Raw genomic sequence first — 115343 nt, 5'->3', positions numbered from 1 at the left:
AGGTCGCTCGGGGCTGATTGCCCGAGCACAAACTATTGCAGGCTCTGCCCCCGTCACTTCGGTGACGGGGGCAGAGCTGTATCTATGTGGCTGTATCTATGTGTCCCCGTGTTTCGTATGGCTGTCCGACACCCGTAATGTGCGTTGAGTGACTTCCATCGATGACCTGAGCAAAGTGACCCTCGACGAGGGCGTACTCCGCATCACCATTTCCACCGCCGCCAACGGCACCTCCCTCGACGACGAAGGACTGGTTCAGGGCGCGCAGGCGCTCGAGACAGCCGGAAACGACATCGGGAGCATCCTTCTGGTCGGCGAAGGCGCAAACTTCTGTGCCGGCGGCAACGTCCGTGCGTTCGCCGCAGCCCCTGACCGCGGCGAGTACGTCGCCGAGGTTGCCCGTGTCTTCCACGTGTTCGTTCGCGCGCTCGACGCCGCGACCGCTCCAGTGGTGGCCGGGGTCCACGGATGGGCTGCCGGCGCCGGAATGAGCCTGGTCTGCCTCGCCGACGTCGCAATCGGCGGCACCGGCACCAAGCTCCGCCCCGCGTACCCCTCCATCGGTTTCACCCCGGACGGCGGAATGTCGTGGACACTCCCCCGCATCGTCGGCGTGGCACGCGCTCGCGAGATTCTTCTCAACGATTCGGTGATCGGTGGCGACGAAGCCGTCCGCCTGGGGATCCTCACCCGACTCGTCGGCGACGACGAGGTCCAGGAAGAGGCAGCTCGCCTCGCCCGCGCTTTGGCCAACGGACCGAGTACGTCGTACTCGGGAATCAAAGCACTGCTGCGTTCGTCGCGGACGAACTCGCTCGCCGAGCAACTCGACGCCGAGGCTGCGTCCATCGCCCTCGCGGCGAACAGCCCGATCGGGCGCGAGGGTGTCGACGCATTCGTCGACAAGCGTCGCCCCGATTTCACTTCCGCAAAGCAGGCCTAGTCAGCTGGCATGCCGAATGTCGTGTCACGACGTTCGGCATGCCAGGTGAGTGCAGGCGCAGTTCGATCAGCCCAGATTCCAGTCGACCGGGTCGGCCCCGAGTCCGGTCAAGAGTTCGTTCGCACGACTGAACGGGCGCGAACCGAAGAAGCCGCGCGAAGCCGAAAGCGGTGACGGGTGCGCTGATTCGATGATCGGTGTGTCGCCCAGCATCGGCGCAAGAGTGGCCGCGTCACGACCCCACAAGATCGCCACCATCGGTGACGACCGCGCCACCAAAGCGCGGATAGCCTGCTCGGTCACCGGCTCCCAGCCCTTCTTACGATGAGAAGCGGCTTGACCCGGCTGCACGGTGAGTACGCGATTGAGAAGCAGCACACCTTGTTTCGACCACGGCGTCAGATCGCCGTTCGGCGGTATCGGCAACCCGAGATCCTGGTGATACTCCTTGTAGATATTACCGAGACTTCGTGGAACCGGCCGCACGTCCGGGGCAACCGAAAAGCTCAACCCGACAGCATGACCGGGCGTCGGATAGGGATCTTGACCGACGATGAGCACCCGAACGTCGTCGAACGGGTTCGTGAATGCACGCAAGACGTTCTCTCCCGCAGGCAGATACTCCCGTCCCGCAGCGATCTCTTCGCGCAAGAACTTACCCATCGCGGAGATCTGCTCCGAGACCGGTTCGAGTGCCCGCGCCCACCCTGGATCGACGATCTCTGCAAGCGGCGCCATCAGTCGAGCCTGCGCAACGCGTCGCGGTAGTACGCCGCATTGGCTGCGTACATCTTGACGTTTCCGTCGAGGTGGCCGAGCGGAACTTCGTATCCCGCACGGACCTTGGCGGGCACACCGAGTGCCATGCTGCGCGGGGGAACCTGCATCTTGTTGGCCACCACCGCACCCGCGGCGACGATCGACCCCGTCCCGATCACCGTTCCGTTGAGAACCACGGATCCCGATGCGATCAGGCAGTGGTCCTCGATGGTCGACCCCTCGATGTGCGCGTTGTGGCCCACCACGCAACCGGAACCGATGACAGTCGCATCGATGGCGGTGCAATGGATGACAGTTCCGTCCTGGATGTTGGATCCGGTTCCCACCGAAATGGTTCCGTAGTCACCACGCAATACCGCCTGCGGCCAGATCGAGGTGCCCGCCGCGAGAGTCACAGCGCCGATCACCACCGCGTCCGGGTGAACGTATGCGTCCGGATGAATGTCCGGAACTCTGTCTCCAAGTGCATATACAGCCATGAAAGCAACCTATACCGCGGTGGTGCCGGTGGTCGAAAAGCTGTGCCATCCCCCGCCGCTCTCGCGAAGTGCACCGTCGACGCTCACGCCGGAACCGGCCGCAACCGAACCGATCACAGTCCAACCCGACGGAATCTCGACCTCAGGCCCGAAAGTTGCTGCAAATCCGTGATCTTCACCACCGGAGAGGATCCAGTCCAGCGGATCGACGTCGAGCGCCTCGGCCGCCGATGCGACATCGGGTGAGGTGGGAACCGCGGCCGAGATGATGTCGAACCGCACGTGCGAGGCCTCTGCGAGATGTCGAAGGTCCGCGATCAATCCGTCGGATACGTCCGTCATGGAATGTGCTGATTCTGCGGCGTCCCATGCCGATTGATACGGCGGATTCGGAACACGATGAGCGGCAAGCAAGTCTGGAAAGCTTTCGGCTTCGTCGAGCAATACGGCTTCGTCGAGCAGTAGTGCCAACCCTGCTGCCGAGCAACCGAACAACCCGGCGACCGCGATCTTGTCACCGATCTTTGCTCCCGAACGCAGAACTGCCGGACGGCCACCGAGATCGCCGAGCACGGTCACCGACACCACGATCACCGGTGACTGGACCAGGTCACCGCCGACCACACCGGCCCCCAGATCAGTTGCCGCGTCCCAGATTCCCGCGGAGATTGCGTCGATCACGTCGACCGGAGTCGAAGGCGGGCATCCCAGAGACACGGTGAATGCCGTCGGCCGCGCTCCCATCGAGACGACATCCGCAGCGTTCTGTGCCACTGCCTTTCGGCCGATGTCGCGTGGCGAAGACCAATCCATTCGGAAATGCCGACCTTCGACCAGCATGTCGGACGAGACAACCACACGGCCGTCTCCGGACGTCACGATCGCGGCATCGTCACCCGGCCCCAATTCGGTGGTGACCGGTTGGATTCGGCCGACCAGAGATCGCGCGATCACGTCGAACTCCCCCACCTGTTCAACAGTGTGCTCTGACCCGAACTCAGATGATGCTGTGAACTCAGATGATGCAGCGAACTCCGATGATGCGATGAGTGTCTCCAATGCCGACGCAATTCGCTCGTAAGCGGCCTGCGGTACCTTCTAGCTGTGGTCGTGAATGCTTCTGCAAGCTCACGCGTGTGTCGGCAATCCTACCGATTCACCGACGTGCCCTGCGAAGTGACGAGACCGCTGATCGACTGGACCAGGACCCGAGCGAAGAACTGAGCATGGCAGAAAACACCTCCACCGCAGACAACGCCGACATCGACCCCGATAGCGACAACGATCCGTCCGAGCGCCGCAGTCCGGCGCTGATCGCCACCGCCATCGCGCTCCCGGTAGCCCTGATCGTCGGAGTGGTGATCGCGGCCGTCGTCGCGGGAAACAACCCTGAACTCTCGCCGGTAGCGCTGGGACCCGTACCGGCACCGGCAGCGGAGTCGGAGGCCTGCGTTTCCCTCCTCGGTGCGCTCCCCGACAAGATCGACGACTTCACGAAAGCCGAGTTGGTTGACCCTGCTCCGGCTGGAGCGGCAGCTTGGCAGCGCAGCGAAGGTGAGCCGATCGTGTTGCGCTGCGGGCTCGACCGTCCGACCGAGTTCGACCAGGCTGCAGCACTACAGGTTGTGAACGGTGTCCAATGGTTCCAGGTCTCGGGAACCGACGTCGGTCTGGCTGCGAGCACTTGGTTTGCCGTAGACCGCGGTGAGTACATCGGTATCACGATCCCCGACGGGACCGGCCCGACGCCGATTCAGGAGATCTCCGACACCATCACGGCGACTCTCGAACAGAAGCCCCTCGACCCGGCGCCGGTCGCGGTTCCCTGATCAGCGAAGTCCGGTACCGCGAGCGATGGCGGTGTCGACCAGTGTCGAAATCAAAGTGCGGTAATCGATTCCGGTGGCGTTCCACATCTTCGGATACATCGAGATGGAAGTGAACCCGGGCATCGTGTTGATCTCGTTGATCACCGGGCCGTCAGCCGTGACGAAGAAATCGACCCGCGAGAGTCCCTGGCAATCGAGTGCCTTGAACGCGCGGACTGCAAGCTCCCTGATCTGGTCGCTCACCGACTCGTCGAGTTTCGCGGGGATGTCGAATTCGCAGACGTCGTCGAGGTACTTGGTGTCGAAGTCGTAGAACGCGTCCGAATCGGTGTCGGAATCCGGCATCCGGATCTCAGCGACCACACTCGCCTTGACGTCACCGTTCGGGAATTCGAGGACGCCGCATTCCACCTCACGGCCGATGATCGCGCCTTCGACGATCACCTTGGGATCGTGCAGGCGCGCATGAGCGATCGCCCCGTCCAGACCGTCCCAATTGCTCACCCGGGTGATGCCGATGGACGAACCACCACGAGCGGGCTTCACGAACACGGGAAGGCCCAACTCCGCCTTCTGCTCTTCGGTCAGCGTTGCGATTCCCGGTCGAAGCACGACCTGCACTCCGACGGGAAGTCCTTCAGCGGCAAGAAGCTTCTTCGTGAACTCTTTGTCCATGCCGGCGGCGCTGGCCAGGACTCCGGGTCCGACATACGGAACCCCGGCAAGTTCGAGCAATCCCTGAATGGTGCCGTCTTCGCCGTAAGCCCCATGCAGAACGGGGAAAACGACGTCGACCGACGCGAGCACAGCACCGGCGTCGGAGCCGTCGAAGGAGATGATCTCGCCCTCACGGGTGGGGTCCGCGCTGAGGACCACCGACGTTCCGTCTTTGTCGACCGACGGCAACGCGCGCCCGCTGATCGCGAGGGAGCTGGGGTCGCTCGACCCGAGGACCCAGGAACCGTCGACGGTGATGCCGATCGGTACGACGTCGTACCGATCCGGGTCGAGGTTGCTCAGGACGCTTCCGGCGGAAACACAGGACACTGAATGCTCATTGCTCCGGCCACCGAAGATCACGGCCACGCGGGTACGGCTGCTGTTCACGCGTCAAACCGTACCGCCGAATCGACTTCGGCACGCGATCGGGCCGGGCCGGAAATCATCGACGTGGTCCGCTCACGCGTCGAGCGCGCGCTCGATGTCGGCCAGAAGATCAGCGGTGTCCTCGATGCCACAAGCGATTCGGACAAAACCCGCACTGACCGGATCGCCCCAGCGCGCACGACGATCCGCCGTCGTGTGGATCCCACCGAAGCTGGTGGCGGCCGTGACGAGATTGCCCGCTTCGACGAACGAGTGGAATGCTTGAGCCGAATCCAACTCGACGCTCACCAATCCGCCGAATCGTTTCATCTGACCGTATGCCGTTGTGTAGGACGGGTCACCGCGAAGGCCGGGATAACGAACGGACCGGACCGCTTTGTGTCCAGCCAACATCTCGGCCAGGGCCAGCGCGTTGTCGCACTGACGCCCGAATCGCAGGCCTGCCGTGCCGAGACTCCGGTGCGCAAGCCACGTCTCGAAGGGGCCGAGCACTGTTCCCGAAAGAAGTCGCTCACGCTCGATCCGCTGACTCACCGCCGCATCGGAAGTAGCGACGTAACCCATCAGGAGGTCACTGTGCCCGCTGAGTGCCTTGGTACCGCTGGCCACCACGACGTCGGCACCCAATTCGAGCGGGCGCTGCCCCAGCGGTGTTGCAGTCGTGTTGTCGACGATCAGCAGCGCACCCGCTCGGTGGCACACGTCGGCGAGCACGCGAAGGTCGACCACGTCCAGCACCGGGTTGGACGGCGTCTCGGCGACGACGACCACGCGACCCGGTGACGCGTCGAGCAGATCCGCGAAGCTCGCGTCGCCCATCTGCAGGGTCGAGACTTCGCGAACGGTGATTCCCAACGGAGCCAACCGTTCGTTCGCGTACAACCGCACCTGGTAGTACCCGTCCGAGGGCACGACGACGGTATCCCCGGCGACGAGCACGCTGCGCAAGGTCGCGGTGATCGCAGACATCCCCGACCCCATGACGAGTGCGTGGTCCGCCCCTTCGAGCGCCGCGAGCGCCGATTCGAGTCCGCGCCAACCCGGGTTCGACGCTCGAGCATAGGTATCGGACTCGGAGCCTTCGTCCACCGAAAGTTGGTACGGCGCAGCAAATATCGGACCCAGCTGCATGGGCTGACCCGCAGCGTGTTCGCGCGCAACGGCGCTCACACTGCGCGTCGAATCCCCGTAACCCTCGAAATCACTCACATTAATTTCACTCATTCCGGCTTCGTCCGGCGTCCGAGCAACTGACCGATCGCATCGCTGACGGCCATGCCTTCGTGGCACACCCGATGGACCGCGTCGGTCAACGGCATCTCCACGTCGTAGCCGGCAGCGAGTGCGCGTACCGACGTACACGACTTCACGCCCTCGGCGACCTGACCGTTGGTTGCCTTCTGTGCCGACTCCATCGACCCGCCCCGTCCGAGTCGCTCTCCGAACGTCCGGTTTCGCGACAACTCGGACGTGCAGGTCGCGACCAGATCACCGACGCCCGCCAAGCCTGCAAGCGTCGACGCCTTGGCGCCGAGCGCGACACCGAGCCGAATCGTCTCGGCGAGACCACGGGTGATGATGCTGGCAACCGTGTTGTCGCCGAATCCACTACCGGCGGCCATGCCGCAGGCCAGCGCGATCACGTTCTTGCACGCGCCACCGATCTCGCAACCGATGACGTCGGAGTTGGTGTACGGCCTGAAATAGCCGGTAGCGCAAGCATCCTGGAGAGCGAGGGCACGCGAGGAATCCGAGCAGGCGATCACCGTGGCCGCTGGCTGCCCGCTGGCGATCTCGTGTGCAAGATTCGGGCCCGAGAGCACCGCGACGCGCCCCGGTTCCACGCCGGTCACCGACACGATGACCTGGCTCATGCGCATGAGCGTCCCGGCCTCGATTCCCTTGGCCAGACTCAGCAGAGTCGCATCGGGTCCGATCGAGCCTTTCCACTGCTCCAGGTTTCCCCGTAGCGACTGCGAGGGAACCGCCAGCACGATGAAGTCAGCGCCTGCCATCGCCTCCTCGTGGTGGTGGGTCGCGCGAATCGACGAAGGCAAAGCAATGCCTGGCAGATAGTCGCTGTTCTCGTGCGTGGTGTCGATGCGCTTCGCGACCTCTTCACGCCTGGCCCACATCGTCACGTCGGTTCCGGCCTCGGCCATCACCTTGGCCAACGCTGTTCCCCACGAACCTGCGCCCAATACAGCTGCCTTACTCACACGCTCACCCCGTCTACCCGGCGAAGCGGGTCGCCGCCAGAAAAATCGTCTGCACAGAGTATCGCCTGTGGTGCGCTGCGGTGGGCAGCCGCGGACACCGAGCGTGATGACTGGCAAGATCGAGGGATGGACAGCGCGGAACCCCCGTACCCACACGTCGTGGAGACACCGCATGCGCGCACGGAGATCGAACGCCCCATGCATGCGATAGTGGCCGTCAAGTCCTTGAGATCGGCCAAGTCCCGGCTCGCGGGCGAACTCGACGCGGACGCGCGTGCAGACCTCGTGTTGGCCATGCTTCACGACACCCTCGCGACCGTTGCCGCCGTCTCTGCCATCGACACCGTCACGGTGGTCACCCCAGACCCGACCGTTGCCGCTCTTGCGTATTCCGTCGGCGTGACGGTCTACGCCGATCCAGCTCCCGACATCTCGCTGACCAACGGCGCCTCACCGCGCGCGGAGGAAACCCTCAACGCAGCGTTGAGTGCAGCGGCCGCCGATATCCGAGCCAAACGCGGAGTGGTCGACCTCGTTGTGCTGCAAGCCGACTTGCCCGCGATGCGACCGAGCGAACTGACGGAGGCCGTGGCCGCCGCCCGAAGCGGTGGACGTTCAGTCGTCGTCGATCACCACGGCTCCGGCACTTCCGCATTGTTTGCGTGTGGCGAGAGTGCGCTCGACCCCCGATTCGGTCCGGAATCCGCACGGGGACATGCTAATTCAGGTGCTCGTCCACTCAACGGCCAATGGCCGGGACTGCGCACCGACGTCGACACCCACGCCGACCTCGACACCGTGCGCGCACTGGGAGTGGGCCCCGCGACATTGGCTTCGTTGACCAGACTCAAGGCCACGCCGTCGAACAGTCGATGAATTTTCTTTCATCGATTGTCGGACCGCGCGATTGTGGGGGATGATCGACGAGTGAGCAATGGCGAAGCACTCGAAAACCGTATTTCCGAAGACCAGTCGGACGGAGACCACAGCTCCGGCCGGCACGAGAACGGCGCGGCCACCTCGCCGCGATCTCAGGCCGTCGCGGTCGCCACCAACATCCCGGGCGCTCCCCCTGCAGCTACCAAGGCAGAGCTACCCGAATTGCTCGTCGGACTTCCCGAGGATCGTTACCTAAACCGCGAACTCAGCTGGCTCGATTTCAATGCCCGTGTTCTCGCATTGGCTGCCGACGAGTCACTGCCGTTGCTCGAACGCGCAAAGTTCCTCGCCATCTTCGCTTCCAATCTCGACGAATTTTTCATGGTCCGGGTCGCCGGACTCAAGCGCCGCGACGAGACGGGACTGTCGGTCAGGTCCGCCGACGGCCTCTCCCCACGCGAACAATTGGCGCTCATTGCGCGTCGCACCCAGGAACTCGCCGACAAGCACGCACACGTGTTTCTCGACTCGGTCCGCCCTGCCCTGGCGGCAGAAGGCATTTCAATTGTTCGATGGGCCGACCTCAGTGCCGACGATCACGGCCGGCTCTCGGCGCATTTCCACGAGCAGGTCTTCCCGGTACTGACGCCGTTGGCAGTCGATCACGCCCACCCGTTCCCCTACATCAGCGGACTGAGCCTCAACCTCGCCGTGACAGTGAAGGACTCCGTCACCCGCGGCGAACACTTCGCTCGCGTCAAGGTCCCCGACAACGTCGGCCGGTTCGTGCGAGTCAAGAGCACGACGTCTTCGTCCACCATCGATTCGTTCCTCCCGATGGAAGAACTGATTTCGGCTCATCTGGACGTGCTGTTCCCCGGAATGGAAATCGTCGAACATCACGCCTTCCGAATCACACGCAACGCCGATTTCGAGGTCGAAGAGGATCGGGACGAGGATCTGCTGCAGGCACTCGAACGTGAATTGGCGCGTCGTCGTTTCGGTTCGCCCGTTCGCCTCGAAGTTGCCGACGACATGACCGAGCACATGCTCGAACTGCTTCTGCGTGAACTCGACGTCGATCCGGCTGACGTGATCGAGGTTTCCGGGCTCCTCGACTTGTCCTGCCTCTGGCAGGTTTACGCCGTCGATCGCCCGGCGCTCAAGGACGCTCCGTTCGTCCCGGCGACGCATCCGGCGTTCGGCGAGCGTGAGACACCGAAGAGTGTGTTCTCGACCCTGCGCGAGGGCGACGTGCTCGTCCACCACCCTTACGACTCGTTTTCCACCAGCGTTCAACGCTTCATCGAACAGGCCGCGGCCGACCCGCAGGTGCTCGCGATCAAGCAGACCCTGTACCGAACTTCGGGCGACTCCCCCATCGTCAACGCACTGATCGACGCCGCCGAGGCCGGCAAGCAAGTTGTTGCCCTCGTGGAGATCAAGGCGCGCTTCGACGAGCAGGCCAACATCAAGTGGGCACGCAAACTCGAGCAGGCCGGCGTTCACGTCGTCTACGGTCTCGTCGGTCTCAAGACTCACTGCAAGACGTGCCTCGTCGTCAGGCGCGAAGGTTCGACCATTCGTCGCTACTGCCACATCGGCACCGGCAACTACAACCCGAAGACCGCGCGCATGTACGAGGACGTCGGATTGCTCACCGCAGCACCGGAGATCGGTGCCGACCTCACCGACCTCTTCAACTCGCTGACCGGATACTCCCGAAAGACGAGCTACCGCAACCTTCTCGTTGCGCCGTACGGGGTTCGCCGCGGGATCATCGAGCGGATCGACAACGAGATCGCTCACAAGCTTGCAGGCCGCGATGCCGGTATCCGCTTGAAAGCCAACGCATTGGTCGACGAGCAGGTCATCGACGCGTTGTACCGCGCGTCCAAGGCCGGTATCCCCGTCGAGATCGTGGTCCGCGGAATCTGCGCGCTCAAGCCGGGTGTTCCGGGCCTCAGCGAAAACATCGAAGTACGTTCCATTCTCGGGCGGTTCCTCGAACACTCGCGAATGTTCCATTTCCGCTCGGCCGACGAATTCTGGATCGGCAGCGCAGACATGATGCACCGCAACCTCGATCGCCGCGTCGAGGTCATGGTGCAGGTCAAGGATCCGAAACTGTCGAAGCAACTCGGTGACATCTTCGATTCCGCTCTCGATCCGCGAACTCGCTGCTGGGTACTGCATCCGGACGGCAGTTGGGTAGCTGCCCCCGAACGCGGTGAGGACGTACGTGAGCATCAACAGTCGTTGATGCGCAGCCGCACCGCCAGCGGGTCTTGACGGGCTCGGATCACACCATGAGCGACAAGCCGGTCAAAGCCAACATCTTTGCCGCAGGCGCGGTTCTGTGGCGGAAGGCTCCCCAGGATCCTTCCGCCATCGAGATCGCCGTCGTACATCGACCGAAGTACGACGACTGGTCATTCCCCAAAGGAAAGCTCGATCCAGGCGAGACCTTCTTGACCGCAGCAGTTCGCGAGGTCCGCGAAGAGACCTCGATCACCGGACGTTTCGGAAGGCACCTCGGTGGCGTGACGTACCCGATCCCGGGACATCGCAAACTCAAACGAGTCGAATACTGGTCGGCCGAAGCAGTCGACGGAGATTTCGGGCCGAATAACGAAGTAGATGTTCTCTATTGGCTTCCGGTCGCCGAGGTCGCCGATCATCTTTCCTACCCGATGGATCGAATGATTCTTCGCCGCTTCGTTTCCATTCGGCCTGACACGAAAACGGTATTACTCGTCCGCCACGCAAAGGCTGGAAGCCGTAAGCGGTACAAGGGCGACGACAATTTGCGTCCACTCGACGCCAAGGGCAAAGAACAATCCGCCGCCTTGGTCGAACAGCTGAAAATCTTCGGAGCCGATTCGGTTTTCGCGGCTGACCGTACGCGCTGCATCGACACCGTAATGCCGTTGGCGGAGGCATTGGGTGTCGAGATTTCGACGGAACCTCTTCTGACCGAAGAAGGTTACGAGGCCGATCCCGACGCCGCTCGGGCACGTGCGCTGCAGATTGCCGCACTGGAGGGCACTCCAGTGATCTGCAGCCAAGGAGGCGTCATCCCCGATTTGATGCGCTGGTGGGCTGATACGGCCGGTGTAACACTGCCCTCTGCACGCAACCGTAAGGCGAGCACTTGGGTGCTCTCGTTCCTCGACGGCCGTCTCGTCGCCGCCGATCACCTCGACAGCCCGCTCCCCAAAGTCGCCAACTCCTGAGGGATTTGGACCAACCGGCCCCAGCTCGATTCGGTAGTTTTGCAAAGCACTGAAACACAGGAGAATTCACACTTCTCCCAGACAGCGAAAAGAGGTGGAGCCGCGGATCAGATCCGCGGCCGCCCCCCCCCCCCCCCCCCCCCCCCACCTCTTTGTCTTACGGCATCGGGTTTTTCACCCGAACGCGACTACTTTCCGCGCTTGGCCGGAGCCTTCTTGGCCGGAGCCTTCTTGGCTGCGGTCTTGGCCGGAGCCTTCTTGGCCGGAGCCTTCTTGGCCGGAGCCTTGGCTGCGGTCTTGGCCGGAGCCTTCTTGGCGGGAGCCTTGGTGGCAACCGTCTTCTTGGCTGCGGTCTTGGCCGGAGCCTTCTTGGCGGGCGCCTTGGTGGCAACCGTCTTCTTGGCTGCGGTCTTGGCCGGAGCCTTCTTGGCGGGCGCCTTCGCGGCAACCGTCTTCTTGGCTGCGGTCTTGGCCGGAGCCTTCTTTGCCGGAGCCTTCTTGGCTGCGGTCTTCTTGGCAGCAGCCTTCTTGGCTGCAGCCTTGGTGGCCGGTGCTGCTACGCCACGCTTGACTGCCGGGCCGGTGGCCGGAAGCTTCTGTCCACCAGCGATAACAGCCTTGAACTGCGCACCCGGACGGAAAGCCGGAACCGACGTCGGCTTGACCTTGACGGTCTCGCCCGTACGCGGGTTGCGTGCAACACGTGCTGCACGACGACGCTGCTCGAAGACTCCGAAGCCGGTGATGGTCACGCTCTCGCCACGGTGGACGGCGCGGACGATGGTGTCCACGACGTGCTCCACTGCGTCGGTCGCTGTGCGCCTGTCCGAACCCAGCTTTTCAGTCAGAACATCGATGAGCTCTGCCTTGTTCATTGAAATTCCTCCGCTAATTGTGGTCCACCGTCGGACCGACTGAGAACCACGGTAAACCTGATAACGGCAAGAGTCTATGTGCCACGCCAATTCTCATTCAACGTGACTGCGAAATGGTGACCTATTTCTCTTCCCGCGCGGAGTTGCGGATTTCGGTTCAGCCCTGCGAAATTCGGGCTGGAAGGGTAGTCGGTTTCCATGAAGGCCTTGACTTTTCGAACTCGGAAATCGCCTCTACCTGCCGCAATGTCAGTCCGATGTCGTCGAGACCCTCCAGCAGACGCCACCGTGTGTAGTCGTCAATATTGAACGGCACCACCGTAGTTCCGGCGCTCACGGTCCGATTCTCGAGATCTACTGTCAATTCCAGTCCGGGCTGCTCTTCGAGCAACTTCCAGAGCAATTCGACGTCGCTCTGCTCGACTTGTGCCGCTACGAGACCGGCTTTTCCGGCGTTCCCGCGGAAGATGTCGGCGAACCGGGAAGCGATGACGACCCGAAATCCGAAGTCGGAGAGAGCCCACACGGCATGCTCACGCGAAGAGCCCGTGCCGAAATCGGGCCCGGCTACGAGGACACTTCCCTTGTCGTACGGAGCCAGATTGAGAATGAAGTTGCGGTCGGTGCGCCAGCCTGCAAACAGCCCGTCCTCGAATCCCGTGCGCGTCACCCGTTTCAGGTACACGGCAGGGATGATCTGATCGGTATCGACATTCGAGCGTCGCAGCGGGACGCCGATACCCTTGTGCGTGGTAAAGGATTCCATCGAAATTCTCCTCGAGATGGTAAGTGGGTCAGACCAGATCGGCCGGTGCCGAGAGCGTTCCGCGGACCGCAGTGGCAGCCGCGACGAGCGGGGAAACCAGATGGGTCCGACCGCCTTTACCCTGTCGGCCTTCGAAATTCCGGTTGGACGTCGATGCCGAACGCTCGCCGGGAGCAAGCTGGTCAGGGTTCATTCCCAAGCACATCGAGCAACCGGCCTGGCGCCATTCGGCCCCTGCCGCCGTGAAGATTTCACCGAGACCTTCACTTTCGGCTTGAGCACGCACCCGCATCGAGCCGGGAACGATGAGCATCCGAACGCCCTCTGCCACATGGCGACCCTCGAGCACCTCGGCCACCGCGCGCAGATCTTCGATGCGTCCGTTGGTGCACGAACCGACGAAGACGGTGTCGACAGCAACATCCCGAAGCGCCATGCCGGCGTCGAGACCCATGTAGGTGAGCGCCTTCTCGGCAGCCTGACGCTCGCTCTCGTCGACGATCAGTTCCGGATCGGGCACTCGGTCACCGAGCGGTGCACCCTGTCCCGGATTGGTTCCCCACGTGACAAAAGGCGTCAATGCGCTTGCGTCGATGTGGACCTCGTTGTCGAATTCGGCGCCCTCGTCGGTCTTGAGCAACTCCCACGCGGCGACGGCTTCGTCCCACTCTGCGCCCGACGGTGCATGCGGACGGCCCTTGATGAACTCGTAAGTGGTCTCGTCCGGTGCGATCATGCCCGCACGGGCTCCGGCCTCGATCGACATGTTGCAGATGGTCATACGAGCTTCCATCGACAGTTTGCGAATGGCCTCGCCGCGGTACTCCAGGACGTAGCCCTGGCCGCCGCCGGTGCCGATCTTGGCGATGACTGCCAGGATCAAGTCCTTGCTCGTGACGCCAGGAGGCAGCTCGCCGTCGACCGTGATCGCCATGGTCTTGAAGGGGCGCAACGACAATGTCTGCGTCGCCATCACGTGCTCGACCTCGCTGGTGCCGATTCCCATTGCGAGCGCACCGAATGCGCCGTGCGTCGACGTATGACTGTCGCCGCACACCACGGTGGTTCCCGGCTGAGTCAGGCCGAGCTGCGGTCCGACCACATGCACGATGCCCTGATCGAGATCGCCCATGCGGTGCAAGCGAACTCCGAACTCCTCGCAATTTCGGCGCAAGGTGTCGACCTGAGTCTTGGACACGGGATCGGCGATCGGCTTGTCGATGTCGATCGTCGGAACGTTGTGGTCCTCGGTGGCGATCGTCAGGTCGGGACGGCGCAACGGGCGTCCGGCCAAGCGAAGTCCGTCGAATGCCTGCGGGCTCGTCACTTCGTGAACGAGGTGGAGATCGATGTAGATGAGGTCGGGATCCTGCCCCTCCCCTTTCACGACAACGTGGTCGTCCCACACCTTCTCGGCGAGAGTGCGTGCTTTCTGTGCCATGTCTTCCACCTCTGTACGTAGCCTCGCGTCGGCGGACTACGGGCTGGCCCGCCGCGCGTGAAGTAGGTCTCCAGCCCTCACAGCAGATGCAGACTGCCCCTAGGAAATGCACTAGCCCTTCAGCAAATGCGCTAGTCCACCAGGAAATGCGCTATCATCCCACTATGCGAGAAACTGGTATCGACCTATGAGACAGCATAGCGGCATCGGCGTCCTGGACAAAGCAATGGGCGTTCTTCATGCAGTAGCTGAGGAACCGTGCAGCCTCACCGAACTCTGTGCACGAACCGGTTTGCCGCGCGCGACCGCCCATAGACTCGCCGTCGGTCTCGAAGTCCATCGACTCCTCACACGCGACTCGGATGGTCAGTGGTGCCCAGGGCCCGGACTCGCCGAACTCGCTGCCACCGCTAATGATCCACTCATTGCTGCGGCCGGACTCATCCTCCCCCGCCTTCGCGAAATCACCGGCGAAAGCGTCCAGCTGTACCGCCGGGAAGGCACCCAACGCATCTGCGTTGCGTCGATGGAACCGCCCACGGGCCTTCGCGACACAGTTCTCGTCGGGGCCAGGCTGCCGATGAATGCCGGTTCCGGCGCCAAGGTCCTTCTCGCATGGGCAGATCCACAAACCCAACGGACCGTTCTCGCCGATGCGTCGTTCGGCGAACGAGTGCTCCTCGAGGTTCGCCGGCGCGGCTGGGCACAGAGTGCAGCCGAACGTGAGCCGGGTGTCGCCAGCGTCGCGGCTCCCGTCCGAGACTCGGCAGGCGCTGTCATTGCCGCGATTTCGGTCTCCGGCCCCATCGATCGGATGGGTAGACGACCGGGAGCCCGCTGGGCGGCGGACCTTCTCGCAGCTGCCGAAGCGCTCCACAAGCGTCTGTAATTCGTGACACAGTAAGGCCTTCAGATCCTCGAGCACGTAGGAGTACGACGCGACCATGGCAGGAAAGCAGCGTAGTCAGATCACGATGACCGAGGCCGAAATTTCGAGCTTCGTCGAAAAGAGCCGTACGGCAACGATGGCGACGTTGAGCGCCGACGGAATGCCTCACCTGATCGCGATGTGGTTTGCGATAGTCGACGGCGAAATCTGGTTCGAAACCAAAGCCAAGTCGCAGAAGGCGGTCAATCTTCGCCGGGACACCCGTATGTCCGTCCTGATCGAAGACGGTCTGACGTACGACACGCTGCGAGGAGTCTCGATGGAGGGCACCGGAGTGATCGTCGAGGATCCGGAAGCTCTCTTTGCCGTGGGAATCAGTGTCTGGGAGCGATACACGGGCCCGTACACAGAGGATCTCCGCCCGGCCGTCGACGCGATGCTCCACAAGCGCGTCGCGGTACGGTTCGTTCCCGATCGAACTCGTTCGTGGGATCACCGCAAGCTCGGGATGCCTGCGATGCCTCTTTCCGGTTCTACTGCACCATCGCCGTAGACCCCGAGATTCGTGAAGCGAAATTCACGAGCTTTCGAATTCGGGCCGGCGTAGTTTCACCAACAGGCCCAACAACAAGGAGTGAGCATATGAGCGATCTCGACAGCAACACCCCGTCGGAACCCGAATCCCAATCGGAGGAAACCAAACGAAAGTTCCGTGAAGCCCTCGAACGGAAGAATCATCAGAACGCCAAATCGACCGACCATCGCGACGGACAGTCCAAGGTCCACAACACGCATGGCCCGGCCGATCACAAGCGAGAGTTTCGCCGTAAGAGCGGATAGCCGATCGCGGACAACAGAGTGAGATGACGATCACCCCCAGTCGAATTCGACTGGGGGTGATCGTTTTTCGCATCGCCGGAAACATTTCCCACACATACGAAAAGACCCTCCGATCAATGATCGGAGGGTCTTTCCTTTGTAGCCCCGACGGGATTCGAACCCGCGCTACCGCCTTGAGAGGGCGGCGTCCTAGGCCGCTAGACGACGGGGCCAGGACACGCTTTTAAACGTGGTATTCAGTCTTGCTCTTGGATGCTCAGCAAGCTTAGCTTGTCTGAGTCCGGCCACAAAATCGACCGGATTTCCGCTGGGGTACCAGGACTCGAACCTAGAATGGCGGTACCAGAAACCGCTGTGTTGCCAATTACACCATACCCCAAGGTCTTGCTCACCAGCCTTGCCCGATCCGCTTCGCTGTTGTGCTCGGCGGCTCGTCTCCGGCCGAAAAGAAGATTACCAGTACCCCTGCCCCAAATACCAAATCGTATGGTCACGGGAGGTTTTTGCTTCATTTTCGGCCGGAAGACAGTCCGATCTAGGCGGTTACCGCTGCCCTACCGGCGCGCAACCGAGCAATCGAGACCTCACGACCGAGCAATTCCATCGACTCGTACAGCGGAGGGCTGATGTGAGAGCCGGTGATCGCGACCCGAACCGGAGCGAAGGCCTTACGCGGTTTGAGCTCCAGATCCTCGATGAGGGCCTTCTTGAGTGCTTCCTCGATACTGGCCGCAGTCCACTCCGAGGTGGCCTCGAGCGCCGCAAGAGACGCGTCCAGAACCGGACCAGCGTCTTCCTTCAGGTTCTTTGCCGCCGCGGCTGGATCGAGAGCAAACGACGCCTCGTCGACGAACAGGAACTTCAGCAGATCCCACGCGTCGGACAGGACGACGATGCGCGTCTGCACGAGGTCCGCCGCAACAGTGAACGTGGCTTCATCGACGTCGGCGCTGATGTGGCCGTGCTCCACCAGGAACGACTTCAGGCGGGCCGCGAAGTCGGCCGGCTGGAGCAAGCGAATGTGCTCGGCATTGATCGCGTCGGCCTTCTTCTGGTCGAAGCGCGCGGGGTTGGAGTTGACCTTCGAAACGTCGAAGGCCGCAACCATCTCGTCGAGAGAGAAGACGTCGTGATCGTCGGCGATGCTCCACCCGAGCAGAGCCAAGTAGTTCAGCAGTCCCTCGGGAATGAAGCCCCGATCGCGGTGAATGAAGAGGTTGGACTCGGGATCGCGCTTGGAAAGCTTCTTGTTGCCCTGACCCATCACGAAAGGCAGGTGCCCGAACGACGGTGTGAAATCGGCGACACCGATGCGGATCAAAGCCTCGTACAACGCGAGCTGACGCGGGGTCGAGGAAAGCAGGTCCTCACCGCGCAGTACGTGAGTGATCTTCATCAACGCGTCGTCGACGGGATTGACCAGCGTGTACAGCGGAATACCGTTCCCGCGAGTCAACGCGAAGTCCGGAACGGTGCCTGCCTTGAACGTGGTCTCGCCGCGAACCAGGTCGTTCCACGTCAGGTCGTGATCGGGCATCCGGAGGCGGACGACCGGCTTGCGACCCTCGGCGACGTAGGCAGCGCGCTGCTCGTCGCTGAGGTCGCGATCGAAGTTGTCGTATCCGAGCTTCGGGTCGCGTCCGGCCGCCTTGTGTCGCGCTTCCACTTCTTCGTTGGTCGAGTAGGACTCGTAGGCCTCGCCCGCGGCCAGCAACTTGGCAACGACGTCGAGATGCAGGTCGCGACGCTCGGACTGGCGATACGGTGCGTGCGGCCCACCGACCTCCGGGCCCTCGTCCCAATTGAGCCCCAACCAGCGGAGGGCGTCGAGGATGGCCTGGTAGGACTCTTCACTGTCGCGCTGCGCATCGGTGTCTTCGATACGGAACACGAACGTGCCGCCGTGGTGTCGTGCGAATGCCCAGTTGAACAAGGCGGTGCGCACCAAACCTACGTGCGGGGTTCCGGTGGGTGACGGACAGAAACGGACGCGTACTTCGCTGTTGGTCATGGCTCACTTGGCTCGGCGATGATGGATGGTCGTACTACAGGTTAGTCCGGCAGCGCTTCCTCCATCCCGCCGATCACTTACCCGGCAGGACGTTGATACGTGTCATGTCACCGTCGTAGTAGGCGAGTAGTCGCTTGTCCATGACCTTTCGCCACAGCGGCGGCACCCACGCGCACACGATCATGACCGCGTAACCCGCTGGAAGTTGCGGCGCTTCGGCCGCACTGCGCAGGCTCTGGTACCGCAGACGCGGATTCGCGTGATGGTCACTGTGACGCTGAAGTTGATAGAGGAACAGATTGCTGACGACGTGGTCGCTGTTCCAGCTGTCCTCGGGCGAGCAGCGAACGTACGAGCCGTCAGGCCGCTTCGCACGTAGCAAGCCGTAGTGCTCGAGATAGTTGGCGGTCTCGAGGAACGTGAATCCGGCAATCGCCTGAACGGCCAGCCACGGTGCGATTTCCCACCCGAACACCGCGATCAGGCTGCCGAACAGGACAACACTCATCGCCCACGCGTTCAGGATGTTGTTCCGATAGCTCCACGTCCGTCTGCCTTGACGCTGAAGGCGAGCGCTTTCGATCCGCCATCCCGAGCGCAAGCCGCCGATGACACTGCGCGGCAAGAAGAACCAGAAGTTTTCCTTGTATCGCGAACTGGCCGGATCCTCCGGCGTCGCGACACGGACGTGGTGACCATGGTTGTGCTCGACGTAGAAATGGCCGTAGAAGGACTGCGCCAGAGCTACTTTCGCGAGCCACTTCTCGAGCTTCTCGCTCTTGTGCCCCAATTCATGCGCCGCGTTGATCCCCACACCGGCAACCACGCCGGCAGTCATCGCGAGCGCGAACTTCTCCCCCGCCGCCATCGGCGCGTTCACCCAGCACCAGGCGACGAACACGAGACCGACGTATTGGAGGGGCAGGAACAGATACGTGCACCAGCGGTAGAAACGATCCTCTTGCAATTCAGGGATCGCTTCGTCCGGTGGGCTGTTACCGTCCTCGCCCGCCAGTAGATCGATCAGAGGAATGACGATCACGATGAGCCAGGCCCCGATGGCCCAGAAGAGCCCGAGACTGAATTTGTCGACCAGGAACCACGCAGCGAACGGACTGAGAGGAACCAGCAAACCCAGTGGCCACAGGTAGCGCTTCTTGTCTCGCCACACCGGCCGCTGCCCGTTCCGCGCATGCTCTGCCGCTGTCCGGGATGCTTCCGCGAAGGTCGTCATGTATCACCACGTTTCTGCGCAATCCACTCGATTGCCCCATCGGCTTCTATCCAGTTATCGGCCACCCTACTGCTCAGCGTTACATTTCAGGGAATTTGGTCTGTTACGAGCCGCGGCAGCAAACCGCGGGGCGAACCCTCCCAACCTCACCAAATCAGACATAACGCCAGGAGGATCCTGGGTGAAGCTTCGCCTGGCTCATGAAACCCGCAGGTCAGTCCCAGGGCCTGATTACCTCGAACCGGAAGGCAATCCCAATCGGGCATCCGGCGTTAGTTACCATCTTGCAACTTTTCTTTGACAGACACCTCTCGACTCACACCACGACAGAGGCCCCATCCGGTGGGGATGGGGCCTCCGTAGTCACATGACGGACGAACCGGGTCAGATCAGTTCTTGGCGGTGACCGGGTTCGTGAGCGTGCCGATCCCCGAGACCGTGACCGACACGGAATCGCCGTCGACGATCGGGCCGACTCCGGCGGGGGTTCCGGTGAGGATGACGTCGCCGGGAAGGAGGGTCATCACCGCCGAGATCCACTCGATGATCTTCGGAATGTCGTGAAGCAGGAAGGCCGTGCTGCTGTCCTGCTTGACCTGACCGTTCACCTCGGTCTTGATGTCGACGTCGGACGCATCGAGGCTGGTTTCGATCCACGGACCGAGCGGGCAGAAGGTGTCGTGGCCCTTCGCGCGCGTCCATTGCCCGTCGTGACGCTGATGATCTCGCGCCGATACGTCGTTGGCGATCGTGTAGCCCAGGACCACGCTCAACGCCTTCGCCGCGGGTACGTCTTTGCAAGGCTGACCGATGACCACCGCGAGTTCACCCTCGAAATGCACCTCGTTGGATGTCGGAGGCAAGACGATCGGGGCGCCCGGGCCGACGATGGACGTATTGGGCTTGAGGAAGATCACCGGATCAGCCGGCGCCTCGCCGCCCATCTCCGCGATGTGATCTGCATAATTCTTGCCGATACAGATCACCTTGCTGGCGAGAATCGGAGCCAGCAGACGAACATCGGCAAGCGGCCAACTACGGCCGGTAAAGGTGGGGTTCCCGAACGGGTGCTCCGCAATTTCCTTGGCGACGAGGGCATCCTCTTCACCTTCGATACTGACGAACGCAACACCATCGGGACTGGCAATTCGACCAAGACGCATACTGGCCAGTCTATCGGGGTGTCGGAAACGACTGACGCGCGCAAGCCGAAAGGCTTACGCGCGTCAGTCTCGTGAAAGAAATCCTTACAGCGCTGCGGTGATCCGGTCGCCGATCTCGGTCGTGGAGATGGGGCCTTCGCCGCGCGTTGCCAGGTCGGCAGCGACCACAGCCTCGACGCGAGCGGCGTCGTCCTCGCGTCCGAGATGGCGAAGAAGCAGTGCGGCCGAGAGGATCGCGGCGGTGGGATCTGCGATTCCCTTGCCGGCGATGTCCGGAGCACTGCCGTGCACGGGCTCGAACATCGACGGGTTGGTACCGGACGCGTCGATGTTTCCGCTTGCGGCCAAACCGATTCCACCGGTCACGGCACCGGCCAGGTCGGTGATGATGTCACCGAAGAGGTTGTCCGTCACGATGACGTCGAACCGCGACGGGTCGGTCACCATGTAGATGGTGGCAGCGTCGATGTGGCAGTACGCGGTCTCGACGTCCGGGTACTCGGCCCCGACGGTCTCGATCGCACGCGTCCAGATTGCGCCCGCATTGGAGAGCACGTTGGTCTTGTGGATCAGTGTGAGGTGCTTGGAACGTGTCTGCGCCAACGCGAATGCATAACGAACAACACGCTCGGCGCCGAACCAGGTGTTGATCGACACCTCGGTCGCGATCTCGTGATCGGTGCCGATGCGGATTGCTCCACCGTTACCGGTGTACGGGCCTTCGGTGCCTTCACGAACCACGACGAAGTCGATCTCCGGCTGGGCCGCCAACGGCGACAGCGCACCCGGGTACAGCTGTGCGGGGCGAAGATTCACGTGATGATCGAGCTGGAAACGCATGTTCAGCAGCAGGCCACGCTCGAGGATGCCGGGTGCGACGATCCGCGGATCACCGATGGCGCCCAACAGGATTGCGTCGTGCTGACGGATCTGGTCCAGCTCTTCCGCCGGGAGCAACTCGCCGGTGGCGTTGTAGCGACGGGCACCGAGATCGTATTCGGTGGTTTCCAGATCCGGAACCAACTTGCCGAGCACCTTGAGTGCTTCGGCTGTGACCTCGACACCGATTCCGTCGCCCGGAATGACCGCAAGCTTCATGGAGTCCTCATCTCAGTAGAACTGTGCGCCTTTATTAACCGCGGGCGGTTAATAAAGGCGCACAGCAAAAACAATCAGGAAAGGTCGACCTGGGCGACGCGAGCGTCGAGCTGCGAGACGATTGCCTCGACCTCGGCGTCTCCGACGACGCGATCGACGCGCAAGATGACCGTTGCGCCTTCGCCTTCGGCATCCTGGCTCAGCGCTGCGGCGAGGATGTCCACGCCCGCGTTGCCGAGAACGGTGCCGAGGACACCGAGAACGCCCGGGCGATCGCTGTAGTGAACGACGATGTTGTGACCCTCGGCGCGCAGGTCGAAGCTGCGTCCGTTGATGTTGACGATCTTCTCGACCTGCTGCAGACCGGTGAGTGCGCCCGTGACCGACGTGACCGTGCCGTCCGCGGCAACTGCGCGAACCTCGACCGCGCTGCGGTGAGCAAGAGCCTCGGAGTGCTTCTCGACCGATACGGTCACGCCGCGCTGCTCGGCCAGTGCCGGAGCGTTGACGAACGTGACGGCCTCGTCGCTGCTGGCGGAGAACACGCCGCGCAGTGCGGCCAGGCCGAGGATGTCGACGGTTTCGGCAGACAGCTCGCCGGTGGCGACAACCTGCACGGTCTGCACGGCTTCGGGCGACAACGTCGCAGCGAGGAGACCGAGCTTGCGGACCAGCTCGAGCCACGGAGCAACTTCTTCTCCGACGGGGCCGCCGGAGACGTTGACAGCCTCGGGAACGAATTCGCCCGCCAGAGCGAGGAGAACACTCTTCGCCACGTCGATGCCTGCGCGGTCCTGAGCCTCGGACGTCGATGCTCCGAGGTGCGGGGTGACGACGACGTTGTCGAGCTCGAAGAGCTTGGAATCGGTGCACGGCTCGGTGCTGAACACGTCGAGACCGGCGCCGCGGACCTTGCCGGAGACCAGTGCGTCGTAGAGCGCGTCTTCGTCGATCAGACCACCGCGGGCGGCGTTGACGATGATGACGCCGTCCTTGGCCTTGGCGAGACGCTCGGCGTTGATCAGGCCGGCCGTTTCCTTGGTCTTGGGCAGGTGCACGGAGATGAAGTCGGCGCGCTCGACGAGCTCGTCGATGGTGACCAGTTCGATGCCGAGCTGCGCTGCACGAGCTGCGGGCAAGTAGGGGTCGTACGCGATGATGGTGGTTTCGAACGCGGCGAGACGCTGCGCGAACAGCTGGCCGATGCGGCCGAGTCCGACAACGCCGACGGTCTTGCCGAGGATCTCGACGCCGTTGAACTTGCTTCGCTTCCAGGTGTTCTCACGCAGTGTCTTGTCTGCTGCGGGAATCTGGCGAGCGGTCGACATGAGCAGAGCAACTGCGTGCTCGGCTGCCGAGTGGATGTTCGAGGTCGGTGCATTGACGACCATCACGCCGCGCTCGGTGGCTGCGGGGATCTCGACGTTGTCCAAGCCGACACCGGCGCGGCCGATGATCTTCAGCTTGGTGCCTGCGGCCAGAACCTCGGCGTCGACGGTGGTGGCGGAACGGACGAGAATCGCGTCGGCCTCGGGTACCGCGGCGAGCAGCGCCGGGCGGTCGGGTCCGTCGACCCAACGCACCTCCACACCGTCACCGAGCGCCTCGACTGTGGACGGCGCGAGCTTGTCGGCGATCAGAACAACGGGACGGCCAGGCTGGCTCACGTGCAAACTCCCTGATTAGGTGGGTGTGAAGGTGGTTTAACCACCGATAGTTTAGTGCGCGCTCACTTCGAATCCACAACGCGGTAGGCGATACCACATAGTGGACACTTTCGCGGGCGAATTCTCGATGGAATATGAATCCGGACTCAGCCGGCCCGGAAAACGACTCCGGCCCAATGCCGCGCTGGTTCAACGTAATTGAACCGGCGCGACATCAGGCCAGTGGAGACGTGGAGCGTGAAACTGCGAATTACGCGGTTTCGGTGATCGGACGATCGACCCAGCTCATCAGGTCGCGCAGCTTCTTGCCGGTGACCTCGATGGGGTGCTCGGCGTTGGCCTTGCGCAGGCCTTCGAGCTCGGTGTTGCCGTTCTCGACGTTGGCGACCAGACGACGGGTGAACTCGCCGGACTGGATGTCGGCCAGGATCGCCTTCATGCGCTCCTTGGTGTCGGCGTCGATGACGCGCGGACCGGAGAGGTATCCACCGAACTCAGCGGTGTCGGACACCGAGTAGTTCATGCGGGCGATGCCACCCTCGTACATGAGGTCGACGATGAGCTTGAGCTCGTGCAGAACCTCGAAGTACGCCATCTCGGGTGCGTAGCCGGCCTCGACCATGACCTCGAAACCGGTCTTGACCAGTTCCTCGGTGCCGCCGCAGAGCACAGCCTGCTCGCCGAAGAGGTCCGTCTCGGTCTCTTCCTTGAACGTGGTCTTGATGACGCCTGCGCGGGTTCCGCCGATGCCCTTGGCGTAGGACAGAGCGAGAGCCTGGCCTTCACCCTTGGGATCCTGGTCGATGGCGATGAGCGCGGGAACGCCCTTGCCGTCGACGAACTGACGACGCACCAGGTGGCCCGGTCCCTTGGGGGCAACCATGCCGACGGTGACGAACTCCGGAGCCTTGATCAGGTCGAAGTGAATGTTCAGGCCGTGACCGAAGAACAGCGCGTCGCCGTCCTTGAGGTTCGGCTCGATGTCATTGGTGAAAATGCTGGCCTGAGCGGTGTCAGGTGCGAGCACCATGATGACGTCGGCCCACTCGGAAACCTCGGCCGGCGTACCGACTGTCAGGCCCTGCTCCTGCGCCTTTTCGCGGGACTTGGAGCCCTCCTTGAGGCCGATGCGCACATCGACGCCCGAGTCACGCAGGCTCAGCGAATGGGCGTGGCCCTGGCTTCCGTAGCCGATCACAGCAACCTTGCGGCCCTGAATGATCGACAGATCGGCATCGTCGTCGTAGAACATCTCGACTGCCACAGTTCTCAACCTCTCCTTGGATTTTTACGTGTCTAAAAGTACTAGCGGGTGGCCGTGATCGACTTCGGCCCTCGACCGACTGCCACGACCCCGGACTGAACGATCTCCCGGATACCGTACGGATCAAGCATCCGCAGCAGTGCATCCAGCTTGGACCGAGTACCGGTCGCCTCGATGGTGACGGACTCCGGGGAGACGTCGATCACCTTGGCGCGGAACAGGTTCACCGTTTCGATGACCTGCGTGCGCACGCTTGCATCTGCGCGCACCTTGATGAGCACGAGCTCGCGAGCGACGGATGCTTCACCGTCCTGCTCGACGATCTTGATGACGTTGATCAGCTTGTTGAGCTGCTTCGTCACCTGCTCGAGAGGGAACTCGTCGACCGTGACGACGATGGTCATACGTGAGATCTCGGGGATCTCGGTTCCGCCCACCGCAAGGGATTCGATGTTGAATCCGCGGCGGGAGAAAAGTGCGGAGACGCGGGCCAGCACGCCTGGCTTGTCCTCGACGAGAACACTGAGGGTGTGACTGGTGCTCACTTCTGATCCTCCCCTGTGCCCGCGGCGGGTCCGGCTTGCTCGCGTGACATGGCTTCGTGGATGACGGCGGGCTCGGCAACTGCCTCGTCGTCGTCGAACAGCGGCCGGATGCCCCGGGCCGCCATGATTTCGTCGTTGCTCGTTCCGGCAGCGACCATCGGCCACACCTGTGCGTCAGCGGTGACGATGAAGTCGATCACGACAGGCTTGTCGTTGATGGACTGCGCCTCACGGATCGCAGCTTCGACGTCTTCTTCACGCTCGACACGAATTCCGTGGCAGCCCAATGCTTCTGCGAGCTTGACGAAGTCCGGGATGCGGATGGCGCCGTGCGTTCCGAGGTTGGTGTTGGAGTAGCGCTCTTCGTAGAAGAGTGTCTGCCACTGACGCACCATGCCGAGGTTGCCGTTGTTGATGAGGGCAACCTTGATCGGGATACCTTCGAGTGCGCAGGTTGCGAGTTCCTGATTGGTCATCTGGAAGCAGCCGTCGCCGTCGATCGCCCACACCTCGGTGTCGGGCATGCCCATCTTGGCACCCATGGCTGCGGGAACCGCGTACCCCATGGTGCCGAGCCCGCCCGAGTTGAGCCACGTGCGCGGCTTCTCGTAACCGACGAACTGCGCGGCCCACATCTGGTGCTGGCCGACGCCAGCGCAGTAGATGGCATCCGGTCCGGCGAGCTTGCCGACGGTCTGGATGACGTACTCCGGGCTCAGCTGACCGTCGGTGGGACGGTCGTAGCTCAGCGGGTAGGTACGACGGATGTCGTTCAGGTACGCCCACCATTCCGAGAGTTCGAACGTGGTGCCCGTGGCCATGTCGGCACGGATAGCCTCGATGAGTTCGGTGATGACCTCTTTGCAGTCGCCCACGATCGGGACGTCGGCGTAGCGGTTCTTGCCGATCTCTGCCGGATCGATGTCGGCGTGGATGACCTTGGCGTCGGGCGCGAAGGAATTCAGCTGGCCGGTGACGCGGTCGTCGAAACGCGCGCCGAGGGTGATCAGGAGATCGCTGCGCTGCAGAGCGGCAACTGCGGCAACGGTGCCGTGCATTCCCGGCATACCGCAGTTGAGGTCGTGGCTGTCCGGGAACGCGCCGCGGGCCATCAGCGTGGTGACGACGGGGATACCGGTCAGCTCTGCCAATTCGAGCAGCTCCGGCGAGGAGTCCGACTTGATGACGCCGCCACCGACGTACAGAACCGGCGACTTGGCGTCGGCGATCAGACGTGCAGCTTCACGAACCTGCTTGCCGTGCGGCTTGGTGACCGGGCGGTAGCCCGGCAGACGCATCTCCGGCGGCCACGAGAACGTGGTCTGCGACTGCAGGATGTCCTTGGGGATATCGACCAGGACGGCGCCGGGGCGACCGCTGGCCGCGAGGTAGAAGGCTTCGGCCATGATGCGCGGGATGTCGATCGCGTCGGTGATCAGGAAGTTGTGCTTGGTGACCGGCATCGTGATGCCTGAGATGTCGGCTTCCTGGAAGCCGTCGGTACCGATCAGCGAGCGCGCCACCTGTCCGGTGATCGCGACGATCGGAACGGAGTCCATCTGCGCGTCGGCCAGTGGCGTGACCAGGTTGGTCGCACCGGGACCCGAGGTAGCCATGCAGACGCCGACCTTGCCGGTCGCCTGGGCGTAACCGGTGGCAGCGTGGCCTGCACCCTGCTCGTGGCGCACGAGCACGTGGCGGACCTTGACCGAATCGAAGAGTGGGTCGTAAACCGGGAGCACGGCACCGCCGGGAATGCCGAATACCGTGTCGACCTCGAGCTCTTCGAGGGCTCGAACCACAGACTGCGCGCCGGTTACCCGCTCAGGCGGGAGCTGGCGACGGTTGGCCGTCTGGGTTGCGGCAGCCGCGGTTGTCGGGCTCGGTGTCCCTGACTTGCGCGGCGTGGGTTGAGGCCGTGCTGTTGGTGCGCTCACTGGGAAATCCTCTGATTCTGGCTCCGGGCAACAAAAAACCCCCGTCAGCATCTGCTGAGCGAGGGTGGCGCGTCGTTATCTGGTGAGTTGAAAAATCGACTCAGGCGACGACGCGCCGGCCGATTACGAGCAACTCATTCTGTTTCACGCACTCGACAGTAGAGGCGCTAGTCGCGAACGGCAAACTTGGTGAGTCGACCGTCCCAGAATCTGAGATACATCGGCTGCAATGCGAAGATGTAGAGGTGTCAACTTCGCAGCAGCCCGTGCCACCGGCTCAATCATCCCACACGCCGAAACCACTTCGGCACGTCATCCGCATTTCGCAGCTCGCTTACATGGCGTGCGCGTTCCTCCTGTTCGCGGTCAGCTTCCCGATCTTCGGGTGGCCCGTCGCCTTCAGCTGGTTGCTGATCCTTCCGATCATCGCCGTCTATCTCGTCGCGCGACTGCGCACCACCGTCAGCCCTGACGGCCTCGAGGTCCGCTCGACGTTCTCCAAGCGCACCCTCGCCTGGGACGACGTCAAGGGTTTCCGCTTCCCGAAGCGCAGCTGGGCGCGCGCGGAACTCACCGACGGAACCGAGGTGACCCTGCCTGCGGTCAGCTTCGTCAGGCTTCCCGAGATCGCGATCGCCAGCGGCGGCCGCATCACTGATCCCTATGCATCGGCGGCAGAAGCCTTCGCCGCCAAGGAAGCCGAAGAGGAAGAAGCAGCTGCAGAAGCAGAAGCAGAATCCGAGGTCGCCGAGAACTCACAGGACCAGCCCGAAGAGAAGCGCCCGTAACACGCGAGTAGCGTTGGAAGGCCCTCGCTTCTATTTGAGTGGACCAGCAACGATCACATAAGGAACACGCCCATGCCCCCGTTGAGGTCACGCACCACCACCATCGGACGTAATGCTGCCGGAGCCCGATCCCTGTGGCGCGCCACAGGAATGACGGATTCCGACTTCGGAAAGCCGATCGTCGCCGTAGCGAACTCGTACACCCAGTTCGTACCCGGACACGTGCATCTCAAGAACGTAGGCGAGATCGTTGCCGAGGCCATCAGTGCGGCCGGCGGCGTCGCTCGTGAGTTCCACACCATCGCAGTCGACGACGGCATCGCAATGGGCCACGGCGGCATGCTCTACTCGCTCCCGAGCCGCGAGATCATCGCCGATTCGGTCGAGTACATGGCAAACGCCCACACGGCCGACGCACTGGTATGTATCTCCAACTGCGACAAGATCACTCCCGGCATGCTCAACGCCGCGATGCGTCTGAACATCCCGACCGTGTTCGTCTCCGGCGGTCCGATGGAAGCAGGCAAGGCAGTGGTCGTCGGCGGCGTGGCCCAAGCCCCCACCGATCTCATCACCGCGATCTCGGCCTCTGCCAACGATGCCGTGTCCGACGAAGGCCTCGACGAGGTCGAGCGCAGCGCGTGCCCGACATGCGGCTCGTGCTCGGGCATGTTCACCGCCAACTCCATGAACTGCCTGACCGAAGCCCTCGGCCTCGCATTGCCGGGCAACGGCTCCACGCTGGCAACTCACAAGGCTCGTCACGCACTCTTCTCTCGTGCGGGCACCACCGTGGTCGAGGCTGCCCTCAAGTACTACCGCGACGGCGACGAGTCGGTGCTGCCGCGCAACATCGCGACCCCGGCAGCGTTCCGCAACGCAATGGCTCTCGACGTCGCCATGGGCGGTTCCACCAACACCGTCCTGCACACGCTGGCTGCGGCGCAGGAAGGCGAGGTCGACTTCGACCTCGACACCATCGACGCGATCAGCCGCAAGGTGCCGTGCCTGTCCAAGGTCTCCCCCAACTCGGACTACCACATGGAGGACGTCCACCGCGCCGGCGGAATCCCCGCGCTGCTCGGTGAGCTTCGCCGCGGCGGACTCCTCGAAACCGATGTGTCCACCGTGCACACCAAGAGCTTCGACCAGTGGCTCGACGACTGGGACATCCGCTCCGGCAAGGCAACCGACGAGGCAATCGAGCTTTTCCACGCGGCTCCCGGCGGCGTGCGCACCATCGAACCGTTCTCCACGGACAACCGTTGGTCTGCTCTCGACACCGATGCGGCCGGCGGCTGCATCCGCGACGTCGAGAACGCCTACACCGTCGAAGGCGGCTTGGTTGTCCTGCGCGGCAACATCGCACTCGACGGCGCAATCCTCAAGACTGCCGGCATCGACGAGGAACTGTTCTCCTTCCAGGGCCCGGCGCTGGTCGTCGAATCTCAGGAAGAAGCCGTCTCGGTCATCTTGCAGAAGAAGATCAAAGCCGGCGACGTTCTCGTCGTGCGTTACGAAGGCCCCAAGGGTGGCCCAGGTATGCAGGAAATGCTGCACCCCACTGCCTTCCTCAAGGGCGCAGGCCTCGGCAAGGAATGCGCACTGATCACCGACGGTCGTTTCTCGGGCGGAACCTCCGGACTGTCCATCGGTCACATCTCCCCCGAGGCTGCCGCAGGCGGAGTCATCGGACTCGTCCAGAACGGCGATCAGGTCCGCATCGACGTCGCCTCGCGCACGCTCGAGATCCTGGTCGACGACGACGTCCTCGCCGAGCGACGCGCGAAGATGGAGGCCTCCGAGCGCCCGTGGCAGCCGGTCGATCGTCAGCGCACCGTGACGACAGCCCTACGCGCCTACGCCGCTCTGGCAACGTCCGCCGACAAGGGCGCGGTTCGCTACGTTCCGTAAGTTCTGCCACGAACGGACAAAAGATCCCCGGCCGCTTTCGGCCGGGGATCTTTTCTGTCAGCGTGCGAGATGAATCGGGATCAGATCCACGCCAGTTCCTCCGGAAAATCTTCATCCGGTGTTGTACGAGCATGCACCACAACCCAATCCGATCATCCCGTCGGTTTGGTACGCATCGTCGGCAGCACCTTCGACAACCACGCCGACACGTAGGACATGCGCATGGCGACCTGAGCCGGCGCAGCGTCCAGGGACTTCTTTCACACGAGAACGGATGAAAGGTCAGCGCCCATACGGAATTCCGCGACATCGCACATCCGGTCGAGTTCGGAAGCGTCGAGAGACGTCGGAGTACCACCACCGAACGCCACTGCGTCGTAGTGGGTTCAGTGGCCTGTCAGCCATCTTGCGCGGATACACATATACATAATTCTGGTACGGACGTACCGCAACGGTGAGACTCATCGACCACAAGACCGACCGACAGGTACCGAATAGTCGGCCGACACGCGGAGCACGAACGGAACGATATGAGCTATCAGACATTTCAGACTGAATCGCGCGTCCGGCTCGTGAGCGAATTCACTTGGACGTAGGGTTCCAGACACCAGCTGATCAATTCAGATACATGAGGGGGGATGACTTCCAGTCAGGTGATCATTTCGGTCAGTTCGAGCGAGCTGACTTGCACACGGCGCTCACCAGTGGTTCCCTCATCAGGTCGCTGAGACGCACATCACAACGACGACAGTCAGCCACCGCCCGCCACCCACAAGGTCGACGGGAAACAACCAAGGAGCAATACATGCCCGGAGTCGGCATATGGCGCACCAAATCCGTCGAGCAATCGATCGCGGACACCGACGAGCCTGAGACAAAGCTCAAGAAGGAACTGACCGCGAAGGACCTCACGGTATTCGGAGTCGCCGTCGTCATCGGCGCAGGCATCTTCACGCTGACTGCTCGAACCGCAGGCAATGTCGCAGGACCCTCGATTTCACTGGCATTCGTTCTCGCTGCGATCGCCTGTGGCCTTGCCGCGCTGTGTTACGCGGAGTTCGCCTCCACCGTTCCAGTCGCAGGCAGCGCATACACGTTCTCCTACGCGACGTTCGGTGAGTTCGCAGCCTGGATCATCGGCTGGGACCTCATCCTCGAGTTTGCTCTCGCCTCCGCCGTCGTCGGCAAGGGTTGGTCGCTGTACCTCGGCAACGTCATCGGGGCGAGCGGCAGCACCACCGCCCACATCGGGTCGATCAGCTTCGACTGGGGCGCCCTGCTCATCATCGGCGCGATCACCCTGATTCTCGCGATCGGCACCAAGGTTTCCTCGCGAGTCTCCGCGATCATTACCGCGATCAAGATCGCAGTAGTCCTGCTCGTCATCGTCGTGGGCGCGTTCTACATCAAGAAGGAGAACTACTCTCCCTTCATCCCGCCGTCCGAAGGATCCGAGAGCTCTGCAAGCGGAATCCATCAGACCTTGTTCTCCTGGCTGACCGGTGCAGGCGGAAGTAGCTACGGCGCCTACGGATTGCTCGCCGCAGCCAGCCTCGTGTTCTTTGCCTTCATCGGCTTCGATGTCGTCGCCACCACGGCCGAGGAAACCAAGAACCCGCAGAAGTCGTTGCCACGCGGAATCTTCGGCTCGCTCGCCATCGTCACCGTTCTCTACGTTGCCGTCACACTCGTCCTGACCGGCATGGTCAAGTACACCGAACTCAAGGACGGCAGTCCTCTGGTCGGCGATTCCAGCGCCACCCTCGCAACCGCATTCGAGGCCAACGGAATCGGTTGGGCACAAACCGCCATCAACTTCGGTGGCCTGGCCGGCCTCACGACAGTTGTCATGGTCATGATGCTCGGCCAGACCCGCGTCCTCTTCGCAATGTCCCGTGACGGCCTCATGCCGCGCAGCCTGGCCAAGACCAACGCCAAGGGCATCCCGATGCGCATCACGTTGATCGTCGGTGGCATCGTCGCCGTCCTGGCAGCCTTCTTCCCGATGGGCACGCTCGAAGAGATGGTCAACATCGGAACGCTGTTCGCATTCGTCCTGGTTTGTGTCGGTGTCATCGTCCTACGCCGCACCCGCCCCGACCTGCCGCGCGGATTCCGCGTCCCACTGGTGCCCTTCGTGCCGATCGTCGCCGTGCTCGCCTGCGGTTGGCTGATGCTCAACCTCTCGGTCGAGACCTGGATCCGGTTCCTCGTCTGGATGGCCATCGGTGTGCTCGTGTACTTCGCCTACGGTCACCGCAAGTCGGTCCTCGGTCGCAAGCTCAAGGACGGAACAGCCATCCCGTCCGCGAACGCCGACCCGGTACTCGTCAAGGACTGATCCTTCACAGACGAACCGCCGCTCTCCGATTCGGAGAGCGGCGGTTCGTTTGTTCGACGGCGCGAGTTTCAGATGAGCGGATTGGCACCGTTCAGGAAGATCCAAGTGCAGACGCCCGCAGCGATGCCGAGGATCAAGACCACGAGCGATCCGACGAACGGGCGGGTTGCCCAGCCACGACGACCGTCGAGCGAAATACGGCCGGGACCCGTCAAAATGATGACGCCCGCACAGATTCCGAGCAGCATCTCGTACTCGGTACCGGCCGGGGCGAAGTACTCCAGTCCAGGTGCGCTCGCCTGACGCAGCGCCCACGCATTGATCATCACGGCCAGAACCGATGCTGCCGCAACGGGAGTCAGCAACCCCAGGATCAGGAGGGCGCCACCTGCGACCTCACCGACGGCGCCGAGGATCGCCATCCACTTCGCCTGCTGGAACCCGGCATCCGCCAGCATCGTCTCGAAACCGCCCAGACCCGGCCCGTTCCAGATACCGGTCAACTTCTGCAGACCGTGCACCAGTGCTGTTCCGCCGACGGCCAAACGCAGTGCAAGCAAACCGAGGTCGAGAGTGCCTCGGCCCCGCGGAGTCTCGGTGGTCCCTGCCACGGCTTCGGCGGTGGGGACGGCGGTGATCGGAGCGTCGTACGCCGTTTCTCGCTCGAGAGCCACTGTCGGCTGATCCGCGCCCGGCGCTCGGTATGTCGGTATCTGTTCGGTCAGCGAGTTGGCGTTCGTGGAACCGAAATCGAGATCGTCGTCGGTCCGCGGCAACGGATTCTTGGCGCTCACCGTCGGAAATTGTTCGGTGGGCGAGTCATACGGACTGGACACGTTGCCCGTCGGCTTGTCCGCATCCGACAACTCGCTGGGATCTTTTCGCTCGTCAGTCACGTAGGTGAGCCTATGACCGATTCACGAACTCGACGGGGAACCTTGGTCCGGCGTGGCGGCATCTGCCGTGGGTTACGTAACGTCTTGGGCATGACTACGGGTAGGCATGCAGCGCTGGGCGCACTGGCTCTGGTGCTCGGGACATCGTTGCTCGCAGGTTGCGCGGACTTCGACGAATCGACTGCCTCGCCGTTCACACCCGAACCGACCAACCAGGCAAGCGCCGAAGTGCAGCCGGAGAACCCACCGCCGTCGACCACGCCGCCGGCGCCGCGGACCGGCCCCCTCGGTCCGTGTCAGGACGCCGACACCGCCGTGATCGCAACCTGTCTCGACACCACCGGCGGCCTCGTCACACTCCCGGACGGAAACTCCGGACTGGTGGCCGAACGGCGAACCGGCCGAATCATGCAGGTAGCCCCCAACACGACGCCGGTCGAGGTTGCCAAAATCGACGTCGACGGTAGCGGCGACGGCGGACTGCTCGACATCGCCCTCTCCCCCACATTTGTCGAAGACAACCTGATCTATGCCTACGTCACCACCGGAACCGACAACCGGGTGGTCCGCATTGCTCCCGGTGACACCGCCAAGGAGGTCCTCGGTGGAATCCCACGCGGTGCAAGCGGCAACGGCGGATCACTCGAGTTCGCGGCCCCGGACCAGCTCATGGTCCTGACAGGCGATACCGGCAACCCTGCGGTTGCTCAGGATCCCGGCTCGTTGGCGGGGAAACTGTTGCGAGTCCGATCGTTGACGCCAAACGCTGCGCCGCCTCGCCCGGAAGTTGTTCTGTCCGGAATCGGAAACGGCGGCGGCGTATGTGTCGATCCAGGCATCGCGACGTGGGTCACCGACCGAACCACTCTCGAAGATCGCCTCCAACGCGTCGGCGCCGACGGCACGGTGACATCCCCCGCGTGGACGTGGCCCGACCGACCCGGAGTCGGCGGGTGCATCGCAGCGCAGGGAGTGGTAGCTGTCGCGCTGGGGGCCGGCAAAGCGATCTCCGCATTGGCCGCTGACCCCGGAACGGGAGCGATCACCACCGCGCCGTCGGCAGTGGCGAAAGACACGTACGGCCAACTGGGCGGTTTGGCGCTCGGATCCGACGGTTTGATGTGGGCGAGCACGATCAACAAGACCGCGGGCGAGCCGGGGCCGAACGACGACAAGGTGGTCAAGATCCCGATGCCGAGTGGCAGCGGCGGGATCGACTGAGCCGCGATCGCCGAAGCGCCATGTCTGTTCGGTCACGGATCCCGTGACCGAACATGCACAGATGCGTACTCTTTTGTTAGCGGGGCTAAACACCCCGCATGTGCCAGGAGCGGTTGGCCAACCACGACAAAGGAGTCGGTATGAAGGCAATCCAGTACACGAGAATCGGCGCGGAACCCGAACTCACGGAGATTCCCAAACCCGAGCCCGGTCCAGGTGAAGTGCTCCTGGAAGTCACCGCTGCCGGCGTCTGCCACTCGGACGACTTCATCATGAGCCTGCCCGAAGAGCAGTACACCTACGGCCTTCCGCTCACGCTCGGCCACGAAGGCGCAGGCAAGGTCGCCGCCGTCGGCGAGGGTGTCGAAGGTCTCGACATCGGAACCAATGTCGTCGTCTACGGGCCTTGGGGTTGCGGCAACTGTTGGCACTGCTCACAAGGACTCGAGAACTATTGCTCTCGCGCCCAAGAACTCGGAATCAATCCTCCCGGTCTCGGTGCACCCGGCGCGTTGGCCGAGTTCATGATCGTCGATTCTCCTCGCCACCTTGTCCCGATCGGTGACCTCGACCCGGTCAAGACGGTGCCGCTGACCGACGCCGGTCTGACGCCGTATCACGCGATCAAGCGTTCTCTGCCGAAACTTCGCGGAGGCTCGTTCGCGGTTGTCATTGGTACCGGCGGTCTCGGCCACGTCGCTATTCAGCTCCTCCGTCACCTCTCGGCGGCAACGGTCATCGCTTTGGACGTGAGCGCGGACAAGCTCGAACTGGCAACCAAGGTAGGCGCTCACGAAGTGGTTCTGTCCGACAAGGACGCGGCCGAGAACGTCCGCAAGATCACTGGAAGTCAAGGCGCCGCATTGGTTCTCGACTTCGTCGGCTACCAGCCCACCATCGACACCGCGATGGCTGTCGCCGGCGTCGGATCAGACGTCACGATCGTCGGGATCGGGGACGGCCAGGCCCACGCCAAAGTCGGGTTCTTCCAAAGTCCTTACGAGGCTTCGGTGACAGTTCCGTATTGGGGTGCCCGCAACGAGTTGATCGAATTGATCGACCTCGCCCACGCCGGCATCTTCGACATCGCGGTGGAGACCTTCAGTCTCGACAACGGTGCCGAAGCGTATCGACGACTGGCTGCCGGAACGCTCAGCGGCCGTGCGGTTGTGGTCCCTGGTCTGTAGACCGACAGCGGTAGAACGACAGCGGAAAAACACTGATGCCCGGCCGAATTCGATTCGGCCGGGCATCAGTGTCAGAAATTCAGTGTGCGCTAGCTGCACGCCTCGATGACAAGTTCCTTCACACGAGCCGCGTCTGCCTGTCCTCGGGTGGCCTTCATGACGTCGCCGACGATCTTTCCGGCGGCCTGGACCTTGCCACTGCGGATCTTGTCCGCGATGTCAGGGTTGGCCGCGAGTGCTTCGTCGACGGCTGCCTTGAGCTTGGTTTCGTCACGTTCGACGACCAGCTCCGGGTGGGCCGCGACAACCTGCTCCGGGTCACCCTCGCCGCCGAGGACGTGATCGACGACCTGGCGAGCGACCTTGTTGTTGAGCTTGCCGCTGTCGATGAGAGCTACGACCTGCGCAACCTGCGCCGGGGTGATCGGCAGAGCGCCGAGTTCGACGCCGCGGGTGTTGGCCTGCTGCGACAGGTAGGACAGCCACCAGGAGCGCGCTGCCTCGGGCGAAGCACCGGCCTCGGTGGTCGCGATCACCAGATCGATGGCGCCGGCGTTGACGAGGTCACGCATGACCTCGTCGGAGATTCCCCAGTCCTTCTGGATCCGCGCGCGGCGAATCCAGGGAAGCTCCGGCAAGGTGCCGCGCAGTTCTTCGACCCACTCGGCGCTCGGAGCAACAGGCTCGAGATCCGGTTCCGGGAAGTAGCGGTAGTCCTCGGCCGTTTCCTTGCGGCGTCCGGCGGCCGTGGTGCCGTCGGCTTCCTGGAAGTGGCGGGTCTCCTGGATGACCTCGCCGCCGGCGTCGAGAACTGCTGCCTGACGGCGCATTTCGTAGCGAACTGCGACCTCGACGCTCTTGAGGGAGTTGACGTTCTTGGTCTCGGTACGCGTTCCGAGTTCCTTGGCGCCGATCGGCATCAGCGAGATGTTGGCGTCGCAGCGCATCGATCCCTGATCCATCCGCACGTCCGAGACGTCGAGTGATTTGAGCAGATCACGAAGCGCCGTCACGTAGGCGCGGGCAACCTCGGGAGCGCGCTCACCGGCACCGTGGATGGTCTTGGTGACGATCTCCACCAGCGGCACACCCGCACGGTTGTAGTCGAGCAGTGAGTGGCTCGCACCGTGGATACGGCCCGTAGCGCCACCGACGTGGAGGGACTTACCGGTGTCCTCCTCCATGTGTGCGCGCTCGATGTCGACACGCCACGTCGTCCCGTCGTCGAGGATCACGTCGAGGTATCCCTCGGTTGCGATCGGCTCGTCGTACTGGGAAATCTGGTAGTTCTTCGGCTGATCCGGGTAGAAGTAGTTCTTGCGTGCGAATCGGCCCCAAGGCGTGATGGAGCAGTTGAGCGCAAGGCCGATCCGGATCGCGGACTCGACAGCGGCTGCGTTCACCACTGGCAACGAACCGGGCATGCCCAGACAGACCGGGCACACCTGGGTATTGGGTTCGGCACCGAACTCGGTGGGGCACGGGCAGAACATCTTGGTCGCGGTGCCGAGTTCTACGTGCACCTCCATACCCATCACAGGCTCGTACTTGGTCAGTACTTCGTCGTAATCGAGGATGTCGGGCGCATCGACAGCAGTCATGGTGATCAGTTTATGCGTCTGCGGCTCAGCCGAAGAATGCGGCTGCCTCCTCGTAGCGCTCCTTGGGCACCGTCTTGAGTTTGCGGGTCGCCTCGGCGAGCGGAACGAGGTCGATGGACGTTCCGTGCAACGCGACCATCTGACCGAAGTCTCCGCGGTGAGCTGCGTCGGTGGCATGAACCCCGAAGCGAGTGGCGAGGATGCGGTCGTGCGGCGTCGGGGTGCCACCGCGCTGGATGTGTCCGAGGACGGTGGTGCGAACTTCCTTGCCGATGCGGCGCTCGATCTCGTTTCCGAGCTGCTGCGCGACGCCGGTGAAGATCTTGTGGCCGAACTCGTCGATGCCACCTTCGCGCAGGGTCATCGACGCGGGATCGGGCATCGCGCCTTCAGCGACGACGCAGATGAAGTGGGAGTCGCCGCGTTGGAAGCGCTTCTTGACCATCGCGCACACCTCGTCGACGTCGAACGGCTGTTCCGGAACCAGAGTCAGGTGTGCCCCCGACGCCAGTCCGGCTTGCAGCGCGATCCAGCCCGCGTGCCGGCCCATCACCTCGACGAGCATGACGCGCTGATGCGATTCAGCCGTGGTGTGGAGTCTGTCGATGGCGTCGGTGGCGACGGCCAAGGCGGTGTCGAACCCGAAAGTCACGTCGGTGCAGTCGATGTCGTTGTCGATCGTCTTGGGCACACCGATCACGGGTACGCCGCTCTCGGAAAGCCAACTGGCCGCGGTGAGTGTGCCTTCGCCGCCGATCGGGATCAGGACGTCGATCCCGTTGTCGTCGAGGGTCTGCTTGATCTGATCGAGGCCCGCACGGAGTTTGTCGGGGTTCACGCGAGCGGTGCCGAGGATCGTGCCGCCGCGGGTGAGGATGCGGTTGATGCGGTCATCGGAGTCGAGCGGGACCTTGCGGTCCTCGAGCAATCCTCGCCAGCCGTCCCGGAATCCGACCACGGTACTGCCGTAACGACCGGCCGACGTACGTACGACGGCGCGGATGACCGCGTTCAAGCCCGGGCAGTCGCCGCCGCCCGTGAGGATTCCGATTCGCATAGTGCAGCACCTCTCGTGACCGGATTGTGGATCTTGGTGTCCATCTTCCCCCAGTCACCGTATTGCCGCAGGATAGCGGCGTTGCCGAGCCGCAACGCCGCGCCGCACTGGGCCACTAACCCGGCGTGACGAGCCCGCTTTCGTACGCCAACACGACCGCCTGGGCGCGATCGCGCAGATCGAGCTTGGACAGCACCTTCCCGACATGGGTCTTGACGGTCTGCTCGGCGACGAACAGCCGCTCGGCAATCTCGACGTTGGACAATCCGCGGGCGATCAGTTCGAGGACCTCGCGCTCACGCGGGGTCAGCGCATCGAGCGCTGCGGGCCGTGCGCGCGGTGCGGCCCGCCGGCTGGTCACATCGGCAATCAGGCGACGCGTCACCGTCGGCGCCAGCAAGGCCTGCCCTTCGGCGACGACGCGCACCGCCCGAATCAGTTCCTCAGCCGGTGCGTCCTTGAGCATGAACCCGCTCGCTCCGACGCTCAGGGCCTCGTAGACGTAGTCGTCGATGTCGAAAGTGGTGAGCATGAGGACTCGCACCGGCGGTTCCCATCCGGCGGACAGAATCTGGCGGGCAGCGTCGAGTCCGTTCATCTCGGGCATACGAACATCCATCAACACCACATCCGGACGCAATCGCGCGACCTCGGCGACGGCGATCTTGCCGTCCGGCGCATCGCCGATCACGCTGATGTCGGGCTGGGCGGAGAGTAGGGCTCCGAACCCTTGTCGAACCATCGCCTGGTCGTCTGCGATGAATACTGTGATGGGCACTCGGACAGCCTAGGCGGGCATCGACGGCAACTCGGCCCGGACCTCGAACCCTCCGTCCTCGCGCCGGTTTGCCAACAGCATGCCGCCCACCGCCGAAGCCCGCTCACGCATTCCGCGTATTCCGTTGCCACCAGTGGTTTCCGACGCCGAGTGCTGATTGCCACCCAGTGGCGAAGGCCCGTTGTTCACGAGCGCGCTCACCGATTGCGGGCCGAACGCCACGGCGACCTCGATGGGTCCGCCTGGTGAATGCCTGGCCGCATTGGTAATCGACTCCTGAATGATCCGGTAGAGCGCAAGGCCCGTGGATTCCGAGACCGACGCTCGATCTCCGTCGACTCGCCACGACACCGGAAGTCCGGCACGGGTACTGCCGAGCAGCAGGTCGTCTAATTGATCGACGCCCGGTTGCGGGGCCGTCACCACGGAGTCACCGTCGCTGCGCAGCACTCCGAGGAGACCACGAATCTCGTTGAGCGCTGCTCGCCCTGTCTCACTTATCGATTCGAATTCGGTCCGGATCTCGGGAGTGACCGCATCGAGTCGGTACGGCGCACTCTGCGCTTGCACGACCACCATCGACATGTGGTGGGCCACGATGTCGTGCAAGTCGCGGGCGATCCGCGCCTTCTCCTCGAGGATCGTTCGCCGAGTGCGCTCGAGTTCACTGACTTCTTCCTGCTTGGCCAATTGACGACGAGAGAGAACCAACCAGCGGATCAGCAGGCAGAAGACCACCAGCGCGCTCAATCCGACAGCCCAACCGGCTCCGTCGCTTCCCGGAGCGTTGCCGAGGAAAAGCAGCACCGTGGCGATCCAGGCGACGCCGACAACCTGAATGGGCGCCCGCAGACTCACCGCGGCGAGCAACGACATCAGCACGATGATGTGGACGACCTGCCACGGGTAGTCGTAACCAGTCGTGTTGTCGAACACCAACGGGATGATCAGTGCCGACACCGCCGACACCGCCCACCCCAATGGAGCGTTGATCCGGATCAGGACAAACGGAAAGGCGGCCAACGCGGCGACGAACGGCATGATCGGCGGCGAAACATGATGCGTCAGTTGCAGTGTCGGCCAGGCAATCGAATAGAGGATCAGAGTGATCACTACGATGACGATGTTCCAGAACTGACCGCGGGCCACGAAACTGGTTGCCCGGCGCACCTTCTCCGAATGTACGACCGCCCCGTCGAGGCCGGACAGCACCGACCCGGCAGTGGTGTATGTCGGCGCGGGCACACCCGGTGCGCCTCTGTTCTTCCTTCGGACCTTGATCACCCGTCAAGCCTATGAAGGCGAACCCCGAAAGTCCTCATACTGCAGAGTGAGATCCCCCTACCTCCGAGGTATCACAGGGGAGGGAATTCTCACCCGATCGCACGTCGGAGAACCCCTCTCCAGAGCGATGACCGCCAGGATTGTCCGTTCATAGCGTGAACGGCATGCGGATCACACGAGTGAAAGACCTCTCTCGAAGCGCCGGCACCTGGGCTGCCCTGGCGCTGGCGGCAACGGCAGCGATCACCGTCACTGCCGGAGCGAGCGGAGCCGAGCCGCCGCGCACCGAGAATTCGAACGCATCCAGGGCGATCGCCACTGTGACTACCGCGGATGCCTCTGATGCTGCGACCACCATCCCGTCGGATTTCGCCGCATTTGCCGGCTACACGCCTACCGTCGTCAACGGATACCTCGCCAACCCCCACGGCGACTGCTCGTCACCGATTCCGCTTCCCGACGAATTCGACTCGGCCTGCAAAGCACACGATCTCGGGTACGACCTACTCCGCTACGCGCATTCGCACGGAACGGAACTGGGGCCGTGGGCCCGTCAGGTCCTCGACGGTCAGCTCGACGAGCGAATGCATGCGGCCTGTGAAGACCGTACGTCCTTTCTCTCACGTGGGTATTGCTTCGCGATGGCCGATGTAGCAGTCACTGCTGTGAACGGAAACTCTTGGCGCCAAGGCTATCTGACACCAGTCGCAGAATCGGGGTTCGGTTACGGCACGGCCGGAGTTCTGGCAGTTTCCGCCCTCGGCTTCACCCTGATGCGATCGCGGCACCTCGATCCGTCGAACGAGTTCTCCTTCTCCCCGAAAGCGATTGCAGCATGAGCGTTCTGAATGCGTCACGGACCCCCGTCCTCGCCCGAGTCGGGGCGCTCGCACTCCCCCGGGTGTCCACGAGCGTCGCCGTGGCAGCGACGTCCGCCATCTCGCTAGCTCCCGGACTCCTGCCGAGATCAGCCGTACTCCAAGGGGTATTCAGCGGTCTGCTCGTCGCGGTCGGGCTACTGGCGATGTGGGCGTTCTCCGCGGTAGCCCGTCGGCTCGTCCCCGACCGGGTCAAGGCCCGATTCGACGAACGTCATTGGCGCATCACCGCGTTCGGGTTGTCGACTGCCGGCACCGCAGTTGCGATGTTCGCCGCCGCCGGTTGGCAGAACTCGCTGCGAGCAGCGATGGGCGTACCGCCTGCCGGGCTGATCCACTGGGTGGAGGCGGGGTGCATTGCCTCGCTGACCGCCCTTGCACTCTGGGGCCTCGGGGTCGGACTTTCGAAGGCGCTGCGGTGGATGGGTTTCGCGCGGAGCGTGGGCGCACTGGTCATGGGAGTCCTCGGCGTGCAGTTGGTCGTCGGTCCCGCCGTCTGGAACGGCCTCGCCGATTCGTTCGACAAGTCCAACGCGTACATCGACACCGCTCTGACACAGCCACTTTCGGCCTCTGCGACAGGCAGCTCCGAATCGCTCATCTCGTGGACCTCGATGGGCGCGGAGGGACGCAAATTCATCGCTGCAGGTGAAGACTCGGTGCGCGTCTACGCCGGTGTGGATTCCGCACCCGATACCGCATCGCGTGCCGCTCTCGCCGTGAGTGAACTCGATCGCGTCGGCGGCTTCGCCCGCAACAGCGTCGTGGTGGCCGTTCCGACCGGCTCGGGCTGGATCGACACCCACGCAGTCGACGGTATCGAGCAACGGTTCGGCGGAGACGTCGCGATAGTCGGGCAGCAATACTCCGACGCACCCAGTTGGGCGACATTCCTGTTCAGCCGCGACGACGCCGAAGAATCAGCCACCGCCCTGTTCACAGCTGTCGGCAGCCACATTGCCGCGATGCCTGCCGAAGAGCGACCGGACCTGTTCCTCTACGGACAGAGCCTCGGCGCCGTCGGCGGCAGCGCCGCACTGACAGAGGCTCTGACCGAGAGCAGTGCCACCGCCCCGTGCGACGTGTTGTGGGCCGGTCCCCCGGCCGGCGCGACACGGACGGACGGCGCAACCGTCCTAGCGAACACGTCCGACCCAGTGGTGTGGTGGTCCCCCGCCCTCGCGACGCAGAAGCCGGATCTGAGCCGTGCCGTGCAAGACGGCCCGATCCCGCAGTGGATCCCGGGCGTCACGTTCTTGCAGACCACCGTCGACATGCTCGGTTCGCTCGGTGTACCCGCCGGTCACGGCCACCGCTACGGAACCGATCAGGGAACAGCTTTGGGGACTTGCTCCTGAAACTGCTGTGCGCCTTTATTAACCGCGGGGGGTTAATAAAGGCGCACAGCAAACAGGTCAGACTGCAGTTGCAATCGGGCCGCGAGCAGCTTCGTACGCGGCACCGACACGGTAGAGGCGCTCGTCAGCCATGGCGGGCGCCATGATCTGCAAGCCCACCGGCAGGTTGTCGTCCGCGGACAGACCCGATGGCACCGACATCGCGCAGTGTCCGGCCAGGTTGGTCGGCAGCGTGCACAGGTCGGAGAGGTACATGGCCAACGGATCGCCGACCTTCTCCCCCAACTTCCACGGCGTGAACGGGCTGGTCGGCGAGACCAGTACGTCTACCTTCTCGTAGGCCTTGTCGAAATCGCGTGCGATGAGGGTACGAACCTTGAGCGCCGAACCGTAGTAGGCGTCGTAGTAGCCCGAGGACAGTGCGTAAGTACCGATCATGATGCGGCGCTTGACCTCCGGGCCGAAACCGGCGGCGCGGGTTGCCGCCATGACCTGGTCGGCACTCATGTTGCCTTCGTCGACCCGCAGTCCGTAGCGCATGGCGTCGAAGCGGGCCAGGTTGGACGAGACCTCACTGGGCAGCACCAGGTAGTACGACGCGAGCGCATGCTCGAAGCTCGGGCACGAAACCTCGACAACTTCGGCGCCCAAAGCCTTGAGTTGCTCGACAGCAGCGTCGAAGGAAGCGATGACGCCGGGCTGGTAGCTGTCGGAGTGAAGTTCCTTGACCACACCGACTTTGACGCCGCGCAGGTCGCCGACTGCACCTTCACGTGCCGCAGCGACCACCGGACGCACGGGGGCGTCGATGGACGTGGAGTCACGCGGATCGTGCCCGGCGATGACCTCGTGCAGCAGAGCGGTGTCGAGCACGGTGCGACCACAGGGGCCACCCTGATCGAGCGAGGAGGCGCACGCGACGAGCCCGAAGCGCGAGACAGTTCCGTACGTCGGCTTGGTTCCGACCGTCGCGGTGACCGCAGCGGGCTGACGGATCGACCCTCCGGTGTCGGTGCCGATGGCCAACGGGGCCTGACGCGACGCGAGCGCTGCAGCGCTACCACCACCGGATCCGCCGGGGATGCGGGTGACATCCCACGGGTTACGCGTCGGACCGAATGCGGAGTTCTCCGTGGAGGAGCCCATCGCAAATTCGTCGAGGTTCGTCTTGCCGAGGATCGGGATGCCCGCAGCGCGAAGCTTGCTCGTCAGGGTCGCGTCGTACGGCGCAACCCAGCCTTCGAGAATCTTCGACGCACAGGTGGTCGGCATGTCCGTCGTTGTGAAGATGTCCTTCAACGCAATCGGAACTCCGGCGAGTGCCGAAGCGGGTTCGTTTCCGCCTGCGAGCGAGTTGTCCACTGCTGCGGCGGCTTCGAGAGCCTGTTCACCGGCAACGTGCAGGAAGGCGTGGTACTCGGTGTCGACGGCAGCGATGCGGTCGAGATGCGCCTGCGTGACCTCTACCGAGGACACCTCACGCGAGTGGATCTTGCCGGCCAGCTCAGCGGCGTCCAGCGTGGTCAGATCGGTCATTCGCCCTCTCCAAGGATCTGCGGAACCGCAAAGCGATCCTGTTCGACTGCGGGTGCTCCGGACAATGCCTGCTCGGGGGTCAACCCGGGCACGATCACGTCGGGGCGCGTCACGTTGGTGACGGCATTGGGGTTCGCCATGGGCGGGACGTCGTCGGCCGCAACCTCGGTGACCACCTTGACGTGGTTGAGAATCGAATCCAACTGACCGGCGAACTCGTCGAGTTCGGCATCGGACAGGGCGAGTCTGGACAGCCGCGCGAGGTGCGCGACCTCGTCACGGGAGATGGCAGGCACCGCGGGGCCCCTTTCGGAAGAGGACGTGAACATTGCCGGTCCAGCCTAGTTGCTCGCCGCGACAGACCTGTAAGCACGCCTGCTGTGTCCCTGTAATCACGCCTGCTGTGTCGACCGGTACGCACGCCTACTGTGTCCACCGCCACGTCGAATCCACCTCGTGTTTCGCTCGTGTGACAAGCATGTGCACCCGGTGTGACCCCGCCGCGGCGCCCACCAACGCGTGCTGAGCAAGTGCAAAGATGGGTGTGGCCCGGGTCGACGTGATCCGGGCGAGAACCGATCAGCGAAAGGCACGCACGTGTCGTACCTGCTTCGCGTCCAACTGCCCGACCGACCCGGCAGCCTCGGCGCGCTCGCCGTAGCTCTCGGATCCGTGGGCGCAGACATCCTCTCCCTCGACGTCGTGGAGCGAGGCGACGGTTTTGCCATCGACGACCTCGTGGTCGACGTCGAACCCGGAGCACTGCCCGACACCTTGATCACCGCTGCCGAGCATCTGCCCGACGTGCTGGTCGATTCGATCCGCCCCTACGCCGGGATTCTCGACACCCATCGTGAGCTCGAACTCATCGATTCCGTTGCGACAGCCCGAAACGATCGACTACAGGTCCTCGTCGACGGCGCGCCGCGTGTACTGCGAGTCGGCTGGTGCGTCGTCGCGGACATCGGCAAGCACGGTGCGTACCGCGTCGTCGGTAGCGCCGGTGCGCCGGAAACCCATGCCACCGACATTCCGTGGATGCCACTGGACAAGCCCACCGCCCTCGACGGCGAGGCCGACTGGGTTCCGGACGTCTGGCGAGAGATGAACACCAGCCTCGCTGCCGCACCGCTCGGCTCCGGCAATCGCGTCCTCATGCTCGGTCGTCCCGGAGGACCCGAATTTCGCCCTTCGGAGATAGCCCGCCTCGGCTATCTCGCCGGAATCGTCGCGACAGTGCTGGGCTGACCAGGCTGGGTAATCAGGCCAGACCGCGAACCATGACCGTCAGCTCCATACCGCGAATCGGCTCCCACGCGCGCTCCGGATCGGGGACGAACCCGTTGCGGTCGTAGATACGACGAGCATCGACCATCTCGGGCTGCGTCGAGATGACCACCGAGTGATCGCCTCGGTCGTAGGCTTCGGCGATCACTGCGCGAACCAATGCGGTTCCGGCGCCCGATCCCCGAGCCTGCGGCGAGACCGCGAGCATGCGGAACTCGAGTTCGCCCTTCTGCGCAACATCCGCGAAGGGCGTGCCGGGTTCGGCGATCGTCAAAGAACCCACGACCTCTTCGCCGAGAACGGCAACCAGCACCCGCCCCTGCTCCACCCGAGTTGCGGTGTCTCGCAGGCGCTCCGCGTACGGGGATCCGCCGGCGACAAATCCGCCACCCACGTACGACTGCACAGTCAGTTCCCCGACGGTCTCGAACTCAGCCGGTAGAACTTCACGAATCTCGATCATGGCGTCACTATCGCACCCAGCACACCAATCTCAGAAATCGGACAAAGTCACTCTGATTCGTCCAAATCGGTGGGAGCGACCGCATCCGGGCCATCTTCGAGCAACCGCCGGAAGCCGTCTTCGTCGAGCACCGGCACACCCAATTCGACTGCCTTGTCATGCTTGGAACCGGGCGCTTCACCGACGACGACAAACGCAGTCTTCTTCGAGACCGACCCAGCCGCCTTACCGCCGCGCACCAGAATCGCTTCCTTCGCCTGATCTCGCGAGTACGTCTCGAGCGAACCGGTGACGACGATCGAGAGACCCTCGAGATTGCGCGGAATCGAGTCGTCTCGCTCGTCCTCCATACGCACTCCGGCCGAAGCCCACTTGTCGACGATCTGCTGGTGCCAGTCGACGGAGAACCACTCCACGACAGCGGCGGCGATTGTGGATCCGACACCGTCGACTGCAGCCAACTCGTCGACCGACGCTTCCCGAATACGTTGCAGCGAACCGAATTCGCCGGCCAACGCCCTCGCAGCAGTGGGGCCGACGTGCCGAATCGACAGTGCCACAAGCACTCTCCACAACGGCTTGTCCTTGGCCGAATCCAGGTTGGCCAGCAAGCGTTTTCCGTTGGCAGACAGGGCTCCCGCATTGGTGCGGAAGATGGGAACCTCGATCAGTTTCTCGGCGTCGAGTGAAAAGAGATCACCCTCGTCACCGATGACCTTCGCCTCCAGCAGCCCGGTCGCGGCCTCGTAACCGAGCACCTCGATGTCGAATGCTCCGCGCCCCGAGACGTGGAACACGCGCTCGCGCAACTGCGCCGGGCAGTACTGCTGATTAGGGCATCGCACGTCGACGTCGCCCTCTTTCGCGGGTGCCAACAACGTGCCGCACTCGGGGCAATGCGTCGGCATCACGAACTCGCGCTCGGTACCGTCGCGCACGTCTGCCACGGGTCCGAGGACCTCGGGAATCACATCTCCGGCCTTACGCAACACCACGGTGTCGCCGATCAGCACACCCTTGCGTTTGACCTCGGATCCGTTGTGCAGCGTGGCCAAGGACACAGTGGAACCCGCCACCGTGACGGGTTCCATGTACGCGAACGGCGTCACGCGACCCGTACGGCCGACACTGACCCGGATGTCGAGGAGCTTGGTCGTGACCTCTTCCGGCGGGTACTTGTACGCGATCGCCCACCGCGGTGCGCGAGACGTGGTGCCCAGACGTCGATGCAACGACATCTCGTCGACCTTGACCACCAACCCGTCGATCTCGTGCTCGACGTCGTGGCGATGTTCTCCCCAGTACTTCATCTTCTCGACCACGGCGTCGGCGCCAACCACCCGCGAGGTGTGCGTGGACACCGGCAGCCCCCAGGCGGCGAGGGCCACGTAGGCGTCGTACTGCGAAGCCGGCTCGAAACCTTCCATGCGCCCGAACCCGTGGCAGATCATGCCGAGGCGACGACGCGCGGTGACGGCAGGATTCTTCTGACGCAGGGAGCCCGCCGCAGAGTTGCGCGGATTGGCGAACGGCGCCTTACCCTCCTCCACGAGGGAGGCATTGAGTGCCGCGAAGTCCTCGAGGCGGAAGAACACCTCTCCTCGCACCTCGAGCAAGGTTGGAATCGGGTATTCGTCCGTAGCGGTGAGCCGCTCCGGGATGTCGTTGATCGTCAGGGCATTGAGAGTGACCAGCTCGCCCGTACGACCGTCGCCGCGGGTTGCGGCACGCACGAGTTTGCCGTTCTCGTAGACGAGATTGAGCGCGACACCGTCGATTTTTACTTCGCACAGATAGTGCAGTTCCGGCCCGGTTTCCTGCTCTACCTTGGCGATCCATCCGCGGAGTTCGGACTCGTCGAAGACGTTGTCGAGGCTGAGCATCCGCTCGAGGTGATCGACGGACGTGAAGTCCGTCGCGAATCCGCCGCCGACGAGTTGCGTCGGAGAGTCGGGAGTTCGCAGATCCGGGTACTGCTCTTCGAGAGCATTGAGCTGCCCGAGCAATGTGTCGAATGCACCGTCCGAAATGACGGGCGCGTCACGAACGTAGTAGCGGAACTGATGCTGGCGTACCTCTTCGGCCAGCTCCGTCCACTGCTCGCGCGCCTCGTTGGGCGCTGGCTGCATTGCATCCGCGGTTTCAGTCACAGCTAGAAGATTATCGGTTCACACCGACACACCACACGACTCCACGTCAGAACGCAACACATCAGAACGCCGACGGATCGTCCACCAATGCCTTGCCGACGTCTGTGCACAACCGAAGGGCGGCTCGACTCCACTCGAGGCTCGCACCCGCAAGACCACAGCTTGGGGTTACCGCGACCTGGTTCTGCAGGAGTTCACGCGAGAAGCCGAGACGATCGATCAGGGTGACGGCCGGCATCGCGCACTCTTTCCACGTCACCGGCTTTTCCGGCGGGTCGGAAGGAACCAGACCGAGCGCCAATTCCTTGCCGGCGTCGAACAACTGGCCGATGCCGTCCAGATCACGTGAGCCGATGAGCGACATGTCGAAGCTCACGCCGAACGCCTGGCTTCGCCTCAGCAGATCCCACGGCATGTCGGCGCCGCAACTGTGGACGATTGTGGGCAGTCCGCAACCGCTGATCGTCGAGTCGAGAACGGCGAGCGCCTCGGGTTCCGGGAGAGCCGGAACGCTCTCCATCTTGGTGCGCCCGGGTAGTGAACCGGCCAGCACTGCCGCGATCTGCGGCTCGTCCAATTGGATCACCACTCGGGCACCGGTACGACGAGTGACGTCGGCGGCGTGGCGCGCGAGCCCCTCACCAAGTGATTCGGCGATGTCCCGGAGTGCCCCACGGTCGACGAGAACTCGCGAACCGTTTGCAACCTCGATCTCGGCGCCGAGTGTCAGCGGGCCGGCAGCTTGGAGCTTGACGACGTGGTCTCCGCCGACCAGACGGGCCGATTCCCAGGCTTCCTCGAGTGCGTCGAGATCCTGATTCAGGAAGTCCTCGGCTCGCTTCGCGACGTTGCCCCGCCGAGGCACGACACGATAGGCGCGGGTCGAGGCGTCGAGGTTGATGTCGACCAGAATGGCGCCTGCTCGGCCGACCATGTCAGCGCCGAGACCGCGGCTCGGCAACTCCACCAGGTGTGGGAAACCGCCCAGTTCGCCAAGGATGGTTGCGGCGCTTTCGCGGGCGTCCGTGCCCGGCCAGGATCCGATTCCGGTGACGAGGCCACCGATGGAAACCTGCTGTGTCACAGTGTGTTCGGCTCGGATTCGGTGCCGGAGATGGTGCCACTGCCGAGAACCTGGTCGCCCAGTTCGCTGTCGGGGCGATACAGCACGACGGCCTGGCCCTTCGCGACGCCGGTCAGTGGTTCGCGCAACGAAATGGAGATGCCGCCGCCCGAAGTACCGTCGTCGACGGCCTCCGCGACGGCCTGCGCCAGTCCGCCGTGCGCACGAACCTGCACCATGCACTCGACGGGGCCTTCCGGCGCCTGGCCCGAGGTCCAGATCGCGCGCTGGGCCGAGATGGCCCAGACGTCGAGATTCTTGGCCGAACCGACTCGCACCGTTCCGGTTTCGGGCTCGATCGCGGTCACGTACCGCGGACGGCCGTCACCTGCGGGACCTTCGACGCCGAGGCCCTTGCGCTGTCCGATCGTGAAGCCGTGTACGCCGTCGTGTGCAGCGAGGACCTCACCCGAATCGGCGTCGACGACGCTTCCCGGACGAACGCCGATGCGCGCACCCAGGAATGCTCGGGTATCGCCGGTCGGGATGAAGCAGATGTCATGGCTGTCAGGCTTGTTCGCCACAGCCAGACCGCGCTCGGCGGCTTCCTCGCGGATCTGTTCTTTCGGTGTGTCACCGATCGGGAACATCGCGCGCGAAAGCTGATCGGCCGTCAGCACACCGAGGACATACGACTGGTCCTTGTCCGCGTCGACCGCCCGGCGTAGGACGCCGTCTTCGAGGCGCGCGTAGTGACCGGTCGCCACGGCATCGAAGCCGAGAGCGACCGCACGGTCGGCCAGTGCGGTGAACTTGATCTTCTCGTTGCACCGCAGGCACGGATTGGGGGTCTCACCCGCTGCGTACGACGCCACGAAGTCGTCGATCACGTCTTCCTTGAAGCGATCGGCGAAATCCCAGACGTAGAAGGGTATTCCGAGGACGTCGGCAGCGCGCCTGGCGTCGCCGGCATCTTCCTTCGAGCAGCATCCACGCGAACCCGTCCGCAATGCACCCGGCGCCGTGGACAGCGCAAGATGAACGCCGACGACGTCATGTCCGGCGGCAACAGCGCGGGCGGCGGCGACAGCGGAGTCGACACCTCCGCTCATGGCTGCGAGTACTCGCATCAGCGATCCCCTCCACGCGAACCGGCACCGGCAAGACCGGCGGCCCGAGCGCGCTCTACTACTTGTGGAAGCGCAGCGATCAGCGCGTCCACATCGGTGACACTCGACGTATGTCCGAGCGAAAATCTCAGTGAGCCACGCGCGACGGGCGATTCGACGCCCATCGCGATCAAGACATGGCTGGCTCTGGCCACACCGGCGGTGCAGGCCGAACCGGTGGAACATTCGATACCGGCGGCGTCGAGCAGCATCAGCAACGAATCGCCCTCGCAGCCGGGGAAGGTGAAGTGCGCGTTACCGGGAAGCCGATCGGATCCGGTCGGGCCGTTGAGCACCGACTCGGGAAGAATCTCCAGGACTCCGTCGATCAAACGGTCACGCAACTGCGCCAATTCCCTTGTGCTGGAATCGAAGTTCTCGACGTTTGCGCGCAGCGCCGCAGCCATCCCGACAACGCCCGCAGTATCCGGAGTGCCCGAACGCAGATCACGTTCGTGTCCGCCGCCGTGAAGGAGCGGCACACACGGAACCTGGCGTCCGAGCAGCAGTGCGCCGACGCCGTGCGGACCACCGAACTTGTGCGCCGCGATGCTCAGCGCGGACAACTTGCTCGCCGCGAAATCGACCGGCAATTGCGCAACGGCCTGAACCGCGTCGCTGTGCATCGGAATCTCGAACTCAGCCGAAATCTCCGCCAACTCCACGATCGGCATGATGGAGCCGACCTCGTTGTTGGCCCACATCACCGTAACGAGTGCTACCTCGTCGGCGTGGACGGAAAGCTCGTCGCGCAAGGTCTGCGGGTCAACGACACCGTTCTCGTCGACCGGCAACCACGTCACGCGCGCGCCCTCGTGCTGCTCGAGCCACTCGACGGCGTCGAGCACCGCATGATGCTCGACGGAGCTGGCCAGGATGCGAGTGCGTCGCGGATCGGCGTCACGGCGAGCCCAGTAGATGCCCTTGACCGCGAGATTGTCGCTCTCGGTTCCGCCGGAGGTGAAGATGACCTCCGAAGGCCGCGCACCCAGGCTGGCAGCGATCGATTCCCGCGACTCCTCGACGCGGCGCCGGGCCGCACGGCCGGAACCGTGAAGCGAGGACGCGTTGCCCACGGTTTTGAAGGTATCGGTCATCGCCTCGATAGCGGCTGCCGACATCGGAGTCGTGGCGGCATGATCGAGGTACACCGGAAATCCGGCGTGGGCACTGGGTGCAGGCAGAGTCATGGCTTGACAAGGATAGCCCAGCACGAGAGTTCGCCCAGCCTCGCTCAGCAGGCTAAGCGGTCATTGCCGGGGAGGTATCGATTTGTCCCACGGCTTGTGTCACGAGTTCCGGTGCGGGGTCGAAGATGTCGTGAGCTGCCAAATCGATGGTTTCGACGCCACGTACGGCTCTCTCGCATCGCTGCGCGAGGTCGACTCGACACTCCCCTGCCTCCTCGAGGGGAGCCAGCCTGACCTTCACCTCGACGTTCTTCTGACGCAGGATCCGACGCATGGACTGACCGATAGTTTCGGTGCCGACAAAGCACGGTCCGGTGCACAGGGAACCGTCGGCGTTCTCGTAGCGGATCGCCATCGGCTGAACCGGGCATTCGGCGTCGACGGCAGCTTGGAACATTGCCGGGCGAAAACCTCCGTACGCCCGCCCGCACCAGGTCGTTCCCTCGGGAAACACCATTACGCGGACACCACGCTGAAGTCGTTCGCGAACGACGTCGACGGTTCCGGGAAGTTCACGCAGTCGGGCGCGATCGATGGGCACTACGCGCATCCGGCGCGCGAGACCACCGAGCACTGCCCAGTCGAGCAGGTCGGCACGGGCGACGAAGTTGGCCGGGGCAACGGCACTCGCGACGAGGACGTCGGTCCACGACACGTGACCGGCGACAACCATCACGCCCGCCGGTTCGGCGCGCCCCAACCGCTGATCGTCGACCGTGAGCTTCATTCCCAGACAACGCAGCAACGCGCGCGAGTATCCGCGTTGCATCTCCGTACGCCAGGTGCGCGGGAGCAGCCAGCCGGCGGAGAGCACCGGCGCAGTCACCAGTGCGGCGCCGACCATGACCCCGCGGGCCATCACGGTGATACTCGACACACCGGGTGCGTCCGTAGGTAGGCACCCGTCGCCGCAGGGGCTCGTCGGCACCCAGTACGGCACCGTCGCGGTCATCAGCCGATCCCCGATTCGTGTGCGGCGGCCGCCGATCGCAGCCGTTCCAGATAGCGCTTGTTGGCGGAGTGAAGGCCTTGCAGCGCAACAAAATCGGCTACACCGAACTCGGGATCGTGAGCAGGTTCCCCGCAGATCATCGCGCCCATCCGCAAGTAGCCACGTAGCAACGGCGGCATCGTCACGCGTTCCGGTGCGGCAATCTCGTCGAGCGTCAGACCGCCGAGGACCACCGGGTTTCGTGGCGTCACCCGCCGCGACCCCGGACTGGCGTGTTTGTTCATCACGAAGTCACGGACGCCGCGGACATCGGCGCCGGCAATTGAATCGGGGCTCGGCAAGATGGGCACGGAGACGCAGCCCATCACCCACTCGTATCCGGTCAGTTCGAGATAGTGCAGAATGCCCGACCACATCAGGCTGAGGACGGATCCGGTGCGGTGCGCGGGATCGACGCACGCGCGACCCATTTCGACGATCCTGTTCGACACCGGATCGAGCGCGGAGATGTCGAATTCGGTTGCGGTGTAATACCCACCCGCCGCCGCAGCGGAATCCGGCGGCAACATTCGGTAGCAGCCGACGTACTCCTCGGTGATGTTGTCACGAACGAGTAGATGATCACAGAATTCGTCGAAGCCGTCGGCGTCGAGTTCGAAGACCCCGGCCGAGGCCGGGAGGGAGAAGCCTGGCTCGGAGGCGAACACTCGGTATCGAAGGCGCTGCGCTGCGACACGATGCTCGCGGTCGGAGGAGACGATCAGGGAATATCTCGGCTGGGCGACCTCACGGCCGAGATTGTCACTCGCGGAGCGAAGGACTGACGTAATTGTCATGCGCAAGGTTTATCGAGCGCGAACGGCGTCTCGGTATCGACGAAGTGACATGCCGATGCAGGCCGGGTGAATAAAGCACTGTGCGCCTTTATCAACCGCGGGGGGTTGATAAAGGCGCACAGCAGTTTGTGCTTTTTAGCCCTTGTGGGACTTCACAGCTTCGGTGAGCTGCGGTGCGACGTTGAACAGGTCGCCCACGATGCCGAAGTCGGCGATCTCGAAGATGGGTGCCTCTTCGTCCTTGTTGACCGCGACGATGGTCTTGGACGTCTGCATGCCGGCGCGGTGCTGGATGGCACCGGAAATGCCGAGCGCGATGTACAGCTGCGGGGAGACCGTCTTACCGGTCTGACCGACCTGGAACTGTCCGGGGTAGTAACCCGAGTCCACAGCGGCACGCGAAGCACCGACTGCAGCACCGAGGGAATCGGCCAGCTCTTCGACGACGGAGAACTTGTCCGCGCTGCCGACGCCACGTCCACCGGAGACGACAACCGACGCCTCGGTGAGCTCGGGGCGGTCGCCGCCGACAATGGGCTCACGCGAGGTGACCTTGACGGCACTCTCGTCCTGAGCCGGAACCTCGACGGTGATCTGCTCGCCTGCGCCGGCCTGCGGAGCAGCCTCGACTGCACCCGGACGAACCGAGTAGACGGGAACGTCGCCGTTGGCCTTGGCTTCGACGGTGAACGCGCCACCGAAGATGGAGTGGACGCCGGTGCCGTCAGCCTTGATCTCGATGACGTCGGTCAGCAGTCCGGAGCCCAGACGTGCGGCCAGACGACCGGCAACCTCTTTGCCCTCGGTGCCGGCTGCGGTGATGACTGCTGCCGGGCTGGTGGACTCGACCAGAGCGGCGAGAACGTCGACCTTGGGGGTGACGAGGTAGCCGTCGATGTCGTCGGACTCGGCGACGTAGATCTTCTCGGCTCCGGCTGCTGCCAGAGCTTCGGCGAGCTTTGCTGCGGTGCCCGCGGGGCCGGCGACAACTGCCGACGGCTCACCGAGTGCGCGTGCAGCGGTGATGAGTTCGGTGCTGACCTTCTTCAGCGCACCCTCTGCGTGCTCTACGAGCACAAGTACTTCTGCCATGACTTAACTCTCCCTGAGTTCTTCTGCTGGATGTCTAGAAGGGCGCGATCAGATGACCTTGTTGCTGACGAGGTAAGCGGCAATCTTGGTGCCACCGTCTCCCTCGTCGGCGATGCGCTCACCAGCGGTACGGGGGGGCTTCGGGGTGGAGGACGTCACGGTGGTGCCGGCGTTGGCAACTCCGACGGTCTCCGGGTCGACTCCGAGGTCGGCCAGCGTGTAAACGAGAACTTCCTTCTTCTTCGCGGCCATGATGCCCTTGAAGGACGGGAAGCGCGGCTCGTTGATCTTCTCGGTGACCGAGACGATCGCGGGCAGCGAAGCCTCGAGGCCGAAGACGCCCTCGTCGGTCTCGCGCTCACCGGTGATCTTGCCGTCGGCGACGACGACCTTGCGCAGCTGCGTGAGCTGCGGGATGCCCAGGTACTCGGCGATGATGGCCGGAACAGCGCCGACGCGGCCGTCGGTGGCCTCGTTGCCGGCGATGATCAGGTCGGCAGGCTCGTCGTTCTCGAAGGTGATCTGTCCGAGAGCAGCAGCGAGCGTCCATGCGGTCTGGATCGCGTCGGAGCCGTGCAGTGCCGGGTCGTTGATGTGGACGGCCTTGTCGGCGCCCATCGACAGAGCCTTGCGGATAGCGTCGGTGGCGCGGTCGGGACCTGCGGACAGCACCGTTACCTCACCGCCCTGAGCTTCCTTGATGAGGAGTGCTTCTTCGACGGAGCGCTCGTTGATCTCGTCGAGGACTGCGTCAGCGGCTTCACGGTCAAGCGTGTAGTCGCCGTCGGTCAGCTTGCGCTCGGACCATGTGTCGGGGACCTGCTTGATCAAAACAACGATATTCGTCATGGGTCTTCGTCGACCTCCTGTGTGTAATTCACCTGATAAATCGTCTGTGGTGCTCGCGCAGTCCGAGCGTCCGAAAAGAGAGTCCGACAGGTCTCCCCACGGGCGAATTTCTCGGTTCACGTCGGCTGTGCGTTAGATTACCCCACGTTAAGTTACCGGTGGGTAACTTAACGTGGAACCTCGTCCACCATAACGGCACGAACAGGAATTGACAGCAGTGATCTGGACCACGGCGAACACGTTCTACTCGGATGGCACTAATCTCGCACGGGTGAGTGAAACGAGTGTCAGCAACCACGAGGACGCACCCCTGCCCTTGACGGGCGAACGAACCGTGCCAGGAATCCCCGAGGAGAACTACTGGTTCCGACGCCACGAAGTGGTGTACCGCGCACTTCTGGAGCGCTGCACGGACCGCCGAGTCCTCGAGGCCGGATCCGGAGAAGGCTACGGCGCCAACATGATTGCGGACGTCGCAACGAAGGTTACCGGCCTCGACTACGACGTCTCCGCGGTCGAACACGTTCGTGCGCGCTACCCCCGCGTCGAGATGCTTCACGGCAACCTCGCCGAGCTTCCACTGGCCGACAACTCGGTTGACGTCGTCGTCAATTTCCAGGTTATCGAGCACCTGTGGGATCAGGGTCAGTTCCTGCGCGAGTGCTTCCGAGTTCTCGCTCCCGGCGGTGAACTTCTGATCAGTACCCCCAACCGGATCACGTTCTCCCCCGGCCGCGACACGCCGCTCAACCCTTTCCACACTCGTGAGCTCAACGCCGCCGAAATGACCGAATTGCTCGAAGACGCCGGATTCCGCGTTCAGTTGATGACCGGCGTCCACCACGGTTCACGCCTGAAGGAACTCGACGCCAAGCACGGCGGATCGTTCATCAACGCGCAGATCGACCGCGCGTTGGCCGGTGAGCCCTGGCCCGAAGATCTCACCCGCGATGTCGAGGGCATCACCGTCGACGACTTCAGCATCAGCGAACCCGACATCGACGACAGCCTCGACCTCGTCGCTATCGCCGTGAAGGAAACTGCCGTGAAGGAATCCGGCGAGTGAGTAACGCAACACCCGTCACCGAACCGGGGATGTTCGCCCTGGTTCTGCACTCCCATCTGCCGTGGCTCGCCAACCACGGCAGATGGCCCGTCGGCGAGGAATGGATCTACCAGTCCTGGGCTGCGTCGTACATTCCGCTCGCCGCCGCGCTACGACGCCTGGCCGACGAGGGCCGATCGCACCTGCTGACGCTGGGAATCACGCCGGTGCTCGCGGCCCAGCTGGACGATCCCCACTGCCTCGCCGGCATGCATCACTGGCTCGGCAACTGGCAGATCCGTGCACATGAAGCCGCCGGCATGCCGGACGCAGCGCACCGCGAACTCGGAGCGCGCGAACACCGAGCGTCCGCAGCGGCTCTCGAAGATTTCGAGACTCATTGGCAGCACGGCGCCTCACCCGTGTTCCGCGACCTCATCGACCGCGAGGCCTTCGAGCTTCTCGGCGGGCCGCTGGCCCACCCGTTCCAACCGCTGCTCGACCCTCGCTTGCGTGCGTTCTCCCTCCGCGAAGGTCTCGCCGACGCGCATGCCCGGTGGAACCACGCTCCGACCGGGATCTGGGGGCCCGAGTGCGGGTACACCCCGGGCATGGAGCGCGGGTACGCCGAAGCGGGCGTCACCCACTTCATGGTCGACGGTCCCGCCTTGCGCGGCGACACGTCCCTCGGTCGCCCGGTTCGAGAATCCGACGTGGTTGCCTTCGGCCGCGACCTGCAGGTCAGCTACCGCGTCTGGTCCCCGAAATCCGGATATCCGGGTCACGCTGCTTACCGCGATTTCCACACCTACGACCACGAGACGGGCCTCAAGCCGTCGCGGGTCACCGGACGGACCGTCGACTCCGCCGACAAGTTGCCGTACGACCCCGAACTCGCCGCCGCCGCCGTCGACAAGCACGTCGCCGACTTCGTCGAAACCGTTCGGGCGCGTCTGCGCAGTGAATCCACCCGCATCGGCCGCGACGCCCTCGTGGTCGCAGCATTCGACACCGAACTGTTCGGGCACTGGTGGCACGAAGGCCCGCAGTGGCTCGAGAAGCTCCTGCGCGCGCTTCCGGAAGCCGGAATTCGCGTCGGCACCCTCGCCGACGCCAAGGCATCGGGATACGTGGGCGAACCCGTTCAGCTCGAGGATTCGTCCTGGGGATCGGGCAAAGACTGGCGCGTATGGGCCGGCGATCAGGTGTCCGACCTCGTGCAACTGAACTCCGAGGTGGTCGATACCGCCCTCACCACCGTGGACAAGTCTCGCGGCCGCGACAACGCACCCGGCCGACCGGAACTGCGAAACCGGGTCAACGATCAGGTCCTTCGCGAGACACTGATGACAGTTTCGAGCGATTGGGCATTCATGGTGAGCAAGGATTCGGCCGCGGGGTACGCCCGCGAACGCGCACACAAGCACGCCCACGCGACCAGGGAAATCTCCGAAGCGCTCGTTTCCGGCCGCGATGCCGTGGCCGAGCGGCTGGCCGAAGGCTGGAATCACGCCGACGGATTGTTCCCGGGGCTGGATGCTCGCCGTCTGCCTGACACAGAACTGGTGAACGGGAGCGCGTCGTGAAGATTCTCATCGTCTCGTGGGAGTACCCACCGGTCGTTGTCGGCGGCCTCGGCCGACACGTCCACCATCTCGCCACCGAGCTTGCGGCTGCAGGCCACGAGGTCGTGGTTCTCTCGCGCCGCCCCTCCGGCACCGATGCGTCGACGCACCCGACGGTCACGCACATCTCCGAAGGCGTCCTTGTCGTCGCAGTGGCCGAGGACCCGGCACACTTCGTCTTCGGCGAGGACATGCTCGCGTGGACCCTCGCGATGGGTCACGCGATGGTCCGCGCCGGGATGGCGCTGCACAAGCCAGGAGTGGGCGAGGGCTGGCAACCGGACGTCGTGCACGCACACGACTGGCTGGTCGCACATCCTGCGATCGCCTTGGCTGAATTCTATGACGTCCCACTGGTTTCCACGCTTCATGCCACCGAGGCGGGTCGCCACAGCGGTTGGATCTCCGGACGCATCAACCGCCAGGTCCACTCGGTCGAGTGGTGGCTGGCAAACGAATCCGACTCTCTCATAACCTGTTCGGCGTCCATGCAGGAAGAAGTGACCGAACTCTACGGTCCGACGCTGCCGCCGATCACTGTCATCCGCAACGGAATCGACGTGACCACGTGGAGCTTTCGCGAACGTGGACCGCGGTCAGGGCCGCCGAAACTCCTCTTCGTCGGCCGCCTGGAATACGAGAAGGGTGTGCAGGACGCTATCGCGGCACTCCCCCGAATCCGTCGTAGCCACCCCGGCACGACCCTCGCGATCGCGGGCGAAGGCACCCAGTTCACCTGGCTCTACCAACAGGCGCGCACACATCGCGTCGCGCGGGCAGTGGACTTTCTCGGCAACCTCGATCACACGGAACTGCTCAGCTGGCTGCACGGAGCGGACGCCATCGTCCTGCCGTCGCGCTACGAGCCGTTCGGGATCATCGCCCTCGAAGCGGCGGCAGCCGGCACTCCGCTGATCACGTCCACCGCAGGCGGACTGGGCGAAGCGGTAGTCGACGGGGTGACCGGGATGTCGTTCCAACCGGGTGACATCGCCGGGCTCACCTCGGCGGTCCGCGAGGTTCTCGACGATCCCGCCGGGGCGCAGGAACGGGCAGTGGCCGCCCGGGCACGCCTGACGTCGGACTTCGACTGGCATCAGGTCGCCGAGGAGACTGCTCACGTCTACGCGGGCGCAAAGCGTCGGGTGCGGCAGCCGTTGGCGCGGCCGCAGATTCCCGAGCGGCCGCTCCCTGGTCGATGAAGCGCTGACCTCAGCGGGTCGGGAGGGGCGCGGTGAAGCGAGAACTCGCATCCCCGAGCAGATGGCCTGGTGGCAACATCCGGCCACACAACACCAGCAACAAGTCCTGCGCCGCTCCGTGAACCTCGGCGCCGGCACCGTACGTCCAGTCTCGGTCGTCGGCGCGCAACCGAGCGCCGTCGAGGTCAGTCCCGAAATACTTCACGGTTTTGGGCGAGAGTCCGCTGAGCACACGAGTGAGCCGGTCTTCGGGCACCACGTAGTCGTCGCCGAGTGCCACGCGAATGTCCTGACCGTGGATCACGTCGTGTGAGAGTGCACCCTCGAAGCCACCGCCCGGCGGCTTCCACGGGTGTGCGACGTTGTCGCGAAGCGAGGCAAGCAGTTGTTGCTCACCGACTTCCGACGCGTCGGCGAGCGCTCGCCGATTCGACATCTTGTTGAAGTTTCCGCGTGACTTGACCATTTCCACGACGAATCGCGGCGCCGAGTATCGGTAGGGCATGGTGATGTGCGCGATCACTTCGCGGACCCGCCACCCGTCGCACAGGGTCGGCGCGTTCCACTGCTCCGCGCTCAGGCCTTCGAGAAATCCCACCAGTTCGCGGCGCTGCGCCACGACCCATTCGGGTGTCTGTTCGCTCATGTCGGCACTCCTTTCACCGGCGCAGACTTTCGGCGCCGATACCGATACAGACCGGTGGCGGCGCCGAAAGTAATCGCTGGTTCTGCCAAAAAGTGAGCTACGACGTCGACGACGCGTCGGCAGCGTCCGCAGCAGCCTTCTTGCGTGCGATGTCCTCGAGTGCCGCGATGTACTTCGCACGATCGGCAGCGCCGGCTTCCCAATCGGACTTGCGGTTCTTGACCGCCTTCGCAGGCGAGCCGACCGCGATGCTGAAATCCGGGATGTCTCCCTTGACGACGGCGTGCGCACCGAGCACACAACCGCGTCCGACGCGGGTATTTCGCAGCACGGTGACCTTCGCTGCCACCCAGGTGTCCGGGCCGATACGGACGGGGCCCTTGACGATGCCCTGGTCCTTGATCGGTGTGTTGATGTCGTCCATGCGGTGGTCGAAGTCGCAGATGTAGCACCAGTCGGCTACGAGCGTCGACGCACCGATTTCGATGTCGAGGTAGGTGTTGACGACGTTGTCCTTGCCGAAGACGACCTTGTCGCCGATGCGCAGCGAACCTTCGTGGCAACGGATCGCGTTGCCGTCGCCGATGTGTACCCAGCGCCCGATCTCGAGGCGGGACAGGTCGGGGGTCGAATGGATTTCGACGTTCTTGCCGAGGAACACCATGCCGCGCAGGATCACGTGCGGGTTGGCCATCTTGAACTTGGCGAGACGGTAGTACCGCACCAGATACCAGGGTGTGTACGCCTTGTTCGCCAGAACCCATTTGAGGGAATCGACCGTCAAGAACTTGGCCTGATCGCTGTCGCCTCGGCGTGATCCCCGCCATCGAGTGCGCAACGGTGCGCCCCACATGCTCGTCATGAGTGTTCAGCCTACGTGGGGCCGACTCACCGACCCTCGGGGTGTGCCCCGTCACGTTGCCCCGGTCGGGATAGTCTCTGGTCCGGGCTTGTGCAGTTACCGAGGGCTCTTGATCAAGTGAAGGCAGGGAGATTGTGATGCGGCGGGTCCTACGGTCGTCCGTGATGGTGTCGACGGCGATCGCTGCGGCCCTGATCGCCGGTTGCGGCAGCGACGACGGACGGGTGAACCGGTACGCGTCGGCGGGTTGGCCGGCCATGCATGCCGACGCCCGCAACAGCGACACGAGCCCGGTCACCGGATCACGCGATGTCGAGTTCGCATGGTCACGCCCTCTCGGCGGTCCGGTTGCCGCGTACGCCTCGGTGGCCGCGAACGGCCAGAGCTTCGTCACCGCCCGCACCGAGAACGGCTGCAATCTCTTCTCGTTCCAGATGGATACGGGTCGCAAGAAGTGGTGCGCTCGACTCAACGACGGAGTAGTCGCGTCCACGCCCATCGTCGACACGGCCACCAATGTCTACGTCGGTGAGAGCGGCGCGATGATGTCCTTCACCGAGACTGGTCAATTGCGTTGGCGCACGCTCGTTGTGGGCACTCCTCTCTCGTCGCAGTTCACCGGCGACGGAAACCTGTTGTTCATCACCCAATTGGGTCAGATCAACGTGCTCGACCCGCAGACCGGCGCCAAAGTGGTTCCGTCGTTCGACCTGATCCCGCCGCCGTCGATCGACCAGGGCGCAAATGCAGAACTCATTCCCGACAACAAGGGTTTGAACGAGTGCTTCCTCGGCACGTCCGGCTGCCCGGTGGCCAATACGCCGGCAGTGGACCTGGGCACCGGCAAGTTCTACTTCACCTTCTACGGACCCAGTTCTCAGGCAGCCGATCTGGTCGCCATGAAGTACACGGGCGGCGACAATCCGTCCATCACCCGCGAGTGGTCCACCGACGCGCTTCCCGGTGGAACGGCGTCGAGCCCGGACCTGTCGAAGGACGGCAAGACCGTGTACGCCACCGACAACAACGGATCTCTCTGGGCAGTGAACGCCGAAACCGGTGACACCAGGTGGAGTTACGACATCGGCTTCAACTCGGCCGGTAGTGCCTCGACGTCCGACGACGGTTTGATCATTCCCGCCGGCGGCGACAAGGGCCACCTCCTTGCCGTGCGCGACGAGGGAGATCACGCCGAACTGGCCTGGGAACGTAAAGACCTTCTGCAACTGGGTGTTCCGGCGCAGACCGCCGGCAACACCGGATACACCGTCGTCCGTGAGGGTGAGAACGGACTGAGCCTGATCACCTTCGACACCGAAACCGGTGAGACGGTGGATCAGGACACGTTGCCGGGAGCAGTGGGCTTCACCGTCGGCACCTCGATCGGCCCCAAGGGCGAAGTGTTGACGCCCAGCGCAATCGGTGAGCTGTTCGTCTTCAAGTGAGCTAGCGGGACGCCTCACAGATGAAGGCCGACGCCGATCGTCCGATCCGCACGATCACGACGCTCAGTGCACGCGAGCCCTTGAGCTTGAGCCGTGGACGCAGCACTGCCGGGTCCACGTCGACTCCTCGCACCAAAATTTCGGCCACACCGCAGTCCCACTTGGACAGTGTCTGTTTGAGCAGTTTCTCCGAGTACTTGATCTGCTCGAGGATCCGGAATCCGCGAACTCCCTCAGGGACGCTGTCACCGGTCAGATAAGCGATGCGTGGATCGAGCTGCCAGAGGCCGTGTCTGGCCGCGTAGTGGCGCACGAGGCCTGCGCGCACTACCGCTCCGTCCGGGTCGATGATCCACTCCCCCGGAGCTTGCTCCGGAATCACGTCGTCCTCGGCGTCGGTGATCGCCCACCCGCTCCCGTCGGAGCGAAGCACCGAAGCTCGACGCGTGACGCCGGACTCGGCCAGTCCCGTCGACCACAGGCATGCTTCCTTGACGCCGCCGTCGAGCGAGACGACCTCGACTTCCCCGTCCCAGCCCAGATTGTCGAAATCGAGTCCGGGAGCACACTTCACCGCGAGATCACGGCCGGAGTACGCCTCGATGAGGTCCGGTAACGGCGGCATCAACGCTGCCGGATCGTGAGTGCGGCGACCGCCCGATCGCCGGGCGGGGTCCGCCAGTACGACGGTGTCGCGTGTCGTCGGGCGGAGCGCGTCGGCCCGCAACAACGCTGCGCTCGGCACATTGCGCTGTGCCATCGCCAGGCGAACGGAATCGATGTCGCTGCCGATCACGCGATGCGCAACTCCGGTCAAGGCATGCAGTTCGGCGCCGATTGAGCACGTCACGTCGTGGACGTCGCGCCCGATCAGACGCTGCGCGCGGTGCGCCGCCACAACACCGGGAGTGGCCTGCTGCATCGCGTCGTCCGTGAACAACCACTGATCACTGCCGGGCAGTTTCGTAACGGCCTTGCGTCGAAGCAGGACGGTGTCCACGAGCGCAGGCATGTGATCACCGAAACGCGTACGCGCCCGGCCGATGTCGGCCAGACGCGTACGCGTGGACAGTTCGAGCTGATCCACCTCGGCCAAGGCAGCTACGCCGGAATCACTTCCGAGATAGTCGACGTCGCCGAGGGTGAAGTCATAACCCAATTCAGTTGCCGGGCTTCACGCCGGTGATCATGACGTTGTAGAAGAATCCGCGAGGAACGACGTGGCGGAGCACCTTCTCGTCGACCCAGCTGAGCGTCTTCCAACCACCGAAAGCGAAACGTCCCCAACCCCAACCGAGCTTCTCCGGCGGAACAGCTGCTTCGAAGGTACGGACCGGCCATCCGAGAAGCGCCGCGGCGAATTCCTCGGTGGCAGCGTGGACCTGATCGGCTCCGGCGGACTTCGCCATGTTCTCGAGGTCGGTGGGGTCGAACGTGTGGATGTCGACGACTGCCTCGAGCGCTGCTGCGCGAGAGGACTCGTCGAGCTCTTCCTGCGGGCGACGCCAATCTGCCAGGAACGGCAGCTTGGTCACGCGTGTGGTTGCTTCCCACGTCGCGCGGCCGAGCCAGCGGGCGTAGAAGTTACCGACAGTCGTGGGCTCACCGGCGAAGACGAAACGGCCGCCGGGCTTGAGGACACGAAGGACCTCGCGCAGCGACTTCTCGACGTCGGGGATGTGGTGCAGCACGGCGTGGCCGACGACCAGGTCGAAGGTGTTGTCCTCGTACGGAATGGTCTCGGCATCGGCAACACGGCCGTCGACCGGAAGGCCGAGGCTTTCTGCATTGCGCAGTGCGACCTTGACCATGCCGGGCGAGAGGTCGGTGACCGAACCGGTCTTGGCGACTCCACCCTGCATCAGGTTCAGGAGGAAGAATCCGGTGCCGCAACCCAGTTCGAGGGCGCGCTCGTACGGGAGCGGCTGATCGCCCGCGACGGCGTCGAAACGACCACGTGCGTAGTCGATGCAGCGCTCGTCGTACGAGATGGACCACTTGTCGTCGTAGGTTTCGGCTTCCCAGTCGTGGTAGAGCACCTGGGCGAGCTTGGTGTCCTTACGAGCGGCCTCGACCTCTTCGGCCGTGGCGTGCGGCCGCGGCGCGGGGTCGACTACCGAGGTGTCGGTAGCGGCGGGCGGCGTGACGGTTGCGTCGTCATTCGGGCTGGCTGTCATGGCGGCTATCCTACTCGCTGGTAAGAGATGAACAAGTTCTAGTTTAGGGGAGCCTACTCGCCCGTGAACTCGGCCTTGCCCGGACCGTTGGCGATGAACGACTCCATGCCGATCGCCTGATCCTTGGTCGCGAACAATCCGGCGAACAGATGCTGCTCGATCTTGAGCCCGGATTCCAGGTCGGTGTTCAGACCCTCGTCGATGGCTGCCTTGGCAGCAGCCAAGGCACGTGACGCTCCCCCGACGAACTGCGAGGCCCACGTGCGAGCGGCGGTATACACGTCGTCGGGAGCGACGACCTCGTCGACCAAACCGATGGCCAACGCCTCGTCAGCCCCGACGAAACGGCCGGTGAAGACCAGATCCTTGGCCTTGGCCGGTCCGATCAGACGAGCCAGGCGCTGCGTTCCGCCGCCACCGGGAATGATTCCGAGCAGAATCTCCGGAACTCCGAGCTTGGCGTTGTCTCCGACGATCCGGCGATCGGCCGAGAGTGCAACTTCGAGTCCGCCACCGAGTGCGTATCCGGTGATCGCGGCAACGGTCGGCTTCGGGATGGACGCCACGGCGCCGAGCCCGGCCTGCATGCCGCCGATCGCGTCACGGATCTGGCCGTAGTCCATCTCGGCCATTTCCTTGACGTCGGCACCGGCTGCGAAGACTTTCTCGCCGCCGTAGACGATGACGGCCTTGACTGCCTTGTCGACGGTCGCAGCGTGTGCGGCAGCAGCCAACTCGTCCTGGACCTGACGGTTCAGAGCGTTCATGGGCGGGCGCGCCAGACGGATGGTGCCGATGCCTTCGGAAACCTCGAGAGTCACAAATTCAGCCATGATCGAGAGGTTACTTTGCCGCCTTGACCGACCACGGATGCGGCCCGGCGACGTAGTAACCGTCCTGATTCGGGAACTCGACGCGCAGAGTCTCCTCGTCGGTGATCAACGTAGGCAGGATGACGGGAATCTCCGGCTCGGCCGCGAGTATCTCCGCCACCGAGCTGAACTTGGCCAATTCGGTCAGCTGACTCCACGTCGGCGGCAACAGGATGCTGCCACCCTCCCGCCAATGCGCCAGCGCGTCCTGCGGGCTCTGCCAACGCACCTCGGCGGCCTCGGAGGTGACCCCGTCCGCGATCTGTCCGGTCGGTGACGCTGCGACGAAGAAGCGCGTGTCGTAGCGGCGGGTCTCGCCCACCGGCGTGATCCAGTTCGCCCACGGCCGCAGCAGATCCGTTCGCAGGACCAGGTTCTCCTTCTTCAGGAAATCGCTGAACGACAGCTCGTGCTTTTCGAGAGCTACTCGGTCCTGTGCGTAGCCGGCCGTGTCCGCGACGACGGTGTCCGCGGTCGGTCCGGCGAGCAGAACGCCGCACTCCTCGAACGTTTCCCGCACCGCAGCCAAGACGAGAGCCTTCGCCCGAGCCACATCCGTGCTGAACCGCTCGGCCCACCACTCGACCGACGGTCCGGCCCACTCGACCTCTGCCGTCGCATCGGACTTGTCGACGCCTCCGCCGGGGAAGACCGTCATGCCCCCGGCAAACGCCATCCCCTGTACTCGTTGAAGCAGGAAGATCTCGATCCCGGATTCGGCATCGCGCACCAAGATGACGGTCGACGCATCCTTGGGCTCGGGGACAGCGTTTGCATTCTCGTTAGCCATGCTTCGCGAACCTACGCGATCTGTGATCTGGGCCGCATTTCAGGTCCCACTGAAGCTCACGCGCGATGAGCTCCTGACGGCCTCGCGCGGCGCGCGAAGTATCGGCCGTCCGCCTTGTCGAGGCTGATGGACTGGCTGAATGCCGCGCTCAGATTTTCGGCGGTGATGACGTCGTCCAGAAGGCCCTGAGAGACGACCTCACCTTCCTTGAGAAGGAGTGCGTGAGTGAATCCCGGCGGGATCTCCTCGACGTGATGGGTGATCAGAACGGTTGCCGGGGCGTCCGGATCGGCAGCCAGTTCGGCGAGTCTGGCCACAAGTTCCTCACGTCCACCGAGATCGAGCCCGGCGGCGGGCTCGTCCAGGAGAAGAAGTTCGGGATCGGTCATCAAGGCTCGCGCGATGAGGACGCGCTTGCGCTCGCCTTCGGAAAGCGTCCCGTACGTGCGATCCGCCAGGTGCTCGGCGCCGAAGCTTTCGAGCATTTCCACAGCGCGCGAGGTGTCCATGGATTCGTACTCCTCGCGCCACCGACCGAGAACGGCGTAGCCCGCCGACACGACGAGGTCGCTGACCTTCTCGTCGCCGGGCACGCGGTTCGCCAACGACGACGAGGACAAACCGATACGCGGGCGCAACTCGTTGACGTCGACCTTGCCGAGAACTTCGCCAAGGAGGTGGGCAGAACCGCTGGTCGGGAAAGTCTCACCGGCCGCGATGCGCAGCAGCGAGGTCTTGCCGGCACCGTTGGGTCCGAGCACCACCCATCGCTCGTCCAGCTCCACTTTCCAGGTGACGGGCCCCACGAGAGTGGACCCTCCCCGACGGATGAGTACGTTGTCGAAATCGATGAGCAGATCTGGATCAGGTAGCGGCACCCGAACATCTTCCCGCACATTCTCCGGCCGTTCACGGCAGGATCATCTTGCGTGTCGCCTCTCATCGAAACTCACACCCCGACGCCCGGGTCTCCGTTCCCACTCGGCGCCAACATCGTGGACTCCGGAACCCAGTTCGCGGTCCACGCACCAGCTGCGTCGAGCGTCCAGATCTGCCTGATCGGCCAGGACGGAAACGAAGATCGCGTCGAACTCCGGCAACACACGTACGGAATCTGGCACGGGATCATCGCCGGGATCGGTGCGGGGCAGCGATACGGAATTCGGGCAAGCGGCCCGTGGAATCCGCGCGCCGGACTGAGACTGAATCCACACAAGCTGCTCATCGATCCGTGGGCGCGCCGCATCGAGGGGGAACTCGGTGACCACCGTGCCCTCCTGTCGTACGCCGACGATCCTTTCGGCGACCCGTCTGCCCTCGACTCTCTCGGCCACGTGCCGCTGTCCGTGGTGACTCCCGGCCTCGCGCCTGCCGGAGGCCGCCTCGAGACGCCGTGGGAGGAAAGCGTGATCTACGAACTGCATGTGGGCGCGTACACCGCCAGTCATCCAGGAGTACCCGCCGCCCACCGCGGAACGTACCTCGGCCTGACGGCACCGGCCGTGATCGATCACCTCGTCTCACTCGGCGTCACCGCCGTGGAACTGCTTCCCGTACAGGCGTTTCTGACCGAACAGAGCGTCCGCGAGCGAGGGATGCGCAACCACTGGGGATACTCGACGGCGTCGTACTTCGCCCCGCATCCCGGATACGCGGCAACTTCGGGCGGCGAAGTCACCGAGTTCCGGATCATGGTCGACGCACTACACGCGGCAGGCATCGAGGTCATCCTCGACGTCGTCTACAACCACACCTGCGAGCAGAGTGTCGACGGAATCAGCGTCAGCTGGCGAGCTTTGGACGGCCCCGGCTACTACCTTCTCGACGGCGACGGCCGCGACATCGACCTGACCGGGTGCGGCAACACGGTCGACGCCTGCTCCCCCATCGCCGTCCGCATGATCACCGACAGCCTCCGCTATTGGGCCACCGAAATGGGTGTCGACGGCTTCCGATTCGATCTCGCGAGCGCGTTGGGTAGGCCGCGCGGCGGCGACTTCGACCAGCGGGCGTCCATCTTGTCGGCCATCTCCTCCGATCCGGTACTGACCCGGTGCAAGCTCATCGCCGAACCGTGGGATGCCACTGCCGACGGTTACCAGGTCGGAAACTTCGGACTCCAATGGTCGGAATGGAACGACAAGTACCGCAGCACTATTCGCCAGTTCTGGAACGGCGGCTCCAGCGTCCGGAAGGTCGCGTCGCGCCTCGCCGGTTCCGAGGACATCTTTGCCGGCAGCGGCCGTCGCCCATGGGCGTCGATCAACTTCGTCACAGCGCACGACGGGTTCACCGCCGCCGATCTGGTCGCGTACAACCACAAGCACAACGAAGCCAACGGTGAAGACAATCGTGACGGCGCCGATCACAACGATTCGTTCAACCACGGAATCGAAGGCCCCAGCACCGATCCCGAGATTCAGGACGCCAGGGCACGTCATGTACGGGCGCTACTGGCCACGCTCGTGCTGTCGACAGGCACACCGATGCTCACCGCCGGAGACGAGTTCGGCCACAGTCTCGGCGGAAACAACAACGCGTATTGTGTTCCCACACTTGCCTCCCCAGCCGATTCGTGGGCCCTGGACTGGACGGCGGCCGATCAGTCATTGGTGCAGTTCGTCTCCCGAGCGTTCGGATTACGCCGAGCGGCACCGGCGTTGCGTCAGCCCGAATTCTTCGAAGGCAGAAGAAGACTGGAGCACCCGGACCTCGTCTGGTTCGACGCTGCCGGCGTCGAGTTCGACGACACCGCATGGTACGACGAGAGTCACCGAACGCTGCAGGCCTGGATCGACGGAGCCGACGTTCGGTCTCACACTCGGACCGGGCGCCCACTCGGTGACGACAGTTGGCTCCTGATCCTGCATTCCGGTGGACCGGTTCAGGTCACCGTCGGCACTCCGGAATGGTTCGACGGCACATTGACTGCATCGTTCGATTCGGCGTCACCGACCGGAGAACCTGCCTCCACGGCCGAAGTTCCCGTCGGCACGGAGATCTCATTGACCGGACCCACGGTCTTGGCCTTACGTTCCGTGACACGTCCGCCGGTAACCGCTGCTGTCATGGAATCCGGCAGCACCTTGATCAGTAATTGAATGGTCGGCCCGATCCCGAAGGCGTACAACACTGTTCCGACGCCAACCGTTCCACCGAGGAGCCATCCGGTAGCGAGGACCGCGATTTCGATGCTGGTACGCACGAGCCTGACCGACAAGCCGGTGCGCGCCACCAGTCCTGTCATCAACCCGTCGCGGGGACCCGGCCCCATGCCTGCCCCGATGTAGAGAACGCTGGCCAGTCCGTTGAGGAGGATTCCCGCAACCATGATCGCGGCGCGAACTGGCATGGAATCAAAGACCGGCAAGAAGGCCAGTGAAGTATCCACCGAGATTGCAATGACCACGACATTGGCGACCGTGCCGAACCCTGGCCGCTGACGGATCGGAATCCAGAGCAGCAGTACCACCGCACCGGTAATCGCAGTGATCACGCCGAAACTCAGCGAAACATGCTCGGCCACGCCCTGATGGAACACATCCCAGGGGTCCAGTCCGTGGCCGGCTGTGATCATCATGGCCATCGAGAAGCCGTACAACCACAGACCAACGAACAGCGAGGCGAATCTCCGTATCAACACTCGACTATCTTGAAGGCCACTGGACTGTTCATCCATAGCCAAGTTGTCGATACTGGACTGGTCGGTTAGGTCTCTACGGAACCGCGATGACTGTCATGGAGCCTGGTGCCACTTCCGTGAACCCTGCGTCGCGAACCGCGACAGCCTCCGACCGCTTCAATCGATCTACTGCCTCGGCCCACTGTTTCGAACTTGCGTCGCGTACCGAGCAACGAAAGTCGTTCTGCGCCCATGCCCAGCACTGTTTCTCGGACATGGCCGCTGCCAACAACATCGAGGCATGCCCTACCTGTGCCGACGCCTTGCCTACCGTCATCTCGAGCTCCGAGTCGATCCACAGCACCGGAAGACCGGGCTCGGGCTGGCCAGGCTCGTCGTGCTCCAGGTCGGTGCCACCGATCTGCAACTTCTTGATTCGCGGGTCCAGTTCTCCGACCGGCCCGGGAACCAGAGCCCGCGCCTGGGCACCATCCACGTCGACGGTGATTCCCGGTACCTCTTGCGCGGCGAGCCACTGGGCTCCACGCGCTCGGCGAGACACTTTCCGGATCCGGGCACCCACCCACGCCGAATAGTCCTCGTGCCACGGGCCGGGCTCCCCGTCTTCGGTGAACCCGACGCGTTCGTCCAGGCACAGCGCCACTGCCGCCGTTGCGGCAGCCTCGAGCAGTGCAGTGCGCTTCGGCGGGTCTGCCTTCGGGATGTGGAGAATGATCGGCATCGCCAACACCAGTGCCGGATCCGCGGGATCGTCTCGCCCACCGTACCCAGCGGCCAACACCGCGTGGCGCTCGCGCCAGCGAGAATCGGGATCGGAACTGACTGCTGGATCGGAACTCATGGAATCGGTACGCGTCGTACGCCACCGTCGACGGCGTCCGCAGCCTCGACCTCGTCGCGGGTCACACCGAGAATGAACAGCACAGCATCGAGGAAGGGATGCGACAAAGCCGCGTCCGCGACCTCCCGCAACGCGGGCTTGGCGTTGAACGCCACACCCAGTCCCGCGGCGTTGAGCATATCGATGTCGTTGGCACCGTCACCGACGGCGACAGTCTGTTCCATCGGCACACCGACCTGATCGGCGAACTTGCGCAGCGCAACGGCCTTCGCGGCGCGGTCGACGATTTCACCGATCACACGTCCGGTCAGCTTGCCGTCGACGATCTCGAGGGTGTTGGCGTGCACGAAGTCCAGTTCGAGTTCGTGTGCGAGGCCTTCGATGACCTGGCGGAAACCGCCGGACACCACGCCGCAGTGGAATCCGAGGCGGCGCAGGGTGCGAATCGTGGTGCGCGCCCCCGGCGTCAGTTCGATGCTCTCTGCCACCTCGTCGATGACGGACGCGTCGAGACCGGCGAGTGTCGCCACACGCTGGTGCAGTGATTCGGTGAAGTCGATCTCGCCGCGCATCGCAGCTTCGGTGACGGCGCGGACCTCGTCCTCGACGCCGGCCTTCGCGGCGAGCATCTCGATGACCTCGCCCTGTACGAGCGTCGAGTCCACGTCGAACACGATCAGACGCTTGGCCCGGCGAGCCAGTCCTGCGCGCTCGACTGCGATGTCGACGTTTTCGAGAGCGGCGACCTCGGCGAGTCCGGTACGCAGCTTCGCGTCGCCGTCGACAGTATCGGCTGCGCTGACGCTGAGTTCGAGGCCGGTGACCGGATAGTCGGCGACACCACGGATGGAGTCGATGTTGGCGCCCTGCTTCGCGAGTTCGCGTGCCACCGAGCGCATTGCGCGGGCATTGACGGGGCTGCCGAGAACAACGACCGCGTGAGTGGACACTGCAGGTCGACCTGGATCGGCACCGATTTCGATGTCGACGTTCATTCCGACCGTCGCCATCGCCTGTTCGAGCTCTTCCTGAAGGGCTTCGGGATCGTTCGGGCAGGCCACCATGACGCCGAGTGTCAGTCGACCTCGAATCACCACCTGCTCCACGTCGAGCAGACGCACATCGTGCCGCGACAGCGCCGCGAACAGTACCGAGGTGACGCCAGGGCGGTCCGGCCCGGTCACAGTCACCAGAACAGTGGTGTCAGAGGCACCCACCGAAAACTCCGATCGTTTCTTCGTTCGCGTCTTGATCGTCACTATTGTGCCAAGCGAAAGGCCCCACCCGTTACTCGGGCGGGGCCTTCGCTGATTACTTCAGTGTGTTACTTCGCTCAGGAGCGGCTGTCGGTGCCGGGGTCGCCTTCGTCCCCGACTGTGAGCGGCTCGTGACGAGCATCTTCGAGCACGGTGCTGGCGTTCTTCCCACCGTGACCGGGGCCGACGTGCGCTTCTGCGCGCATTCGCTCCACCATGTGCGGGTAGTGCAGCTCGAAGGCCGGACGCTCGCTGCGGATGCGCGGCAACTCGGTGAAGTTGTGACGCGGCGGCGGGCAGGTTGTCGCCCACTCCAGCGAGTTTCCGTAGCCCCACGGATCGTCGACGGTGACCACTTCGCCGTAGCGGTAACTCTTGAAGACGTTCCAGATGAACGGGAGCGTCGAGGCACCGAGTACGAAGGCGAAGATCGTGGACACCGAGTTCAGCACCGTGAACCCGTCCGAGGGCAGGTAGTCGGCGTAACGACGCGGCATACCTTCGGCACCGAGCCAGTGCTGGACGAGGAACGTGCCGTGGAAGCCGACGAACGTGGTCCAGAAGTGCCACTTGCCGAGGCGCTCGTCCATCATGCGGCCGGTCATCTTCGGGAACCAGAAGTAGATACCGGCGTACGTGGCGAACACGACCGTACCGAAGACCACGTAGTGGAAGTGGGCGACGACGAAGTAGCTGTCCGTGACGTGGAAGTCGAGCGGCGGGCTCGCGAGGATGACGCCCGACAGACCACCGAAGAGGAAGGTGATCAGGAAGCCGATCGAGAACAGCATCGGTGATTCGAAGGTCAATTGCCCCTTCCACATCGTTCCGATCCAGTTGAAGATCTTCACACCTGTCGGCACAGCGATCAGGAATGTCATGAACGAGAAGTACGGCAGGAGAACAGCGCCGGTCGCATACATGTGGTGAGCCCACACAGCGATCGACAGAGCGGCGATGGCCAACGTTGCGTACACCAGGCCGCTGTAGCCGAAGATCGGCTTACGGCTGAAGACCGGGAAGATCTCCGAGACGATGCCGAAGAACGGCAGCGCGATGATGTACACCTCGGGGTGACCGAAGAACCAGAACAGGTGCTGCCACAGGAGCACACCGCCCGTTGCCGGGTCGAAGATGTGCCCGCCGAGATGGCGGTCGACGAACAGGCCCATGAATGCAGCGGTCAGCAGCGGGAACGCCAGCAGGATCAGGATGCTGGTGATGAAGATGTTCCAGGTGAAGATCGGCATGCGGAACATGGTCATACCGGGTGCGCGCAGGCAAATCACGGTGGTGACCATGTTGACGCCACCGAGGATGGTGCCGAGGCCGGCGACAGCCAGACCCAAGACCCACAGGTCGGCGCCGACGCCGGGGCTGTGCAGCGCGCTGGTCAGCGGCGTGTATGCCGTCCAACCGAAGTCTGCTGCGCCACCGGGCGTGACGAATCCGGCCGTCGTGATGATCGCGCCGAACAGGTACAGCCAGTAGCTGAACGCGTTCAGACGCGGGAACGCGACGTCGGGTGCACCGATCTGGAGCGGAAGAATGTAGTTCGCGAAGCCGAAGACGATCGGGGTCGCGTACAGCAGCAGCATGATCGTGCCGTGCATGGTGAACAGCTGGTTGAACTGTTCGTTGGAAAGGAACTGCATGCCGGGTACAGCAAGTTCGGCACGCATCATCAGTGCCATGAGGCCACCGATGAGGAAGAAGGCGATGGAAGTCGCCAAGTACATGATTCCGAGCACCTTGGGATCGGTGGTCGTGATCATCTTGAAAATGAATGAGCCCTTGGGTCCCTGCCGCGGCGGGTAAGGCCTGGCCGGCGCTATCGTGGGGACTGGCTGGGGCGCTACGGCAGTCACTGATCCTCCTGAATGTGCCTTTGGTCGCTCCGCAGACTCCGTCAAAGAGCCCTTGGTTGCGCCCGCAGGGTCCGTCGCCCGGGCTGCGGACAACGGCTTCTGGCTTGCGCTCATCGAATCGTAGACCGTGACTCCGAGGCACCGCGACCCGGTCCTACTCTGCGTCGTACTCGAGCATCCGTTTTTCACGGCACCGAACGAACGACCTGCGGTTTATGTTCCCCCGGGAGTCCGAACCCACTTCCGAATCGGCGTGTCGTGCGCGTCGAAGAATTCGGTCGGTGTCCGTTTTCGGCCAACTCCTCCACTGATAAGGTCACCCTCGCCTAACTCACCTCAGGAGTATTCAGTGAAATTCTTTCCCCGCCGCGCCGCGCTGGTAGCCGTCGCAGCCTCGATCGCCTTGGTCGTTCCAGCCTGCTCGAGTAACGACGAGCCCGCTGCAACCACCACCTCGACCGAGTCGGGCGCATTCCCCCGCACCGTCGAGCACTTCCGCGGAAGCACCGAAATCCCGGCCGCACCCCAGCGGATCGTCGCGCTCGACAACAGCTTCACCGACGCCGTCCTTCTCCTCGAATCCCCGCTCGTCGGCTACGTCGACTACCGCGAGCCCGGTCTGCCCGACTACCTCGGATCCTCGCGGGAGGAATTCGCCGCGGACGCCGTCTCGGTCGGCACGGTCAGCAGTGCAAGCCTCGAGAAGATCGCCGCACTGCAGCCAGACCTCATCATCTCCGCCGAGGTCCGCGACGGGAAGAACTACGAACAACTGTCCGCAATCGCACCCACCGTCTTCACTCAGACGACCGGCCCGACGTGGAAGGACAACATCCGCCTGGTCGGTCAAGCGCTGGGCAAGGAGTCACTGGCCGAGGCGAAGATCACCGAGTACGAAACCCGCGCAGCCATCGTCGGCAAGGAAATCAACGAGAAGGCGAACAACCCGGTCATCTCGGTAGTCCGATTCGCCGGTGAACCGACGGCACGCCTCTACCGCACCACCTCGTTCAGCGGCATCGTCCTCCAGGACGCCGGATTGAAGCGCCCGGACAACCAGGGACCTGACCCCGCCGATGCCGGAAACATCATGATGAAGATCAGCCCCGAGCTGATCAACGAAGCCGACGCGGACGTCATCTTCATCAGCACCTGGCAGGACGCCGAGGGCAAGAGCGCCGAAGCCGCGAAGCCGTTCCTCGAGAGCCCGCTGTGGCAGACCCTTCGAGGACGCAAGGTCGACGTGGACGATTCACGTTGGATGTCGCCGGTCAGCATCCAGGGCGCCCACATGATCCTCGACGACCTCTCGGACACGTTCGAGGTGGACAAGCAGAACAGCTGAGTCGAACAGCTAACCTGAACGGCGCCCGCTCACACAGGAAGCCGTCGACTTGTCTGTTCTCTCACGCACGTCTGTTCTCTCACGCACGACCGCCCGCACGTCCATTCGTCGTGTCTCGATCCTGGGGATCGCCGCCACGATGCTCGTCCTCGGTGGTTGCTCGTCCGACTCGTCGGATGATCCCGCGAGCACCATCGTCCGGACCACTACGTCGATCGCCGGTGCCGGCGTGATGGGCATCGAACGCGACACCGCCACCGCGTGCCCGACGCCGACGCAAGCCGACCCGGGAGCGGGCCCCGGGGTGAAGCGTCGAGTCGTACACACTGCGGGTGAAACCGAGGTTCCTTCCGATCCCCAACGGATCGTGGTCCTCGACAGTGTCTCGATGGACGCCGTGTGCGCCCTCGGTCTGTGGGAGCGGGTAGTGGGCGCCGCAACCGGTGTCGACTCGCCTCAACCGTCGTACCTCGGTTTCGGCATCTCGGAGATTCCGAGCGTCGGCCCCGTGAGCGCACCCGACGTCAACGCCGTGAAGGCCGCCGCGCCGGACTTGATCCTCGGGTCCAGTCCGGCGTCCGACGGTTTGTACGGGCAACTCGACGCCATTGCCCCCACCGTGTTCGCCGGCTCGGATCCCGTGTACTGGAAAGCGCAGTTCGCCCTCGCCGGCCAGGCACTTGGCCGTTCGTCCGCGGCTGCGACGGAGCTGGACCGCTACCAGCAGGACGTCGTGCAGCTCGGCGACGCATTGAATGCATCACAGACGCAGGCATCAGTGGTTCGGTTCGGTTCGAAGGACCTGCAGATCGAGGGTCCCGCATCCTTCGCCGGACAAATTCTCAGCGACGTCGGCGTCCGGCGCCCACCGGCGCAGCGATTGACCGATGCGACCACAGCACCGATTCCGGCCGACGATCTCAGCGCCGCCGAAGGTGACTTGATCTACGTACTCTTCGACGGGCCGAACGGCCGTACCTACGGCACCGAGATCATGAAGAGCGACCAGTGGCAGGACCTCGCCGCCGCCACCGACCGGCGTGTGTTCGTCGCTGAAGACGAAATCTGGAACGGAAACGGGATGACTGCCGCCCGTGCCGTATTGGCGGACTTGAAGGGAACCTTGAACGGATATGCGAGCTGACTGGAACGAACCACTACTCCCACATTCGAGGCGGCTCGCCACAACTGTGACGGTCGGGTTCTGATCATGCCGATCCCGGAATTCATTGTCGCTTTGCGCGAGAAGGTCGGTCATGCGCCGCTCTGGCTGTCCGGCGTGAGCGTCGTGATCCGCGACGACGACGGCCGGATCCTGCTCACCCGCCGCGCCGACAACGGTCAGTGGGCCGTCGTGTCCGGCGTTCTCGAGCCCGGAGAGGAACCGTCGTCGGCGGCGGTGCGCGAGGCGAAGGAAGAAACCGGCGTCGACGCCGAATTGATTCGGATCACGAGTGTCGATGTCACAGAACCCATTACGTACCCCAATGGTGACGTAACTCAGTACCTCGACGTCTGCTTCCTGGCCAGGTGGACCGGCGGAGATGCACACGTGGCGGACGACGAAAACCTCGAGGTCGCGTGGTTCGCGCCGAGCGAATTGCCTTCAGACATGACGGAAACCTCGCGTCTGCGCCTCGCAAAAGCATTGCTGGACAAGCCGGAAGCGTGGTTTCTGCGCTGACCCACTCCCCCATCGACGACCGAAGCCCGATTCCCGCGTGTGCAGGAGTCGGGCTTCGGTATATAGGTCGCTCTAGAAATCCCGAGCGGGTCGCTCTAGAAATCCCAGTCGTCGTCTTCGGTGTTGACTGCTTTGCCGATGACGTAGGAGCTTCCCGAGCCGGAGAAGAAGTCGTGATTCTCGTCCGCATTCGGTGAAAGTGCCGACAGGATAGCCGGATTGACGTCCGTCTCGTCCTTCGGGAAGAGGCCTTCGTAGCCGAGATTGTTGAGCGCCTTGTTGGCGTTGTAGCGCAGGAACTTCTTGACATCCTCGGTCAGGCCGACGCCGTCGTAGAGGTCCTGCGTGTAGTCGACCTCGTTCTCGTAGAGCTCGAAGAGCAGCTCGAACGTGTAGTTCTTGAGCTCTTCACGCTCGGCCTCGGTGAGCTGTTCGAGGCCCTTCTGGTACTTGTAGCCGATGTAGTACCCGTGCACGGCCTCGTCGCGGATGATGAGGCGGATGAGGTCTGCGGTGTTGGTGAGCTTGGCTCGCGAGGACCAGTACATCGGCAGGTAGAACCCGGAGTAGAAGAGGAAGCTCTCGAGGAGCGTCGATGCGACCTTGCGCTTGAGCGGCGACTCGCCGTTGTAGTAGTCGAGAACGATCTGCGCCTTGCGCTGCAGGTTGGGGTTCTCCTCCGACCAGCGGAACGCGTCGTCGATGTCCGGGGTGGAGCACAGCGTCGAGAAGATCGAGCTGTAACTCTTCGCGTGCACCGATTCCATGAAGGCGATGTTGGTGTACACCGCTTCTTCGTGGGGAGTGATCGCGTCCGGGATGAGGCTGACGGCGCCGACCGTTCCCTGGATGGTGTCGAGCAGCGTCAGGCCCGTGAAGACGCGCATGGTGAGCTGCTGCTCCTGCGCGGTCAGCGTTCCCCAGGACGGGATGTCGTTGGAGACCGGCACCTTTTCGGGCAGCCAGAAATTGCTGACGAGGCGATCCCATACCTCGGCGTCCTTCTCGTCCTGGACGCGATTCCAGTTGATGGCGGAAACGCGACTGACCAGCTTGACCATAATTCCTACCTAGCGAGAGAGATACTGCCGAATGTTGGCTTGCCTGAACACTACCCGTTGTGTCGGGTCCGCGATGCCAACACAACAACATGTGTCGCACGCGCCCCTCCACGAGTACAAAAAATGTGATATCAATTAAATATCACTTACCGATGGAAAGCGAGTCCCGCATGACCAGCACACCCACCGTGGCCGAGAAACCGACCGGAGTCGCCACCACAACGATCGCCGAACGCCCAGGCTGGGACCTGTCCGGCAGCTGGATGCTCCTCGGAGGCGTACTTCTCTTCCTGGCCGGAATCGCGCTGTCCGTCGTTGGCGGAGTTCTGGGACTCTTCGCCCTGATTCCGGTCGGTGTGGTGCTGTTCATCGCGTCACTCCCCCTGCTGATGGGCCTGACCTTGGTGCAACCGAATCAAGCCCGAGTTCTGCAACTCCTGGGAAGCTCGTACAGCGGCACCCTGCGCACGCCGGGCCTGCGATGGACAAATCCGCTGACGGTCCGTCGATCGATCTCTACGCGTATCCGAAACCACGAGACCGGTCAGGCGAAAGTGAACGACGCCGACGGAAATCCCATCGAGATCTCGGCGGTGGTCGTCTGGCAAGTTGCCGACACAGCGCTCGCCTCATTCCAGGTGGACGACTACGAGGAGTTCGTCTCGGTGCAGACCGAGGCGGCAGTCCGCCATATCGCCGGCAGCTACCCGTACGACGCCGAAGGCCGAGTCTCGTTGCGCGAGAACGCCGATATCATCACCACCACCTTGTCGGAGGAGGTTCACGCCCGCGTGCGTGCGGCGGGTGTCGAAGTTATCGAGACACGCATCAACAGGCTCTCGTATGCACCCGAGATCGCCAGCGCAATGCTTCGGCGCCAGCAAGCGGGTGCAGTGATCGCCGCCCGCAAGCAAATCGTCGAAGGCGCGGTGTCCATGGTCGACATGGCACTCAAGCAGCTCGAGGAAAAGCACGTCGTCGAACTCGACGAGGAACGCAAGGCCACAATGATCAGTAACCTTCTGGTCGTGCTGTGCGGCGACCGCGACGCACAACCGGTGCTGAACACCGGTTCGCTCTACCAGTAAAGGAAAGGCCACATGGCCACGGATCCAGCTCCGAGATCGGAGCGTAAGAAGATCCTGCTTCGGTTGGACCCAGCGGTGCACGACGCGCTTGCCCGCTGGGCCGCCGACGATCTCCGAAGTACCAACGCCCAGATCGAGTTTCTCCTTCGGCGCGCACTCACCGAGCACGGTCGAATGCCGAAGAATGCCGGCAAGATGCACGGTCCAGGCCGTCCGCCGGCCTGATACCCCTGTGCGCCTTTTCGGTAGTAACCACTACCGAAAAGGCGCACGGGGCAGAGCCCTCTACAGCATGCAGGAAACGCAGCCCTCGACCTCGGTGCCTTCGAGTGCCATCTGACGCAGACGGATGTAGTACAGCGTCTTGATGCCCTTACGCCACGCGTAGATCTGCGCCTTGTTGATGTCGCGTGTGGTGGCGGTGTCCTTGAAGAACAGCGTCAGCGACAGGCCCTGGTCGACGTGTTGCGTTGCGGCAGCATAGGTGTCGACGATCTTCTCGTACCCGATTTCGTAGGCATCCTGGTAGTACTCCAGGTTGTCGTTGGTCAGGTAGGGCGCCGGGTAGTAGACGCGACCGATCTTGCCTTCCTTGCGGATCTCGATCTTCGACGCCACCGGGTGGATGGAGCTGGTGGAGTAGTTGATGTACGAGATCGAGCCGGTCGGCGGGACGGCCTGAAGGTTCTGGTTGTAGATACCGTGCTTCTGAACCGAAGCCTTCAGCTCACGCCAGTCGTCCTGGGTGGGGATGTGCAGCTTCGCATCGGCGAAGAGTCCGCGAACCTTGTCGGTTGCAGGCTCCCAGACCTGGTCGGTGTACTTGTCGAAGAATTCACCCGAGGCGTACTTCGACTCCGGGAAACCCTTGAAGTACGAGCCGCGCTCGATGGCGATCTTGTTCGACGCACGCAGTGCGTGGAACAGCACGGTGTAGAAGTAGATGTTCGTGAAGTCGATGCCTTCTTCGCTGCCGTAGAAGATCCGCTCACGAGCGAGGTATCCGTGCAGGTTCATCTGACCGAGGCCGATGGCGTGAGAGTCGTTGTTGCCCTGCTCGATCGACGGCACCGAGTAGATGTGCGTCTGGTCGGACACTGCCGTCAATCCGCGGATCGACACTTCGATGGTCTTGGCGAAGTCGGGCGAGTCCATGGTCTTCGCGATGTTCAGCGAACCCAGGTTGCAGGAGATGTCCTTGCCGACCTTCGAGTAGGACAGGTCGTCGTTGAACAGTGAAGGCGTCGAAACCTGCAGGATCTCCGAGCACAGGTTCGAGTGAGTGATCTTGCCTTCGATCGGGTTTGCCCGGTTCACCGTGTCCTCGAACATGATGTAGGGGTAGCCCGATTCGAACTGCAATTCGGCGACGGTCTGGAAGAACTCGCGAGCCTTGATCTTGGACTTGCGAATTCGCTTGTCGTCGACCATCTCGTAGTACTTCTCGGAGACGTTGATGTCGGAGAACGGAACTCCGTAGATGCGCTCGACGTCGTACGGCGAGAACAGGTACATGTCCTCGTTCTTCTTCGCCAGTTCGAAAGTGATGTCCGGGATCACGACGCCGAGAGAGAGCGTCTTGATGCGGATCTTCTCGTCGGCGTTCTCACGCTTGGTGTCGAGGAAGCGGTAGATGTCGGGGTGGTGCGCATGGAGGTACACGGCGCCGGCGCCCTGACGCGCACCCAACTGGTTGGCGTAGGAGAACGAGTCCTCGAGAAGCTTCATGATCGGGATGACACCCGAACTCTGGTTCTCGATCTTCTTGATCGGGGCGCCGTGCTCACGAACGTTGGTGAGCAGCAAGGCAACTCCGCCACCGCGCTTGGACAGCTGCAGTGCCGAGTTGATGGAGCGGCCGATGGACTCCATGTTGTCTTCGATACGAAGCAGGAAGCAGGACACGGGCTCACCGCGCTGCTTCTTGCCCGAGTTCAGGAACGTCGGGGTGGCGGGCTGGAAGCGTCCGGCGATGATCTCGTCGACGAGTTCGACGGCCAGGTCTTCGTTGCCTGCGGCCAGGGTGAGCGCAACCATGCAGACACGATCTTCGAAACGCTCGAGGTAGCGCTTACCGTCGAAGGTCTTGAGCGTGTAGGAGGTGTAGTACTTGAATGCACCCAGGAACGTCGGGAAGCGGAACTTCTTGGCGTACGCGTGATCGATCAGGAACTTCACGAAAGTACGTGAGTACTGATCGAGAACCTCGGGCTCGTAATAGTTTTCCTCGACGAGGTAGTCCAGCTTCTCGTCGAGGTTGTGGAAGAACACGGTGTTCTGGTTGACGTGCTGCAAGAAGTACTGACGGGCTGCAGCGACATCCATCTCGAACTGGATCTCACCGTTGGCGCCGTACAGGTTGAGCATGGCATTGAGTGCGTGGTAGTCGAGACCGTTGGTGGAATCGCCGCCGCGTGCATCACGCTCTACGCTTCCTGCCGCGATCGTGTCAGTGATGGTTGGCGCCACTGCCCGTGCTCCTTCTCTGTTTCGAGATGATTCCAGAACTCCCCCAAGCCTTCTCGTACTCGGTCGACATCTTCGGCAGTGCCCATGAGTTCGAACCGGTACAGAAAAGGAACGTGGCATTTCTGGGAAATGATGTTTCCTGCATAGCAAAAGGACTCACCGAAATTGGTGTTTCCCGCCGCGATCACTGCTCTGATCAACGACCTGTTGTGTGGATTGTTCAAAAAACGAATGACCGGCTTCGGCACATAACTGGTGTCGCGCCCTGTCACGGTGACCCCGCCACCATAGGTGGGCAGAATCAGCACATAGGGCTCGTCTACACGAAATGAGCCGTCACGGTCATGGATAGGTATACGTGTCGCAGGCAGGCCGAGACGTTGGACGAATCGGTGGGTGTTCTCCGACACGCTGGAAAAATAGACCAGCGAAGTCATCGGTTGTCACCATTTTCTTGTACGGTGCCCGGAACTACTCAGATGTGTCGGCGGAGGTGTCCACCGCCGACACTGCGGCGCTTCAAGCAGCGACGGTCAGGGTCTTGATGCGATCGGGACGGAAACCCGACCAGTGATCTTCACCGGCAACCACGATGGGCGCCTGGAGGTACCCGAGAGCCATGACGTAGTCGCGGGCTTCGGCATCCTCGGTGATGTCGATGATGTTGTATTCGAGACCGGCCTTGTCGAGGGCGCGGTAGGTGGCATTGCACTGAACGCAAGCGGGCTTGGTGTAGACGGTGATGCTCATGAGAGTCCCTCTTTCGCTTAGCCAACAAAGGCCGATGTAGTGATGTTCAGCACCGATTCGACCGATTGCCGGAGTCTCGCTCGAGGCGTTCCGCGTTGTGGTCTCTCAGTGCTCAAGACACTACACCTAGTGGCCGACAGAAACACATAACGCGAGATGTTGTGAGTCACATCGTTGAAATTCCCAGGTAGCCCCAGTTCAGCGCACACATCTTCCGGCGCGTCGGCGTGTCGCCCGTCACATTTCGGTCGCAGGCCTGACAGCATCTGAAAACCACTACTCGGACCTACCATGAGCGTCGTGGAAACACCCCCGAAGGACGAAGCTCCGCGCCACAAGGCAACCGTGACGAGAACGCAGCAGGTGACACCTAAGATGCGCAGAATCACCTTCGGCGGTGCGGGCCTGAGCGACTTCGAGACGAGCGGGAGCCCCGACGAACGGGTGCTCGTCAGATTCCCCCTCGATCCCCCTCACGCCCGTAGTTACACGGTCCGGCGCTGGCAGCCCTCGAAGAACGAACTGGAGATCGACTTCGTTCTCCACGGCCACGGCGGAGCTGCGCTCTGGGCCGAGAATGCGCAACCGGGCGAGACCGTAGATCTCTCGACAGCGAGCGGGTGGTTCAAGCCGCCGGCAGAGTGCGACTGGCTGCTACTCGTCGCCGATCACGCCGCGCTGCCTGCGATCGGGCGGATCTTGGAAGAAGCACCCGACGGTCTACCGATCCACGTCATTGCACAGGTGCCCGCGTCGAGCGAACAGCAGACGTTCACGACGCGCGCCGACGCTCACTACCGATGGATCGACGAAGCAGACTCTCTGCTCGCCGAATTGGCCGCCATTCCCCTGCCTCCCGGCGAGGGCTACATCTGGTGCGCAGTCGAGGCCGCGACCGCCAGACGCATCCGCGCCCATCTGCGTCGAACATCGGAAATCCCGGCACCCCGCATGCACGTGATGGGTTACTGGCGGGAGGACAAGGAGAACTGGGAGCGTCGGTACGCCGTCGTCGCCGACCGTATCGACGCCGCGATGGGCGAAGCGATGATGGCCGGCAAGGATTTCGAGTCGGTTCGCGACGCCGTCGACGACGCGATGGAACGCGAAGGGCTCTAGCGCACAGATGGGCGTGACTCGCATACGAGTGAGGGCCATACCTTCCGGCATGGCCCTCACTCGTGAAACGGATTACGCGTTGACGAGCTGCTTGCTGGCGTCGACGAGGTCGGAGACGACCTTGGAGACCTGAGCGAGCACCTCTGCGTTCTCGCGCGGGTGCAGCTCACCGAACAGTGCGCCGGTTCCACCGATGCTCAGTGCGGTGTCCTCGACGACCTTGCCGCCGGCGATGCGGACCGCCTTGGTGGTGTCTTCGTGTGCCCACTTGGCGCCGTTGCCGCTGGGCGACGCGCTGATGACTGCGACAGCCTTGTCCTTGACTGCACCGACACCGTACGGACGCGAGATCCAGTCGATGGCGTTCTTCAGAACTGCGGGGATGGTGCCGTTGTATTCGGGGGTTACGAGCAGGAACGCGTCAGCGTCGCTCGCAGCGGCGCGCAGTGCGTCGACAGCGGGAATGGAAGCACCCTCGACGTCGATGTCTTCGTTGTAGAAGGGGACGTCGGCGAGGCCTTCGAAGACCGTCAGCGTTGCACCCTCGGGTGCGGCGGACACAGCCGTCTCGGCAAGCTGGCGATTGACGGATCCGGCGCGCAGGCTGCCGACGAGAACGAGAACATTGGTCTGTGACATAACGAGATTCCTTCGAGAGTGGTGCGGTTGGTGGCTCCGGTTGAAAGTTATATCAACTAAACGGACCGCGGTCCACTTACATTCCCCGGACCTGTAACCTGATCCCGTGAGCGCAATCCCCCTCCCCCAGATCGGCGCCGTACCCGTCGAGCGCGGTGACGCAGCACGTAACCGCGTACTTCTGCTCGACGCCGCAGCCCTCCTCGTCGCCGAGCGAGGTGTCGACGCGGTCACGATGGATGCCGTCGCGTGCCGAGCCGGTGTGGGCAAGGGCACAGTTTTTCGGCGCTTCGGCAATCGATCGGGACTGATGCAGGCACTGCTCGATCACACCGAGCGAGAACTGCAGCAGGCATTCATGTTCGGCCCCCCACCGTTGGGGCCGGGCGCGCCGCCGATCGAGCGCCTCATCGCGTTCGGACGAGCCCGGATCGCCATGGTGGAAGTACAGGGCGAAGTCCTCCGTGCTGCGGAGAACGCTCCTGAATACCGCTTCGGCGGTCCGGCACGAGCACTAGGCATCGCTCACGTCATCGGACTTCTTCGAGGAGCCGGCGTCGAGGGCGACCTCGATCTGCTCGCTTCAGCGCTGTTGGCACCACTCGAAGCGTCGCTTGTCCTTCATCAGGTGCGCGATCTCGGGATGACCACCGAGCGCCTGGCCGCCGGCTGGGAAGACCTTGCCCGGCGCGTTACTCGATGTTGACTCCCCAGATCCGTCCCACCACTTAATGTGAGCCCATGCGCATCGCAGCTGCCGTCATCGGCCTCCTGACCATCGCCGCGGTAAGCGGTTGCTCCGCTTCGTCCGACTCCCCCGAGGACAAGACGGACCCCTCCGGCCGCGTCTTCATCTCGACCTCCGTCGACGGAACACAAATTCCCGGCGGTGGCCCGCTGACTCTCGATTTCAGCCAAGCGGATCGAGTGTCCGCGAGTGCCGGATGCAACACGGCAAACGGCTCGGTCGAGTTCACCGACGGCAAGCTGACCACCGGCACCATGGCGTCGACCATGATGGGCTGCCCTCCCGGCATCGCCGAATCCGACGCCTGGACAACAACATTGCTGACCTCCGCGCCGACGTGGAGCCTCGACGGCGACACCCTCACCCTGACATCGGACGACGCCACAGTGACTCTGCAGGACAAGAAGATCGTCACGCCGGATCGACCTCTGCAGGGCACGACGTGGACCGTCACGTCACTCATCAGTCCCGATGCGATCAGTACGAGCCTGGCTCTGGAGACGTCAGCTCCCGAACTCACGATTGCCGCAGACGGTTCGGTCAGCGGAACCACCGGATGCAATCGCATGACCGGAAGCGCCCAGGTCTCCGACACCACAGTCACGTTCACGCCGATGGCAACCACGCGAATGGCCTGCCCCGAGGAGAACATGGACATCGAGCGTCAGATCCTGGCGGTACTCGACGGTGAAGTGAGCTACACCGTCGACGCCGACACGCTGACCCTGCGCAAGCCCGACAACACCGGATTGATACTGACTGCGCAGGCTTGACCAGACGCTGCAGGCTCGATCAGACGTTGTCGAGCAGCCAGCGCCCCAATTCGCGGGCGCTGGCATCGATCATCGCGGGCCAGTCCAAGGCCGAGTCGTCCGCGTGATCGCTGACATGTTTGACGAGTCGGCAGATAGCACCCGCAGCCTGCGCGGCGAATGCGATGGCAAACCCCTCCATGTCGACCAGATCGGCTCGCTGAGCGAGAGCGTCCCGCGTCGCAGTGTCGGCGATGAATGCGTCGCCGGTCGCCAACACCGAGTCGTCACCGCCGGCGAGCACCAAACGGTCCGCGACGTCGTGCCCCAGCGCTCGGATCGCGGTGCTGCTGATGTCGTGATTGATGACAACCCCGGGAACATAGAGGCCACCGTGGTGCGCGTGCAGCGCACCGGCGGTCCCGATGTTGACGACCAGCGGCAGATTCTCCCGCTCGTACCGCGCGAGAGCAGAGGCGACTGCTGTTGCAGCACTGACCTTTCCAATCCCCGTGATCAGCAGTTCGTATCCTTGCGGCACGTATGCCGCTTCCGACTTCGTCGCACTGACCACCAGAACGTTGTTCGCACTCATGTGCGCGACCGTACCGCCCCGGATACGGTGGCACTGCACGCGCCTGCTCACATCGCTAGAGTCCATTCATGGCCACACTGCGTGAAAGCATCATCGAAGAACTCGGCACAAAGCCGACAATCGACGCCGCAGCGGAGGTTCGCGCGCGAGTCCAGTTCCTGAAGGACTACGTGCGCTCGACCCCCGCCAAAGGGTTCGTTCTGGGAATCAGCGGCGGTCAGGACAGCACGCTCGCCGGAGCCCTCGCCCAACGCGCGGTCACTGAACTTCGTGAAGAAGGCCACGAGGCCGAGTTCGTCGCCGTTCGACTCCCCTATGGCGCGCAGGCCGACGAATCCGATGCTCAGATCGCACTCGGCTTCATCAAGCCGGACCGCTCTCTCACGGTCAACGTCAAGCCTGGCGCCGACGCCACAGCCCGTGAGGCCTCCGAGGCGTTGGGGAACGGCGAACTGCGCGACTTCGTCCGCGGCAACATCAAGGCGCGCGAACGAATGGTCATTCAGTATGCGATTGCCGGTCAGCTCGGCTACTTGGTAATCGGTACCGACCACGCCGCAGAAGCGATTACCGGCTTCTTCACGAAATTCGGTGACGGCGGCGTCGACATCACGCCGCTCACCGGCCTGAGCAAACGTCAGGGCGCTGCGCTACTGCAGGAATTGGGCGCACCCGAGAGCACGTGGCGCAAGGTGCCGACCGCCGACCTCGAGGACGACCGACCCGCGCTGCCCGACGAAGTTGCCCTCGGCGTCACGTACTCACAGATAGACGACTACCTCGAAGGAAAGGACGTTTCCTCCGAGGTAGCCGAAAAGCTCGAGAAGATGTTCGCCAACACTCGTCACAAGCGCACGGTGCCGGTCACACCCCTGGATGACTGGTGGAAGTAACTCTTACCAGCGACTAGCTACCGAACAGGCTGCCGAAGACGTCGCCCAGCGAACCCGTTCCCGAAGCCGGATCCTTCTTCGCGAAGTTGGTGGTGCATCCGTTGAACTGCACCGCATCGACCAGCGTCGAGGTGGCAGCGGAACCGGTCCCGACACTGACGCCGTAGTGGTCGACTACCGCTTTCGGGTTCGCGGCGACGATGTCAGCCAAAGGCACTGACACGCGGTCCTTGGCGCCGTCGATGTTCTGAGTGCTCCACCACACGCCCTTCTGGAGATCCGCGTGAACGCCGCCGTCAGCCGTCGGCGTCGCGTCCGGTCCCGGGACCCACACCAAGGTGGTGAATCCGTTCTCGAACTTTCCGCCGGTGGTTCCGGTGAGGCGGAGCTGGAACGCCGCAGTCGGCGTGGCGGCGCGCTCGGCGAAACCGATCGCCTTGCTGACTGCGTCGGACAGCTTGATACCGCCGGCCGAATGGTAGGAAACCGAACGATCGCCGGTACCGTCGACGGCCAGCTTCAGTGAACCGTCCTTGTCGAGAACGTTGTCGGCCGAGTACGACGCGGTCTGATCCTTCTCGTCGGTGAACGGGATGCCCCACCCGTTCGGCGTCGCTTCGGTGGACAGGGTCGAGCACGAGGCTTCCGGCGCAGAAGAGCCGAGAGAACCGGTGGACGGAAGCGCAGTAGCAATTGCCGGAGCGGTGAGTGCAGCTGCCCCGAGGAGCGCTATGACGACTCCGACACGGCGCGTGGAATTAATCGACATTGAAATACCTTTCACATATCCCGAGTGGAATTGCGCCAAAATTAACACATGTCGACAATTACCAACAGCGAAGGTATTTCTTTTGTCATCCAAACAGATGACAATTCACCTGGGCAATTAGAAGTGCATTTACTCCCCCAAAAGTAGGAGAAACTAAACAACACGACCAATGCTGGACAATTGACCAACAATGGAGAAAACGGAGATAGATGCCACTTGAGCTGGAGTGATCAAGATATAAATATTTGGACCGGGAAACCGAAAAAGGACAATACGACGGCAGCCCACAAATAGCTACGCCGGCAATTCTCGGACTAGCCTCCAGCGAAAGGCGGAAGAATATCGACAGCGCTACCGGAGGCTCGAGAGACGTCGCGGGTCAACTCGTCACCGACGAGGAAAGCCGAGACCGACAGCACTCGCTCCATCTCCGGTCCGTATCGCCCGACCAAAACCGCCACCAACTCGGCAAGTGTGTTGTCGGGCGAAATGGCGACTACCTCGCTACGGCAACCGGATACATCCGCTGCAGCAGCAAAGTAACGAACCGAGATCGAATGCGGATCAGCCACCGATCGCTCCCATACTTCTTTCGGGCGGAACGAAGTCCGCGGCGTCGATGCCGTGCCCTGCCCATTTGTTCCACATCGCACCGCGCCACAAATCCGCAAGTTCGTCGTCACTTGCTCCCGATCTGAGCGCCGCGCGCAGATCAACTTCACGGTCACTGAACAAACATGACCGAATTGTTCCCTCTGCTGTCATTCGCGTCCGATCGCAATCACTGCAGAACGAGCGCGTCACCGAAGCGATGATCCCCACCGTCATTTCAGTTCCGTTGACACGCCATTCTTCAGCAGGAGCCGACGGGTCTTCGCGACCGATTGCGGCCAATTCGAAACGGTCACTCAATACCGACAGCAATTCAGCCGCAGTCACCATGTTCTCGCGCGCCCAAGCATGGTCTGCATCGAGAGGCATCTGTTCGATGAACCGCAATTCGACTCCGGCGTCGAGGCACCACTGTAAAAGGTCCGCCGCGCCGTGGAGCGTTTCGCGCATGAGAACGGCATTTACCTTGAGCGGCGCAAGGCCAGCCACCGCGGCCGCTCGGATTCCCGCGAGAACCGAAGGCAACCTGTCTCGCCGCGTCAATTCCGCGAAGTGCGCGCGATCAACCGAATCCAGGGAAACATTGACGCGGGTCAAACCAGCTGCAGCCAGCTTTGCGGCACGATGTTCGAGCCCAACGGCGTTGGTGGTCATGGCAAGTGGAATTCCTGGCACGCGCGCGGCGCACCCAGCGATGATCTTTTCGAGGTCACTACGCATCAGCGGTTCGCCGCCGGTGAACCTCACCTCGCGAATACCGACTCGTTCGACACCGATTCCGACTACTCGAACGATCTCGTCGGCACTCAGAAGGTCTTCCGCAGCGATGGCCGGCAAGCCTTCCTCCGGCATGCAATACGTGCAACGAAGTGAACACTTCTCGGTGATCGAGACTCGCAGATCTCTGGCAACACGCCCGAACCTGTCGACCAGGAGATCCGTCTCGGGACGACCGGCGAGGGAGGCAGCGTCAAACCGCACGGTGGGAATTCCCATCGAGACCACTGTCATCACTTCACCAACTTCCGTATTGCTCCAGTATGACCGAAAGCCGTACTCCGTGTGTCGGACGGACCACACCGCCTAGGATCAAAACATGTCGAGGTTGTCGAGGTTACTGTCATGAGCGCGCGTTCGGTCGAGGAACACGCTGCGCACATCTCCGGATTGCTCACCGGCCTGCACACCCTCTCTCCGTCGGCGGTTCCGACGGCAGAAGCGTTGGGGCGCATAACTTGCTCGGATATCGCATCGCCGGTGGACCTGCCCCTCTTCCGCAACTCACAGATGGACGGATATGCGGTCGATGCTGCTTCTGTGGCCTCGGTTCCGACCACACTGACGGTTCGAGGCGTGATCGCCGCTGGAAGCGGAAAACCACCGAAACACCTTCCAGGATCGGCATTTCGCATCATGACCGGTGCGCCGCTCCCCGAGGGCGCCGACGCCGTCGTTCCCGTCGAGGACACCACGGGCGTCACCGAACACGTGGTCACCATCGAACGGGGCAGGTCTGTAGGCGAATTCGTTCGCGAACGTGGCAGCGACATCACTGCCGGAATGCTACTGGTCACGGCCGGAACACACTTGGAACCTCGCCATATCGCCGCGCTGAGCGCTGTGGGCCTGGCCTCGCTCGACACGTACACGAAGCCACGGGTCGCGATAATTACGACGGGTGCCGAACTGAAAAGTGCCGGAACAACTCTCGAACCCGGCGAGATCTACGATTCCAACGGACCAGCTTTGGCAACATTGGCCGAAGCCAACGGCGCCGATGTCGTATCCGTCGCCCGAAGCAGCGACGACCCGGCCGAGTTCCGCGAATTACTCTCGTACGCAACCTCGGTCGCCGATCTGGTTTTCACCTCCGGTGGGGTGTCCATGGGCGACTTCGAGGTGGTGAAGGAAACTCTCACCCCTCTGGGTGCACACTTCGGCCACGTCGCAATGCAACCTGGTGGCCCGCAAGGCACTGCAGTGGTGAACGAAGTGCCGGTCCTGAGTTTCCCGGGCAACCCGGTCAGCACGATGGTCTCGTTCGAGGTCTTCGCCCGCGGCGAACTGCGCCGGGCCGCGGGTCTGCCCGAGATCCCGCGCGAACGGCTGCCACTTACTGCACCGCTGCGTTCGGTGGATAGCAAGCGCCAGTTCCTGCGCGCGCGTAGAACTGCGGACGGTATCGAACTCGTGGCCGGACCCGGCTCGCACCTCGTTGCAGCAATGGCGTGGGCCGACGTCCTGATCGACGTCCCCGCTGCCGTGACCGAACTCGGAGCGGGCGATCTCGTCGATGTCCTCCCGCTCTCGACTTCCTCGATTTGATTCACTCGATCTGATTCAAAGGACACTCATGACCGAATTGACACACGTCGACAGCGAAGGCCGAGCGCGCATGGTCGACGTCAGCGCCAAGGCCGAGACGACGCGCATCGCCGTCGCTGCCGGTGAACTCGTCACGACCGCCGAGGTAGTTCGCCTCGTCCGCGCCGACGGCATGCCCAAGGCCGATGTCCTCACCACCGCGCGCATTGCCGGAATCGCCGGTGCAAAAAAGACGTCCGAGCTGATCCCGTTGTGTCACCAGCTCGCGCTTTCGTCGGTCAAGGTGGAATTCGGGTTCACCGAAACCTCGATCACCGTCGAAGCGACGGCAAAGACTCGCGGACAGACCGGCGTCGAGATGGAAGCACTCACCGCCGTCGCGGTAGCCGGCCTGACCTTGCACGACATGGTCAAAGCGGTCGATCCCGGAGCCACCATGAACGGTGTTCGCCTGCTCACCAAAGACGGTGGTAAACACGGACATTGGACCCGCGACACTCAGAACTCACAGACATCTCCGGCGCACGCCTTCGCCTCGCCACGGTCCGCAACCGTCCTCGTCGCTTCCACCGGCGGTGCCAACGGAACCAGACCCGACACCACCGGACCGACGATCGCAGCCTGGCTACGCGAGCGGGACTTCGAGGTGCGTGGACCGCTTGTGTACGCCGACGCAGACATCGCGGCGGGCATCGCTGACGCCAAGGAGGGCTCCCCGTCGCTTGTCATCAGCACCGGCGGCACCGGCGCTTCCCCCACGGACGCAACCCCGGAAGCTACCCGGGCAGTCTTGACCCGTGAGTTGCCCGGGGTCGCAGAAGCGATCCGAACCAAGGGCCTCGAGAAGACCCCGCACGCGTCACTGAGCCGTGGTGTGGCAGGTCTCACAGGTACGACGGTCATCGTCAATCTTCCGGGTTCTCCCGGTGGAGTGAAGGACGGTCTCGCCGTCCTCGAACCCATCATCGATCACCTGCTCGCGCAGGTCGCAGGCGGAGGAGCACACGATGAGTGAGCTACTGGCTCGGATCTCCGAGCAACCGATTCACGCAGACACCGTCGACGCCGCCGTTGCCGGTCCGAAGAACGGCGCTGTTGTGGTGTTCACGGGAACGGTGCGCAATCACGATGGAGGTCAAGCAGTTTCAGCGTTGGAGTACCAGGCACACCCGGACGCGGAACGCTTTCTCGAGACGTGCTGCCAAGAGGTTGCGGCCTCGACCGGCCTGCCGGTTGCCGCGATCCATCGCGTCGGCCACCTCGAGATCGGTGACCTCGCACTGGTCGCCGCCGTCGCCGCCCCGCATCGAGCGGAGGCGTTCGCCGCGTGCGCCGAACTGGTGGAGCGCATCAAGCACGAGGTACCGATCTGGAAGCGGCAACACTTCGCGAACGGCGTCTCCGAATGGGTCGGGTTGTAGGTCGAACGCTCCGAGAAGGTAGAGTTGCGACCACTAGGTGCCTGAAATCGGGCATCCAGCGTCGTAGAACGCAAATTTTCTTGCTGAGTGCTCAATGCACCCGCTCTTCTTACGGCGAAGAAGCCTGCCGACCGGCAGCGCCGCCACCACTGTGCTTGATTGTTCGACCGGTTAATTCCCGTGTCGGCATCCGGGCACGAACACGTGCCCGAAAGGCTCTGAACACACTTGTCTGACATCTCTACGCCCGCTACCACCTTCGCAGCCCTCGGTGTGCGCGCACCGCTGGTGAAAGCTCTCGAAGACGGCGGAATCACTTCTCCGTTCCCGATCCAGATCGACACCCTCCCCGACACTCTTTCGGGGCGCGACGTACTGGGCCGCGGAAAGACCGGAAGCGGCAAGACCCTCGCGTTCTCCATCCCCATGGTCTCCCGCCTCGCCGGCGAACTGTCCGGAGGCAAGCGTCGTCCGGGTCGACCGCTCGGCCTGGTCCTCGCACCGACGCGTGAGCTCGCCACCCAGATCACCGCAACCCTCGAACCGTTGGCCGCCGCATACGACTTGCGCGTGACCACCATCTTCGGCGGCGTCTCGCAGCACCGCCAGGTTCAGGCCCTCAAGGCCGGAGTCGACATCGTCGTCGCCTGCCCCGGTCGCCTCGAAGACCTCATGAAGCAGAAGTTCGTCAGCCTCGACGCCGTCGAGATCACCGTGCTCGACGAGGCCGACCACATGGCCGACCTCGGCTTCCTGCCCGTCGTCACCCGCATCCTCTCGTCCACCCCGCAGGACGGGCAGCGCCTTCTCTTCTCGGCAACGCTGGACAACGGCGTCGACAAGCTCGTCAAGCGTTTCCTCAAGAACGAGGTCATGCATTCGGTGGACGAGGCCAACTCCCCCGTCGCAGCGATGACGCACCACGTGTTCGACGTCGACGGCGTCGAAGCCAAGAAGGCTCTGGTCGAGAAGCTCGCTTCCGGTACCGGTCGTCGCATCCTGTTCATGCGCACCAAGCACCAGGCACGCAAGTTGGCTCGCCAGCTCACCGAGTCGGGCATCCCGTCAGTGGACCTGCACGGCAACCTCTCTCAGGCTGCTCGCGACCGTAACCTGGCGGCATTCTCCGCCGGTGAAGCGCGCGTCCTCGTCGCCACCGACGTCGCAGCGCGCGGCGTCCACGTCGACGACGTCGAGTTGGTCGTCCACGTCGATCCGCCGGCCGAGCACAAGGCGTACCTGCACCGCAGTGGTCGCACCGCTCGAGCAGGCAGCGCCGGCGACGTGGTCACCGTGGTTCTGCCCGAGCAGCGTAAGGATCTCGCGATCCTCATGCGTAAGGCAGCCATCAAGGTGACCCCGGTTCGTTCGACTGCCAACTCCGAGCACGTCGTCAAGTTGGTCGGCGACATCGCACCGCACGTCACGCCGGCTCCGAAGGCTCCGGCCCAGCCGAACGGTGGACGCGGACAGCGTCCCGCCGGCCAGGGTGGACGCGGCGGCGCAGCACGTTCGGGTCAGGCACGCTCCGGACAAGGCGGTCAGTCACGCGGTGCTCGCACCGGCGGAGTTGCCCGTCAGGAACATGCAGGCGGCGGCGCTCGCCGTCCCCGCACCGGCGGCGGCGCTCGCACCGCAGGCTCCACCGGGGGCCGTCCCGCGCGCTAGGCCACCCGGTACAACTCAATAGGTTTCGTAGTGGACAGCGTCGGCCAATGGCCGGCGCTGTCGCCATCCGAAGCGCTCGAGATCCGGAACCTGTTGAAACTCAGTCACCTTCCCGACGCACAGCCACGCAATGGGGCGTACGGGTGACGGAATGCCCATGAGTTCGGTGAGGTACTTCTCGTCGTAGAACGAAACCCAGCCGATGCCGATCTCCTCGGCTACCGCGGCGAGCCACAAATTCTGAATTGCGAGTACCGCCGAGAACAGTCCGGTGTCGTCGACGGTATGACGGCCGAGGATGTTCGGGCCACCGCGTGACGGGTCGTAAGTGACGACGATGCCGGTACCGCTCTCGGCGATTCCCTCGATCTTGATAGGGTCGAACGTCGATCGGCGATCCTCGGGCAAAGACTGCGCGAACTTCAGCCGGGCATCGGCGACATGTGCCGCGAAGGTATTGAGCGTCTCCGGATTACGAACGACGACAAAATCCCACGGTTGCGTGTTTCCCACGCTCGGCGCGCGATGGGCGGCGTCGAGAATGCGCATCAGAGTTTCGTCGGGGATGACCTCTCCCGAGAACTCGGCGCGAACGTCTCGCCGTCGCCGAATCGCTTCGTACACGGATACATCTGATTCACTCACGCCCCGACGGTATAGCGGTGCAATCCCAGCATGGCGTCGGGGTGCGGTTCGACCGTTTCCTCGCGCACGCAGGCGCGGAGTGCGCTGCCGACCACTCCCGAATCCATCCCGGTACCGATCACAACCAGTTGCGTGGTTCGAGGTTCGCCCGACTTCCACCGCAGCGGCGTGATCCGAACATGATCACCCACCGATTGGATCTCGAATTTTCCTGTGTAACCCGGAATCTCGAAGTTCACGAATCCTTTGATGCGGTACACCCCCGGCGGTTGATTCTCGAGGAAATGCGTCAGAGCCCTGGCATCGAGTGGCATCTCCGACGTGAAATCAACCGATTCGTAGCGGTGGTGCAGGTGATCGTGGTGACACGAGCCGTCCTCGTGATCGTCGTCGTGCCCCTCGCGCAAGAGCTCGTCGAGGCTCAGTTGATCGCCCGGAGCGGGAGGGGTCACCTCACCGGAATCGAACAGCAGAGCAGGGTCTATCCGTGAATGCGCCGTCTCCACTATCGGCGCTCGCGGATTCAACTCGCGAATTCCGGCCGTGAATCTCTCGCGCTCGGAGACCGGAACGCTGTCGATCTTGTTGACTACCACCAGGTCTGCCAGGCGGACATGTTGATCGAGCTCGGGATGTTCGCGGCGAACGGTGGAGAAATTGGCTCCGTCGACCAGGACCACCAGGCCGCCGTAGACGACAGACGGGTTCTCACTTCCGAGGACGAGTCGAATCATGTTCCGCGGCTCAGCAAGCCCGCTCGCCTCGATGACGATGACGTCGATCCCGGATTGCCGGTGCGCCAACTTGTTCAGCATCTCGTCCATGTCCGAGACGTCGACAGCGCAGCACAAACAGCCGTTACTGAGAGACACCATCGAATCGACCTGACCGGCGACCATCATCGAGTCGATGTTGACGGAGCCGAAGTCGTTGACGATCACGCCGATGCGTACACCGTCGTTGTTGCGCAGAAGATGGTTGAGCAGCGTCGTCTTGCCCGAACCGAGAAAGCCTGCGACGACTATTACGGGAATCTGCTTCTTCGCCACCACGCAACCTTCCGAAACCACACGTACCGATCAGTGATCGTAGTGGAGTGTGGCTCCGGAAGGTTCACGCTGACAGCAGACTCACACCGTGCAGAGCGGACGGATGTCCGACGTGCCCTCGGTGGTCGGTGACGTCAAGATCGTGCACGCGTTGTATCCACGGGATTCGGCGACCCGACGGATCTCACTCCAGCCTGCCGCGTCGACAATCGGGGACCGTGAGAGCACGAACCCGGAAAGCCTGAGTGGATCGCCCACCAGTGCCCACGAATAGTCGTCGGCGATATACGTGACGATGTAGTTGGGCGGACCGTCCAAGCTCTCCTGCGAGGGCACCCCGGGGAAGCTCACATGCAACTGGGCACCCGTTGCTGGATCGGTAACTCGGGCATTCCCGACGATCTCGTTGGCTTGGCCGGTCCACGTCGTACAGGTGTTCTTCACACTCACGTTCGACGAATCGACGATCCCGTAACTCGCCCGGGTGTCCTTCGCGCACGCGAGGTTGAAGGGCTGAGGAATCGCCGCCACCTGGTTCCATTCCCCTACGTAGCGCGCGGCGTCCAGGTTCGCCACCGGCTGCAGAGGTTCCCAGAGTGGGCTCGCCTGCGCGGTTCCCGAAAACAGCGTCGTTGCGGCGCACACTCCCGCAATCGCAATCGCACTTCGCCCCGACCACTTCATGTCATTGCTCCTCGTCTGTACAACGCTCGATCGGCATTGGTTCCTCAAGGTATTCGGAGCTGACGGACTGGAGGATGGGGACGTATGTAAAACTACTTTCGGTTTGTTCTGGACCTAATTCACAAACCTTATGTAGTCTTTGCTCAAAGATAGCTGAAAGTCGGACGGAGCTACTGTGATGAAGGTTGTCGACTTAGGTCTCGAGCGCACTCGCTATGCAGTCATCGACGAGACGATCGAGTCGAGGTGGCGCCGAGTCACCTCGATGCAGCACGACACCGTTGCCGTCGTGACTCCGCGCGACCGGATCACTTTCGCCGAACTCGAACTCCGGACCGATGCATTGGTCCGCGAACTTCGCCTACGTGGGTCACACGGGGCTCGCCCGGTTGCGGTCGATCTCGAACCAACCGCCGAGTCGGTGCCCGCCATCCTCGCTACTCTGATTTCCGGTCGACCTTTGGTCATGATCGACCCACAACTCCCCGAGGCCCGGCGAGCGCACATCATGAGCGCCTCGGGCGCCGTCGCGCTGCAGTCGATCCTCGACGAATCGGCCGCAACCGGCTTCCGTTTCGACAACGCGCTGGAACCATCGAGTTCCGACCCTGCCATGATCGCGTTCACATCAGGGACCAGTGGAGCGCCCAAGGGAGTCGTGTTGAGCCACTCCATGTGCCTGAACAAAGCCGACGAACTTGCCGCAGCAATCGACCTGCGCCCCGACGATCACATCGGAAACCTGTTGCCCGTCAGTTTCGGAGCCGGAATCACGGCCCTGATCATGGGACTGATGAACGGCGTCACGGTCTTCTGCTGGGATCCACGCGTAGACGGAGTTTCGGGAATCGACGACTGGCTGATCGAGAATTCGATCACGACCGCGCACTGCGCGCCGTCATTCCTGCGCGCGTGGTCAAGCCTCGAATCCGATGAAGCACCGGATAATTCGCTCGGATCGCTGCGGGTCGTCGTGACGTACGGGGAAGCAGTGCACGGCGAGGATTACGCGCGCCATCGCAGTCACGGCTTCGCTCGCGTCACTTACGTCAACTGGCTGGCCACCACCGAGACCGGTGTCGTCGCGTACAACGCGTTCCCACCACATTCCGAACTACCCGTCGGAGTGGTTCCGGCCGGACGTGCTCGCGACGGCAAGGACGTACAGATCGTCGATGTGAACGGCGTGCCTCTCCCCGACGGAGAGATCGGCGAGATACAGGTTGTCTCGAGCGATCTTGCCGATGGATACCACGGTGACCCGGATCGCACTGCGGCACGATTCACGCGCCTCGGCGACGGAGTGAGCATCTACCGGACCGGTGACCGGGGCCGTATCGACGAACGCGGCGAACTACAACTGCGGGGACGCGTCGACGACGCCGTCAAGATTCGGGGCTATTTGGTAGAGCCGATGGAAGTCGAGGCGCATATTCGTCGAATTCCCGGCGTCGCCGATGTTTTCGTGGCTGTTGTCCTCGAGAACGATCGACCGGAGATTGTCGCCTACGTGGTCCTGACCAAAGCCGTGATGGCACGGTCGGGCGCCGAAATGCGCCGCGAATTAGCCAAATTTCTACCGGCCTGGATGCTCCCCCGACATTTTGTTCTGATGCCAGCGTTGCCGCGCAACGAAAGAGGAAAGGTCGATCGCCCGACGCTGCCGACTGTCGCGGTGCGGTCCACTCCACCGACTCTCGCCGGGCCCGCCGAATTGTGGTTGTCCTCGATCTGGGAGTCGATTCTCGGTATCGACTCCATCGACCGTGATGACGACTTCTTCGAACTCGGTGGCGATTCGCTTGCTTCAACCGAAGTGGTGGCAAAGATTCACGACATGTTCCGGATCCGGATCACGGCGGCGGAGTTCGCGGCCGCCAGCACCGTCAAAGACCTTGCAGCGCTGGTGGATCGGTGCAGAATCGATCCCGATGATCGTGTCTGTCACAACACGATGGTTCCGCTGAAGCTCGAAGGGTCCGGGCGACCGCTGTTCATCATGAACGGAGCGGGGTGCCCATCGACGACGCTGTCCACCTTGTCGAAAGCGCTTCACACCGATCGGCCGGTTTACGCACTTCAGCCACATGGCTTCGAATCTCGCGGACTACCCGACCGGTCGGTGAAAGCAAGCGCCCGCCGTTTCATATTCGAAATCAAGAAGATTCAGCCCACCGGGCCATACCTCCTCGCCGGTTACTCGTACGGCGGCTACGTGGCGCTGGAGATGGCGTCACAGCTGTCCGAGTCCGGTGACACTGTCGAGCACGTCACCGTTCTCGACACCAGAATCTCCACGGAGACTGCCACACGACTGGCCGGTCGAGCGGGCATCAGTTTGGATCCGTCGATCGTCGACCTCGCACCACAACCATCCACCAATACCCGGTGGAAGCCGACCAGGCGCACCGTCGCGGCGATGTGGATCCGCACGCTCTTCGCCGGCATTCTGCAATACCCACCGGCCACCCAGTGGACGGTGTTCCTCTACATCGGCGGCCAGGCGCTCCGGAAGCATCGGATGCGAACGTGCGCCGCGCCTGTCACGGTGATCCGTGGAGCCACCAACAACCGTGGACGTGAGATCTGGTCACTCATCGCCACGGGCTCCCTCGAATTCGACGACGTCGACGCGTGTCACGAAGACGTCGTCCGTCAACCGTACGTCCGCAAGACTGCGGCGATCATCGACCGAATCTGCGATCGAGCGTGACCAACTACGGCTCACGTCCAGCTGTAGAAGAGAGAGCGGCGCGGAGTGACAGCCCATTCGGTCGTCGACGAACAGACCCTTTCCTTGACGAATCCACCCGCCCTGCCCGCAATGACCACTCCCGTTGACTCGTCGACACGAGTGGTCCGCTGGAACACACCTCGCCGCCTCCCGAGACTGATGCACCGACCTGCGAACTTCGGAGTCACCGGGCGCGGCGCGGAACCTTCGAGTCGATGCAGGATCGTTTCGGCCGCATGGACTCCCAAGGGGATCGCGGCCTGACAACTCATCCTCAGTGAGAGATCACCGACTGCGACCGCATCACCCGCACCAAAGATGTTGGGGTGGGACGAGCATTCCAGTCCATCGTCGACCTTCAGACGACCGAGTTCGTCGACGGGAAGGCTACTTCGGCGCGCCAGATCGGGGACCCCGAATTCGGTCGCGAGAATCGTGCAATCGGTCTCCACCCGTACACCTCCCGCTAGCTCGCAGGACGAACCGTCGATCCGAGTCACCCGGGATTCGGTGACAATATCAACCCCAAGGTCGGTCAATGTTCTGAGAATTGCCGATCGAGCACGCTCTGACAGATCCGGGGCCAAGATTCCTCCGGTCACCAAAGTGATTCGGCTGCTTCGCTGCTCAGCCAATTCTGCGGCAGTCTCGATCCCGGTGAGACCGCCGCCGACAACGCAGACCGCAGCCTTCTCGTCGAGAGTCGCCAGCCTGGACGAGAGGCGGACCGCGTCCTCGAATTCGGCGACGCCGAACCCGTGCTCGTCCGCCCCGGCGATCGTGCTGGGCAACTGCCTACTTCCGACTGCGTAGACCAAGTAGTCGTAGTCGAGCACGCTGCCGTCGTCGAGGGTGAGCCTGCCGAGCGCCGCCTCGATCGTCGTCACCTCTCCGAAGACTCGGTGTGCCGCACGCGGTAGCGCCCTGTCGAACGAGACCGTCGCGTCGTAGCCAGCCGCGATCATCTGATGGAGCCTGATTCTTTGCACGAAGTGTGGGCGCGGATTCACGACGCTCACCGTGATGTCCGACCGAGTTCGCAGCAGTCGCTTCGCTGCCATGACGCCCGCATATCCTGCCCCGATTATCGCCACGTGTGCACTCATGGTTCTCCGTTCCGCCGACGGTCCCCATGCCGAGAATGCACGGGATGATCAAGCCTCACCGCGGACAGTATTGCGCACGAAACAACAAATGCTCTGCACCGATTGGTGCAGAGCATTTGTTCGGGTGGAGCTAAGGGGACTCGAACCCCTGACCCCCACACTGCCAGTGTGGTGCGCTACCAGCTGCGCCATAGCCCCGTATTCAATTCACTCTAACAGTCGAACTCGCAGCGGCTTTTCTGCTTTCCGCTTGCTGGAAGAAAGTTACACCACTTGACTCCTGGGCAACAAATCGCCTGGTCAGAGCGAAGCGGCCGCTCCTCGTCCGAGCGGCCGCTTCAACTCAGGAGGAGAGCTTGGAAACCCAGTCGCTACTGCCCGTGTCAACGATCTTGCCGTTCGCCACTACCGTGGGCGTCCCGTTCGACCCGACATCCTTGAGCGCCTGGCTGGCGGCTGCAGCATTGGCCGCGGCTGCTTCGACGTTGGTACCGGAAGAGATGCAGGTTGCCACGTCCTCGGATGCGCCCGCATCACGAGCGATCTGGGCGAGGTCGTCGTTGGTGTGATCGCTGCTGCCGCCCTCGGCAGGCTGCGTGTCGGTCGCGAAAAGCTTGTTGTGGAATGCGGAGTACGCGATCGCGTCACCACCCTGAGCGACGCAGAGCAGAGCGGCGCCGGCCCGTGTGGAGTAGTCACCGCTGCCCGACGCCCGGTTGAGGAAGTTCAGCATGTGGTACCGCACGGCGACGTCACCGTTGTCGACGGCGGCCGCGAGAGCCTGGCCACTGAGGTGCTCGAGAGCAGCGCAGGCCGGGCACAGCGGATCCTCGAAGAGATCAATGGTCGTCGCGGCGGAGGGCTTGCCGAGCAGCACCACTCCGTTGTCCTGCACCGTGACGGCAACTTCGGAACTCTGCACGGAGCCGTAGCCGTCGTTCTGGGGCTTGTTCTTGCTGTTCGTCCACAAGACACCGCCGATGACGAGGGCCGCGATCACGAGCACCGCGAGGCCACCGATGATGTAGGTGGAGCGGCTCGAGACCGGTTCCGGCGAGTATTTGTTCTTGCTGCTCTTGGTGCTCACGCTGATGCAGTCCTTCGTGCGTCGAAACGATTTACCGATTGCTTACCTTGCCACTGAAGACTGAGTATCCACTGAGAACGCCGCGCGTGATCCGGGCCCCAATGCGAGCGGCGAACGCGGGAACACGAGCAGCCAGACGGCAAGTGCCAAGAAGCCGAGGTCCCGGAGAATCTCCTTCAAATAGTCCCAAGCGCCGACGTCGGCTGCACCTCCGCCGCCGAAACATCCGCAGTCGATGGACAATCCCCTGGCCCACACCGAAATGATCACCGCAATGAGAACCGTGAGGATGACCACCGAGACCGCAGCGGATACTCGCACCGCCAGCCCGACGAGGATCAGCAGGCCCAGCACTATTTCGACCAGGGGAAGAGCCGTCGCCACCGGACCTACCAGCGACTCGGGCAACAGTTGATAGGCGCGCACCGCGATCTTCGTCTGCACGGGATCAAAGAACTTGAGTCCCCCGGAAATCAGCCAAACGGCCGCCAAACCCAATCGGGCCACAAGACTCACGATGCGAATTGCCACCCGATCGAGAGTACAGAATGCCCGGTCAGTCCAGGTTTGTCCGCGCAGGAGTATCCGTTAGCACCGTCACATCAGTCAGATCTTCGACGACGGATTCGACGGGCTTCGTTCGCGACGGAACGAACAACCAACCCGTCGCCGACACGACTACTACGGCTCCCATCACCGCGAAGGCCGCCGAGTACGACACATGCTGGGCGATCAGTCCGGCACAAATCGGCGCCACTACCCCACCGATGTCGGACATCATCTGGAATACCGCCAGAACGGGTCCGCCTCGGGCCGTCGATCCGACAACATCGGCAACCGCGGCCTGCTGGGCCGGACTCATGAGCCCGGAGCCGACACCGGTCACTGCGGCGATGGCGAAGAACACCACAAGGTTGTCGGTGAATCCCATTGCGATGGTTCCCAGACCGCAGATGAGCAGACCGCTCACGACAAAGGGCTTGCGTCCGAAGCGGTCCGAGAGTCGTCCGGACACGATCAACACCAACGCGTTTCCGACGGCAAAGATCGTGAGAGCGTAGGCCGCTATCGACGGGTCTCGGTCGAGGAACTCCACGACGAACAGAGGGACCATGGCAACGCGAACTCCGAAGATCACCCCGCCGAAGGCGAGGTTCGATCCGAGCGCTGCCCGGTACACCGGCGACTGGAGCCCTTCTGTGAGAGTCATCGACTTCACATCGACAGCCTTGTCCGGTGACGCCAGGTGAGATCCACGCAGGCTCACGAAGACAACGAGCGCGGCGATCACCAGCGCAACTGCGTAGATGATGAACGGCATCCGCAGACCGAACTGCAACAGCGCACCGCCGACCAGCGGGCCGCCGATCGATCCCATGAGAAAGCTTGTCGCGTACAGCCCCGAGACGCGGCCGCGACTGTCCGGCGGTGACATGCGAATGATCAGCCCGAGAGCCGACACCGTGAACATCGTCGACCCGATACCGCCCAACGACCGGAACAGCAGAAGCTGCCAGTACTCCCCGGCGAAAGCGCACGCACCGGTCGAGACCGCGACGATCAAAAGGCCGACGATGTAGACCGGACGCTCACCGAGTTTCTGTACCAAAGTGCCGCTCATCGGCGCGAACACCAATCGCATGAATGCGAAAGACGAGATCACGATCGTGGCGGCGGTGACCGATACGTCGAAGCTGCGCGCGAACTGCGGTAGAGCCGGAGCGACCAACCCGAACCCGAGGGCGATGACGAAGCTGGCGGCGACCAGTACCCAAATTTCCTGTGGCAGCTTGGCTGCACGAGTTTTCATGTCGCCCGGAATTCTAGCCGGGCGACACGAGCGGTCCGCGAGCTAGTTCGCCTTCAAGACGCCGGACACCAAGTCCTTGGCCGCTGCCTGAACCTGAGCCAGATGATCGGCGCCCTTCATCGACTCGGCATAAATCTTGTACACGTCCTCCGTGCCGGACGGCCTCGCTGCAAACCACGCGTTCTCTGTCGTCACCTTGAGACCACCGATCGCCGCGCCGTTTCCGGGCGCCGCGGTCAGTGTCGCCGTGATCGGTTCACCCGCCAGTTCGGTCGCACTCACCTGATCGGGAGACAGTTTCGCCAAGACTGCCTTCTGTGCGCGTGTCGCGGGCGCATCGATCCGCGCGTACGCCGGGCTCCCGAACTTCTCGGCCAACGCGTCGTAATGCGCTGACGGAGACTTTCCCGTCACCGCGATGATTTCCGACGCGAGCAACGCAAGGATGATGCCGTCCTTGTCCGTCGTCCAGACGGAACCGTCGTGGCGGAGGAAGGATGCACCGGCGCTTTCCTCGCCGCCGAATCCCACCGACCCGTCGAGCAGACCGGGAACGAACCACTTGAAACCGACTGGAACCTCGAGCAATTCGCGGCCCACACTGCTAACCACGCGGTCGATCATCGAGGAACTCACGAGTGTCTTGCCCACCTTGGTGTCTGCGCGCCACCCTGGCCGGTTCGCGAAGAGATACTCGATGGCAACGGCGAGATAGTGATTCGGGTTCATCAAACCGCCGTCGGGTGTGACGATGCCATGGCGGTCGGAGTCTGCATCGTTTCCGGTCGCGATGTCGTAGCGATCCCGAATTCCGATCAGCGACGCCATCGCGTCGGGCGACGAGCAGTCCATGCGGATCTTGCCGTCAGTGTCGAGCGTCATGAATCGCCAGGTCGGATCGACGAGCGGATTCACCACTTCGAGGTCGAGTCGATGAGTTTCGGCAATCGCGCCCCAGTAGTCGACGCTTGCCCCGCCGAGGGGATCTGCACCGATCCTGATTCCGGCATCGCGGATTGCATCGAGGTTGAGGACAGAGGGGAGGTCTTCGACGTAGTACCGGAGGAAGTCGTAGCGTTCGACGCGGTCCAGCGCCTGCGCCGCCGTGACACGCCGTACCCCGGAAAGCCCCTTGCGCAGTAGCTCGTTCGCTCGATCGGCGATAACCGACGTCGCATCCGTATCCGCGGGTCCGCCGTGTGGCGGGTTGTATTTGAAGCCGCCGTCACGCGGCGGATTGTGTGAAGGCGTCACGACGATGCCGTCGGCCTTTGCCTCCGGTCCCGTCGAGTTGTACCGCAAGATCGCGTGGCTGACCGCCGGGGTGGGCGTGTAGGCATCGCGTGAATCGACGAGGACGACGACGTCGTTGGCGACCAGAACCTCCAAGGCCGACAGCCAGGCAGGCTCCGAGAGCGCATGTGTGTCGCGGCCGATGAACAGTGGTCCGTCGATGCCCTGCGAAGCGCGGTACTCGACAATCGCCTGGGTTGTCGCCAGGATGTGAGCTTCGTTGAACGCCGCGTCGAGACTGGAACCGCGATGTCCTGAAGTGCCGAAAAGTACCTGCTGCATCGGGTTCTCGGGATCCGGGGTGCGCGTGTAATACGCGGTGACCAGATGAGGAACGTCGATCAGATCCTCTGGCAGAGCCACTTGTCCTGCTCGTTCGTGCGCCACGAATCCCCCTCGGCCCGGTGGTCGACCACTGTGTCGACGCGACTGTGGACAATTGTCTACCCTGGCCGCGTGGCGTGCACGCTCGACGCCGGATCGGTCAATCGGTGATCTGGATTCCCAACCACGCAGCGGACAGTCCGACGATCAAACTGACGATGATGTAGATCAGCGAGAGGGCCGTCTGGCGCCTCTCGACCATCCCGACATTCTCGTTCGCAAAGGTCGAGTAGGTGGACAAGCCACCGCAGAATCCGGTCGCCAGAAGTGCAGCCATGTCGGTGGAAAGAGCTGCCCCGGTGAACAATCCAAGGAGGAAGCAGCCGATCACGTTGGCGGCGAACGTCGCAGCCGGGAATCCCTTGTACGCGGGTACATACCGCGCCAACAGGTACCGGCCGCTCGCACCAGCGCCGCCGCCGAGTGCCACCAGGAGAACTGTCATGCCGACGCTCCGTCCCGCGCGCGGATCCAGCGTTCACCGAGCCCTTTGCCCAGTGCAGCGGCGAGGATCGCGGGAATCAGCGTCCCGAGAACATAGAGAATCGATCGCCACGGACTCTCCGTCACGGCGTGAACCGCGAAGGACGAGAAAGTGGTGAAGCCGCCACAGAACCCGGTGCCGAGAAAGAGGTACCCAACCTTGTTGTGGACGAGGAGGGCCGCGAGAACACCGAGAACGAACGAGCCGACGACGTTGATGACCAGTGTCGTCCAGATGTGGGGAAAGAGCTCCCCCAGCCCGTATCGACTCAGTGCCCCCAATGCTCCGCCGACGGCGACCGCTCCCACCGCACCCGGCAGCTTCAGATCACCCATGCTCTCGCCTCACCCGAAAGAGCCTACGTCCCGGATCGGGCTTTCGGCGGGCGCGGAATGAAGTAACTTGTCCGCTGCTGATACTCGCGATAACCCGGACGCTGTTCCATATGTCGCTCGAGCAACCGCGCACCGGTGGCGAAGACCAGGAAGTACGTCATGGCGATCGGCGAGAGGACAGTCAACACTCCCGGCCACACGGACGCCGAGACGAGGAAGATCCCCCACCAGACGCATGCGTCGCCGAAATAGTTGGGATGCCGCGTCCACGCCCACAAGCCTTGATCCATGATGTGGCCACGGCTACCCGGATCGGATTTGAATTCCTCCATCTGCCGGTCGCCGACCGTCTCGAACGTGACGCCGACAATCCACAGCACGATTCCGAGCACAACAAGAAGCCCGAAGCTACCGTTCGATACTGCTGCGACCTGGATCGGCAGGGAGACGAACCACAACGAAATCCCCTGCGTGAGATAAATCTTGCGGATCGCATACAGCGTTCGATTACCCGTCGCTCGTCCGAGCATTTCTTCGTACCGCGGGTCTTCACCCTTGCCGCGGGATCTGATCGCCATGTGCGTCGCCAACCGCAGACCCCAGATCGCCACCAGCGCAAGCATCAGCAACCGGCGCCAGATGTCGCCGGTTCCAACTACCGCGGACACGAGCGCGATCAGAACGAAGCCGGCGCCCCACGACACGTCGACAACATTGTGCCGCCCGATCCGTACACCGATGGTGGCTGTCACTGCCATTCCGACGGCGATCGCCAACAGGCTCGTGAGCGTGACCACTCCGAATGCGCCCCAGTCGAATCCGTTCATCGCCGCGACACCCACTGCGGCCGGACCGATTCCATATCCGATCGACCATCACCGTGCGGCCGGACCGACAGAATCTGATCGACGCCCATCCTGCCGTCCCGAAATGCCATTCCTCCGCCGACGAGGTAGAGACGCCACACCCGGGCGACTTCGACACCCACGAGATCCACGACGCGATCCCAGTTCGATTCGAAGGTCTCGATCCACGCGTCGACGGTCCTCACGTAGTGCTCACGCAGGGCGTGGACGTCCCGCACTTCGAGTCCACCTTCCTCGATCATCGCAACAGTGCGACCGACGGGCCGCATGTACATGTCCGGCGCGATGAACGACTCGATGAACGGACCTCCCCCGGGGTGCGGGCCAGTGCGGGACATCTGCTGAATCAGCACACGGCCACCGGCAATAACATTGTCGTGGAGCGCTTTCACGTAGGTCGGATAGTTGTCCTCACCGACGTGCTCACCCATCTCGATGGACGCGACCGCATCGAAGGGACCGTCTGGAATCTCTCGATAATCTTGGAGGCGAATCTCGACCCAGTCTTCCAAACCGAGCGCGCGGACCTTCGCGTCGACAAAAGCCTTCTGCTCCGCCGAGATCGTGATTCCGACAACCCTGGCGCCGTACTCCCGCGCTGCATGCAGGCTGAGCGAGCCCCAACCACAGCCGACATCGAGAAACCGCAAGCCTCGCGCTCGATCGAGACCGACCTTGCGGCACACCAGGTCCAGCTTGTCTGTCTGTGAGTCTTCGAGCGTGTAGTCCGGTGCATCGGAAGTCCAATAGCCCGAGGAGTACGCCATGTTCTCATCGAGGATCAATTGGTAGAAATCGTTCGACAAATCGTAGTGGTGCCCGATCGCCTCGCGGTCGCGCGCGAGACTGTGCAAGCGGCCCTTCACCTGAGCCTGCGACGACGGTGGAGCCAAAGGTCTCCCGAAAGCACCGAAGGATCGCGCAGCCTTGACCGCGGCCAGGACGAGAGACGGGGTCGGGGTGATCGACCCGAGCCCCCGCTCGGCAGAGACCTTCCACACGTGTGTGAGCGCATCACCGAGATCGCCTTCGACCTCGAGTTCACCGAGAACATATGCCTGCGCCGCTCCCAACTCGCCGGGATTCCAGAGCAAGCGTCGCAGCACATTCGGGCTGTAGAGCGTCACTTTCGGAGCATCTTCCGGACCTGCTGTGCTGCCGTCCCAAGCAGTCAATCTCACCGGAAGTTCGCCGCCGACAAGTGGACTGAGGATGTCCGAGAGACGACCCGCAACGCCGGTACCTTGTGCCGTTCGATCCATCGTGGCGGTCATCGCTGGTTCCTCCGATCGAGAACAATTTGCTGGACGTCGAGATACCCCGAGCGAAACCCCGCCTCGGAGTAGCAGAGATAGAAATGCCACATGCGCGCGAACACTGCGTCGAACCCGAGCGCGGACGCTTCGTCGGTGCGAGCACTGAAACGCTCGTCCCACAGCCGCAACGTCTGCGCGTAGTGATCGCCCATCGACATCCGCTCACGCACCCGAAGGGTTGTCATGCGTTCGGTGACGTCCTCTATCGCCCGCACCGACGGGAGAAATCCGCCGGGGAAGATGTACTTGTGCACCCAGGTGTAGGTGTTGCGGGTCGCGAGCATCCGATCGTGCGGCATCGTGATGGCTTGGATCGCCGCGCGCCCACCCGGCGCCAGCAGGGCGTCGATCGTCTGGAAGTAGCTTCCCCAGTACTGGTGGCCGACAGCCTCGATCATCTCGACCGACACGACGGCGTCGTACTCCCCCTGTACTTGCCGATAGTCGAGAAGGTCGACCTGAACGCGATCGGCCAGTCCCGCAGCGCTTATCCGCTTCGCCGCCAATTCCTGCTGTTCGACCGACAGGGTCACTGAGCGCACCGTTGCTCCGCGCTCGGCTGCTCGAATCGCCAATTCTCCCCAGCCTGTGCCGATTTCGAGCACTCGCGAACCGGGACCGACACCCGCACCGTCCAGCAGGCGATCGATCTTCCGATGCTGAGCCGCTGCGAACGCGTCCCACGACGGGGTAGCTCCCACCGACAGATCCTCGAAGAGAGCACTGGAATACGTCATGGTGTCGTCGAGGAACAGTTCGAACATCTCGTTCGAGAGGTCGTAGTGCCGGGAGATGTTCGAGCGCGTGTTCTGCGTCGAATTCCGCTCACTGCGAGGCTGCTTCGGAATGTAGAGGCCTCGTAGCCGCTGCAGGAAGTCGGGAATCAGCGTCGCCACCCGGGAGGCGAAGACTTCCAGGACCGCGGTGAGGTCGGAGGCTTCCCAATCGCCCGCCATGTACGACTCGCCGAATCCGATCAACCCACTGTCGCCCACACGAGCAGCGAAGTCGTCTGGACGGTGGATGACCATCAACGGCGAATCCGGACTACCTCCACCGGAGAACTCACCGTTGGGCATCTGAACGCGCAGCGGCAAGCGCGCGACCGCCTTGTGGAACAGGGCGCGGGCAACCGGCGACGCAACCCTCACTTTGAAACCGCTGGGCACCGTGGCAACGCCCGGCCACCGCTCGGATTCGATCGTGTGAGCGGAAGGTTCGGTGCCGAGAGTGGTCGTGGTCATTGCACTGCCTCCTGCGGGTGATGTTGCGGTCGGGGAACGATGGGTAAGCGCCTGGCCCACAGCCGGATTCCTTGAAATCTGATCTGCGCGGCGACTCGCAGCGGAGCCAGCGGGATGGAGAGCGCACTGCGGACGATCTCGCGCGTCGTCGCCGGCACACAACGACCGGACACCGTGGCTACGAATGGCGCCTTGCCGCCACGGGCCAGAACTATCGAGAGCGCGAGCGCGGTGTCGGGTAGCGGCAATCGCATCCGGTACTCGCCGTCCAGATCGTTGAATGGAGACACGTAGAACTCTTTGGACGTGCGAGCCCCGCCGCGTTCGTCGGTTTCGAGCAGGTAGCAATGCCGCTCGCCGTAGGTGTTGTGAACCTCGGCAACGACGCACCGCTGACTGCCGTCGTCGTTCAGACACCAGAACACACTCAGTGGGTTGAACACATGCCCGAGAACACGTGCGTTCGCAAGCATGAGGATGCGGCCGCCGGCGAACTCCAATCCGTTAGTTGCCAGAAAAGACTCGACGTTGGCACGAATCGATCGGGTGGGGTCGCCGAGGTGATCTCCGGCGTCGAACTTCGCCAAGGGTCGCAAAGCCTTCGGGAGCTCGGGCAGATCGTCGACGTCGACGAGCCAGCTGTAGCTTCGGTACTCGAACTCGTTGTGCAACGGCTCCGTTCGTACGTGCCGGATGCTCGTATGAACGATGGACGGCGTGATGGGTGCAGTCACGGCCACCGACCTCCGACGCGTTCGGCGGCACGCAGGCCAGACAGTGCACCGTCCTCGTGGAAGCCCCATCCGTGGTACGCACCGGCAAACGCGAGCACGTCCGAGTCCAACTCGGGAAGCCGCGCTTGAGCGGCGACGGAGGTGGGTGTGTACTGCGGATGCTCGTAGGTCATCTGATCGATCACCGAGTCCGGGGACACCATTTCGTCTCCCCCCAACGTCACCAGGTAGCGCCGACCGGTCTCCGGCAGCCGCTGCAACCTCGTCATGTCGTAGCTGACCAGAACGTGATCTGGCTTCGCGTTGCATTCAGGGATGTAGTAGTTCCACGACGCGCGCGCATTGGTGTTGCCGGGCAGCACATTTTCGTCCGTGTGAAGTTGGGTGTGGTTGACGGAGTACGGCATTGCGCCGAGGACCTGGGATTCGGCAGGCGTCGGATCCGCCAAAATCTTCAGTGCTTGCTGCGGATGCGTTGCGACCACAACTGCGTCGAAGGTCTGGATCTGGTCGTCGCCGTCACGAATGTCGACGCGATCGTCGAACCGGTGGACGGCGCGAACCGGCGTGTTCAAGCGGATATCCCCGATGCTTTTGGCGACGAGACGAACGTATTCGCCCGATCCACCGGTGACTGTTCGCCAGGTCGGCGATCCAGTGACGCTCAGCATTCCGTGGTGATCGAGGAACGCGAACAGGTACCGCGCGGGATATTTCAGCGCCGAGCCGGGATCACACGACCAGACTGCCGACACGAGCGGAGTCATGAAGTGAGCGGTGAAGTAGTCGGAGAACCGGCCGCTGCGCAGAAACACTCCCAGTGTCTGGTCGGGTGCCGACGGATCCGTGTTGTCGAGCAGGGCGCGGGCACGGCGATGGAAGCGCTTGACCTCCATCAACATGGACAGAAAGCTGCCGTTGACAAGGAGCCCCGGCGTCGGGAGAACGCCGCGCAACCCTTGGCCCCCCGAGTACTCGAGACCGCAACCCCCACACCTGACCGACATACTCATGTCGGATTCCTGCGTAGGCACATCGAGTTCTGCGAACAATCGCAACAATGTCGGATAGGTGCGATCGTTGTGAACGATGAACCCCGTGTCGATGGCGAGGCTTCGCCCTTCCGGGTCGGTGACCGAATGGGTGTCCGCGTGCCCGCCGAGCCGTGAATCCGCTTCGTAGAGGGTGACGTCACTGTCCTTACTGAGCACCCACGCCGCTGTCAGACCTGCGACACCACTACCGACGACGGCCACCTTGCGCTTGTCGGAACTCATCGTCGTTCTCCCATCTTTGTTGCGGCTACCCCGCGACTCATTCGTGCGATTGCATCCGCGACGAGGCGATGCCAGGTCGCCGCCCGACGGAGCATGAAGTGGCCTGCGCCGTCGATGCCGATCCATTCAGCGCTGTTACCCGACTTCTGCAGTTCGTCAACTTTCCGACGAGACGCTGCCGGGTCGGTCCACGAGTCGGCCGTGCCGTGGAGCACAACCAGTGGTGTGTCCGAACGCAGATTCACCGACGTTCCATCGGGCCACCACGGCGCCAGCGCAACCACACCGACCACCGCCGGATCGCCACACAGTTCGGCGGCGACCCGTCCGCCCATCGAGTGGCCCAGCAAAATCACCCGAGCTTGTGCATTACGTTTCGTTATCGCGTCGAGTGCGGCTCGCGCGTCGGCGACCGGACTGCGCTCGGCACCGTTCCAACCACGCACCCGATAGCGAGCCTGCACCGCTCTCACACCGGAGCGGCGAAGCTGAGCGGTGAACGGGCGCATCCGAAGGTTGGACAGATGCCAGGCGCGAGCCGGGCGATGGCTCGAGACCTTTCCTCCAGGCAGCACGAGCACCACCAGGTGCTGGTCACCGTCCTGCTGTTGCCGTCGGTTGGGCGTCATGCATGGCATTCGGAGCCGAAAACCATTTGGATGGGGTTCGTAGAATTTCTTTTGTGAATCGTGAAGCACTCGTCGGTGACGTCCTCGACGCCATGGACGCCAACTTGGTTTCCCATGCCTGCCACCTGCATGAACACTTGCCGACTGCATCGGTCACGGTCACTGCGGACGTTGTCGTCGCAGACAGCGGCCTCGCCGACGACACTTTCAACATCATCGCTGGTGCTCGCTTCGCCGTACCTGCCGACGGGCCCGAAGATCGGCGACTGATCGACATCCTCGCCTCGATTCGGGCAACCGGACATCCGTTCTCCTGGTGGACCGGACCCCGCGATAATCCCTCTGACCTCGGGGCTCGCCTGTCCGCCCTCGGCTGCGTGCGCTCCGAGGAAGAACGAGCGATGACGGCGGACCTTGACGTCGTCCCTCATCCGACGCCTGTCCCAGAACTCTCCGTTCATCGGGTGACTACTCGTACCCAGCTCGCCGACTATGCCGCCGTGATGGCCGCCAACTGGTCGCCGCCCTCAGCCGCAGTAATTGGATTCTTCGAAGACACCGCTGATGCCGCCCTCGATGAGCGTTCGCGGAGTTCGTTTGTCGTGGGGTACGCGAACTCCCAGCCTGTCGCCGGAGCCGAGGTCCACTTTGCCGCCGGCGTCGCCGGCCTGTATGGCGTCGTCACACTCGAAACGGCTCGCCGACGCGGATTCGGCTCGGCGGTCACCCTTGCCGCACTCGACATCGCCCGCGAGCGAGGTGCCCGAACAGCAGTACTTCAGGCGTCCAGCGACGGCGCACAGCTCTATCGAAACCTCGGCTTCAAGGATGTCGGCACCTACGCCGAGTACTCGATCGGAAGCAGTTAGACGTCCCCGCGGGGACGCTTTCACCCCGTATCCGTGAAGGTGTCGGCACCCACATCTACCATCGAACGTACATTCGAAATGATGTCGGACTCGAGCCGGGGGGCAACCATGAACGCAGCATTAACCGAGAACGCAGCACTGATCGATGAAGATACGCAGGGTTCCAACCGAGACGACGTGGATCAGCTCGGCTCGGAAATCTGCGCCCTCGCCGGCCAGATCGCCGCGGCCACGGCTCGATTCCTTACCCTCCTGTCGAAATTCGACGAAGACCGCGGATGGACCGGTCCGGGACTTCACTCGTGCGCCCACTGGTTGTCGTGGAAGTGCGGAATGAGCCTGCACACCGGCCGTGAATACGTTCGCGTCGCCAAAGCGCTCCGACCTTTGCCCGAGATGCGGAAGGCCTTCGAGCAAGGCCGCCTGTCCTACTCGAAGGTTCGCGCACTCACCCGGGTCACCACGCCTTCCAACGAAAAGCAGATGGTTCGGTTCGGATGTGAGGCGCCCGCAGCCCAGATCGATCGTCTCGCCGCAGGTCTGCGTAAAGCAACCGACAACGAATCCGGCAAAACCAAAGCGCCCGAACGTCTTCAGGTCCGCTGGCATTGGGACCCGGATTCGGGCGAATTTGTCATCAAAGGACGCCTGCCTGCGCAGGACGGCGCCCGAATCCTCGCAGCGTTAGGTGTGGCGGAACGTGAACGCACCCGAATCGCCGCCATCCGCCCCGTCGACGAGAAGGCCGCAAAGAACCCGGTCGGAAATATCGGGCCAGGTCTCGTCGCGATGGCAGAGCTCGCCACCGCCGCAGTCACGGACCGCACGTCCAAGGCCGCCGCGAACGAAGTTGTGTTCTTCCACGAAGCGAACACCGTCCGAGTGCCGAGCGGACCCGCATTGCCTCAAAATGCCGCGGAGGAAGTGCTCTGCAACGCCAAGCTTCGCCTGGGAACGACCAAGGAAGGATGCGTTCTGAATCTGGGCCGGCGGACTCGCGTCGTCAGCGCCAAACAAATGTTGGCGTTGAACTACCGCGACGGATGCTGCCGCACACCAGGATGCGGACGGACCCGCTTCCTGCACGCACATCACGTGAGATTCTGGGGACGTGGCGGCAATACAGACTTGGACAATCTGATCATGCTTTGCGGTACCTGCCACCGCGCGCTGCACGACGGCCAGTTCACGATCTCTGCACTCGGCGAGCAGAAGTTCGAGTTCCACTACGCCAATGGAGACGTCATCGACCCAGCACCGCCAACAGAGGGGTTCGCCGATGGCCTATTGCGCGGAGACGTACCCGACGACGCGATCGTGCCGGCATGGAGCGGAGAGCCCCTCCACCTCGATCACGCGGTCAGCGTCATCCTCGACGGCTGGGCCGCGTGAGCAAACATTGGTCTAGTCCAATCTGAATCCGTCGTGAACAATCGGACAACCCTCGCATTCAGGTAGTGCAATTGGTCTAGTCCTATCGCAATATCTTTAGCGTGACCAAGAAAATCGCACGCACCTCAGCCGCTATCACACTCCTCCTCGCCGGCGCTGTTGCTGCCGGAACTGCAACTGCTGCAGCAATTCCCGGATCGTCGGACCTCAATCCGTCGGCCGCCGAGAAGACAGTTGTCATCGGCCTCGACGGCACCATGCTCAGCCACATCAAGACCGCCGACGCTCCCCGTCTCCAGAAGCTGATCGCCGAAGGAACCAGCGGAGAATCTTCCATCCTCGGCCACACCACCATCTCCGGACCGTCGTGGTCGACCATCCTGACCGGAGTCTGGGACACCAAGCACGGTGTCAAGGACAACACGTACGCAGGCGCCCGCTTCGACCTCTACCCGAGCGTGTTCACACGGTTGGAAACTGCACAGCCCTCTCTGCTCACCGAGTCGATCTCCACCTGGGGCGGCATCGACAACATCGCATCCAGCGGCACGCCGAAAGCCGACGTTGTCGTCACCACTGCCGATGCAGGTTCCGGAGCGGCCACCGATGCTGCGACCGCTGACGCCGTCGCCCGCGACATCACCGACAAGGGACCTGACCTGATCTTCACCCGACTCGATCAGGTGGACGGCGCGGGGCACAGCGGCGGCACCAACGGCGCTGCGTACGAAGAGTCCATTGCCTCGGTCGACGCTCAGGTGGGCAAGATTGTCGATGCCGTTGATCAACGCGCAGCGAAGACCGGTGAGAAGTGGACGGTTCTGGTCACTGCGGATCACGGCCACAAGCCTGCCGGAGGGCACGGTGGCCAGACGCCGGCGGAAGCAACGACATTCGTCATTGCACGCGGTGCGGGATACGCGGCCGGCAAGACCACCGACGCGTACACGATCGCCGACATCACACCGACCATCCTCCAAAGCCTGGGCGTTGCATTGCCTGCCGATCTGGACGGTAAGCCGCTGGCCAAGGAAGCTCCCGGCTTCGTCGGCTCGGTCGACCTGGGATTCTTCGGCTCCTGATCGTAAAAGGTCGCGGGCGCTCAGCAGAGTGCCGCAGCAAGACAGCAAAAAGGTCGGGCCGGAGAGCGTGTGCTCTCCGGCCCGACCTGTTGTGGAGCTGCCGGGAATTGAACCCGGGTCCTACGTTGAATCGCTAGGGCTTCTCCGTGTGCAGTTCGCTAAGTCTCTACTTGGATCTCCCAGTCTCGCGAACAAGCCAGGATGACGATCCCAGTCACTGTTTGATGTCCCATTCGACTCCGTGACCGAGCCGAACGGTAAAGCCCTCTAGCTGATGCCAGGAACCGGGTCGAGGGCAACCCCGGGCTGACAGACACGCTTCGCTACTTAGGCAGCGAGAGCGTAGTCGCGCTGATTGGAATCGGCGCTTATAGGTTTGCAGCGACGCTTACGGTGGTCTCTTGCCTGCACCGACACGCTTCCCCTAACTCAACACACGCAGTCGAAACCGTTCAGCCCCGTGTGTACCCCGCGTCTTTCGTGGGGCTATTCACTATAACGCGCCGAAGTTCGGAAGTCATACCAATTAATCGGCGGCACTTTCCGTGTCCTTCGCCGCAGCTGATTCCCTGATAGCTGCGGTCTCACGCTCTGCAGCACCGGTGATGTTGGTGATCATCCCCTGGAAGACAACTCCGTGGAAAGGCAGGATCGAGTACCAGTACGCCCGGCCGGCGAGCCCGCGAGGGAAGAAGACCGCACGCTGATCGAGATGCGAACCCACCGGCCGTCCATCCGCACCCGCCGGACCTTCCGACACTCGCAACTCCAACCATGCTCCGCCCGGGACCTTCATCTCGGCGCGCAATCGGAGCAACTTGCCTCGATCGATTTCTTCGACCCGCCAGAAGTCCAGGGCTTCACCGGTGTTGAGTCGACGTGGATCCCGTCTACCCCGGCGCAGTCCGACCCCGCCGACCGCGCGGTCCATCCACCCCCGGATGGCCCACGCCAAAGGGAATGAATACCAACCATTCTCGCCGCCGATCGACTCGACGACCGACCAGAGGGTTTTCGGATC

At 63.2% G+C, this 115343-nt stretch carries 108 protein-coding genes, 3 tRNA genes, 1 other RNA gene and 1 pseudogene (2 of these 113 cut by a window edge); 39 read left to right on the top strand and 74 right to left on the bottom strand.

Going from position 1 to position 115343, the window contains the following annotated elements; all coding sequences use genetic code 11:
• A protein-coding gene (gene rpmB, locus AC3WQS_RS08560; protein WP_003942669.1) for a 50S ribosomal protein L28 crosses the window boundary here: on the top strand, window positions 1-17 show its 3' portion. Its footprint begins 175 nt before the window's first position; the window shows 17 of its 192 coding nt (coding positions 176-192); its start codon lies beyond the left edge, outside the window; its stop codon occupies window positions 15-17.
• Between the two features lie 131 nt (window positions 18-148).
• Window positions 149-943, top strand: coding sequence for an enoyl-CoA hydratase-related protein (locus AC3WQS_RS08555; RefSeq protein ID WP_060938662.1), 795 nt, complete (start codon window positions 149-151; stop codon window positions 941-943).
• A gap of 66 nt (window positions 944-1009) precedes the next feature.
• Here AC3WQS_RS08555 and AC3WQS_RS08550 read toward each other — a convergent pair whose 3' ends face one another.
• Genes AC3WQS_RS08550 through AC3WQS_RS08540 form a run of 3 tightly spaced genes read right to left on the bottom strand, consistent with a single transcriptional unit; the run spans window position 1010 to window position 3261 of the window.
• A complete protein-coding gene (locus AC3WQS_RS08550; protein WP_020907272.1) occupies window positions 1010-1681 on the bottom strand; it encodes a uracil-DNA glycosylase in 672 nt (223 codons plus the stop codon).
• Entirely contained in the window at window positions 1681-2202 is a 522-nt protein-coding gene (locus tag AC3WQS_RS08545) for a gamma carbonic anhydrase family protein (RefSeq protein WP_020969320.1), read from the bottom strand. The genes AC3WQS_RS08550 and AC3WQS_RS08545 overlap by 1 nt, the downstream gene beginning before the upstream one ends.
• A 9-nt stretch (window positions 2203-2211) precedes the next feature.
• On the bottom strand, window positions 2212-3261 hold the full coding sequence (locus AC3WQS_RS08540) for a thiamine-phosphate kinase (protein ID WP_492713283.1): 1050 nt from the start codon (window positions 3259-3261) through the stop codon (window positions 2212-2214).
• 77 nt (window positions 3262-3338) lie between these two features.
• Between AC3WQS_RS08540 and AC3WQS_RS08535 the strand changes: the two genes are divergently transcribed.
• Window positions 3339-4031 (top strand): DUF3515 domain-containing protein, encoded by a 693-nt coding sequence (locus tag AC3WQS_RS08535; RefSeq protein WP_080910870.1) that lies wholly within the window; start codon window positions 3339-3341, stop codon window positions 4029-4031.
• Here AC3WQS_RS08535 and AC3WQS_RS08530 read toward each other — a convergent pair whose 3' ends face one another.
• From AC3WQS_RS08530 to AC3WQS_RS08520, 3 genes are all read right to left on the bottom strand, one after another.
• Window positions 4032-5138: a D-alanine--D-alanine ligase family protein gene (locus tag AC3WQS_RS08530; RefSeq protein WP_492713284.1), complete on the bottom strand. Its 1107-nt coding sequence runs from the start codon at window positions 5136-5138 to the stop codon at window positions 4032-4034. It abuts the gene before it with no gap.
• A gap of 72 nt (window positions 5139-5210) precedes the next feature.
• The gene (locus tag AC3WQS_RS08525) at window positions 5211-6362 is read right to left on the bottom strand and encodes a cystathionine gamma-lyase (RefSeq protein WP_492713285.1); all 1152 of its coding nucleotides are present in this window, start codon (window positions 6360-6362) and stop codon (window positions 5211-5213) included.
• The gene (locus AC3WQS_RS08520) at window positions 6359-7357 is read right to left on the bottom strand and encodes an NAD(P)H-dependent glycerol-3-phosphate dehydrogenase (RefSeq protein WP_492713286.1); all 999 of its coding nucleotides are present in this window, start codon (window positions 7355-7357) and stop codon (window positions 6359-6361) included. The genes AC3WQS_RS08525 and AC3WQS_RS08520 overlap by 4 nt, the downstream gene beginning before the upstream one ends.
• 126 nt (window positions 7358-7483) lie before the next feature.
• Between AC3WQS_RS08520 and cofC the strand changes: the two genes are divergently transcribed.
• Genes cofC through AC3WQS_RS08505 form a run of 3 tightly spaced genes read left to right on the top strand, consistent with a single transcriptional unit; the run spans window position 7484 to window position 11472 of the window.
• Entirely contained in the window at window positions 7484-8233 is a 750-nt protein-coding gene (cofC, locus tag AC3WQS_RS08515) for a 2-phospho-L-lactate guanylyltransferase (protein ID WP_081098351.1), read from the top strand.
• A 51-nt stretch (window positions 8234-8284) separates the two neighbouring features.
• Complete coding sequence (locus tag AC3WQS_RS08510; protein ID WP_003942685.1) at window positions 8285-10528, top strand: RNA degradosome polyphosphate kinase; 2244 nt, start codon at window positions 8285-8287, stop codon at window positions 10526-10528.
• Window positions 10529-10545: 17 nt separating this feature from the next.
• Window positions 10546-11472, top strand: a complete 927-nt coding sequence (locus tag AC3WQS_RS08505; protein ID WP_019747939.1) for a bifunctional NUDIX hydrolase/histidine phosphatase family protein — start codon at window positions 10546-10548, stop codon at window positions 11470-11472.
• A gap of 188 nt (window positions 11473-11660) precedes the next feature.
• Here AC3WQS_RS08505 and AC3WQS_RS08500 read toward each other — a convergent pair whose 3' ends face one another.
• The 3 genes from AC3WQS_RS08500 to leuC all read right to left on the bottom strand — a co-directional run bounded on the left by AC3WQS_RS08500 (window position 11661) and on the right by leuC (window position 14563).
• On the bottom strand, window positions 11661-12347 hold the full coding sequence (locus tag AC3WQS_RS08500) for an HU family DNA-binding protein (protein ID WP_020907264.1): 687 nt from the start codon (window positions 12345-12347) through the stop codon (window positions 11661-11663).
• 157 nt (window positions 12348-12504) lie between these two features.
• Complete coding sequence (gene leuD, locus AC3WQS_RS08495; protein WP_492712713.1) at window positions 12505-13113, bottom strand: 3-isopropylmalate dehydratase small subunit; 609 nt, start codon at window positions 13111-13113, stop codon at window positions 12505-12507.
• A gap of 28 nt (window positions 13114-13141) precedes the next feature.
• Complete coding sequence (leuC, locus tag AC3WQS_RS08490; RefSeq protein ID WP_019747936.1) at window positions 13142-14563, bottom strand: 3-isopropylmalate dehydratase large subunit; 1422 nt, start codon at window positions 14561-14563, stop codon at window positions 13142-13144.
• Window positions 14564-14741: 178 nt separating this feature from the next.
• Between leuC and AC3WQS_RS08485 the strand changes: the two genes are divergently transcribed.
• From AC3WQS_RS08485 to AC3WQS_RS08475, 3 genes are all read left to right on the top strand, one after another.
• Window positions 14742-15443: an IclR family transcriptional regulator gene (locus tag AC3WQS_RS08485; RefSeq protein ID WP_007729342.1), complete on the top strand. Its 702-nt coding sequence runs from the start codon at window positions 14742-14744 to the stop codon at window positions 15441-15443.
• A gap of 55 nt (window positions 15444-15498) precedes the next feature.
• Window positions 15499-15996: a pyridoxamine 5'-phosphate oxidase family protein gene (locus AC3WQS_RS08480; RefSeq protein ID WP_021333071.1), complete on the top strand. Its 498-nt coding sequence runs from the start codon at window positions 15499-15501 to the stop codon at window positions 15994-15996.
• 89 nt (window positions 15997-16085) lie between these two features.
• The gene (locus tag AC3WQS_RS08475) at window positions 16086-16283 is read left to right on the top strand and encodes a DUF5302 domain-containing protein (RefSeq protein WP_007729345.1); all 198 of its coding nucleotides are present in this window, start codon (window positions 16086-16088) and stop codon (window positions 16281-16283) included.
• Window positions 16284-16422: 139 nt separating this feature from the next.
• Here AC3WQS_RS08475 and AC3WQS_RS08470 read toward each other — a convergent pair.
• The 10 genes from AC3WQS_RS08470 to AC3WQS_RS08425 form a co-directional block, all read right to left on the bottom strand.
• Window positions 16423-16495 (bottom strand) — tRNA-Glu (locus tag AC3WQS_RS08470).
• Window positions 16496-16590: 95 nt separating this feature from the next.
• Window positions 16591-16662 (bottom strand) — tRNA-Gln (locus AC3WQS_RS08465).
• 156 nt (window positions 16663-16818) lie between these two features.
• A complete protein-coding gene (gltX, locus tag AC3WQS_RS08460) occupies window positions 16819-18294 on the bottom strand; it encodes a glutamate--tRNA ligase (RefSeq protein WP_019747934.1) in 1476 nt (491 codons plus the stop codon).
• A 73-nt stretch (window positions 18295-18367) separates the two neighbouring features.
• Window positions 18368-19528, bottom strand: a complete 1161-nt coding sequence (locus AC3WQS_RS08455) for an alkane 1-monooxygenase (protein ID WP_029255108.1) — start codon at window positions 19526-19528, stop codon at window positions 18368-18370.
• Window positions 19529-19917: 389 nt separating this feature from the next.
• Window positions 19918-20691 carry a fumarylacetoacetate hydrolase family protein gene (locus tag AC3WQS_RS08450; RefSeq protein WP_020969311.1) on the bottom strand — a complete coding sequence of 258 codons (774 nt, stop codon included), beginning with the start codon at window positions 20689-20691 and terminating at the stop codon, window positions 19918-19920.
• An 84-nt stretch (window positions 20692-20775) separates the two neighbouring features.
• On the bottom strand, window positions 20776-21789 hold the full coding sequence (locus AC3WQS_RS08445) for a 3-isopropylmalate dehydrogenase (RefSeq protein ID WP_492712712.1): 1014 nt from the start codon (window positions 21787-21789) through the stop codon (window positions 20776-20778).
• 74 nt (window positions 21790-21863) lie between these two features.
• Window positions 21864-23456, bottom strand: coding sequence for a phosphoglycerate dehydrogenase (gene serA, locus AC3WQS_RS08440; protein ID WP_003944758.1), 1593 nt, complete (start codon window positions 23454-23456; stop codon window positions 21864-21866).
• 250 nt (window positions 23457-23706) lie between these two features.
• Window positions 23707-24708 (bottom strand): ketol-acid reductoisomerase, encoded by a 1002-nt coding sequence (ilvC, locus tag AC3WQS_RS08435; protein ID WP_172436500.1) that lies wholly within the window; start codon window positions 24706-24708, stop codon window positions 23707-23709.
• Between the two features lie 53 nt (window positions 24709-24761).
• Window positions 24762-25265, bottom strand: a complete 504-nt coding sequence (gene ilvN / locus AC3WQS_RS08430; protein ID WP_003944718.1) for an acetolactate synthase small subunit — start codon at window positions 25263-25265, stop codon at window positions 24762-24764.
• Window positions 25262-27202: an acetolactate synthase large subunit gene (locus tag AC3WQS_RS08425; RefSeq protein WP_019747929.1), complete on the bottom strand. Its 1941-nt coding sequence runs from the start codon at window positions 27200-27202 to the stop codon at window positions 25262-25264. The genes ilvN and AC3WQS_RS08425 overlap by 4 nt, the downstream gene beginning before the upstream one ends.
• A gap of 266 nt (window positions 27203-27468) precedes the next feature.
• On the opposite strand from AC3WQS_RS08425, the gene AC3WQS_RS08420 reads away from it, so the two are divergent.
• The 3 genes from AC3WQS_RS08420 to AC3WQS_RS08410 all read left to right on the top strand — a co-directional run bounded on the left by AC3WQS_RS08420 (window position 27469) and on the right by AC3WQS_RS08410 (window position 32245).
• Window positions 27469-27990 (top strand): PH domain-containing protein, encoded by a 522-nt coding sequence (locus tag AC3WQS_RS08420; RefSeq protein WP_021333074.1) that lies wholly within the window; start codon window positions 27469-27471, stop codon window positions 27988-27990.
• Window positions 27991-28062: 72 nt separating this feature from the next.
• Complete coding sequence (gene ilvD / locus AC3WQS_RS08415; RefSeq protein WP_019747927.1) at window positions 28063-29904, top strand: dihydroxy-acid dehydratase; 1842 nt, start codon at window positions 28063-28065, stop codon at window positions 29902-29904.
• Between the two features lie 805 nt (window positions 29905-30709).
• The gene (locus AC3WQS_RS08410) at window positions 30710-32245 is read left to right on the top strand and encodes an amino acid permease (protein ID WP_019747924.1); all 1536 of its coding nucleotides are present in this window, start codon (window positions 30710-30712) and stop codon (window positions 32243-32245) included.
• Between the two features lie 68 nt (window positions 32246-32313).
• Here AC3WQS_RS08410 and AC3WQS_RS08405 read toward each other — a convergent pair whose 3' ends face one another.
• Entirely contained in the window at window positions 32314-33141 is an 828-nt protein-coding gene (locus AC3WQS_RS08405; RefSeq protein WP_019747923.1) for a DoxX family protein, read from the bottom strand.
• A 90-nt stretch (window positions 33142-33231) separates the two neighbouring features.
• Between AC3WQS_RS08405 and AC3WQS_RS08400 the strand changes: the two genes are divergently transcribed.
• Both AC3WQS_RS08400 and AC3WQS_RS08395 read left to right on the top strand, forming a co-directional pair.
• The gene (locus AC3WQS_RS08400) at window positions 33232-34362 is read left to right on the top strand and encodes a PQQ-dependent sugar dehydrogenase (RefSeq protein WP_141487424.1); all 1131 of its coding nucleotides are present in this window, start codon (window positions 33232-33234) and stop codon (window positions 34360-34362) included.
• Between the two features lie 140 nt (window positions 34363-34502).
• The gene (locus AC3WQS_RS08395; protein WP_019747921.1) at window positions 34503-35549 is read left to right on the top strand and encodes an NAD(P)-dependent alcohol dehydrogenase; all 1047 of its coding nucleotides are present in this window, start codon (window positions 34503-34505) and stop codon (window positions 35547-35549) included.
• Between the two features lie 89 nt (window positions 35550-35638).
• Here the strand turns inward: AC3WQS_RS08395 and gatB are convergent, their stop codons facing one another.
• The 4 genes from gatB to AC3WQS_RS08375 form a co-directional block, all read right to left on the bottom strand.
• Window positions 35639-37150, bottom strand: a complete 1512-nt coding sequence (gatB, locus tag AC3WQS_RS08390) for an Asp-tRNA(Asn)/Glu-tRNA(Gln) amidotransferase subunit GatB (RefSeq protein WP_492712711.1) — start codon at window positions 37148-37150, stop codon at window positions 35639-35641.
• Between the two features lie 25 nt (window positions 37151-37175).
• Window positions 37176-38207, bottom strand: a complete 1032-nt coding sequence (locus AC3WQS_RS08385; RefSeq protein WP_019747919.1) for an ATP-dependent 6-phosphofructokinase — start codon at window positions 38205-38207, stop codon at window positions 37176-37178.
• 115 nt (window positions 38208-38322) lie between these two features.
• The gene (locus tag AC3WQS_RS08380) at window positions 38323-38985 is read right to left on the bottom strand and encodes a response regulator (RefSeq protein WP_007729374.1); all 663 of its coding nucleotides are present in this window, start codon (window positions 38983-38985) and stop codon (window positions 38323-38325) included.
• Window positions 38986-38994: 9 nt separating this feature from the next.
• A complete protein-coding gene (locus AC3WQS_RS08375; protein ID WP_060938659.1) occupies window positions 38995-40269 on the bottom strand; it encodes a sensor histidine kinase in 1275 nt (424 codons plus the stop codon).
• Window positions 40270-40433: 164 nt separating this feature from the next.
• Here AC3WQS_RS08375 and AC3WQS_RS08370 point away from each other — a divergent pair, with 164 nt between their 5' ends.
• Together AC3WQS_RS08370 and AC3WQS_RS08365 are read left to right on the top strand one after the other, a co-directional pair.
• Window positions 40434-41108, top strand: coding sequence for a hypothetical protein (locus tag AC3WQS_RS08370; RefSeq protein ID WP_492712710.1), 675 nt, complete (start codon window positions 40434-40436; stop codon window positions 41106-41108).
• A complete protein-coding gene (locus tag AC3WQS_RS08365; RefSeq protein WP_492712709.1) occupies window positions 41105-42505 on the top strand; it encodes an alpha/beta-hydrolase family protein in 1401 nt (466 codons plus the stop codon). The genes AC3WQS_RS08370 and AC3WQS_RS08365 overlap by 4 nt, the downstream gene beginning before the upstream one ends.
• Window positions 42506-42562: 57 nt before the next feature.
• On the opposite strand, the gene gatA is transcribed toward AC3WQS_RS08365, so the two are convergent.
• Complete coding sequence (gene gatA, locus AC3WQS_RS08360; RefSeq protein ID WP_019747914.1) at window positions 42563-44041, bottom strand: Asp-tRNA(Asn)/Glu-tRNA(Gln) amidotransferase subunit GatA; 1479 nt, start codon at window positions 44039-44041, stop codon at window positions 42563-42565.
• On the bottom strand, window positions 44038-44337 hold the full coding sequence (gene gatC / locus AC3WQS_RS08355; protein ID WP_003944747.1) for an Asp-tRNA(Asn)/Glu-tRNA(Gln) amidotransferase subunit GatC: 300 nt from the start codon (window positions 44335-44337) through the stop codon (window positions 44038-44040). Before gatC ends, gatA begins: the two co-directional genes overlap by 4 nt.
• 301 nt (window positions 44338-44638) lie before the next feature.
• Here gatC and AC3WQS_RS08350 point away from each other — a divergent pair, with 301 nt between their 5' ends.
• The gene (locus AC3WQS_RS08350) at window positions 44639-45289 is read left to right on the top strand and encodes an ACT domain-containing protein (protein WP_020969299.1); all 651 of its coding nucleotides are present in this window, start codon (window positions 44639-44641) and stop codon (window positions 45287-45289) included.
• Window positions 45290-45302: 13 nt separating this feature from the next.
• Here the strand turns inward: AC3WQS_RS08350 and AC3WQS_RS08345 are convergent, their stop codons facing one another.
• From AC3WQS_RS08345 to AC3WQS_RS08305, 9 genes are all read right to left on the bottom strand, one after another.
• Window positions 45303-45791 carry a GNAT family N-acetyltransferase gene (locus AC3WQS_RS08345; protein ID WP_019747912.1) on the bottom strand — a complete coding sequence of 163 codons (489 nt, stop codon included), beginning with the start codon at window positions 45789-45791 and terminating at the stop codon, window positions 45303-45305.
• A 47-nt stretch (window positions 45792-45838) separates the two neighbouring features.
• Entirely contained in the window at window positions 45839-47920 is a 2082-nt protein-coding gene (ligA, locus tag AC3WQS_RS08340) for an NAD-dependent DNA ligase LigA (RefSeq protein ID WP_249346452.1), read from the bottom strand.
• 82 nt (window positions 47921-48002) lie between these two features.
• The gene (locus AC3WQS_RS08335) at window positions 48003-49025 is read right to left on the bottom strand and encodes a methionine synthase (RefSeq protein ID WP_492712708.1); all 1023 of its coding nucleotides are present in this window, start codon (window positions 49023-49025) and stop codon (window positions 48003-48005) included.
• The gene (gene mnmA, locus AC3WQS_RS08330; protein ID WP_003944736.1) at window positions 49022-50134 is read right to left on the bottom strand and encodes a tRNA 2-thiouridine(34) synthase MnmA; all 1113 of its coding nucleotides are present in this window, start codon (window positions 50132-50134) and stop codon (window positions 49022-49024) included. The genes AC3WQS_RS08335 and mnmA overlap by 4 nt, the downstream gene beginning before the upstream one ends.
• Complete coding sequence (locus AC3WQS_RS08325) at window positions 50134-51363, bottom strand: cysteine desulfurase family protein (protein ID WP_020907247.1); 1230 nt, start codon at window positions 51361-51363, stop codon at window positions 50134-50136. The genes mnmA and AC3WQS_RS08325 overlap by 1 nt, the downstream gene beginning before the upstream one ends.
• 52 nt (window positions 51364-51415) lie before the next feature.
• Window positions 51416-52315, bottom strand: coding sequence for a lysophospholipid acyltransferase family protein (locus AC3WQS_RS08320; RefSeq protein WP_445387834.1), 900 nt, complete (start codon window positions 52313-52315; stop codon window positions 51416-51418).
• Entirely contained in the window at window positions 52315-53151 is an 837-nt protein-coding gene (locus AC3WQS_RS08315) for a GNAT family N-acetyltransferase (protein WP_029255099.1), read from the bottom strand. Before AC3WQS_RS08315 ends, AC3WQS_RS08320 begins: the two co-directional genes overlap by 1 nt.
• Window positions 53152-53286: 135 nt before the next feature.
• Window positions 53287-54243, bottom strand: coding sequence for an electron transfer flavoprotein subunit alpha/FixB family protein (locus AC3WQS_RS08310; protein WP_046378376.1), 957 nt, complete (start codon window positions 54241-54243; stop codon window positions 53287-53289).
• 48 nt (window positions 54244-54291) lie between these two features.
• Entirely contained in the window at window positions 54292-55092 is an 801-nt protein-coding gene (locus tag AC3WQS_RS08305) for an electron transfer flavoprotein subunit beta/FixA family protein (protein ID WP_019747906.1), read from the bottom strand.
• Between the two features lie 271 nt (window positions 55093-55363).
• On the opposite strand from AC3WQS_RS08305, the gene AC3WQS_RS08300 reads away from it, so the two are divergent.
• From AC3WQS_RS08300 to AC3WQS_RS08290, 3 genes are read left to right on the top strand one after another with little or no spacing between them, the layout of a single operon-like run.
• The gene (locus tag AC3WQS_RS08300; protein ID WP_044479608.1) at window positions 55364-56158 is read left to right on the top strand and encodes a class I SAM-dependent methyltransferase; all 795 of its coding nucleotides are present in this window, start codon (window positions 55364-55366) and stop codon (window positions 56156-56158) included.
• A 29-nt stretch (window positions 56159-56187) separates the two neighbouring features.
• A complete protein-coding gene (locus AC3WQS_RS08295; RefSeq protein WP_492712715.1) occupies window positions 56188-57723 on the top strand; it encodes a 1,4-alpha-glucan branching protein domain-containing protein in 1536 nt (511 codons plus the stop codon).
• Window positions 57720-58964, top strand: a complete 1245-nt coding sequence (locus tag AC3WQS_RS08290; protein WP_020969294.1) for a glycosyltransferase family 4 protein — start codon at window positions 57720-57722, stop codon at window positions 58962-58964. The genes AC3WQS_RS08295 and AC3WQS_RS08290 overlap by 4 nt, the downstream gene beginning before the upstream one ends.
• A gap of 10 nt (window positions 58965-58974) precedes the next feature.
• On the opposite strand, the gene AC3WQS_RS08285 is transcribed toward AC3WQS_RS08290, so the two are convergent.
• Together AC3WQS_RS08285 and AC3WQS_RS08280 are read right to left on the bottom strand one after the other, a co-directional pair.
• Entirely contained in the window at window positions 58975-59610 is a 636-nt protein-coding gene (locus tag AC3WQS_RS08285) for a maleylpyruvate isomerase family mycothiol-dependent enzyme (protein WP_019747902.1), read from the bottom strand.
• A 97-nt stretch (window positions 59611-59707) separates the two neighbouring features.
• Entirely contained in the window at window positions 59708-60472 is a 765-nt protein-coding gene (locus AC3WQS_RS08280; RefSeq protein WP_019747901.1) for an acyltransferase, read from the bottom strand.
• 137 nt (window positions 60473-60609) lie between these two features.
• Here AC3WQS_RS08280 and AC3WQS_RS08275 point away from each other — a divergent pair, with 137 nt between their 5' ends.
• The gene (locus AC3WQS_RS08275) at window positions 60610-61917 is read left to right on the top strand and encodes an outer membrane protein assembly factor BamB family protein (RefSeq protein WP_070386919.1); all 1308 of its coding nucleotides are present in this window, start codon (window positions 60610-60612) and stop codon (window positions 61915-61917) included.
• A 1-nt stretch (window position 61918) separates the two neighbouring features.
• Here the strand turns inward: AC3WQS_RS08275 and AC3WQS_RS08270 are convergent, their stop codons facing one another.
• Genes AC3WQS_RS08270 through AC3WQS_RS08250 form a run of 5 tightly spaced genes read right to left on the bottom strand, consistent with a single transcriptional unit; the run spans window position 61919 to window position 66634 of the window.
• A complete protein-coding gene (locus AC3WQS_RS08270; protein WP_070386918.1) occupies window positions 61919-63076 on the bottom strand; it encodes a THUMP-like domain-containing protein in 1158 nt (385 codons plus the stop codon).
• Between the two features lies 1 nt (window position 63077).
• Window positions 63078-64094, bottom strand: coding sequence for a class I SAM-dependent methyltransferase (locus tag AC3WQS_RS08265; protein ID WP_003944733.1), 1017 nt, complete (start codon window positions 64092-64094; stop codon window positions 63078-63080).
• A gap of 53 nt (window positions 64095-64147) precedes the next feature.
• Window positions 64148-64927: an enoyl-CoA hydratase/isomerase family protein gene (locus tag AC3WQS_RS08260; RefSeq protein WP_003944701.1), complete on the bottom strand. Its 780-nt coding sequence runs from the start codon at window positions 64925-64927 to the stop codon at window positions 64148-64150.
• Window positions 64928-64937: 10 nt separating this feature from the next.
• Window positions 64938-65756: an NUDIX hydrolase gene (locus tag AC3WQS_RS08255; protein WP_003944751.1), complete on the bottom strand. Its 819-nt coding sequence runs from the start codon at window positions 65754-65756 to the stop codon at window positions 64938-64940.
• Window positions 65757-65812: 56 nt separating this feature from the next.
• Window positions 65813-66634, bottom strand: coding sequence for an ABC transporter ATP-binding protein (locus AC3WQS_RS08250; protein ID WP_492712706.1), 822 nt, complete (start codon window positions 66632-66634; stop codon window positions 65813-65815).
• Window positions 66635-66685: 51 nt separating this feature from the next.
• Here AC3WQS_RS08250 and glgX point away from each other — a divergent pair.
• Window positions 66686-68728, top strand: a pseudogene (gene glgX / locus AC3WQS_RS08245) (glycogen debranching protein GlgX); the annotation flags it as partial.
• Here the strand turns inward: glgX and yczE are convergent.
• The 4 genes from yczE to ctaD form a co-directional block, all read right to left on the bottom strand.
• A complete protein-coding gene (gene yczE, locus AC3WQS_RS08240; RefSeq protein WP_335743302.1) occupies window positions 68641-69435 on the bottom strand; it encodes a membrane protein YczE in 795 nt (264 codons plus the stop codon). The pseudogene glgX and the gene yczE sit on opposite strands and share 88 nt — an antisense overlap.
• Window positions 69436-69472: 37 nt before the next feature.
• Window positions 69473-70240 carry an aminoacyl-tRNA hydrolase gene (locus AC3WQS_RS08235; RefSeq protein ID WP_021333089.1) on the bottom strand — a complete coding sequence of 256 codons (768 nt, stop codon included), beginning with the start codon at window positions 70238-70240 and terminating at the stop codon, window positions 69473-69475.
• Window positions 70237-71457 carry a phosphoserine phosphatase SerB gene (gene serB, locus AC3WQS_RS08230; RefSeq protein ID WP_020969288.1) on the bottom strand — a complete coding sequence of 407 codons (1221 nt, stop codon included), beginning with the start codon at window positions 71455-71457 and terminating at the stop codon, window positions 70237-70239. Before serB ends, AC3WQS_RS08235 begins: the two co-directional genes overlap by 4 nt.
• A gap of 116 nt (window positions 71458-71573) precedes the next feature.
• Window positions 71574-73364, bottom strand: a complete 1791-nt coding sequence (ctaD, locus tag AC3WQS_RS08225; protein ID WP_020907234.1) for an aa3-type cytochrome oxidase subunit I — start codon at window positions 73362-73364, stop codon at window positions 71574-71576.
• 349 nt (window positions 73365-73713) lie between these two features.
• Here ctaD and AC3WQS_RS08220 point away from each other — a divergent pair, with 349 nt between their 5' ends.
• From AC3WQS_RS08220 to AC3WQS_RS08210, 3 genes are all read left to right on the top strand, one after another.
• On the top strand, window positions 73714-74709 hold the full coding sequence (locus tag AC3WQS_RS08220; RefSeq protein ID WP_097387516.1) for an ABC transporter substrate-binding protein: 996 nt from the start codon (window positions 73714-73716) through the stop codon (window positions 74707-74709).
• Between the two features lie 49 nt (window positions 74710-74758).
• On the top strand, window positions 74759-75853 hold the full coding sequence (locus tag AC3WQS_RS08215) for an iron-siderophore ABC transporter substrate-binding protein (RefSeq protein WP_020969287.1): 1095 nt from the start codon (window positions 74759-74761) through the stop codon (window positions 75851-75853).
• Between the two features lie 66 nt (window positions 75854-75919).
• A complete protein-coding gene (locus AC3WQS_RS08210) occupies window positions 75920-76393 on the top strand; it encodes an NUDIX hydrolase (protein ID WP_020969286.1) in 474 nt (157 codons plus the stop codon).
• Window positions 76394-76488: 95 nt separating this feature from the next.
• On the opposite strand, the gene nrdF is transcribed toward AC3WQS_RS08210, so the two are convergent.
• Window positions 76489-77454 carry a class 1b ribonucleoside-diphosphate reductase subunit beta gene (gene nrdF / locus AC3WQS_RS08205; RefSeq protein WP_003944744.1) on the bottom strand — a complete coding sequence of 322 codons (966 nt, stop codon included), beginning with the start codon at window positions 77452-77454 and terminating at the stop codon, window positions 76489-76491.
• Between the two features lie 170 nt (window positions 77455-77624).
• Between nrdF and AC3WQS_RS08200 the strand changes: the two genes are divergently transcribed.
• Both AC3WQS_RS08200 and AC3WQS_RS08195 read left to right on the top strand, forming a co-directional pair.
• Window positions 77625-78542 carry an SPFH domain-containing protein gene (locus tag AC3WQS_RS08200; protein ID WP_003944699.1) on the top strand — a complete coding sequence of 306 codons (918 nt, stop codon included), beginning with the start codon at window positions 77625-77627 and terminating at the stop codon, window positions 78540-78542.
• Window positions 78543-78554: 12 nt separating this feature from the next.
• Entirely contained in the window at window positions 78555-78767 is a 213-nt protein-coding gene (locus AC3WQS_RS08195) for a type II toxin-antitoxin system antitoxin (RefSeq protein WP_003944723.1), read from the top strand.
• Between the two features lie 60 nt (window positions 78768-78827).
• Here the strand turns inward: AC3WQS_RS08195 and nrdE are convergent, their stop codons facing one another.
• The 3 genes from nrdE to nrdH all read right to left on the bottom strand — a co-directional run bounded on the left by nrdE (window position 78828) and on the right by nrdH (window position 81761).
• Window positions 78828-81011: a class 1b ribonucleoside-diphosphate reductase subunit alpha gene (gene nrdE, locus AC3WQS_RS08190; protein ID WP_029255087.1), complete on the bottom strand. Its 2184-nt coding sequence runs from the start codon at window positions 81009-81011 to the stop codon at window positions 78828-78830.
• Window positions 80969-81448, bottom strand: a complete 480-nt coding sequence (gene nrdI, locus AC3WQS_RS08185) for a class Ib ribonucleoside-diphosphate reductase assembly flavoprotein NrdI (protein ID WP_003944767.1) — start codon at window positions 81446-81448, stop codon at window positions 80969-80971. Before nrdI ends, nrdE begins: the two co-directional genes overlap by 43 nt.
• An 82-nt stretch (window positions 81449-81530) precedes the next feature.
• Entirely contained in the window at window positions 81531-81761 is a 231-nt protein-coding gene (nrdH, locus tag AC3WQS_RS08180; RefSeq protein WP_019747886.1) for a glutaredoxin-like protein NrdH, read from the bottom strand.
• A 291-nt stretch (window positions 81762-82052) separates the two neighbouring features.
• Here nrdH and AC3WQS_RS08175 point away from each other — a divergent pair, with 291 nt between their 5' ends.
• Complete coding sequence (locus tag AC3WQS_RS08175) at window positions 82053-82880, top strand: siderophore-interacting protein (RefSeq protein ID WP_492712705.1); 828 nt, start codon at window positions 82053-82055, stop codon at window positions 82878-82880.
• A gap of 72 nt (window positions 82881-82952) precedes the next feature.
• Here AC3WQS_RS08175 and AC3WQS_RS08170 read toward each other — a convergent pair whose 3' ends face one another.
• On the bottom strand, window positions 82953-83519 hold the full coding sequence (locus AC3WQS_RS08170; RefSeq protein ID WP_019747884.1) for an NAD(P)H-dependent oxidoreductase: 567 nt from the start codon (window positions 83517-83519) through the stop codon (window positions 82953-82955).
• A gap of 106 nt (window positions 83520-83625) precedes the next feature.
• Here AC3WQS_RS08170 and AC3WQS_RS08165 point away from each other — a divergent pair, with 106 nt between their 5' ends.
• Window positions 83626-84225: a TetR/AcrR family transcriptional regulator gene (locus tag AC3WQS_RS08165; protein ID WP_019747883.1), complete on the top strand. Its 600-nt coding sequence runs from the start codon at window positions 83626-83628 to the stop codon at window positions 84223-84225.
• A 35-nt stretch (window positions 84226-84260) separates the two neighbouring features.
• Window positions 84261-85040 (top strand): META domain-containing protein, encoded by a 780-nt coding sequence (locus tag AC3WQS_RS08160; RefSeq protein ID WP_020969283.1) that lies wholly within the window; start codon window positions 84261-84263, stop codon window positions 85038-85040.
• A gap of 19 nt (window positions 85041-85059) precedes the next feature.
• Here the strand turns inward: AC3WQS_RS08160 and AC3WQS_RS08155 are convergent, their stop codons facing one another.
• Window positions 85060-85614, bottom strand: coding sequence for a nucleosidase (locus AC3WQS_RS08155; RefSeq protein WP_492712704.1), 555 nt, complete (start codon window positions 85612-85614; stop codon window positions 85060-85062).
• 68 nt (window positions 85615-85682) lie between these two features.
• On the opposite strand from AC3WQS_RS08155, the gene nadE reads away from it, so the two are divergent.
• Window positions 85683-86507: an NAD(+) synthase gene (gene nadE, locus AC3WQS_RS08150; protein ID WP_042951470.1), complete on the top strand. Its 825-nt coding sequence runs from the start codon at window positions 85683-85685 to the stop codon at window positions 86505-86507.
• 13 nt (window positions 86508-86520) lie between these two features.
• On the opposite strand, the gene AC3WQS_RS08145 is transcribed toward nadE, so the two are convergent.
• From AC3WQS_RS08145 to moaA, 3 genes are all read right to left on the bottom strand, one after another.
• Window positions 86521-87276: a hypothetical protein gene (locus AC3WQS_RS08145; RefSeq protein WP_446696090.1), complete on the bottom strand. Its 756-nt coding sequence runs from the start codon at window positions 87274-87276 to the stop codon at window positions 86521-86523.
• A gap of 314 nt (window positions 87277-87590) precedes the next feature.
• On the bottom strand, window positions 87591-87848 hold the full coding sequence (locus AC3WQS_RS08140; protein ID WP_003944706.1) for a MoaD/ThiS family protein: 258 nt from the start codon (window positions 87846-87848) through the stop codon (window positions 87591-87593).
• Entirely contained in the window at window positions 87841-88899 is a 1059-nt protein-coding gene (gene moaA, locus AC3WQS_RS08135; protein ID WP_141487436.1) for a GTP 3',8-cyclase MoaA, read from the bottom strand. Before moaA ends, AC3WQS_RS08140 begins: the two co-directional genes overlap by 8 nt.
• A gap of 111 nt (window positions 88900-89010) precedes the next feature.
• On the opposite strand from moaA, the gene AC3WQS_RS08130 reads away from it, so the two are divergent.
• The 4 genes from AC3WQS_RS08130 (at window position 89011) to AC3WQS_RS08115 (ending at window position 93302) form a co-directional block, all read left to right on the top strand.
• Complete coding sequence (locus AC3WQS_RS08130; RefSeq protein ID WP_492712703.1) at window positions 89011-90213, top strand: molybdopterin molybdotransferase MoeA; 1203 nt, start codon at window positions 89011-89013, stop codon at window positions 90211-90213.
• 28 nt (window positions 90214-90241) lie between these two features.
• Window positions 90242-91228, top strand: a complete 987-nt coding sequence (gene moaCB / locus AC3WQS_RS08125) for a bifunctional molybdenum cofactor biosynthesis protein MoaC/MoaB (protein ID WP_047889494.1) — start codon at window positions 90242-90244, stop codon at window positions 91226-91228.
• Complete coding sequence (locus AC3WQS_RS08120; RefSeq protein ID WP_003944730.1) at window positions 91221-91634, top strand: molybdenum cofactor biosynthesis protein MoaE; 414 nt, start codon at window positions 91221-91223, stop codon at window positions 91632-91634. Before moaCB ends, AC3WQS_RS08120 begins: the two co-directional genes overlap by 8 nt.
• A 228-nt stretch (window positions 91635-91862) precedes the next feature.
• Complete coding sequence (locus tag AC3WQS_RS08115; RefSeq protein ID WP_019747875.1) at window positions 91863-93302, top strand: DEAD/DEAH box helicase; 1440 nt, start codon at window positions 91863-91865, stop codon at window positions 93300-93302.
• A 15-nt stretch (window positions 93303-93317) separates the two neighbouring features.
• On the opposite strand, the gene bluB is transcribed toward AC3WQS_RS08115, so the two are convergent.
• The 3 genes from bluB to AC3WQS_RS08100 all read right to left on the bottom strand — a co-directional run bounded on the left by bluB (window position 93318) and on the right by AC3WQS_RS08100 (window position 95680).
• Window positions 93318-93947 carry a 5,6-dimethylbenzimidazole synthase gene (bluB, locus tag AC3WQS_RS08110; protein WP_019747874.1) on the bottom strand — a complete coding sequence of 210 codons (630 nt, stop codon included), beginning with the start codon at window positions 93945-93947 and terminating at the stop codon, window positions 93318-93320.
• Window positions 93944-94996, bottom strand: a complete 1053-nt coding sequence (locus AC3WQS_RS08105) for a CobW family GTP-binding protein (RefSeq protein ID WP_029255081.1) — start codon at window positions 94994-94996, stop codon at window positions 93944-93946. The genes bluB and AC3WQS_RS08105 overlap by 4 nt, the downstream gene beginning before the upstream one ends.
• A gap of 81 nt (window positions 94997-95077) precedes the next feature.
• The gene (locus AC3WQS_RS08100; RefSeq protein WP_019747872.1) at window positions 95078-95680 is read right to left on the bottom strand and encodes a lipocalin family protein; all 603 of its coding nucleotides are present in this window, start codon (window positions 95678-95680) and stop codon (window positions 95078-95080) included.
• 178 nt (window positions 95681-95858) lie between these two features.
• On the opposite strand from AC3WQS_RS08100, the gene AC3WQS_RS08095 reads away from it, so the two are divergent.
• The gene (locus tag AC3WQS_RS08095) at window positions 95859-98393 is read left to right on the top strand and encodes an AMP-binding protein (RefSeq protein WP_492712702.1); all 2535 of its coding nucleotides are present in this window, start codon (window positions 95859-95861) and stop codon (window positions 98391-98393) included.
• Between the two features lie 11 nt (window positions 98394-98404).
• On the opposite strand, the gene AC3WQS_RS08090 is transcribed toward AC3WQS_RS08095, so the two are convergent.
• The 14 genes from AC3WQS_RS08090 to AC3WQS_RS08025 form a co-directional block, all read right to left on the bottom strand.
• Window positions 98405-99520: an NAD(P)/FAD-dependent oxidoreductase gene (locus AC3WQS_RS08090; protein ID WP_492712701.1), complete on the bottom strand. Its 1116-nt coding sequence runs from the start codon at window positions 99518-99520 to the stop codon at window positions 98405-98407.
• A 125-nt stretch (window positions 99521-99645) separates the two neighbouring features.
• Window positions 99646-99718 (bottom strand) — tRNA-Ala (locus AC3WQS_RS08085).
• 145 nt (window positions 99719-99863) lie between these two features.
• The gene (locus tag AC3WQS_RS08080) at window positions 99864-100607 is read right to left on the bottom strand and encodes a DsbA family protein (RefSeq protein WP_007731305.1); all 744 of its coding nucleotides are present in this window, start codon (window positions 100605-100607) and stop codon (window positions 99864-99866) included.
• A gap of 42 nt (window positions 100608-100649) precedes the next feature.
• On the bottom strand, window positions 100650-101138 hold the full coding sequence (locus AC3WQS_RS08075) for a MauE/DoxX family redox-associated membrane protein (RefSeq protein ID WP_019747868.1): 489 nt from the start codon (window positions 101136-101138) through the stop codon (window positions 100650-100652).
• A gap of 25 nt (window positions 101139-101163) precedes the next feature.
• On the bottom strand, window positions 101164-102417 hold the full coding sequence (locus AC3WQS_RS08070) for an MFS transporter (RefSeq protein ID WP_084326404.1): 1254 nt from the start codon (window positions 102415-102417) through the stop codon (window positions 101164-101166).
• A gap of 42 nt (window positions 102418-102459) precedes the next feature.
• On the bottom strand, window positions 102460-104097 hold the full coding sequence (gene pgm, locus AC3WQS_RS08065) for a phosphoglucomutase (alpha-D-glucose-1,6-bisphosphate-dependent) (protein ID WP_151531903.1): 1638 nt from the start codon (window positions 104095-104097) through the stop codon (window positions 102460-102462).
• Window positions 104098-104194: 97 nt separating this feature from the next.
• Entirely contained in the window at window positions 104195-104539 is a 345-nt protein-coding gene (gene crcB / locus AC3WQS_RS08060; RefSeq protein ID WP_060938641.1) for a fluoride efflux transporter CrcB, read from the bottom strand.
• The gene (locus AC3WQS_RS08055) at window positions 104536-104913 is read right to left on the bottom strand and encodes a fluoride efflux transporter FluC (RefSeq protein ID WP_019747864.1); all 378 of its coding nucleotides are present in this window, start codon (window positions 104911-104913) and stop codon (window positions 104536-104538) included. Before AC3WQS_RS08055 ends, crcB begins: the two co-directional genes overlap by 4 nt.
• A 23-nt stretch (window positions 104914-104936) precedes the next feature.
• The gene (locus tag AC3WQS_RS08050; RefSeq protein WP_099697432.1) at window positions 104937-105740 is read right to left on the bottom strand and encodes a DUF1295 domain-containing protein; all 804 of its coding nucleotides are present in this window, start codon (window positions 105738-105740) and stop codon (window positions 104937-104939) included.
• On the bottom strand, window positions 105737-107053 hold the full coding sequence (locus AC3WQS_RS08045; RefSeq protein WP_492712700.1) for a class I SAM-dependent methyltransferase: 1317 nt from the start codon (window positions 107051-107053) through the stop codon (window positions 105737-105739). The genes AC3WQS_RS08050 and AC3WQS_RS08045 overlap by 4 nt, the downstream gene beginning before the upstream one ends.
• The gene (locus AC3WQS_RS08040; RefSeq protein WP_019747861.1) at window positions 107050-108339 is read right to left on the bottom strand and encodes an SAM-dependent methyltransferase; all 1290 of its coding nucleotides are present in this window, start codon (window positions 108337-108339) and stop codon (window positions 107050-107052) included. The genes AC3WQS_RS08045 and AC3WQS_RS08040 overlap by 4 nt, the downstream gene beginning before the upstream one ends.
• Window positions 108336-109079 carry a DUF1365 domain-containing protein gene (locus tag AC3WQS_RS08035; protein ID WP_019747860.1) on the bottom strand — a complete coding sequence of 248 codons (744 nt, stop codon included), beginning with the start codon at window positions 109077-109079 and terminating at the stop codon, window positions 108336-108338. The genes AC3WQS_RS08040 and AC3WQS_RS08035 overlap by 4 nt, the downstream gene beginning before the upstream one ends.
• Complete coding sequence (locus AC3WQS_RS08030; RefSeq protein WP_492712699.1) at window positions 109070-110350, bottom strand: NAD(P)/FAD-dependent oxidoreductase; 1281 nt, start codon at window positions 110348-110350, stop codon at window positions 109070-109072. Before AC3WQS_RS08030 ends, AC3WQS_RS08035 begins: the two co-directional genes overlap by 10 nt.
• Window positions 110347-110979: an alpha/beta hydrolase gene (locus tag AC3WQS_RS08025; protein WP_041814884.1), complete on the bottom strand. Its 633-nt coding sequence runs from the start codon at window positions 110977-110979 to the stop codon at window positions 110347-110349. Before AC3WQS_RS08025 ends, AC3WQS_RS08030 begins: the two co-directional genes overlap by 4 nt.
• Window positions 110980-111032: 53 nt before the next feature.
• Between AC3WQS_RS08025 and AC3WQS_RS08020 the strand changes: the two genes are divergently transcribed.
• The 3 genes from AC3WQS_RS08020 (at window position 111033) to AC3WQS_RS08010 (ending at window position 114322) form a co-directional block, all read left to right on the top strand.
• A complete protein-coding gene (locus tag AC3WQS_RS08020; protein ID WP_220463453.1) occupies window positions 111033-111848 on the top strand; it encodes a GNAT family N-acetyltransferase in 816 nt (271 codons plus the stop codon).
• A 108-nt stretch (window positions 111849-111956) separates the two neighbouring features.
• Window positions 111957-113240 carry an HNH endonuclease signature motif containing protein gene (locus AC3WQS_RS08015; protein ID WP_256063505.1) on the top strand — a complete coding sequence of 428 codons (1284 nt, stop codon included), beginning with the start codon at window positions 111957-111959 and terminating at the stop codon, window positions 113238-113240.
• A gap of 101 nt (window positions 113241-113341) precedes the next feature.
• Window positions 113342-114322, top strand: coding sequence for an alkaline phosphatase family protein (locus AC3WQS_RS08010; protein WP_492712698.1), 981 nt, complete (start codon window positions 113342-113344; stop codon window positions 114320-114322).
• An 89-nt stretch (window positions 114323-114411) separates the two neighbouring features.
• Here the strand turns inward: AC3WQS_RS08010 and ssrA are convergent.
• Window positions 114412-114782: a transfer-messenger RNA gene (gene ssrA / locus AC3WQS_RS08005) on the bottom strand.
• A gap of 66 nt (window positions 114783-114848) precedes the next feature.
• On the bottom strand, window positions 114849-115343 hold the 3' portion of the coding sequence (locus AC3WQS_RS08000) for an SDR family oxidoreductase (RefSeq protein WP_020969261.1). Its footprint extends 1044 nt past the window's final position; 495 of the gene's 1539 nt are visible here — the last part of the coding sequence; its start codon lies off the right edge, out of view; its stop codon occupies window positions 114849-114851.

It is taken from the genome of Rhodococcus sp. FW305-130 (assembly GCF_058788335.1).
The sequence above is the reverse complement of the archived record's forward strand: the minus strand, read 5'-3'. Positions and strand labels throughout refer to the sequence as shown.

What these genes read in the sequence shown, in the direction of transcription:
- AC3WQS_RS08550 (WP_020907272.1), bottom strand. Translation starts at nt 1,681, where the DNA reads ATGGCGCCGCTTGCAGAGATCGTCGATCCAGGGTGGGCGCGGGCACTC.
- AC3WQS_RS08545 (WP_020969320.1), bottom strand. Translation starts at nt 2,202, where the DNA reads ATGGCTGTATATGCACTTGGAGACAGAGTTCCGGACATTCATCCGGAC.
- AC3WQS_RS08525 (WP_492713285.1), bottom strand. Translation starts at nt 6,362, where the DNA reads ATGAGTGAAATTAATGTGAGTGATTTCGAGGGTTACGGGGATTCGACG.
- cofC (WP_081098351.1), top strand. Translation starts at nt 7,484, where the DNA reads ATGGACAGCGCGGAACCCCCGTACCCACACGTCGTGGAGACACCGCAT.
- AC3WQS_RS08505 (WP_019747939.1), top strand. Translation starts at nt 10,546, where the DNA reads ATGAGCGACAAGCCGGTCAAAGCCAACATCTTTGCCGCAGGCGCGGTT.
- AC3WQS_RS08500 (WP_020907264.1), bottom strand. Translation starts at nt 12,347, where the DNA reads ATGAACAAGGCAGAGCTCATCGATGTTCTGACTGAAAAGCTGGGTTCG.
- leuD (WP_492712713.1), bottom strand. Translation starts at nt 13,113, where the DNA reads ATGGAATCCTTTACCACGCACAAGGGTATCGGCGTCCCGCTGCGACGC.
- AC3WQS_RS08485 (WP_007729342.1), top strand. Translation starts at nt 14,742, where the DNA reads ATGAGACAGCATAGCGGCATCGGCGTCCTGGACAAAGCAATGGGCGTT.
- AC3WQS_RS08480 (WP_021333071.1), top strand. Translation starts at nt 15,499, where the DNA reads ATGGCAGGAAAGCAGCGTAGTCAGATCACGATGACCGAGGCCGAAATT.
- AC3WQS_RS08475 (WP_007729345.1), top strand. Translation starts at nt 16,086, where the DNA reads ATGAGCGATCTCGACAGCAACACCCCGTCGGAACCCGAATCCCAATCG.
- gltX (WP_019747934.1), bottom strand. Translation starts at nt 18,294, where the DNA reads ATGACCAACAGCGAAGTACGCGTCCGTTTCTGTCCGTCACCCACCGGA.
- AC3WQS_RS08455 (WP_029255108.1), bottom strand. Translation starts at nt 19,528, where the DNA reads ATGACGACCTTCGCGGAAGCATCCCGGACAGCGGCAGAGCATGCGCGG.
- AC3WQS_RS08450 (WP_020969311.1), bottom strand. Translation starts at nt 20,691, where the DNA reads ATGCGTCTTGGTCGAATTGCCAGTCCCGATGGTGTTGCGTTCGTCAGT.
- AC3WQS_RS08445 (WP_492712712.1), bottom strand. Translation starts at nt 21,789, where the DNA reads ATGAAGCTTGCGGTCATTCCGGGCGACGGAATCGGTGTCGAGGTCACA.
- ilvC (WP_172436500.1), bottom strand. Translation starts at nt 24,708, where the DNA reads ATGTTCTACGACGACGATGCCGATCTGTCGATCATTCAGGGCCGCAAG.
- ilvD (WP_019747927.1), top strand. Translation starts at nt 28,063, where the DNA reads ATGCCCCCGTTGAGGTCACGCACCACCACCATCGGACGTAATGCTGCC.
- AC3WQS_RS08410 (WP_019747924.1), top strand. Translation starts at nt 30,710, where the DNA reads ATGCCCGGAGTCGGCATATGGCGCACCAAATCCGTCGAGCAATCGATC.
- AC3WQS_RS08400 (WP_141487424.1), top strand. Translation starts at nt 33,232, where the DNA reads ATGACTACGGGTAGGCATGCAGCGCTGGGCGCACTGGCTCTGGTGCTC.
- AC3WQS_RS08395 (WP_019747921.1), top strand. Translation starts at nt 34,503, where the DNA reads ATGAAGGCAATCCAGTACACGAGAATCGGCGCGGAACCCGAACTCACG.
- gatB (WP_492712711.1), bottom strand. Translation starts at nt 37,150, where the DNA reads ATGACTGCTGTCGATGCGCCCGACATCCTCGATTACGACGAAGTACTG.
- AC3WQS_RS08385 (WP_019747919.1), bottom strand. Translation starts at nt 38,207, where the DNA reads ATGCGAATCGGAATCCTCACGGGCGGCGGCGACTGCCCGGGCTTGAAC.
- AC3WQS_RS08370 (WP_492712710.1), top strand. Translation starts at nt 40,434, where the DNA reads ATGCGGATCACACGAGTGAAAGACCTCTCTCGAAGCGCCGGCACCTGG.
- AC3WQS_RS08365 (WP_492712709.1), top strand. Translation starts at nt 41,105, where the DNA reads ATGAGCGTTCTGAATGCGTCACGGACCCCCGTCCTCGCCCGAGTCGGG.
- gatA (WP_019747914.1), bottom strand. Translation starts at nt 44,041, where the DNA reads ATGACCGATCTGACCACGCTGGACGCCGCTGAGCTGGCCGGCAAGATC.
- AC3WQS_RS08345 (WP_019747912.1), bottom strand. Translation starts at nt 45,791, where the DNA reads ATGATCGAGATTCGTGAAGTTCTACCGGCTGAGTTCGAGACCGTCGGG.
- ligA (WP_249346452.1), bottom strand. Translation starts at nt 47,920, where the DNA reads ATGCAGCCAGCGCCCAACGAGGCGCGCGAGCAGTGGACGGAGCTGGCC.
- mnmA (WP_003944736.1), bottom strand. Translation starts at nt 50,134, where the DNA reads ATGCGAGTACTCGCAGCCATGAGCGGAGGTGTCGACTCCGCTGTCGCC.
- AC3WQS_RS08325 (WP_020907247.1), bottom strand. Translation starts at nt 51,363, where the DNA reads ATGACTCTGCCTGCACCCAGTGCCCACGCCGGATTTCCGGTGTACCTC.
- AC3WQS_RS08320 (WP_445387834.1), bottom strand. Translation starts at nt 52,315, where the DNA reads ATGACCGCGACGGTGCCGTACTGGGTGCCGACGAGCCCCTGCGGCGAC.
- AC3WQS_RS08315 (WP_029255099.1), bottom strand. Translation starts at nt 53,151, where the DNA reads ATGACAATTACGTCAGTCCTTCGCTCCGCGAGTGACAATCTCGGCCGT.
- AC3WQS_RS08310 (WP_046378376.1), bottom strand. Translation starts at nt 54,243, where the DNA reads ATGGCAGAAGTACTTGTGCTCGTAGAGCACGCAGAGGGTGCGCTGAAG.
- AC3WQS_RS08305 (WP_019747906.1), bottom strand. Translation starts at nt 55,092, where the DNA reads ATGACGAATATCGTTGTTTTGATCAAGCAGGTCCCCGACACATGGTCC.
- AC3WQS_RS08295 (WP_492712715.1), top strand. Translation starts at nt 56,188, where the DNA reads ATGTTCGCCCTGGTTCTGCACTCCCATCTGCCGTGGCTCGCCAACCAC.
- AC3WQS_RS08285 (WP_019747902.1), bottom strand. Translation starts at nt 59,610, where the DNA reads ATGAGCGAACAGACACCCGAATGGGTCGTGGCGCAGCGCCGCGAACTG.
- AC3WQS_RS08280 (WP_019747901.1), bottom strand. Translation starts at nt 60,472, where the DNA reads ATGACGAGCATGTGGGGCGCACCGTTGCGCACTCGATGGCGGGGATCA.
- AC3WQS_RS08275 (WP_070386919.1), top strand. Translation starts at nt 60,610, where the DNA reads ATGCGGCGGGTCCTACGGTCGTCCGTGATGGTGTCGACGGCGATCGCT.
- AC3WQS_RS08265 (WP_003944733.1), bottom strand. Translation starts at nt 64,094, where the DNA reads ATGACAGCCAGCCCGAATGACGACGCAACCGTCACGCCGCCCGCCGCT.
- AC3WQS_RS08260 (WP_003944701.1), bottom strand. Translation starts at nt 64,927, where the DNA reads ATGGCTGAATTTGTGACTCTCGAGGTTTCCGAAGGCATCGGCACCATC.
- AC3WQS_RS08255 (WP_003944751.1), bottom strand. Translation starts at nt 65,756, where the DNA reads ATGGCTAACGAGAATGCAAACGCTGTCCCCGAGCCCAAGGATGCGTCG.
- yczE (WP_335743302.1), bottom strand. Translation starts at nt 69,435, where the DNA reads ATGGATGAACAGTCCAGTGGCCTTCAAGATAGTCGAGTGTTGATACGG.
- AC3WQS_RS08235 (WP_021333089.1), bottom strand. Translation starts at nt 70,240, where the DNA reads ATGAGTTCCGATCCAGCAGTCAGTTCCGATCCCGATTCTCGCTGGCGC.
- AC3WQS_RS08210 (WP_020969286.1), top strand. Translation starts at nt 75,920, where the DNA reads ATGCCGATCCCGGAATTCATTGTCGCTTTGCGCGAGAAGGTCGGTCAT.
- nrdF (WP_003944744.1), bottom strand. Translation starts at nt 77,454, where the DNA reads ATGGTCAAGCTGGTCAGTCGCGTTTCCGCCATCAACTGGAATCGCGTC.
- AC3WQS_RS08200 (WP_003944699.1), top strand. Translation starts at nt 77,625, where the DNA reads ATGACCAGCACACCCACCGTGGCCGAGAAACCGACCGGAGTCGCCACC.
- AC3WQS_RS08195 (WP_003944723.1), top strand. Translation starts at nt 78,555, where the DNA reads ATGGCCACGGATCCAGCTCCGAGATCGGAGCGTAAGAAGATCCTGCTT.
- nrdI (WP_003944767.1), bottom strand. Translation starts at nt 81,448, where the DNA reads ATGACTTCGCTGGTCTATTTTTCCAGCGTGTCGGAGAACACCCACCGA.
- nrdH (WP_019747886.1), bottom strand. Translation starts at nt 81,761, where the DNA reads ATGAGCATCACCGTCTACACCAAGCCCGCTTGCGTTCAGTGCAATGCC.
- AC3WQS_RS08175 (WP_492712705.1), top strand. Translation starts at nt 82,053, where the DNA reads ATGAGCGTCGTGGAAACACCCCCGAAGGACGAAGCTCCGCGCCACAAG.
- AC3WQS_RS08170 (WP_019747884.1), bottom strand. Translation starts at nt 83,519, where the DNA reads ATGTCACAGACCAATGTTCTCGTTCTCGTCGGCAGCCTGCGCGCCGGA.
- AC3WQS_RS08160 (WP_020969283.1), top strand. Translation starts at nt 84,261, where the DNA reads ATGCGCATCGCAGCTGCCGTCATCGGCCTCCTGACCATCGCCGCGGTA.
- AC3WQS_RS08155 (WP_492712704.1), bottom strand. Translation starts at nt 85,614, where the DNA reads ATGAGTGCGAACAACGTTCTGGTGGTCAGTGCGACGAAGTCGGAAGCG.
- nadE (WP_042951470.1), top strand. Translation starts at nt 85,683, where the DNA reads ATGGCCACACTGCGTGAAAGCATCATCGAAGAACTCGGCACAAAGCCG.
- AC3WQS_RS08145 (WP_446696090.1), bottom strand. Translation starts at nt 87,276, where the DNA reads ATGTCGATTAATTCCACGCGCCGTGTCGGAGTCGTCATAGCGCTCCTC.
- moaA (WP_141487436.1), bottom strand. Translation starts at nt 88,899, where the DNA reads ATGACAGTGGTCTCGATGGGAATTCCCACCGTGCGGTTTGACGCTGCC.
- AC3WQS_RS08130 (WP_492712703.1), top strand. Translation starts at nt 89,011, where the DNA reads ATGAGCGCGCGTTCGGTCGAGGAACACGCTGCGCACATCTCCGGATTG.
- moaCB (WP_047889494.1), top strand. Translation starts at nt 90,242, where the DNA reads ATGACCGAATTGACACACGTCGACAGCGAAGGCCGAGCGCGCATGGTC.
- AC3WQS_RS08120 (WP_003944730.1), top strand. Translation starts at nt 91,221, where the DNA reads ATGAGTGAGCTACTGGCTCGGATCTCCGAGCAACCGATTCACGCAGAC.
- AC3WQS_RS08100 (WP_019747872.1), bottom strand. Translation starts at nt 95,680, where the DNA reads ATGAAGTGGTCGGGGCGAAGTGCGATTGCGATTGCGGGAGTGTGCGCC.
- AC3WQS_RS08095 (WP_492712702.1), top strand. Translation starts at nt 95,859, where the DNA reads ATGAAGGTTGTCGACTTAGGTCTCGAGCGCACTCGCTATGCAGTCATC.
- AC3WQS_RS08090 (WP_492712701.1), bottom strand. Translation starts at nt 99,520, where the DNA reads ATGAGTGCACACGTGGCGATAATCGGGGCAGGATATGCGGGCGTCATG.
- AC3WQS_RS08070 (WP_084326404.1), bottom strand. Translation starts at nt 102,417, where the DNA reads ATGAAAACTCGTGCAGCCAAGCTGCCACAGGAAATTTGGGTACTGGTC.
- crcB (WP_060938641.1), bottom strand. Translation starts at nt 104,539, where the DNA reads ATGACAGTTCTCCTGGTGGCACTCGGCGGCGGCGCTGGTGCGAGCGGC.
- AC3WQS_RS08055 (WP_019747864.1), bottom strand. Translation starts at nt 104,913, where the DNA reads ATGGGTGATCTGAAGCTGCCGGGTGCGGTGGGAGCGGTCGCCGTCGGC.
- AC3WQS_RS08050 (WP_099697432.1), bottom strand. Translation starts at nt 105,740, where the DNA reads ATGAACGGATTCGACTGGGGCGCATTCGGAGTGGTCACGCTCACGAGC.
- AC3WQS_RS08045 (WP_492712700.1), bottom strand. Translation starts at nt 107,053, where the DNA reads ATGACCGCCACGATGGATCGAACGGCACAAGGTACCGGCGTTGCGGGT.
- AC3WQS_RS08040 (WP_019747861.1), bottom strand. Translation starts at nt 108,339, where the DNA reads ATGACCACGACCACTCTCGGCACCGAACCTTCCGCTCACACGATCGAA.
- AC3WQS_RS08030 (WP_492712699.1), bottom strand. Translation starts at nt 110,350, where the DNA reads ATGAGTTCCGACAAGCGCAAGGTGGCCGTCGTCGGTAGTGGTGTCGCA.
- AC3WQS_RS08025 (WP_041814884.1), bottom strand. Translation starts at nt 110,979, where the DNA reads ATGACGCCCAACCGACGGCAACAGCAGGACGGTGACCAGCACCTGGTG.
- AC3WQS_RS08015 (WP_256063505.1), top strand. Translation starts at nt 111,957, where the DNA reads ATGAACGCAGCATTAACCGAGAACGCAGCACTGATCGATGAAGATACG.